General features: G+C 65.8%; 102 protein-coding genes, 2 tRNA genes, 5 pseudogenes and 1 riboswitch (1 of these 110 running past the window's edge). Of the genes and pseudogenes, 41 read left to right on the forward strand and 68 right to left on the reverse strand.

Features of this window, described 5'->3' with window-relative positions:
* Positions 1-1,724, reverse strand: a 1,724-nt coding sequence (locus ACM608_RS01000) for an AAA family ATPase (protein ID WP_419681053.1), incomplete at its 3' end; no start/stop codon positions are given.
* A gap of 272 nt (positions 1,725-1,996) precedes the next feature.
* On the opposite strand from ACM608_RS01000, the gene ACM608_RS01005 reads away from it, so the two are divergent.
* Positions 1,997-2,737: a DUF6538 domain-containing protein gene (locus ACM608_RS01005; protein WP_419681055.1), complete on the forward strand. Its 741-nt coding sequence runs from the start codon at positions 1,997-1,999 to the stop codon at positions 2,735-2,737.
* A 10-nt stretch (positions 2,738-2,747) separates the two neighbouring features.
* On the opposite strand, the gene ACM608_RS01010 is transcribed toward ACM608_RS01005, so the two are convergent.
* Positions 2,748-3,898 (reverse strand): IS3 family transposase gene (locus tag ACM608_RS01010; protein WP_419681056.1). Its coding sequence is split into 2 segments (ribosomal slippage): positions 2,748-3,646 and positions 3,646-3,898, totalling 1,152 coding nucleotides; the frame shifts between segments, so codons are not numbered across the junction.
* 353 nt (positions 3,899-4,251) lie between these two features.
* Between ACM608_RS01010 and ACM608_RS01015 the strand changes: the two genes are divergently transcribed.
* Positions 4,252-4,437: a DUF6771 family protein gene (locus ACM608_RS01015; protein WP_419681058.1), complete on the forward strand. Its 186-nt coding sequence runs from the start codon at positions 4,252-4,254 to the stop codon at positions 4,435-4,437.
* A 416-nt stretch (positions 4,438-4,853) separates the two neighbouring features.
* Here the strand turns inward: ACM608_RS01015 and ACM608_RS01020 are convergent, their stop codons facing one another.
* A complete protein-coding gene (locus tag ACM608_RS01020; RefSeq protein ID WP_419681060.1) occupies positions 4,854-5,669 on the reverse strand; it encodes an NUDIX hydrolase in 816 nt (271 codons plus the stop codon).
* 171 nt (positions 5,670-5,840) lie between these two features.
* Between ACM608_RS01020 and ACM608_RS01025 the strand changes: the two genes are divergently transcribed.
* Together ACM608_RS01025 and ACM608_RS01030 are read left to right on the forward strand one after the other, a co-directional pair.
* Positions 5,841-6,023, forward strand: coding sequence for a hypothetical protein (locus ACM608_RS01025; RefSeq protein ID WP_419681062.1), 183 nt, complete (start codon positions 5,841-5,843; stop codon positions 6,021-6,023).
* 69 nt (positions 6,024-6,092) lie between these two features.
* Positions 6,093-6,722: an alpha-ketoglutarate-dependent dioxygenase AlkB gene (locus ACM608_RS01030; protein ID WP_419681064.1), complete on the forward strand. Its 630-nt coding sequence runs from the start codon at positions 6,093-6,095 to the stop codon at positions 6,720-6,722.
* A 38-nt stretch (positions 6,723-6,760) separates the two neighbouring features.
* Here ACM608_RS01030 and ACM608_RS01035 read toward each other — a convergent pair whose 3' ends face one another.
* The 6 genes from ACM608_RS01035 to ACM608_RS01060 all read right to left on the reverse strand — a co-directional run bounded on the left by ACM608_RS01035 (position 6,761) and on the right by ACM608_RS01060 (position 12,219).
* Complete coding sequence (locus ACM608_RS01035; protein ID WP_419681065.1) at positions 6,761-7,273, reverse strand: hypothetical protein; 513 nt, start codon at positions 7,271-7,273, stop codon at positions 6,761-6,763.
* Positions 7,274-7,427: 154 nt separating this feature from the next.
* Complete coding sequence (locus ACM608_RS01040) at positions 7,428-7,889, reverse strand: hypothetical protein (RefSeq protein WP_419681067.1); 462 nt, start codon at positions 7,887-7,889, stop codon at positions 7,428-7,430.
* Positions 7,889-8,407 carry a hypothetical protein gene (locus tag ACM608_RS01045; protein WP_419681069.1) on the reverse strand — a complete coding sequence of 173 codons (519 nt, stop codon included), beginning with the start codon at positions 8,405-8,407 and terminating at the stop codon, positions 7,889-7,891. The genes ACM608_RS01040 and ACM608_RS01045 overlap by 1 nt, the downstream gene beginning before the upstream one ends.
* 247 nt (positions 8,408-8,654) lie before the next feature.
* On the reverse strand, positions 8,655-9,023 hold the full coding sequence (locus ACM608_RS01050; protein ID WP_419681071.1) for a low molecular weight protein tyrosine phosphatase family protein: 369 nt from the start codon (positions 9,021-9,023) through the stop codon (positions 8,655-8,657).
* Positions 9,024-9,033: 10 nt separating this feature from the next.
* The gene (locus ACM608_RS01055; protein ID WP_419681073.1) at positions 9,034-9,726 is read right to left on the reverse strand and encodes a phytanoyl-CoA dioxygenase family protein; all 693 of its coding nucleotides are present in this window, start codon (positions 9,724-9,726) and stop codon (positions 9,034-9,036) included.
* A 435-nt stretch (positions 9,727-10,161) separates the two neighbouring features.
* Entirely contained in the window at positions 10,162-12,219 is a 2,058-nt protein-coding gene (locus tag ACM608_RS01060) for a polysaccharide pyruvyl transferase family protein (protein ID WP_419681075.1), read from the reverse strand.
* Between the two features lie 124 nt (positions 12,220-12,343).
* On the opposite strand from ACM608_RS01060, the gene ACM608_RS01065 reads away from it, so the two are divergent.
* The gene (locus ACM608_RS01065) at positions 12,344-13,429 is read left to right on the forward strand and encodes a hypothetical protein (protein WP_419681077.1); all 1,086 of its coding nucleotides are present in this window, start codon (positions 12,344-12,346) and stop codon (positions 13,427-13,429) included.
* Here ACM608_RS01065 and ACM608_RS01070 read toward each other — a convergent pair.
* From ACM608_RS01070 to ACM608_RS01110, 9 genes are read right to left on the reverse strand one after another with little or no spacing between them, the layout of a single operon-like run.
* A complete protein-coding gene (locus ACM608_RS01070; protein WP_419681079.1) occupies positions 13,426-14,556 on the reverse strand; it encodes a cytochrome P450 in 1,131 nt (376 codons plus the stop codon). The two genes, ACM608_RS01065 and ACM608_RS01070, sit on opposite strands and share 4 nt — an antisense overlap.
* Positions 14,553-15,353: a phytanoyl-CoA dioxygenase family protein gene (locus tag ACM608_RS01075; protein WP_419681081.1), complete on the reverse strand. Its 801-nt coding sequence runs from the start codon at positions 15,351-15,353 to the stop codon at positions 14,553-14,555. Before ACM608_RS01075 ends, ACM608_RS01070 begins: the two co-directional genes overlap by 4 nt.
* Complete coding sequence (locus ACM608_RS01080; protein ID WP_419681083.1) at positions 15,350-16,963, reverse strand: AMP-binding protein; 1,614 nt, start codon at positions 16,961-16,963, stop codon at positions 15,350-15,352. The genes ACM608_RS01075 and ACM608_RS01080 overlap by 4 nt, the downstream gene beginning before the upstream one ends.
* Entirely contained in the window at positions 16,960-17,802 is an 843-nt protein-coding gene (locus ACM608_RS01085) for a phytanoyl-CoA dioxygenase family protein (RefSeq protein ID WP_419681084.1), read from the reverse strand. Before ACM608_RS01085 ends, ACM608_RS01080 begins: the two co-directional genes overlap by 4 nt.
* Positions 17,799-18,671: a glycosyltransferase family 2 protein gene (locus ACM608_RS01090; protein ID WP_419681086.1), complete on the reverse strand. Its 873-nt coding sequence runs from the start codon at positions 18,669-18,671 to the stop codon at positions 17,799-17,801. The genes ACM608_RS01085 and ACM608_RS01090 overlap by 4 nt, the downstream gene beginning before the upstream one ends.
* Positions 18,668-18,928: an acyl carrier protein gene (locus tag ACM608_RS01095; protein WP_419681088.1), complete on the reverse strand. Its 261-nt coding sequence runs from the start codon at positions 18,926-18,928 to the stop codon at positions 18,668-18,670. The genes ACM608_RS01090 and ACM608_RS01095 overlap by 4 nt, the downstream gene beginning before the upstream one ends.
* A complete protein-coding gene (locus tag ACM608_RS01100; RefSeq protein ID WP_419681089.1) occupies positions 18,925-20,196 on the reverse strand; it encodes a polysaccharide pyruvyl transferase family protein in 1,272 nt (423 codons plus the stop codon). Before ACM608_RS01100 ends, ACM608_RS01095 begins: the two co-directional genes overlap by 4 nt.
* Before the next feature lie 2 nt (positions 20,197-20,198).
* On the reverse strand, positions 20,199-21,896 hold the full coding sequence (locus ACM608_RS01105; RefSeq protein ID WP_419681092.1) for a tetratricopeptide repeat protein: 1,698 nt from the start codon (positions 21,894-21,896) through the stop codon (positions 20,199-20,201).
* Between the two features lie 4 nt (positions 21,897-21,900).
* Complete coding sequence (locus ACM608_RS01110) at positions 21,901-25,407, reverse strand: glycosyltransferase family 4 protein (RefSeq protein ID WP_419681094.1); 3,507 nt, start codon at positions 25,405-25,407, stop codon at positions 21,901-21,903.
* Between the two features lie 374 nt (positions 25,408-25,781).
* Here ACM608_RS01110 and ACM608_RS01115 point away from each other — a divergent pair, with 374 nt between their 5' ends.
* Entirely contained in the window at positions 25,782-26,141 is a 360-nt protein-coding gene (locus ACM608_RS01115) for a hypothetical protein (RefSeq protein WP_419681095.1), read from the forward strand.
* 458 nt (positions 26,142-26,599) lie between these two features.
* Here ACM608_RS01115 and pdxH read toward each other — a convergent pair whose 3' ends face one another.
* The gene (gene pdxH / locus ACM608_RS01120; protein WP_419681097.1) at positions 26,600-27,175 is read right to left on the reverse strand and encodes a pyridoxamine 5'-phosphate oxidase; all 576 of its coding nucleotides are present in this window, start codon (positions 27,173-27,175) and stop codon (positions 26,600-26,602) included.
* A 103-nt stretch (positions 27,176-27,278) separates the two neighbouring features.
* On the opposite strand from pdxH, the gene ACM608_RS01125 reads away from it, so the two are divergent.
* From ACM608_RS01125 to aroC, 4 genes and pseudogenes are all read left to right on the forward strand, one after another.
* The gene (locus tag ACM608_RS01125) at positions 27,279-28,235 is read left to right on the forward strand and encodes a DnaJ C-terminal domain-containing protein (RefSeq protein WP_419681099.1); all 957 of its coding nucleotides are present in this window, start codon (positions 27,279-27,281) and stop codon (positions 28,233-28,235) included.
* A gap of 6 nt (positions 28,236-28,241) precedes the next feature.
* The gene (locus tag ACM608_RS01130) at positions 28,242-29,177 is read left to right on the forward strand and encodes a YihY/virulence factor BrkB family protein (RefSeq protein WP_419681101.1); all 936 of its coding nucleotides are present in this window, start codon (positions 28,242-28,244) and stop codon (positions 29,175-29,177) included.
* The gene (gene fabI / locus ACM608_RS01135) at positions 29,177-29,983 is read left to right on the forward strand and encodes an enoyl-ACP reductase FabI (RefSeq protein WP_419681103.1); all 807 of its coding nucleotides are present in this window, start codon (positions 29,177-29,179) and stop codon (positions 29,981-29,983) included. The genes ACM608_RS01130 and fabI overlap by 1 nt, the downstream gene beginning before the upstream one ends.
* Positions 29,980-31,052: pseudogene (gene aroC / locus ACM608_RS01140) on the forward strand (chorismate synthase). The gene fabI and the pseudogene aroC overlap by 4 nt, the downstream one beginning before the upstream one ends.
* On the opposite strand, the gene ACM608_RS01145 reads toward aroC, so the two are convergent.
* Together ACM608_RS01145 and ACM608_RS01150 are read right to left on the reverse strand one after the other, a co-directional pair.
* Entirely contained in the window at positions 31,049-31,327 is a 279-nt protein-coding gene (locus ACM608_RS01145; protein ID WP_419681105.1) for a hypothetical protein, read from the reverse strand. The pseudogene aroC and the gene ACM608_RS01145 overlap by 4 nt on opposite strands.
* 3 nt (positions 31,328-31,330) lie before the next feature.
* Positions 31,331-31,540, reverse strand: coding sequence for a hypothetical protein (locus ACM608_RS01150; RefSeq protein ID WP_419681107.1), 210 nt, complete (start codon positions 31,538-31,540; stop codon positions 31,331-31,333).
* Between ACM608_RS01150 and ACM608_RS01155 the strand changes: the two genes are divergently transcribed.
* A complete protein-coding gene (locus ACM608_RS01155) occupies positions 31,514-31,801 on the forward strand; it encodes an acylphosphatase (RefSeq protein ID WP_419681108.1) in 288 nt (95 codons plus the stop codon). The genes ACM608_RS01150 and ACM608_RS01155 overlap by 27 nt on opposite strands.
* 9 nt (positions 31,802-31,810) lie before the next feature.
* Here the strand turns inward: ACM608_RS01155 and ACM608_RS01160 are convergent.
* From ACM608_RS01160 to ACM608_RS01170, 3 genes and pseudogenes are all read right to left on the reverse strand, one after another.
* A pseudogene (locus tag ACM608_RS01160) lies at positions 31,811-32,564 on the reverse strand (IS5 family transposase).
* A 71-nt stretch (positions 32,565-32,635) separates the two neighbouring features.
* Positions 32,636-33,925, reverse strand: coding sequence for an adenylosuccinate synthase (locus ACM608_RS01165; RefSeq protein ID WP_419681110.1), 1,290 nt, complete (start codon positions 33,923-33,925; stop codon positions 32,636-32,638).
* 17 nt (positions 33,926-33,942) lie between these two features.
* Complete coding sequence (locus ACM608_RS01170; RefSeq protein WP_419681111.1) at positions 33,943-35,055, reverse strand: ATP phosphoribosyltransferase regulatory subunit; 1,113 nt, start codon at positions 35,053-35,055, stop codon at positions 33,943-33,945.
* Between the two features lie 32 nt (positions 35,056-35,087).
* Here ACM608_RS01170 and ACM608_RS01175 point away from each other — a divergent pair, with 32 nt between their 5' ends.
* A complete protein-coding gene (locus ACM608_RS01175) occupies positions 35,088-35,279 on the forward strand; it encodes a hypothetical protein (protein WP_419681113.1) in 192 nt (63 codons plus the stop codon).
* A gap of 8 nt (positions 35,280-35,287) precedes the next feature.
* On the opposite strand, the pseudogene ACM608_RS01180 reads toward ACM608_RS01175, so the two are convergent.
* A pseudogene (locus ACM608_RS01180) lies at positions 35,288-35,335 on the reverse strand (hypothetical protein); the annotation flags it as partial.
* Positions 35,336-35,655: 320 nt separating this feature from the next.
* On the opposite strand from ACM608_RS01180, the gene ACM608_RS01185 reads away from it, so the two are divergent.
* Positions 35,656-36,410 (forward strand): IS5 family transposase gene (locus ACM608_RS01185; RefSeq protein ID WP_419681115.1). Its coding sequence is split into 2 segments (ribosomal slippage): positions 35,656-35,997 and positions 36,000-36,410, totalling 753 coding nucleotides; the frame shifts between segments, so codons are not numbered across the junction.
* Between the two features lie 9 nt (positions 36,411-36,419).
* On the opposite strand, the gene ACM608_RS01190 is transcribed toward ACM608_RS01185, so the two are convergent.
* The 3 genes from ACM608_RS01190 to ACM608_RS01200 form a co-directional block, all read right to left on the reverse strand.
* Positions 36,420-37,766: an FAD/NAD(P)-binding protein gene (locus ACM608_RS01190; protein ID WP_419681117.1), complete on the reverse strand. Its 1,347-nt coding sequence runs from the start codon at positions 37,764-37,766 to the stop codon at positions 36,420-36,422.
* A gap of 56 nt (positions 37,767-37,822) precedes the next feature.
* Positions 37,823-39,397: a phosphoglycerate dehydrogenase gene (serA, locus tag ACM608_RS01195; RefSeq protein ID WP_419681118.1), complete on the reverse strand. Its 1,575-nt coding sequence runs from the start codon at positions 39,395-39,397 to the stop codon at positions 37,823-37,825.
* Positions 39,398-39,498: 101 nt separating this feature from the next.
* The gene (locus ACM608_RS01200) at positions 39,499-40,629 is read right to left on the reverse strand and encodes a phosphoserine transaminase (RefSeq protein ID WP_419681120.1); all 1,131 of its coding nucleotides are present in this window, start codon (positions 40,627-40,629) and stop codon (positions 39,499-39,501) included.
* A gap of 268 nt (positions 40,630-40,897) precedes the next feature.
* Between ACM608_RS01200 and ACM608_RS01205 the strand changes: the two genes are divergently transcribed.
* A complete protein-coding gene (locus ACM608_RS01205) occupies positions 40,898-41,887 on the forward strand; it encodes a GGDEF domain-containing protein (protein ID WP_419681121.1) in 990 nt (329 codons plus the stop codon).
* A 99-nt stretch (positions 41,888-41,986) separates the two neighbouring features.
* Here the strand turns inward: ACM608_RS01205 and ACM608_RS01210 are convergent, their stop codons facing one another.
* The 6 genes from ACM608_RS01210 to ACM608_RS01235 all read right to left on the reverse strand — a co-directional run bounded on the left by ACM608_RS01210 (position 41,987) and on the right by ACM608_RS01235 (position 51,495).
* Positions 41,987-42,253 carry a LysR family transcriptional regulator gene (locus tag ACM608_RS01210; protein ID WP_419681123.1) on the reverse strand — a complete coding sequence of 89 codons (267 nt, stop codon included), beginning with the start codon at positions 42,251-42,253 and terminating at the stop codon, positions 41,987-41,989.
* 51 nt (positions 42,254-42,304) lie between these two features.
* On the reverse strand, positions 42,305-42,838 hold the full coding sequence (locus ACM608_RS01215; RefSeq protein WP_419681125.1) for a YcnI family protein: 534 nt from the start codon (positions 42,836-42,838) through the stop codon (positions 42,305-42,307).
* A 2-nt stretch (positions 42,839-42,840) separates the two neighbouring features.
* Positions 42,841-44,415: a peptide chain release factor 3 gene (locus ACM608_RS01220; RefSeq protein WP_419681127.1), complete on the reverse strand. Its 1,575-nt coding sequence runs from the start codon at positions 44,413-44,415 to the stop codon at positions 42,841-42,843.
* A 52-nt stretch (positions 44,416-44,467) separates the two neighbouring features.
* Entirely contained in the window at positions 44,468-45,472 is a 1,005-nt protein-coding gene (locus tag ACM608_RS01225) for an ATP-dependent DNA ligase (protein WP_419681129.1), read from the reverse strand.
* 1 nt (position 45,473) lies between these two features.
* Entirely contained in the window at positions 45,474-50,063 is a 4,590-nt protein-coding gene (locus tag ACM608_RS01230) for an NAD-glutamate dehydrogenase (RefSeq protein WP_419685056.1), read from the reverse strand.
* A 121-nt stretch (positions 50,064-50,184) separates the two neighbouring features.
* The gene (locus tag ACM608_RS01235) at positions 50,185-51,495 is read right to left on the reverse strand and encodes a hypothetical protein (protein ID WP_419681130.1); all 1,311 of its coding nucleotides are present in this window, start codon (positions 51,493-51,495) and stop codon (positions 50,185-50,187) included.
* Positions 51,496-51,629: 134 nt separating this feature from the next.
* Here ACM608_RS01235 and ACM608_RS01240 point away from each other — a divergent pair.
* A tRNA-Thr gene (locus ACM608_RS01240) sits at positions 51,630-51,705 on the forward strand.
* Between the two features lie 132 nt (positions 51,706-51,837).
* Here the strand turns inward: ACM608_RS01240 and clpA are convergent.
* Together clpA and ACM608_RS01250 are read right to left on the reverse strand one after the other, a co-directional pair.
* Positions 51,838-54,151: pseudogene (clpA, locus tag ACM608_RS01245) on the reverse strand (ATP-dependent Clp protease ATP-binding subunit ClpA).
* A 136-nt stretch (positions 54,152-54,287) separates the two neighbouring features.
* The gene (locus ACM608_RS01250) at positions 54,288-54,485 is read right to left on the reverse strand and encodes a DUF1192 domain-containing protein (protein ID WP_419685057.1); all 198 of its coding nucleotides are present in this window, start codon (positions 54,483-54,485) and stop codon (positions 54,288-54,290) included.
* Between the two features lie 71 nt (positions 54,486-54,556).
* On the opposite strand from ACM608_RS01250, the gene ACM608_RS01255 reads away from it, so the two are divergent.
* From ACM608_RS01255 to ACM608_RS01300, 10 genes are all read left to right on the forward strand, one after another.
* Positions 54,557-55,570: an NAD(P)H-quinone oxidoreductase gene (locus tag ACM608_RS01255; protein WP_419681132.1), complete on the forward strand. Its 1,014-nt coding sequence runs from the start codon at positions 54,557-54,559 to the stop codon at positions 55,568-55,570.
* Between the two features lie 89 nt (positions 55,571-55,659).
* Positions 55,660-56,277 (forward strand): glutathione S-transferase family protein, encoded by a 618-nt coding sequence (locus ACM608_RS01260; protein WP_419681134.1) that lies wholly within the window; start codon positions 55,660-55,662, stop codon positions 56,275-56,277.
* A gap of 97 nt (positions 56,278-56,374) precedes the next feature.
* Positions 56,375-57,058 carry a DUF1013 domain-containing protein gene (locus ACM608_RS01265; RefSeq protein WP_419681136.1) on the forward strand — a complete coding sequence of 228 codons (684 nt, stop codon included), beginning with the start codon at positions 56,375-56,377 and terminating at the stop codon, positions 57,056-57,058.
* Between the two features lie 54 nt (positions 57,059-57,112).
* On the forward strand, positions 57,113-57,361 hold the full coding sequence (locus tag ACM608_RS01270; protein WP_419681138.1) for an exodeoxyribonuclease VII small subunit: 249 nt from the start codon (positions 57,113-57,115) through the stop codon (positions 57,359-57,361).
* Positions 57,351-58,268 (forward strand): polyprenyl synthetase family protein, encoded by a 918-nt coding sequence (locus ACM608_RS01275; protein ID WP_419681140.1) that lies wholly within the window; start codon positions 57,351-57,353, stop codon positions 58,266-58,268. Before ACM608_RS01270 ends, ACM608_RS01275 begins: the two co-directional genes overlap by 11 nt.
* Positions 58,269-58,279: 11 nt before the next feature.
* On the forward strand, positions 58,280-58,783 hold the full coding sequence (gene coaD / locus ACM608_RS01280) for a pantetheine-phosphate adenylyltransferase (protein ID WP_419681142.1): 504 nt from the start codon (positions 58,280-58,282) through the stop codon (positions 58,781-58,783).
* A 49-nt stretch (positions 58,784-58,832) separates the two neighbouring features.
* Positions 58,833-59,474 (forward strand): peptidylprolyl isomerase, encoded by a 642-nt coding sequence (locus tag ACM608_RS01285; RefSeq protein ID WP_419681144.1) that lies wholly within the window; start codon positions 58,833-58,835, stop codon positions 59,472-59,474.
* Positions 59,475-59,606: 132 nt separating this feature from the next.
* The gene (locus tag ACM608_RS01290) at positions 59,607-60,173 is read left to right on the forward strand and encodes an SRPBCC family protein (protein WP_419685059.1); all 567 of its coding nucleotides are present in this window, start codon (positions 59,607-59,609) and stop codon (positions 60,171-60,173) included.
* On the forward strand, positions 60,173-61,375 hold the full coding sequence (locus ACM608_RS01295) for a zinc-dependent alcohol dehydrogenase (RefSeq protein ID WP_419681146.1): 1,203 nt from the start codon (positions 60,173-60,175) through the stop codon (positions 61,373-61,375). The genes ACM608_RS01290 and ACM608_RS01295 overlap by 1 nt, the downstream gene beginning before the upstream one ends.
* A gap of 5 nt (positions 61,376-61,380) precedes the next feature.
* Positions 61,381-62,163 carry an SDR family NAD(P)-dependent oxidoreductase gene (locus ACM608_RS01300; RefSeq protein WP_419681148.1) on the forward strand — a complete coding sequence of 261 codons (783 nt, stop codon included), beginning with the start codon at positions 61,381-61,383 and terminating at the stop codon, positions 62,161-62,163.
* A gap of 24 nt (positions 62,164-62,187) precedes the next feature.
* Here the strand turns inward: ACM608_RS01300 and ACM608_RS01305 are convergent, their stop codons facing one another.
* From ACM608_RS01305 to ACM608_RS01315, 3 genes are read right to left on the reverse strand one after another with little or no spacing between them, the layout of a single operon-like run.
* Positions 62,188-63,588: an NAD(P)(+) transhydrogenase (Re/Si-specific) subunit beta gene (locus ACM608_RS01305; RefSeq protein WP_419681150.1), complete on the reverse strand. Its 1,401-nt coding sequence runs from the start codon at positions 63,586-63,588 to the stop codon at positions 62,188-62,190.
* Between the two features lies 1 nt (position 63,589).
* Complete coding sequence (locus ACM608_RS01310) at positions 63,590-63,886, reverse strand: NAD(P) transhydrogenase subunit alpha (RefSeq protein WP_419681152.1); 297 nt, start codon at positions 63,884-63,886, stop codon at positions 63,590-63,592.
* A 21-nt stretch (positions 63,887-63,907) separates the two neighbouring features.
* Complete coding sequence (locus tag ACM608_RS01315; protein ID WP_419681154.1) at positions 63,908-65,035, reverse strand: Re/Si-specific NAD(P)(+) transhydrogenase subunit alpha; 1,128 nt, start codon at positions 65,033-65,035, stop codon at positions 63,908-63,910.
* A 265-nt stretch (positions 65,036-65,300) separates the two neighbouring features.
* On the opposite strand from ACM608_RS01315, the gene bktB reads away from it, so the two are divergent.
* Positions 65,301-66,482, forward strand: a complete 1,182-nt coding sequence (gene bktB / locus ACM608_RS01320; RefSeq protein ID WP_419681156.1) for a beta-ketothiolase BktB — start codon at positions 65,301-65,303, stop codon at positions 66,480-66,482.
* Between the two features lie 16 nt (positions 66,483-66,498).
* Here bktB and ACM608_RS01325 read toward each other — a convergent pair whose 3' ends face one another.
* The 3 genes from ACM608_RS01325 to panC all read right to left on the reverse strand — a co-directional run bounded on the left by ACM608_RS01325 (position 66,499) and on the right by panC (position 72,312).
* Positions 66,499-71,010, reverse strand: a complete 4,512-nt coding sequence (locus ACM608_RS01325) for a glycosyltransferase family 2 protein (RefSeq protein ID WP_419685061.1) — start codon at positions 71,008-71,010, stop codon at positions 66,499-66,501.
* A gap of 76 nt (positions 71,011-71,086) precedes the next feature.
* Positions 71,087-71,383 (reverse strand): hypothetical protein, encoded by a 297-nt coding sequence (locus tag ACM608_RS01330; protein WP_419681157.1) that lies wholly within the window; start codon positions 71,381-71,383, stop codon positions 71,087-71,089.
* 92 nt (positions 71,384-71,475) lie between these two features.
* Positions 71,476-72,312: a pantoate--beta-alanine ligase gene (gene panC / locus ACM608_RS01335; RefSeq protein WP_419681159.1), complete on the reverse strand. Its 837-nt coding sequence runs from the start codon at positions 72,310-72,312 to the stop codon at positions 71,476-71,478.
* Positions 72,313-72,395: 83 nt separating this feature from the next.
* Between panC and ACM608_RS01340 the strand changes: the two genes are divergently transcribed.
* The 4 genes from ACM608_RS01340 to ACM608_RS01355 are packed head-to-tail and all read left to right on the forward strand — an operon-like array spanning position 72,396 to position 75,259.
* On the forward strand, positions 72,396-73,205 hold the full coding sequence (locus ACM608_RS01340) for a division plane positioning ATPase MipZ (protein WP_419681160.1): 810 nt from the start codon (positions 72,396-72,398) through the stop codon (positions 73,203-73,205).
* Positions 73,202-73,468 carry a J domain-containing protein gene (locus ACM608_RS01345; protein ID WP_419681162.1) on the forward strand — a complete coding sequence of 89 codons (267 nt, stop codon included), beginning with the start codon at positions 73,202-73,204 and terminating at the stop codon, positions 73,466-73,468. Before ACM608_RS01340 ends, ACM608_RS01345 begins: the two co-directional genes overlap by 4 nt.
* Positions 73,469-73,500: 32 nt before the next feature.
* Positions 73,501-74,883, forward strand: a complete 1,383-nt coding sequence (gene pgmG, locus ACM608_RS01350) for a phosphoglucomutase/phosphomannomutase PgmG (protein ID WP_419681164.1) — start codon at positions 73,501-73,503, stop codon at positions 74,881-74,883.
* 43 nt (positions 74,884-74,926) lie between these two features.
* A complete protein-coding gene (locus tag ACM608_RS01355; RefSeq protein WP_419681166.1) occupies positions 74,927-75,259 on the forward strand; it encodes a hypothetical protein in 333 nt (110 codons plus the stop codon).
* A gap of 12 nt (positions 75,260-75,271) precedes the next feature.
* Here ACM608_RS01355 and ACM608_RS01360 read toward each other — a convergent pair whose 3' ends face one another.
* The 3 genes from ACM608_RS01360 to ACM608_RS01370 all read right to left on the reverse strand — a co-directional run bounded on the left by ACM608_RS01360 (position 75,272) and on the right by ACM608_RS01370 (position 77,063).
* Positions 75,272-75,574 (reverse strand): hypothetical protein, encoded by a 303-nt coding sequence (locus ACM608_RS01360; RefSeq protein WP_419681168.1) that lies wholly within the window; start codon positions 75,572-75,574, stop codon positions 75,272-75,274.
* A gap of 140 nt (positions 75,575-75,714) precedes the next feature.
* The gene (locus ACM608_RS01365; protein ID WP_419681170.1) at positions 75,715-76,170 is read right to left on the reverse strand and encodes a YaiI/YqxD family protein; all 456 of its coding nucleotides are present in this window, start codon (positions 76,168-76,170) and stop codon (positions 75,715-75,717) included.
* Positions 76,167-77,063, reverse strand: coding sequence for a diacylglycerol/lipid kinase family protein (locus ACM608_RS01370; protein ID WP_419681172.1), 897 nt, complete (start codon positions 77,061-77,063; stop codon positions 76,167-76,169). The genes ACM608_RS01365 and ACM608_RS01370 overlap by 4 nt, the downstream gene beginning before the upstream one ends.
* A 201-nt stretch (positions 77,064-77,264) precedes the next feature.
* On the opposite strand from ACM608_RS01370, the gene hemB reads away from it, so the two are divergent.
* Entirely contained in the window at positions 77,265-78,260 is a 996-nt protein-coding gene (gene hemB / locus ACM608_RS01375; RefSeq protein ID WP_419681174.1) for a porphobilinogen synthase, read from the forward strand.
* On the opposite strand, the gene ACM608_RS01380 is transcribed toward hemB, so the two are convergent.
* A complete protein-coding gene (locus ACM608_RS01380) occupies positions 78,246-78,761 on the reverse strand; it encodes a hypothetical protein (protein ID WP_419681176.1) in 516 nt (171 codons plus the stop codon). The genes hemB and ACM608_RS01380 overlap by 15 nt on opposite strands.
* Before the next feature lie 82 nt (positions 78,762-78,843).
* Here ACM608_RS01380 and ACM608_RS01385 point away from each other — a divergent pair.
* Positions 78,844-78,920, forward strand: a tRNA-Arg gene (locus ACM608_RS01385).
* Between the two features lie 293 nt (positions 78,921-79,213).
* On the opposite strand, the gene ACM608_RS01390 is transcribed toward ACM608_RS01385, so the two are convergent.
* Positions 79,214-79,507, reverse strand: coding sequence for an ArsR/SmtB family transcription factor (locus ACM608_RS01390; protein WP_419681178.1), 294 nt, complete (start codon positions 79,505-79,507; stop codon positions 79,214-79,216).
* A 1,346-nt stretch (positions 79,508-80,853) separates the two neighbouring features.
* On the opposite strand from ACM608_RS01390, the gene ACM608_RS01395 reads away from it, so the two are divergent.
* A complete protein-coding gene (locus tag ACM608_RS01395) occupies positions 80,854-81,237 on the forward strand; it encodes an antitoxin Xre-like helix-turn-helix domain-containing protein (protein ID WP_419681180.1) in 384 nt (127 codons plus the stop codon).
* A 32-nt stretch (positions 81,238-81,269) separates the two neighbouring features.
* On the opposite strand, the gene ACM608_RS01400 is transcribed toward ACM608_RS01395, so the two are convergent.
* The 9 genes from ACM608_RS01400 to ACM608_RS01440 form a co-directional block, all read right to left on the reverse strand.
* The gene (locus tag ACM608_RS01400; RefSeq protein ID WP_419681182.1) at positions 81,270-81,620 is read right to left on the reverse strand and encodes a nuclear transport factor 2 family protein; all 351 of its coding nucleotides are present in this window, start codon (positions 81,618-81,620) and stop codon (positions 81,270-81,272) included.
* A gap of 4 nt (positions 81,621-81,624) precedes the next feature.
* Positions 81,625-82,662: an NADPH:quinone oxidoreductase family protein gene (locus ACM608_RS01405; protein ID WP_419681184.1), complete on the reverse strand. Its 1,038-nt coding sequence runs from the start codon at positions 82,660-82,662 to the stop codon at positions 81,625-81,627.
* Between the two features lie 32 nt (positions 82,663-82,694).
* Positions 82,695-83,927: an AMP-binding protein gene (locus ACM608_RS01410; RefSeq protein ID WP_419681186.1), complete on the reverse strand. Its 1,233-nt coding sequence runs from the start codon at positions 83,925-83,927 to the stop codon at positions 82,695-82,697.
* Positions 83,918-84,672 (reverse strand): IS5 family transposase gene (locus ACM608_RS01415; protein WP_419681188.1). Its coding sequence is split into 2 segments (ribosomal slippage): positions 83,918-84,328 and positions 84,331-84,672, totalling 753 coding nucleotides; the frame shifts between segments, so codons are not numbered across the junction. Before ACM608_RS01415 ends, ACM608_RS01410 begins: the two co-directional genes overlap by 10 nt.
* A gap of 55 nt (positions 84,673-84,727) precedes the next feature.
* The gene (locus ACM608_RS01420) at positions 84,728-85,105 is read right to left on the reverse strand and encodes an AMP-binding protein (protein WP_419681190.1); all 378 of its coding nucleotides are present in this window, start codon (positions 85,103-85,105) and stop codon (positions 84,728-84,730) included.
* A 12-nt stretch (positions 85,106-85,117) separates the two neighbouring features.
* Entirely contained in the window at positions 85,118-86,128 is a 1,011-nt protein-coding gene (locus tag ACM608_RS01425) for an NAD(P)H-dependent flavin oxidoreductase (RefSeq protein WP_419681192.1), read from the reverse strand.
* Between the two features lie 230 nt (positions 86,129-86,358).
* Positions 86,359-87,021 (reverse strand): TetR family transcriptional regulator, encoded by a 663-nt coding sequence (locus ACM608_RS01430; RefSeq protein ID WP_419681194.1) that lies wholly within the window; start codon positions 87,019-87,021, stop codon positions 86,359-86,361.
* A gap of 74 nt (positions 87,022-87,095) precedes the next feature.
* Positions 87,096-87,878: an SDR family NAD(P)-dependent oxidoreductase gene (locus tag ACM608_RS01435; RefSeq protein ID WP_419681196.1), complete on the reverse strand. Its 783-nt coding sequence runs from the start codon at positions 87,876-87,878 to the stop codon at positions 87,096-87,098.
* Positions 87,879-87,925: 47 nt separating this feature from the next.
* A complete protein-coding gene (locus ACM608_RS01440) occupies positions 87,926-88,819 on the reverse strand; it encodes a hotdog domain-containing protein (RefSeq protein WP_419681198.1) in 894 nt (297 codons plus the stop codon).
* Between the two features lie 52 nt (positions 88,820-88,871).
* On the opposite strand from ACM608_RS01440, the pseudogene ACM608_RS01445 reads away from it, so the two are divergent.
* Positions 88,872-90,102, forward strand: a pseudogene (locus ACM608_RS01445) (acetyl-CoA C-acetyltransferase).
* Positions 90,103-90,146: 44 nt separating this feature from the next.
* Here ACM608_RS01445 and ACM608_RS01450 read toward each other — a convergent pair.
* Positions 90,147-90,563: a GFA family protein gene (locus ACM608_RS01450; RefSeq protein WP_419681200.1), complete on the reverse strand. Its 417-nt coding sequence runs from the start codon at positions 90,561-90,563 to the stop codon at positions 90,147-90,149.
* A 137-nt stretch (positions 90,564-90,700) separates the two neighbouring features.
* On the opposite strand from ACM608_RS01450, the gene ACM608_RS01455 reads away from it, so the two are divergent.
* Positions 90,701-91,795, forward strand: a complete 1,095-nt coding sequence (locus ACM608_RS01455) for a phosphotransferase (protein WP_419681202.1) — start codon at positions 90,701-90,703, stop codon at positions 91,793-91,795.
* Positions 91,796-91,835: 40 nt separating this feature from the next.
* Here the strand turns inward: ACM608_RS01455 and ACM608_RS01460 are convergent, their stop codons facing one another.
* The 3 genes from ACM608_RS01460 to ACM608_RS01470 form a co-directional block, all read right to left on the reverse strand.
* Complete coding sequence (locus tag ACM608_RS01460; protein WP_419681204.1) at positions 91,836-92,177, reverse strand: hypothetical protein; 342 nt, start codon at positions 92,175-92,177, stop codon at positions 91,836-91,838.
* Positions 92,161-93,333: a hypothetical protein gene (locus ACM608_RS01465; protein ID WP_419681206.1), complete on the reverse strand. Its 1,173-nt coding sequence runs from the start codon at positions 93,331-93,333 to the stop codon at positions 92,161-92,163. The genes ACM608_RS01460 and ACM608_RS01465 overlap by 17 nt, the downstream gene beginning before the upstream one ends.
* 64 nt (positions 93,334-93,397) lie before the next feature.
* A protein-coding gene (locus ACM608_RS01470) for an IS5 family transposase (protein ID WP_419681115.1) occupies positions 93,398-94,152 on the reverse strand; the annotation gives its coding sequence in 2 pieces (ribosomal slippage) (positions 93,398-93,808 and positions 93,811-94,152; 753 coding nt in all).
* Positions 94,153-94,811: 659 nt separating this feature from the next.
* Here ACM608_RS01470 and ACM608_RS01475 point away from each other — a divergent pair.
* Positions 94,812-95,948: a hypothetical protein gene (locus ACM608_RS01475; protein WP_419681208.1), complete on the forward strand. Its 1,137-nt coding sequence runs from the start codon at positions 94,812-94,814 to the stop codon at positions 95,946-95,948.
* A gap of 1,050 nt (positions 95,949-96,998) precedes the next feature.
* Here the strand turns inward: ACM608_RS01475 and ACM608_RS01480 are convergent.
* On the reverse strand, positions 96,999-97,997 hold the full coding sequence (locus ACM608_RS01480; RefSeq protein WP_419681210.1) for a bile acid:sodium symporter family protein: 999 nt from the start codon (positions 97,995-97,997) through the stop codon (positions 96,999-97,001).
* A gap of 160 nt (positions 97,998-98,157) precedes the next feature.
* Complete coding sequence (locus ACM608_RS01485) at positions 98,158-98,787, reverse strand: DUF4198 domain-containing protein (protein ID WP_419681212.1); 630 nt, start codon at positions 98,785-98,787, stop codon at positions 98,158-98,160.
* Positions 98,788-98,896: 109 nt separating this feature from the next.
* Here ACM608_RS01485 and nadB point away from each other — a divergent pair, with 109 nt between their 5' ends.
* From nadB to ACM608_RS01505, 4 genes are all read left to right on the forward strand, one after another.
* On the forward strand, positions 98,897-100,492 hold the full coding sequence (gene nadB / locus ACM608_RS01490; protein WP_419681213.1) for an L-aspartate oxidase: 1,596 nt from the start codon (positions 98,897-98,899) through the stop codon (positions 100,490-100,492).
* Between the two features lie 162 nt (positions 100,493-100,654).
* Positions 100,655-100,978: a hypothetical protein gene (locus ACM608_RS01495; protein WP_419681215.1), complete on the forward strand. Its 324-nt coding sequence runs from the start codon at positions 100,655-100,657 to the stop codon at positions 100,976-100,978.
* A gap of 210 nt (positions 100,979-101,188) precedes the next feature.
* Entirely contained in the window at positions 101,189-102,988 is a 1,800-nt protein-coding gene (locus tag ACM608_RS01500) for a methyl-accepting chemotaxis protein (protein ID WP_419681217.1), read from the forward strand.
* Positions 102,985-105,309, forward strand: a complete 2,325-nt coding sequence (locus tag ACM608_RS01505; protein WP_419681219.1) for a TonB-dependent receptor — start codon at positions 102,985-102,987, stop codon at positions 105,307-105,309. The genes ACM608_RS01500 and ACM608_RS01505 overlap by 4 nt, the downstream gene beginning before the upstream one ends.
* Positions 105,310-105,322: 13 nt before the next feature.
* Here ACM608_RS01505 and ACM608_RS01510 read toward each other — a convergent pair whose 3' ends face one another.
* From ACM608_RS01510 to ACM608_RS01530, 5 genes are all read right to left on the reverse strand, one after another.
* Positions 105,323-106,102: an ABC transporter ATP-binding protein gene (locus ACM608_RS01510; protein ID WP_419681221.1), complete on the reverse strand. Its 780-nt coding sequence runs from the start codon at positions 106,100-106,102 to the stop codon at positions 105,323-105,325.
* Positions 106,096-107,082, reverse strand: a complete 987-nt coding sequence (locus ACM608_RS01515; protein WP_419681223.1) for a FecCD family ABC transporter permease — start codon at positions 107,080-107,082, stop codon at positions 106,096-106,098. The genes ACM608_RS01510 and ACM608_RS01515 overlap by 7 nt, the downstream gene beginning before the upstream one ends.
* The gene (locus ACM608_RS01520) at positions 107,082-107,891 is read right to left on the reverse strand and encodes an ABC transporter substrate-binding protein (protein WP_419681225.1); all 810 of its coding nucleotides are present in this window, start codon (positions 107,889-107,891) and stop codon (positions 107,082-107,084) included. The genes ACM608_RS01515 and ACM608_RS01520 overlap by 1 nt, the downstream gene beginning before the upstream one ends.
* A gap of 8 nt (positions 107,892-107,899) precedes the next feature.
* Complete coding sequence (locus ACM608_RS01525; protein ID WP_419681226.1) at positions 107,900-109,762, reverse strand: TonB-dependent receptor plug domain-containing protein; 1,863 nt, start codon at positions 109,760-109,762, stop codon at positions 107,900-107,902.
* A 189-nt stretch (positions 109,763-109,951) separates the two neighbouring features.
* Positions 109,952-110,169, reverse strand: a riboswitch (cobalamin riboswitch).
* A gap of 69 nt (positions 110,170-110,238) precedes the next feature.
* Complete coding sequence (locus ACM608_RS01530) at positions 110,239-110,847, reverse strand: hemerythrin domain-containing protein (protein WP_419681228.1); 609 nt, start codon at positions 110,845-110,847, stop codon at positions 110,239-110,241.
* Between the two features lie 303 nt (positions 110,848-111,150).
* Between ACM608_RS01530 and ACM608_RS01535 the strand changes: the two genes are divergently transcribed.
* The gene (locus tag ACM608_RS01535) at positions 111,151-111,903 is read left to right on the forward strand and encodes a Crp/Fnr family transcriptional regulator (RefSeq protein ID WP_419681230.1); all 753 of its coding nucleotides are present in this window, start codon (positions 111,151-111,153) and stop codon (positions 111,901-111,903) included.
* Positions 111,904-112,137: 234 nt separating this feature from the next.
* Here the strand turns inward: ACM608_RS01535 and purL are convergent, their stop codons facing one another.
* Positions 112,138-114,242, reverse strand: the 3' portion of a protein-coding gene (gene purL / locus ACM608_RS01540; protein ID WP_419681232.1) for a phosphoribosylformylglycinamidine synthase subunit PurL. It continues 115 nt past the right edge of the window; the window shows 2,105 of its 2,220 coding nt (coding positions 116-2,220); the start codon falls outside the window, past its right edge; it ends in the stop codon at positions 112,138-112,140.

Raw genomic sequence — 114,242 nt, forward strand, 5'->3', positions numbered from 1 at the left:
GCCTTGAGCCGCTCTTTCGTCATACCCTTCGCCTGCGCCATCCCCTCGAACTGGCTGGGGGCGTAGTTCGGGCCGGGGGACGGCCCCACCTGCCGACCGTCGCCCTGCTTCTCCCTCTCTCTGAGGCAGGCGAGGAAGGCCATGTTGTCGCCCGACGCTGCAGCGGCCGCCGCCAACTCCCTCGCCCGATCGGCCGGCAAGTCTGCATCGCGTACCAGTGCGAAGTCATGCCAGCGGAAGGTCAGTTCCTCGCCAGCGCGAGCGTAGTTGGCCTTGCCGAGCGACATCCGCCGCACGTCCGCATCGGTATCGTCCGATCGTTCCAGCAGGATCTGAGACCGGACGGCGTTCAGCCATGCCGTGCTGCCGGAGTAGCTATCCCCCGCCTTGTTGCGGTGGGCGATCAGCAGGATCGTGACGCCAAACTCGCCGCACAGCTGATACAGCAGGTTGATGAAGGCGGTGACCTGGCTGCGGTCGTTCTCGTTACCCGCGAACAGGTGCGCCACGTTGTCGAGCGTCACCAGCTTGGCATTGGTCGCCACGATGGTCGCGCGTAGCAGGGCGTATGCTGGTGCGGGCCGCAGCTTGCCGTCCGCATCGAACGTCGCCAGCTCATTGTTCAGGCGCCCGCGCAGACTGACAATGTGCAGCCGGCCGGCGAGGTCGTGCAGCGTGGTGCCGATCTGCGCCGCGATCTTGGACAGTCGCCAGTGGTTCTCCCGCTGATCGTCCTCAGCCGTGACGTAGAGCGCGGGACCGGGCGCGACATCCATACCGAGCATCTGCCGGCCTGCCGCCGCGCACGCACTGATCTGGAGGGCGGCAGTCGACTTGTTCGTGCCGCCGTCGCCTGTGACGATCACGACATCATCCCGGGGGATGAAGGGTGCCATCACGAACGCCTTGGGCGTCGGCGCGGTGGCGGCCCATTGCGACAGGTCGGCGAGTTCGAAGGTCTCGGCAGGCGCGTGCAACGCGGCGTCTACCAGCGCGCGCAGCTCGTCGGCGGTGCCCGTCCAGTCCATCACGTCGCCCTTGGGCGAGAGGCCGGGCAGCGCCACGAATACGGCACGCCCGCCGGCCTCTGTGATGCTCTTCGCAGCACGTTCGGCGAACCCGCGCCCCTCGTCATCATTGTCGGGCAGGATGGCCACGGTACGGTCCGCCAGAGCGGCCCCGTAGGCGTCGCGCCATCCCTTCGCGCCGAATGCCACGGCGGTCGCTACCAGCCCCCAGGAGGCCAGCTTGTCGGCCTTCCGCTCCCCCTCGGTCAGGTAGACGATCGTGTCGGGATCTGCCGCCAGGATCGCAGGAAGGCGGTAGGGCACCCGCTCGACGTCCGCGAGGCCGTTGGTCCACCCGCCACGACCGTCCGGCCGCTGCGCCAGGAACCGCTTGCGCTGCCCGGCCTTCTCTTTCCGGACGGTGCGATAGACGACAGTGCCGTCAGCGCCGACGTACTCATAGCTGCCGGTCTCTCGCCAGCCTTCGCCATTGTCATTCGCGCGTGGGCGATCGGGGAGAAGCCCAATCCGGCGGCATTCATCCTTGACCGCGCGCCAGTCGCCGCCGTTGTGACTGTAGAAGACGACATCGCCGCCATCCGCATCCTTCACGGTCATGCCGCGATCGGACTTGCTGTGGCCGGGCGTTGGGAACGCGCCCTGTGATCCCTGCCATTCACCGTTGAAGTGGCGAGTGATGTCCTGCGCCAGCGTCATGCATCACCTCCGAAGCGAAGGCGAAGTATTGGTTTGCGGACGCGAGCTTTTCCGTCCCCCCGCTCCTGCAAGTCATTGGAAAGCAACGGCTGGAACGAACCGTGAAAGTCGGGACGGGCCGTTGATTCTACGGCGTTCTGTTCTTCCACGGCTGAAACACGGGTTCGATTCCCGTAGGGGTCACCAATTCAGACTCAAAGGTCTGAAACGCGGGTAAACCCCGGAAGGTGCACCCTTTGCGCGACGTCAGGTGGTCCATTTAGGTGGCCCATATGAACGCTCGGCTCATCTCCCCGTGGAAACATCCGAAATCCAGCCAGTACTGGTTCCGCATGGTCATACCGCCGCGTTACCGCGACGGGGTCGGCAAGAGTGAGATCAAGCAGTCCCTCGGAACCGAGGACATTGGCGAGGCGCGTCGTCTTTGTGCCGCGCGCCAATCCGAGTGGCGAAAGCGGTTCGAAGCGATCGACCTAGAGGAGCGAGCTTCTAATGCTCGGAGCGGCCTGGCCGCCGTCGGTCGCTATATAGATGCGCAAGCAATTCGGCTTGGCGGCATGGATAGTGCGATCGCGTACGAGCTTGAGGGTGTCGCTCTAGCAGAAGCGGCTTATCTCGATAAACCAAGCTCCGTGGAGTTGGGGCTCAGAGAGGGCGAGAGCCACCCCCTCTTGGAGGCGATCTATCCCGATCCCAAAATCAGGGCGTTACGCGACCCGATCTGTCTTCGTCGCGCATCTCTATCCGCCTCTTCGGCCGCCGTGATCAGCGGCTATGACAGCCTCGACCGCGCTGCCGACTACTCGTTTGATCGCATCGTGGCTGATGCGGTCGAGGAGGCCTTAAGCCTTGCCGGTCTCCCCGTCGACGTCAACGCGGAACACCATCAACTCGCGGCACGACATCTCTTGCATCGACTCCGAGATTATCCTCTGGCTGTCAAAGAGACCCTGCGTGCCGCTTTTCCGAGCATTCCGCTTACCAAGTGCGAGGGGACTGACGTGCTCCCCTGATTGTTACCATTCAGAGGTAGAGTCCGGCTCCTTCATGATGGTTGGTTGAGTGTATGACAACCTGTCTGGGGGCATGCCCCCAGACAGGTTCGCCGGCTTTCTCGGCGGGTGTTCTCCCGCCCAGTTTCGAGTGCGGCCTGACGTGATTGTAGTCGTGCCGCCAAGCGTCGAGCACGAAGCGGGCATGGGCCAGCGACGTGAACAGCGTCTCATTGAGGCATTCGTCGCGCAGACGGCCGTTGAAGCTCTCGACGAAGCCGTTCTGCATCGGCTTGCCCGGGGCGATGTAGTGCCACTCGACCCGCCGCTCCTGCGACCAGCGCAGAATGGCCGACGACGTCAGCTCGGTGCCGTTGTCGCTGACCACCGTATGCGGCTTGCCGCGCATACCGATGAGCCGCGTCAGTTCCCGCGCTACCCGTACGCCCGACAGCGACGTGTCAGCCACCAGCGCCAGGCATTCCCGCGTGTAGTCGTCGACCACGCACAGGATGCGGAACCGACGGCTGCACGTCAGGGTGTCGGAGACGAAGTCCAGCGACCAGCGCTGGTTCGGCCCATCCGGCAGCACCATCGGCGCCCGGGTGCCCAAGGCGCGCTTGCGACCACCGCGGCGTCGGACTCGCAGGTTCTCCTCGCGGTATATCCGCAGCAGCTTCTTGTGGTTGGGCGTCATGCCTTCTCGCGCCAGCAGATAGCCCAGGCGCCGGTAGCCGAACCGGCGCCGCTCCCCTGCCAACTCGCGCAGTCGTTGCCGTAGAGGACCGTCATCTGGCCGTGACGACCGATACCGGATCACCCCGCGGCTCACGCCGACCAGGTTGCACGCCCGACGCTCGCTCAGCCCGTGATGCTCACGAGCATGGGCGACAGCGTCCCGCTTAGCGCCGGGCGTCACCATTTTTTTGAGGCCAGATCCTTCAGCACGACGTTGTCGAGCATCGCCTCAGCCAGCAGCTTCTTCAACCGGCTGTTCTCTTCCTCAAGCGTGCGCAGGCGCCGGGCCTCGGACACCTCCAGGCCGCCATACTTCGACTTCCACTTGTAGAACGTCGCCGCGCTGATCCCGTGGCGACGACACACATCCGCCGTCGCCATGCCCGCTTCCTGCTCCTTCAAGATCGCGATGATCTGCTCTTCGCTGAACCTGCTGCGCTTCATCTTCGTCCGACTCCTTCGCGTCGGACTCTACTCAAAATCGGTCACATTTCAGGGGAGCACGTCAGGCCCGTTCTCGACACCTTCGCCTCCTCGCAGTCGACGCGAAGGTTGCTTGAGCGTCCCTGCTCGGTCGATCGAACCTCAGGGCTAAGGAGGTAAATCATAGTATGATTGCTTCTGCGGATTGCATGCTAGCCGCAGGTTCAGTCGCCCCCTTGGGGCGCTAGCAGCTTGTGAGAATGGCCCGAGAGGCAGCTATGCGAGAGCTGCGGCAGCCGATCGCACCCCCGCCACACCTTCGCCTTGCCCGATGTTCCCGATTTGTTCATATTCGCGATAACGGAGATTCGCCCATGAACATCGACCCGAACCGTCTCGCGGACGCTCTTACCGACGCGCCTATCTGGCTACGACACGCCCTCGTACAATCCGATCGTACCTCGCGACGATCGAGCGCGGAATTGCTGGCTAGCATCGTCCTGACGCGGCTCGAAGATCGTCTGCCCGCGGATACTGCACAAGACCAGTTGCCGCTTTGATGGAGGATGGTCCGCTCGATCCGAAACTTGCGAGAGTTGGTCAGCAAGGGTGGCCACATCCATGCCGAATGCCGTGCTTGCGCGAGGGTAGCCAAATTCTCCGTAGCCGATGTGGCAGCCTACTTCGTCGCGCGGGGTTGGGATGACCGCTGGCCAGAATTTGCGAAAAAGCTACGCTGTCACAAGCGCGCCGGTGGATGTGGAAGTCTTTTCCCGAGAGTTCACTGGTACGTTGGACCGCCGCCGCCCGACTCAGACCCACTTCCACCACGTCCGAGATTGGTGAGGGCCACGTTATCACCTCCCAAGAGGGTGAATTCCACCGAGTGGGAGTGCGCCAAGGATGATCGTGAGCGACGCCGTTTGGTGCGACACGCACGCGGATGATCGCAGCTGAACCAGTTGTTCTTACGTACTTATGTCCGAGTTTGCTTGGCAAACTCGGCTTGGACGGTGCTCCAGAGTTCTGCCGTCACGGGGTAGCCGTGGTCATTCGGGATGCAGAGATGCATCTCGCCGGACACCATCTTCGTCCAAGGAACGATAGCTCTGAATGGATCCGCCGGAATGGCGGTGATCACCTCGGCAAAGGTACGGGCTTTTGCAATCCGTTCGAGGATTCTTCGGGTGGGGAACAGCGCATAAGTACTCCCCTCTGCGCAGCACCTTAAGATCGAGAGAGGTGAAGCCCATCGAAAAGCGCTGATCTCGCTTGGATCAACGGTGATGTCACTCACGGAGGGCGCGCGTGCGACGTAGATGCGCGCATCGAAGCAGCGAGTGATGAGCGAGCGCTCTGCTAGGCCTGGTTGCCAGCGAGCGTAGGGTTTGATGGAGAACAAGTCGATTTCTAACCTGCTTGAGGCGAGGGCAGTTTCGAAGGGGCGGCCCTCGGCCAATCCATCGCTGAGACGCCGCGCTCTCTCCGGGGGCGGCGGCGGCGAGAACCCGATAGCAAGTCCACATTCTTCGACGGTTTCGCGAATGGCAGCTACTCGCGCTGCTGCATCCTCTAGCGTCAGGCCCGCAGTTAGCTTTTTCGCCAGGGCAACGTCCGCTGCGTCTACACGCCCGCCCGGGAAAACAAGAGCATTAGGGGCGAATGCCATGGTCGGGGATCGCTGCAGCATGAGAACCTCGAGGCCCTCCGCTGCTTCCCGCAAGATGACGATTGAGCCCGCTGGCTGCAGCGTAGCATCAGAGGGCTGGCCTTCGACGTTGTAGTCAGCCATGTCGCGGTCAGCCCTAGGTGATGCGAGCCGCCTGCGAGCGCGGTGACCCTCGTTGCGTGCTCACAATAGCGGCTAACATGCCTTTTCGCCTAAGCCCAAGGCTTACTCGCTCTTCCTACAGATGCTAGGTTTGTCTCCTCCGAGCACTGCAATCGGCCGAGGACGACGAAAATGGACCGTTTCGATCCAGCTAAGCGCCGAGCGGTGAAAGCCGCAGCGCGGCGCCATGACGACATGGAGTTGGCTGCAGGCCGTGTGACACCGGCCGAGATGCAACGGCGCAACGGAGCGTTTCAGCACATCGACTTTGCCAAGGCTCAGATCGTCCTTAAGGACGAAGACCCGATCCTGTGAGATGATGGCGGTCCAGTCCGCATCGTCATGAGGCTGGCGACACCTCCGCTATCCTACCTGCGCTCTGACATGACAGATCTGTTCAATGCGCCCGTTCCTCCTGGTCTCTCTTCGCGCAACGAGATGATCTCGGCGGAGGAGGAGAAGGTGCTGATGGCAGCGATCGACTCCCTCGATCTGCAGCCATTCGTCTTCCAGCAGTGGACCGGCAAACGTCTGACGCACAGCTTTGGCCTGAATTACGACCTCCAGTCTGGTGCGCTCGCGCGCGCCGAACCCATCCCTGATTGGTTGCTCGATGTTCGGGAGCGTATGGCCGCATTTGCCGGTCTTGCGGCTGATGATCTCGTCCAGGCGCTGCTTCTGCGGTACGACATCGGCGCAGGTATTGGCTGGCACCGTGACCGACCGATCTACGAACACGTCGTCGGCCTATCGCTAGGAGCACCTGCGACCCTTCGCTTTCGTAAGCGCCGCGCGGAGCGGTGGTCTCGGGCATCGACTCCGCTGGAGCCTCGGGGCGCCTACCACCTGTGTGGTGAAGCCCGCCACAATTGGGAGCACAGCGTCGTCGAGATGGATCGCACCCGCTACTCGATCGCCTTTCGCAGCCTTTCGGCCAATGGCAGATCCGTTGTCATGGTTCTCTCCATCTATCGTCGATCGAGCGGCGGCTCGGATTGTCGATCTGGGATCTGATTGTTTGTTGGCCGGCACGACGCCGCCGAGACGTTCCCTCAGCCCCAGAGTTCGGCCTGCAGGTAACCACGAACCTGCTCCAGGCCTTCCTCGCTGTCGAGGATGTGCGAGAGCGCGGAGCTGGCCCGCAGGATCTCAGCGGTGTTGGCCCGGTGGAACCATGCGTACCCGCGATCGACGTCAGATAGCAGCGTAACTGCCAGCCTGACCGTCTCCATCATCCAGATGATGCGCTTGAGGACGGTCAGCGGCCATGCGGTGACTGCTTTCGATCGCAGCTGAGCCAAGGATGCTCCCGCGTCGATGCCGAACATTCGGCGGGTCTCGTCCTCGCTCAGCTTCAGCTCACGGCTCATGCTCTCGGCCATAAGGACGAGCGCCTCGGCAAGCTCCTCCGCTGTTAGCCCGGCGTCCGCTTCACGGGCCTGCCGGAGGACGAACCCGGCGGCGATCTCGCGATCGCCAGTCGCAAATGCGTCATTTCGGGTGGGAGCAGCTTGCTGCGCCAGCCAGGCGTCCAACCTGGCCAGCATCTTTGCCTCATCCGCCATAGCCTGCTCCCTCTCGATAGGCAGACCACTCCGCCTCGACGATGGCTCTCCCCTCTGCACCGTTGATCAACTGCATGACGAAGGTCGAGAAACCGACTGCGGAACGGATCGTACGGGTAGGTATCACGAGATGGGTGTGCGGGTGGTTCATGCCTCATGAGCGCGCTGGCACATGCAGTACCACAATGCAGGCCACGTCGAACTTGCGGGTGAGCGTAGAGGCAAGGCCGCGCGAGAGCTCCCATGCCTCATGCAAGTGCATGCGGGATTTCGGATCCTCAACCTCCGGAAAGCGCAACGTCACGACCGCTGCAAGGTGCAGGATCTTCTCGCCCGCCTTCAGATGGTAAGCCTGCGAAAGCGCCTGCAGATCGCGGTAGGCGTCGGGAGCCTCACGAGGCAGGACAATGTCCCAGGCCTCGCAGGTGTGCCCCTCCCACGACGACCCGGGTGCGGGGCGCTCCGTCGGAAAAAGACGCCTGAGGATGACATCGCCGAGTGTCCGCTTCGGCTCATCGCCGTTCACGGCCTCGATGACTCCGTACGACAGGTTTGGATTGCTGCCAGCTACCGGAACATAGTCCAGACCGGCCGGCGGTTTCGCTTTGTTCGCCATCAGCGCCAAGCCTCCATCGCGGCGTAGCGGATCCGCTTCGCTGCCTGACAGACGCCGAAGTTCCGTTCGTCCCAAGAGACGAAAGTGGGGACCACCTCGATGTGGATGCCATCCGCAGCCAGCCGCAGGTATGCACCCGTTTCCGGCGGAACCAGCCAGAACTCGCCGTATCGAGACTCGCACAGAACATAGTCGTGCACAGAGACGACTGCGTCGTTGAGCCAGTAGCTGACATCCCAAACAACCGGGCTGAGCGCCTCGGGATAGAAGCCGTGTCGCGAGATGACGACATCGGCCCGCATATCCTGCGCCACCTGCCGCATCGCCGGCTGGAACATCGGCAGCATCATCGGTGTGCCGCCGATGACGAGCCGTGGTTTGTCGAAGTACATGGATCCCGCGGGCAATCCCTTGGTGATCGCGGCGCCTCCAGACTGCTCTGTGGCATTCAGCAGGAGCTGGTTCAGGGCGCGCGTCGACGGCGCTACATAGGTTTCTTCGAAGGTAGTATCGTACATTAGAAGTGAAGCTCTCGTTTTATGGCGAACGGCCGTTCGGACGTTCGAAGCCTCCTTCTTCTTTCATCACTTCCAGAAGCTCATTTCATTACTGAGTTCTTCCACTCTTCCAATTCGAGCTGCCGGGCAGCTTCGCGTCTACAAGGACCCACTTTCGGCCGTTCAGCCTGCCCTGCCCATTTCCTGACACCGGTCATTCATCAAGCCGAACAGCGAGGCAGCTCACTCGCGATGTCGAGGGGGTTGATCAAACCTCTGGCTCTTGCGTCACTGGTATCGCAGGCAGGTGGCGGCTCGCCTTTATCTCCAGCAGCCGGATCAGTTCGGGCTGCATGAAGTCGTAGTCGTCCGGTATGTCTAGGCAGATCACGCGCCTGCCCCCGAGAGTCGCCCGGAAGCGCCGCTGCAGCTTGCTGCGGTGCGTCTCTTCCATGACGAAGATCACGTCGGCCCCCGCGACCAGCTCGGCCGTGAGCGGGTTGTCGGCGCCATGGTTGGTGCCGGCTGAGTCCACCTCCAAGTCCTGCCGGCGCGAGAACACCTGCTCGGCGGTGGGGCTACGCAGTCTGTTCTGGCTGCACACGAACAGCACCGTCTGAGTGCGGGGGCGGCTCAACCCTTGGCCCCTACACGCCGCGCCAGACGAGTGGACCTGGCGTCGCGTCGGCCGAGAAGTCGACCTGTAGCACGCGGCGCCGTCGCGGCGGAACGGCGGCGAGCGAGGCGTGGACGATCGACGTGGCGTACAGCCAGACGTCACCACGCGCGGCGAGACATAGCCGCTCGCCGAATGCCGCCACCACGCGCTCGATCTCGGTTTCGGGCAGGCGGCCGAGCCTGTGCGAGCCGGGCACGATGCGGAGGGGCGCGTTGCGCTCGTCAACCGCATCCAAGTGCACGCGCAGCGTTACCATGCGCTCGAGGATCTCGAACGGCGGTTCCACCTGGATCAACCCTGACTTGACCGTCCAAGGCCCGTACCCGTCAGTGTCCATACGCTCCTTGACCACGATCGTACGGTCTTGGTGCCAGCCGAGCGCCCAGTTCCGCTCCACGGTCTTATCGAACAGGATCGCACGTACGGGGCGAGCCTGTTCTCCGAGCACGAATGCCGCGATGGCCCCGATCGGTCCGGCACCATTGAGGAAGGGCTGCAACTGCCGTCCTTCCCCAATCCGCACACCTGGTTTGCTCGTCGGCAGCGCGGCCAAGGCAGTCTCGAGGCGACCACACGCAGCTTCGTCCAGAGCTTGCGCGAACAGCTGGGCTCCATCATCGTTGAGGGTAAGGCCAGCGGAGCGGCAGACGGTTGCGAGCATGATGGCGAGGCTAGCCCGAGCTACTCTCGGCGTCGACCCAGACCCAGTATCGGTCATCCAGACCGTCCTTCTCACTCCCCCACTTCTGCCGTTCGTTCATCTTCGCAAAACGAGCCGGCGAGCTCCGGCTGATCAGGGGCTAGAACGAGGACATGGGAGACAAAACAGCCGTTGATGTTGTTGACGGCGAGTGTCGGCTGCCAGACGGTTCAGCCGTTCAGGTCGATGCAACCGAGCACAGTAATTCGATGGTATAGCATCAAGCGATGGTGCCCCATCGCACAGTCAATCACGTCTGCAATTCCCACCGCAGCGCCTGCAATCTGCGATCTTGCGGATCAACCGCGCGCGGCACAGCATGCTGACCTTGCACGCGATGGTGCAACCGCAGACTGCAAAGACGTGAGCCGGCTACTCGAGCGACTTCCAGAGAGGCTACATCCGCCGGGAGAGGAAGGTGGCGTTCCTATAGGCGGTGTCGATCGAAAGGCTGTGCCGCTGGATCTGCGTATGGAAGCCGATCGCTGCCAGCCGGTCGACGATGTCCGATCCGAAATCGGTTATCACCAGGCTTGGCGAACCGTCTCCCGCGCGATGGTAGCGCGGCGGCAGCAGATGCTCGATCGCGTCATCGACGATCCGCACGCGATCGACGCTGACCGCGTCGATCGGCCAGCGCGTCGGGATCGAGAAGATGTGGACGCCGCCGACCTTCAGGACGCGGCGAATTTCGGCAAACGCCTCGTCCGGATCGATGACATGCTCGAACACGTCGGAGGTGATCACCAGATCGAACGTCCGGTCCGGATAAGGCAGCACCTTGAGATCGCCGAAGGGCACGCCCTTCAACTCCTCGCCCGGCTTGCCGCCCTCCCAATAATACGACCTATGGTAGTGCGGGAGGCCGGAGAAGGCACCCACGAACGGGCCGTGGAGCGCCGGCTCGTAGATGTGGGCGCCGTCCAATCGCCCGCTTGCGACCAGCCGGGCAATCGAGGTCTCGTGCCCGCGCGCGAATTCGTCGAGGATCGCGCTAGCCTGCTCGCGATAGCGCAGGGTCGCCCGGCACGATGGGCACGGATAGGATTCGCGCACGGAGGGATTGTCCCCACGGAGAAACACGCCCTTCGCGCCGCAGATCGTGCACAGGCCCAGGATGTCGTCACCAAGATTGCGGACCGCAGCGGTTGTAGACGGCTGGGCGGACCCGGGTGATAGGGCCGCGGAGGCGGGCGCGGGCGGGGCGGATGCTACCTGGCGATTGATGCCGCCCGCTTGCCGCCCCACTAGCATCGCGCCGATCGTCCAATCCCACCCGCCCCTCGCTGTGCCCTGATTGAGAAGCGTCGCCATCAGGCGCGCACGTGGCTTGGCCAGCGACGGGTTGGGCGTGGCGATCGCCCCCGCAACCTTCGCCCAATGATCGTCGATCGCGTCGAGCACCGTTGTCGGCACGCCCGCCGGCCCGGTCGCCGACGCAGCACGTTCGAATGCCGCTGCCCAGCCACCACAGAGATCATCCGGCCGCCCGACATGCGCGAGAAAGCCGTGTTGCTTGACGAGGCGGGGAACAGCCACGATGCAGCCGGGGCGTTCATACGCCAGCGCGGTAATATAACCGTGGAGCGAGCAGCCGATATAATGCTCGCTGAACGCGATCGCGGCGGCGATCTCGCGAAGGCCGACCGCGTCGTCGACCACCATGCGTGAGCCAGGCACGTGGTTCGCCACCTGTCGAACCGCGACGTGATCCTCATGGCACTCGCCGATCGCAATCAGCAACGGGACCAGGCCAGTGCGCTCGGCATGTGCCGCAACCAGCGCGCCGACCCGCGCCACATCCTCCCCGGTCAGCGCGCGCAGTTTGGGGTGGACGGCGAAGAAGCGGGTTCCGCCGGGCATCGCCTTGCGGGCCAGCAGCGTGGCGAAATCACGCGCCAGCGACGCGCGCGGCCAAAGACTTGCAAGATCGGCGATCGTGTCGGGGACCACTGCAACCCCCGCCGCCGCCCCGGGGTCGAGCTCGGCTCGGCTCGGCTCGTCCCGCACCGACACGTAGTCGGCCGCGGCGATCACGCGGCTCACAAGTTCGGCTTCACCGGTCGGATCGAAGGGCTTCGGCGCACCCGGCGCGTTCCAGATGACCGGACGCCGCGCGATCGCCCCCATCAGCGTGGCCCCGGCCCAAAGTGACGGATAGGCCCAATCCTCGATCGCGCGCGGATAGTCGCGGAGCCGGGCGCTTTCGAAGTGGATGATGTTGCCACCACCGATCAGCAGCGCGGCATGGCGTCGTGCCGATCCGGGCAGCGCTTCGATGCCGGTCGGGCGCATGGTATCGGCCCAACCGGTGTCCGTGCCCGTCGGCGAATAGGGCTGCACCGCATGGCCATGCGCACCCAGCCTGTGCGCGGCCATCAGAGGGAACAGCAGATCGCCGTAATTGCGAACGTCGAATGTCCCGATGATCGCGACTGCTGGTTTGTCTGCCATGCGTCGTACCGTCGAACGCGCGCATCCCTGCCGTCAAGGTCAAAGCTCCGGCAACGATCCCCGACCAACGCGCCGAGCACGGATCGGTTGACAGTGTCGTGCCCTGGCTGTTGTCTGTCCCGCGATGTACGGCCCGCTCCTCTCCGGCTTGGCGGCACTTCGCCGCGACAATCCCTGGGTCGAGGCGCCGCCGGCTCCAATCGCGCCCTTCCACCTTTCACTGGATGGCGGCGACGGCGGCCGGTCGCTGATCGAGGAGACGATCCGCGACCGGCAGGTGAGCCTGATGGTCGAGGTCGGCTGCTTTCTCGGCGGATCGGCGCGGCGCTGGCTTGCAGCCTCTGACGATCTGACGGTGATCGGCGTGGATCCCTGGGAGGGGAACTGGGCACCTTACATCCGCCGCCTGGCGGCCGTTCCGAAGATGCGCGCGCATATCGCCCATTTCAGTCGCGAGGAGATCGACGCGATCTGCGATTCGCTGGTGGAAGCCGGCAATTTTCAGATCGCGCTCAACAACCTGCGCGACCTGAAGGAGCGGTTCGTGCCCGTCCGCCGCCGCGCGCCCGAGGCGTTCGCCTATCTGGCGCAATACCAGATCAAGCCCGAGCTCATCTACATTGACGCCGACAAGACGCGCGATGCGCTGGACGAGGCCTACCGCTTGTTTCCGGAAGCGATGCTGTGTGGCGACGACTGGCTGTGGCCGGACGAGAACGGCGTCCTGCGAATGCAGCAGAACGTCATCGCCTTCGCCGACGAGCATGGTTTTACCGTCCGCCACGTCAAGCAGAGCTGGCTGCTCGAACCCAGGCAAGCGGCGCCCGCCGAGCGCGCCGTCATCAACCCCCTTCTGCATTCGCCGGCGATGCTGATGATTCGGAGGCTCAGGATGAGCGAAGATAGCACCGTATCGAACGACGCTCTGGACCAGCTTGAGGGCATGGTGGTCGCGCAAGGCCTCTTTCTAGCCGAGATTACCGCCAGCATGCTCAACTCGTACAACATTCCTGCGCCGCGGTTCGCACAGCGGATCAAGGAAATTGGCGCGCAGGTGACAGAGTTGCCGGAGTTCCAGCCCGGCGGCGGCGGGACGCCTGAGCAGCGCGAGATCGTCGCCGCGCATGTCGAGACCCTCGGTGCACTGATCCTGGATCGCCTCGAACGGAAGCGCGCGGGGGAGAAAGCGCGAAGGGCTGAACGGCGCTAGCCTGTTCTGCGCGTGACCAGGACCGGCATCGCCTTGACGAAGGGCATGTCGGCGTCGGTGCTAAGGACCGGCAGGGCAGTTGCCGGCGCAAGATCGCAGTCGCGCAACAGCGCCTGAAGAGCAGCCGCAAACTCAATCCGCGCCAGCCGCGCGCCGATGCAGGCGTGGGCGCCATTGCCGAAGCTCATCAGCGCCGCCTTCCTCTCCAGATCGACAACGTCAGGGTTTGGGAAGGCGGCCGGATCGCGCTGACATCGGGCGATGTCGATCGTGACGAGTTCGCCGCGCGAGATCGCATGGCCGCCGATCTCGACGGAACACGTGGCGCGCCGCGCGCTCGACCGGGCGATCGGGGGTGCGAGGCGCAGCATCTCCTCGACAAAGCCGGCGGTCAACCGGCAGTCGCTACGGAGGCGCCGTTGCAGGGCGGGAAGCTGCGCGAGCGTCCAGCACGCGGACGCGAGCACCGACGCGACGGTCACGCTCGCCGCCGTCAGGAAGAATAGATCGAGATGCAGGTTCCTCTCCGCATGGCTGACGGCAGGCACCGCCTCGCCAAGCCGCCTCACCGCGTCTGCGGCTAGCGTGTTCAGCGCAGCGTGTTCGCGCAATGACAGGAAGGGGCGGGGCGCGGTGAGGAGTTCGGCACCTGTATCGCGCAGCGCGGCTGCGATGTCGCGCGGGAGGCCCAGCATGTCGGCCGCGAGCGCCGTCGCAAGCGGCGCACCATAGCCGGCAAGCATGTCCGCCTCGCCTTCGGGCAGACCCTCGATCAGGCTCGTGCAAAGCGCGTCGACCCTCGCGGGCGTCCAACGCTCCATCCCGGTGCGCATCGTGCGGATCATCGCCGCGCGGCTGGCGGCGTGGTCATCGCCCGACTGGAATACACTGTTCCCGCGCAAAACCTGTACGAGATGGTGGACGGGGCGTGCGGCGCGAACGCTTACCCGCTCGACCTCGGACGCCGCATCGACTGTCGTCAGCGCATCGATGCGAAACGCATCGAGCGCAAGTGCATGGCGCGTGATCACCCAGCCGCCGATCCCGCGCGCGATCGCGGCCGCGGCGGGCGGACTCGGATCGAACGGCGCGGGCGGCAGCGGAAAGCGTGTCTCGGCCAAATTCAATCGCCGTAGATGACGGCCATGCCGCTGCGCAGGATCGCGGCATGGCGCATCATCGCGGGCCGTCCCATCGCGCTTTCGGGTGCCTGCTCGAGATCGAAGCCGATGCCTGCCGCCCCACGGATGTGGGTCGCAGAGCCACGCCGCCCGCCCGTCAACGTCGTTTGCGCGGCGATGTAGCGCACCGCGAAGCCGACGCGTCGCCTTCCGCTTCGATTCGGGGCCGAGCCATGGACGAGCAGCGGATGGTGCAGCGACATCTCGCCGGGGGCGAGGACGAGATCGACCGCTTCTTCCTCCGCAACCTCGCGCAGTACCCGTTCCTTGCGCCCGAGCAGATTCGCCGGATCGACGGGATGGTCGTGGTCGATCGGGCGGGTATGCGTTCCCGGCACCACGCGAACGCAGCCATTCTCCCGGTCGCTCGGCGTCAGCGCGATCCAGGCGGTCACCGCGCGAGGCTCGGAGAGGCCCCAATGCGTCGCATCCTGATGCCAGGAGACATGCGCCGCGCCGCCCGCAGGTTTGGAGATGAAGCTGCTGCCATAGCAAAGCAGATCGGGGCCGAGCACCGCCTCAACCGCGTCGACGATACGGACGTCGTGGACGACGAACCACAGCGACGGCAGCAGCAGGTGTGGCTTGGCATTGAAGGCGGGGGGTATGCGGCCGCCCTTGCGACCCTCGATCTCCTCCAACTCGGCCAGCAGCTTGCCTGCGTCCCGCGCGCCGATGGCAGCAAGCGGCGCGGCATAGCCCTCCCGCTCGAATCTAGAGGTGATCTCCTCGGGTGCCATCATGCTGCCCGATCCGCATCATGCAGGAGCCCGGACAAATACGCCGCCCGTGCCGCTTGCCGGCGGATCTTGCCGCTGGTCGTTCGCGGCAGCGCGCCGCTGCGCACGAACCTCAGTCGCGGCGAAATGCCGGTACGATCGGCAACGCTGGCTGCGATGCGTTCGCGGAGCGCGTCGTCCAATCCTGCCAGTTCGCGCGGGCGCAACTCGCAGAGCAGGACGGCAGTCTCGCCCACTCCGTCCGAAACGGCGAAGGCGGCGGCTGCGTTGATGGCGGGCTCGGCCAAGATCGCGGCCTGCTCGATATCGATCGCGTGGACCTTGCGTCCATGGACAATGACGATGTCCTTGACCCGATCGATCACGACGACTCCCTCGGAGGCGAGCCGGCCGATGTCACCGGTGGCGAGGAGTCCGTCTTGTGCCGCCGGAAAGAGCCTGACCGTCTGCGCCACGCCATCCCAAACCCCGGGCGAGACATGCGGGCCGCCGATGCGGATTTCGCCGGTGCCGGGCGGGAAGTCGGGCTGGGGCTCGATCGCCAGCGTTGCGCCGGGAACCGGCCGCCCGCTCGCCACAACCCCGTCGCTAAGTGCTCGCACGCCGTGTGAGGGCCGAGCGCAGGTGGTGATCAGAGTCGTTTCTGCCATGCCGTAGCAGGGGAGGAACGCCGATGCGTCAAATCCCGAGGGCGCAAGATGCGTCGCAAAGCCACGGAGCGTCTCCGCGTGGATCGGCTCCGCGCCGCAGAAGGCGATCCGCCACCGGCTGAGGTCGAGCCCGGCCAGCGCCGCCTGCGGGGCGCGCCTGACGCACAGGCCGAATGCGAAATTCGGCCCTCCGGCGATCGTCCCGCCATGCCGCGCGATGGCGGCGAGCCAGCGTAGCGGCTTCTGGATGAAGGCAGTGGGGGGCATCAGAACGGCGGTGATCCCGCAGTAAAGCGGATGCAGCAATGTGCCGATCAGCCCCATGTCGTGCGAGGGGGGCAACCAGTTCACCCCGACATCGTCCGGCCGCGTCCCGAACGCGGCGGCGATCATCGCCTGGTTCGCGGCGAGGTTGCGATGGGTGATGACGATGCCGCGTGGCACACGTGTGGAGCCCGAGCTGTACTGGATAAAGGCCGGCTGCTCGCCCGAAGGCATGGGAGGCGGATCGCCAGCCCCGTCCAGATCCTCGATCATCAGCCGGGGCAGTCCGTCCAGCAGGCAATCGCCGGTCCCGCCTGCATGACGTGCGCTCGCCAGAACGGTCGCGGCGCCGACGTCAGCGACGATCGACGCCAGCCGCTCGCGTGCGTCGCCGACCGCAGGCCAGGGCACCGTCACTGCGATGGATCCCGCGCGAAGGCACCCGAGGAACGCGATTGCGAAATCCGGCCCGGGCGGCAGGGCCAGGATGATCGGTCGGCCGGCCAGCCCGCGATGGAAGATCGAAGCGGCGAAGGCGTGGTAGCGCGCCTCGATTGTGGCGAAGCTCAGCGTCTCGGTCACGTCCTCGCCACGATCGAGGAAACGGATCGCATCACGATCCGGCACCCGCCGCGCCGCAGCCTCCAGGCTGAGGAAGATCGTTTCGGCTTCGAGCGCAAGCGGCGGACCGTGGATCACGGCTCGCCCTGCCAGATCTCTTCGCGATGTCGACCGATCTCCTGCCGCACCATCCTGGCGGACTCACGCACGATCGCACCGTAGCGTCTCAACGCTGCGGGATCGAGATCGCTGAGTGGCATCTCCTCCAGCCCGAAGGTGCCGTGATCGCGCCCGCGCACCAGCGTCGCGCTGGCGCGGTGTCCGCGTGCCTGCGGGGTGGCTGCCGCGACATAACGAATTGCGAAGCCGCAGCGCCGGTTTACCGAGCGGTTCGGTGCCGAACCGTGGACGGTGAGCAGATGGTGGATCGACATCTCCCCGGGCTGAAGCACCACGTCGACGGCGGTCGCCTCGTCCACCGTCGCCGCGATCCGCTCCCCACCGGGCAGCATGTTCTCCGGATCGCCGGCGTCGACATGGCGGCGCTGCGAGACGTGCGATCCCCGCACCACGCGCATGCAGCCGTTTTCCGGTGTGGACGGGGTGAAGGCGATCCACGCCGTCAGAGCATCGGGACGGGCAAGGCCCCAGTAGGTCGCGTCCTGATGCCAGGCGACGTTCGCGACGCTGCCGGCCGGCTTGTCGAAGAAGCTCGCCGCCCAGCAAAGCACGTCCGGTCCCAGCAGCGAGGCGACCGGGTCCACGATGCGCGAATCGTGGACGAGATTCCACAGATCGGGAAACAGCAGGTGCGCCTTCAGGTTGAAGATCGCGGGCAGGCTGCCGTCGCGCGCCGCGCCATGCCGCGCGAGCAAGGCGTTGAGCGCGGCGATCTCATCCCCCGCGATCGCCGGCAACGGGAAGAGAACACCGTCCGCCCGATAGCGCTCAAGCGCCTCCGCCGCGAGGCCGCTCATGCCGACACCTGTCGCGTCGCCGCGTCGTACACCCAGCCGCGTTCCCGGATCAGCGCGAGCGGGCGGGCACGACGACGCACATAGGCTGCGCCGGCACGCTTCACGACCTCTTGCGCGCTTTCAACGGTGGAGGTGGTCAACCCGCCATGGATCTGGTGGAAGGTCCCCTCTCCCGCGATGCGGATCAGCTGGATGCCGGGAAGAGCCATCGCGCGGATCAGTGCGTCGGGGTTGGCGAAACCGCCGCCCGGCTCGGTAAACGCCTCGTCATAGCCGCCCATCTCGTTCCAGAGCGCGCGTGTGAGGAAAAGCCCGTTGCTCTCGCGCAGCGGACCGGCTGCTCCCTCGCGCATCTCCGAAGTGGCGATCTCGAACAGGCGGTAACCGTCCTTGGGCCAGCCGATGCCGGCGAGAAGCCGGTCCTCTTCCGCCTGATCATAGCCGTGATCGCGCGCCAGGTACTGCAGCCGGGGGCCGAGCTGAAAGTTGAGCGTCGCGATCACGGGCCGGGGATGAAGTTGTGCCGCCTCCCAAGCCGCCCGCAGCAGGCCGGGCGAGGCCAGCCGCGCACCATCGATCCACACCCCGATCAGCCCCGCGCGGGCCTCACGCAAGCCCAGATTGATCGCCGGCACCGGCGAGCCGGTCGCGCGCTCTGGCGCGAGAACGCGCACCGGTGTGCCGAGCCCGCCAAGCTGCGCGGCCTCGATCGGCTCGCGCGAACCGTTGTCGACGACCACGATCTCGATGCGGACGTCGTCCAGCCCGCGCTGGTACGGCACGGCAAGTGATCGCAGGGTGCGCGGGAGTTCTCGCGCCATGTCATGCGCGACGACCACGATGGACATGTCCGGCGCGCGCCCGCTCACGCAGGCTCGGTTGCGAAGGCGGCGACGAAGGCGTCGATGGAGGGATGCTCGAACAGGCTCGCCGGGTCGACCGGCACGCCGAACTCCTCCTCCAGGACCCCGGCCATCACGACCGCCTCCACCGAGTCGAGTCCATAGGAGGTGAACGTCTGATCGGTGGGCAGCTCGGCCGCAGGGATGTCGATGATCGATGTTATGTAGTCGACCATCCATGCCTTCAGCGCCGCCGGCTCCAGCGGAATCCGCGTGTCGCTCACGTTCCCGCCCTCCGCAGGCCCGCGCCGCTGAGGGCGTCGGGGCTGAATGCGCCCGTATGGCTGAGATAGGGTCTGAGCATTGCGACGATCCCCTCCTGATTTTTCGCGTGCGCCAGCAGTTCGTCGCGTTGTGCCCGCCGCGTCGACGGCGCGGCAAGAACCTTCGTTACGTGCTCCCAATGTGTGTCAAGTGCGGTGAAGACGTGGGGCGGGAGCGGCGTGCTGCGGGCGGAGGCTGCGCGCTCGGCGGCCTTGGCAAAGGCCTCGTCCCATTGGAAGGCGAGGTCGTCCGCCCGACCGCTGTGATCGAGGAACCCTGAGAACTTCCGATAGGCCGGCCGCGCGACGAGAACCCCCGGCACGCCATAGCTGGCCGAGGCGATGTAGCCGTGAAGCGACGAGCCGATGTAGAGCGATGCGAAGGCGAAGGCGGCGCTGATCTCGCGAAGGCTCAGCGGATCGTCGAGCAGCAGGCGAGGGCCCTGCATCTCGGCCGCAAGCGCGCGCATCGTCGCGGGATCATCATGATTAGCGCCGACGGCGACCAGCACCGGCAGCATCGTATGCCGCCGGGCGAGTTCATCGAGCGCGGCGGCGATCTCGGCCATCGCGATACCTGCGACCGCACGGTCGCGCAGGTGTACCGCGAGGGTTCGCGCCGCGCCGCTCACGCCCTTGCGCGCCAGCAGCGCCCGCCACTCGGCTTCGAGGCCTGACCTGGGCCACATGCGCGACAGATCGGCAACCGGATCAGGCACGATCGTCACAGGCACGTCGGCCGGTGCGTCGAGAAGCTGGGCCGCGCCGCGATCACGAACCGCGACGTAGTCGGCCGCGCGGAGGACGGGGGCCATCAGCCGCTTCTGGCGCGGCGTGAAGCGGTGCGGCACGCCGGGCGCGTTCCAGGCGATCGGCATGTCGCCACCGCCGGCGGCGATCGTCGCGCCGACCCACAGCCCCGCACCCGCCCATTCGGCGACGCCGGCGGGGCCGTAGCCGGGCATGAAGTCCATCGGCAGCGCATGGATCATGTATCCCCCGCCGATCAGCAGCCCGTCGAAGCGTAAGCTGCCGCCGAATAATTCGGCCAGCGATACGGGATCGATGGCGTCCGACAGGTTCGGCCGCATCGCCGTCGGCGCGACGGGGACCACGTCGAACCCGCTCGAGAGCCGGTGCCGCGCGATCACCGGGAACATCAGATCGCCATAGTTCTGGAGATCGAACACGCCGGTGACCGCGATGCGGCGGGAGGGCGTGCCCGGCATGCTCAGCCCGCCAGTTCGCTCAGCATGCGCGTCATCAGCGCACCGAACGCGCCGCTCGCCAGCATGTGCTGCAGCGGAAAGTGATCCTCGCACGGGACCGGGATCAGCACGACGTTGCCGAGATCCGCTATGGCTTCTGCGATCGCCACGTCGGCGGGATGCCCCGTGCCGTAGCAGTGATAGACACGCATGGCGCTCGCCGCCCGCACGCGATCAAGCAAGTCCTCGCCGGTTCCGATCAGATTGCCCAGCGCCTCCGCGCGAAAACGTGGCTTGTCGTCCGCCCCCGGCCGGAAATGGATCGGCGCGGCGAAGGAGAGCACCGCCGCGGCACTCGCCATCGTGCCCGCCCGCGTTGCGGCAAGCCCGCCCAGCGACGATCCCGCCGTCACCAGCGGCATACCGCCCAACTCGTCGAGGATCCGGGCGATGCCGGCGATCATCGCCTCCTCGCCCACGCCCAGCCCGGCAACGCCGTTGTTGAAGCCCAGATTGGTCCGATCGCGCAGATAGACCATGTTGACCGGATAGTCGGCGAACACCGTGTCGGCGAGCGAGAACGGCAGGTAGCCGAGCCCGCCCTGCACCCCGGCGAAGACGACGCAGGTCGCGCGGGCATCATCGTGGCGGCGCACCTGCACGTCGTGCTCCGGATCGTTCGAGACCGCGCGCGGATTGTTCCATCGCGCGACCGGCCGCGAGCGCAAGGCATCGCGCAGCGGCAGCGCCATCTGCGCGACCGGATGCGCGGGATCGATCGCCTCCAGGATTGCGGAAGCCCGCGTGAGATCGCCATGGCGGAGCGCGGCGATCGCCAGCTGGAAGTGCCAGCGTCCCTCGCCGATCTCCGCCGCGATCGCCGTCAGCCGATCGTAAGTCGCGCGATCCAGGGCAAAGGGCAGCGCCGCGCGGTTGTAGCGGAAGAGCGTCAGCCAATCCTCGGGCCAGCGCTTCATGGCGTGGGCGAGCAGCGCTGCTACGGCCTCGCTCCGGCCGGTTAGGTCTGCGGTCTGGATAGCCTTGCGCACGATATCCGGGCGGTCAGGGAATTCTTCGACCAGCGCGGCCGCCAGATCCGCCGCTTCGTCGAAGCGCCCGTTCACGAGCAACAGATCGGCCCGGATCACGCGGCCTTCGGGAGGCAGCGGACCGAACTTCGCGGCACGGTCTAAAAGTGCCATCGCCCCCGCGCGATCATGCTCGCGTAGCGCGATCGTCGCGCGCTTCACATCCACGAAGCGATCCCGCGCGCCGCCGCGTGGCAGCCGCTCGAGAAAAGCGACGCGCTCCGCCATGTCCTTGTGCGCGGCCGTCACCTGGTTGAGCAGCCGCATCACCGCCGCCTCCTCGCGCGCGGGGTTGCTCCAGACCCGGGTCGCGAACAGATCGACCGCTTCGGCACGCCGGCCTGAGCCCAGCAACCGCATGATGCGCTTGTGATCCACGGCGGCATCATGCGGAGCGAGATCGCCGAGCGTCGCAAGCTCGACATCGGCGGCATCGGTCTGCCCGCTCCTGTCGAGCAGATCGGCGCGAATCAGGCGGAAGCGCAGCCGGGTGGGCCAGCGCTCGACTGCCCGATCGATCCGGAGCCGAAGTGCCGCGATCTCCTCGCTTCTTTCGACGGTCGAAACGAGCGCCGCCAGTGCCGCCGCCTCTCCTGCTGGATCGTCCAACGGCGGCGTTGGCGCCCGTGCCACGCCCTCAGCCGAGATAGTCATCGATCGTCGCAAGGATCGTTTCGATGCGCGCCGGCCAGGTCATCTGCGGCGGCAGCGCAGGTCGTGCCCCGCGCGGTGCGGCGATCGCGAGATCAATCGCGGCGATGAAGTCCTCCGCGTCACGCGCGACATGCACGAAGGGCGCAAGCTCGGCGATGTTCGCGACTTGGGTGGTGACCACCGGTACCCCCGCAGCGCCGTAGACGTACAATTTCAGCGGGTTCATCACCCGGGTGATCGCGTTGTCGAGATGCGGCATGATCGCGACGTCGAAACCGCGAATGTAATCGACTGCCTCCTCGTACCGCTTTACGCCGAGGAAGCGAACGTTCGGCAGGTCGCGCAGCTTCAGGACCGGCGGATCACCATGCGCCGATCCAATCAGGGCGATCGTCAGCGCCGGCCGTTCGCGCGCCAGCCGCTCGATCAGCGCGACGTCGATCCGGTCGCGCAGATTGCCGACGTAACCGGCGACAGGCCCTTCAACGCCGCCGATCCGGGGCGGCGCGCCCAGCGGCGCGAACGCCTCGGCGGCGTTCGGCACGATCACCGCGTCTTGGCGAAACGACGAAAAGGCGTCCGCCACGCTGTCGCAATTGGCGAAAACGATATCGGCGCGTCGCAGCGTTTCGGCGTAGCTCTGCGCCGTTCGCGCGCGGCGCTCCGGCTGCTGGTCCATAGCTCGCTGATCGTCCACCAGATCGGCAATGGCGAGCGGGAAGCCGATTGCGTCGTGCACGGCCGGATAATCGTCGGCCACCGGCGCGACCCAACTGATGATCGGCCGCCCTTCATGCCGCTCGCCAAACACATCGGCGACCCATTGCGTGTACTCATCGCGGCGGGGCAATGCGCGTCCCAGAAGGCTCTCCGCCTTGCGCCCGCTCGAATGAATGAACGTCCGTCGCTGAATGCGGGCATCGTCTGCCACACCAAGGAAGCGTTCGATCGCGCCCGATGCGATGAGGCTGCCGTGATCCAGCACCGGCCCGGCATCGGGCCGGGCCTGCTGCGTCAGGTTGCGGCCGGCGATCGGCGCGTCGAACTGGATGATGCGGCCGACGCGCCCGCTCTCCGCCAGATACTTGGCGATCATGTCATGCCGCCGGCCGTAGAGCCCGCTGTCGTTCTGCTTCCAGAAAAACGCAACGTCGAAGCGTGCGCCGCGCCGAAGCGGCGGGGCGCTTAGTTTCTGCGGCGACCAGTCCGGCCGACCGTGCGGCAGCGACACATCCCAGCGGTCGCTCAGATAATCGAAGATGCGGCTCCATTGGCCCGGCCAGACGGGTGGTGCCGCACGCACACGATCAATCAGGGCCTCAAGCCGGGGAGCGTTTGCGGCATAGCTCAACTCCCGCTCGAAATATGCGCGCCCTGCCGTATCCCAGGTGGCCGCTTGCGGTGCTGCGGCGATCTTGCGAAGGAAGGCATCGAGGTCACCGTCGTCCTTGATGCGCACTGCGACATCGGCAGGGACGTCGGCAAGCGGCGCGACGTCCGTGATCGCGACGGGAACGCCGGAGGCCAAGGCGTCGGTGAGCTTGGCGGGGAACTGGTACTCGGCGACGGGCGATCCCGGATCCTGCAGCAGGGCGATCCCGTCCGCCATCCGCACGAGATCGGGCAGCCGCTCCCAAGACTGATCCGGAAGGAGGTCGATGCGGGCCCCCGCCACCGCGCGCAGCCGCGCCGCCATGTCCCGATTCGCCGTGCCGATCACACACAGGCGAAGGTTCGGATCGCCCAGGCGCGCGATAGCCTCCGCCAGCCGCACCACGCCCTTGTGCGCGCGTGGCGTGCCGAGGAACAGGATCACGCGATCCTCTGCCGCGATCCCGAAGTCGGCGCGCGTTGCTGTGCGCGCAGCCGCATCCGGCCTGAAGCGCGCGCCATCGCGCGCATGTCGCACAATCTCGCCGCCGAAACGCTGCCTCAGCGCTGCGTTCGACGTGGTGATCCCGTCGAAGCCGCCGACCAGCCCCTCCGCGAGCCGCGTCCAGCTTTCGCCGAACGGCATGTCGAGGTCGCCGAGCGCGCCATCGTCGCGCAGCAGATCCAGGAGGCTGAGCGGCGATCGATCCGCAAAGAAGGACAGCTCGTGGTCGTCGATGTCGAGAACGACCGGAGCACCCGTCCGATGCTTGATCAGCATCGCCAGCAACATGCTCGGGAAACGCGCCTTGCTGACCACAACGACATCCGGATCGGCCTTGGCGGCCGCCTCCACCGCACCCTCCAGGAAGTCACGCATCGCCGATGCAGCGAAGCTGCGGTGCGGCAACGTCATGCCCCGGAGCGGCGCCCAGAGTTCGCTCCCGTAGCGATCGAATTGTGGGCCGAGCAGTGCGACGTTGCCGCTTTGCGCCAGCATCTCGGCGAGCAGATGGGCACGGCCGACCGGATTGTGCCCCATATCCCATGCGATCACGAGCGCGTTCGCCCGCGATCCGCCTTGCCCGATGGGCGCGGTCGTCTCTTGACCCGCCGTATCAGCCTTGCGCGGGATTGCAACGAGATCGATCTCATGCAGGTCCAGACTCGTGTCCGACGCCTCCATCTGGACGCAGAGCTCATAGTCGAACGCCGCATCGAAGCCGCTGGCATCGATGCTTCCGCCGAAAACACTGCCCGCGGCAATCGGCTCCTCCTCAAGGCGGAACTTGCGGAAGAACGTCCAGTCTCCGGTTCCGGGCGACGACTGAATGATGGCGGCCCATGCGACGGCGCCCGGTTCATCCTCACCGACCGAGATGCGCAGAACCAGCGATCCGCAATCCCCACCGATCCGCGCGGCATCCAGCCCTTGTTGCACGCGAATCGGCCCCGCCTCCGCAGTGCGCGTGATCCGCAACCCCTCCGCCGACGGCGTTGCTGCGAGGCGTAACGCATCGGACTTCGCCCGTAGCGTCCAGCGTTCGCGAACCGCCGGCGCGCTCCACCTCTCGAACAGCGGCGCGCGGGAGAAGCCGGCATCGTGGAGCAGATGCGCGTCCCGGCCGTGATCCTCGGGAGATAGCCGGCAGTCGCAGCGCGTCGGCTGGCGGTTCATCGCAACGGCGTGATCGGCCAGCCAGAGGATGTCGTCGGCAAGGCGCTTCTCGGCGTGGTACGCAGCGGCGGCGCCGGCGTAGTCATGGGTTTCGGGGAGCCGGTCCATCGCCTCGCGCCAGCCCGACGCCGCGGCGAGGTACGCTTCTGACTTGTCGACGATCGCCTCAAGAACCGAGGTCATCGATGTGTCGGCAGCCTCCATCAGAGCGGCGAGGCGCACGCCGAGCTGCTGCGTCATGCTGCCTTCGACCCGAACGAGCGCCGACCGAAACACCGTCAGGTCGGCTTGCACGCGGATCCAGAGTTCGCCGAGCCGCCGCTCTTCCTCTTCTGCGGCCGTGATCGCGTCCAGCCGCGCCACCGCGGAGCGCAGATTGCCGGCAAGGGTAAGCGCGTCGCCCGAATAGCCAGTGACCCATTCCCGGATCTGGCGCGCCACATCGGCTACGCCGCCCTCAACTGGAACGGCCGATACGCGGTGCGCATCAGTGAGGTTGGTTGTACTCAGCGACGCAACAGGATGGATGGCAACTTCGGCTTTCAACACGCCCCTCCTATCCTAACGATGGCAGAGGGGCTGTTCGGCTTCAAGCTAGGAAGTCCCGGGCCACACGGCCCCGCCACGCGCATTCGCAGTTGCAGCTCATAAGCACGCGTCGTCCTTGGTTCATACCATCCTCCAAGTAGGGGACGGTAGGGGCAACACATGCGGATTACGTCGCGCGCGAGAATGCCGACCTGTCGGTCATCATCGGGATGTGGACTATCGAGGAGGTGCTCTGGCTGCGACTAGCGCGCCCCGCAGCGCGAATTGTGCTGATCGAGGCGGATGCGCGAACGCGTTTCGAACGCCACCTCAGGCGCGCCCGGGCAGACGACGCGCGCACCTTTCGCGACTTCGCGAGGCTTGACGAGGAGCAGATGGGGTTCGGCGCGCTTCGGGTGGCACACGAGATCGCCGACGCCGTGATCCGAAATGATGCCGACCTCAATAGCTACTGGGACTGGATCGACGAGCTGGTCGTCACGCCGTGGCCGTTCCTGACCCATACGGGTGCGTCCGAGCTCCACCGCTCGCTGCAGGCACTGCGCAGGATCAGGCGGGCCGCGACATGCGACGAGATTGCCGCCGTAACAGCCGAGGCTGCTCGACCTAGCCGCACTGCCCGCTAATGCTGTGGAGAGGCGGTTGTCGGCCTGGGCCACTTCCCTTGCGGTACTAAGCTACGGTGTTGCTCGCAGCATTCCCGGACAAGTACGGGCATTCGGCGCGGCTGCGGCCTCGAGGTGTGAACGAAAGGGTGTAAGGCCAGCAGGTTGCTCCAAAGCGGCCATGCCGGTTTCCACCAATCGAGGCGGGTTGTAGCAACGCCGCTCTCGCACCGGTGGTACATTCAGGTGGTCCAAAGTAGGGCTTGACCAGCGACCGCTACCAGCTTTAAGTATTTGAAACATTATATCTATTGAATTCACCACCCCCTCCCGTAGGGGTCACCATCGTCGAGTCCTAAGTGGCCGGGGCGCGAACGAATGCCGGATGACGCAGGTCGACAGGCCGCAACCTCGCGAATAGCTTCCAGAACCAGAACAATCTCAACTTCGGCTTCATCGGCGCGTGGGCCGTCAACCGCCTAAGGGTAGAGCAGCTCCTCGGTCCAACCGCTACCGCTTCGGACGAACAGGCGGCGCTCGTGCAGGCGATGCGCGCGGTCGCTCCAGAACTCGACCCGCTGGGGTTTGACGCGGAAGCCGGACCAGCGTGGCGGGCGTGGCACGGGAACGCCATCGAACGTAGCTGCCATGTCGGCGAAGCGGCCCTCGAACGTCTCGCGCGAATCCAGCGGGCGTGACTGGTCGGAAGCCCAGGCGCCCAGTTGCGAGTCGCGGCCTCGGCTCGCGAAATAGGCGTCCGCTTCAGCGGTGGCGACCGGGGAGACGGGGCCTTCAACACGCACCTGCCGCCGCAACGACTTCCAGTGGAAGAGGAGGGCGGCATGCGCGTTCTCTGCAAGCTCGCCACCCTTTCGACTGTCGAGGTTGGTGTAGAAGACGAAGCCGCGGGCGTCGTGACCCTTCAGGAGCACCATGCGGACGGAGGGTCGGCCGCCGGCGTCCGCCGTCGCGACCGCCATGGCGTTGGGGTCGTTCGGCTCGGATGCTTGCGCCTCGGCGAACCAGTCTTCGAACAGGGCATTGGGATCGGTCATGCCGTGGCCGTAGCCCAGCCGCCGCTTGCACGAAAGCGGATGGGCGCACATCTAGGCGTTGCGTATCGGCAACAATCATAGACTGACGGACACAGAAGCACGGATGGCTGACCTTTACTCACGACTTGGCGTGACGCGCACGGCGGACGAGGCGGAGATCAAGAAGGCCTATCGCAAGCTCGCCAAGGAACTGCACCCGGATCGCAATGCCGACAACCCCAAGGCTGCGGAACGCTTTTCAGAGGTGACGCAGGCGTATGATGTGCTGTCGGACAAGGACAAGCGCGCGCAATACGACCGGGGCGAGATCGACGAGGGCGGGAATCCTCGCGCCCCCTTCGGCTTTGGGCAGGGTTCACCGGGCGGCGGGTTTCGCCCTGGGCGCGGTCCCGGCGGATTCGAGTTCCAAACGGGCGAGGGCGCCGATTTCGGCGATATCTTCGAAGGGCTGTTCGGCGGTGGCGGCGGTCGCGGCCGTGGCCCGGCCGGCGGCTTCGGCGGATTTGGCGGCTTCGGTCGTCAGGCACCGCCGCAGAAAGGTGCGGATGTCGGCTATCGCCTTGCTGTTCCCTTCGAGGAAGCGGCGGCGCTGAGGCCCCAGCGCGTGACCATCGCGAGCGGCAAGACGATTGACATCAAGCTGCCGCCCGGCGTCGAGACCGGTACGCAGATGCGCTTGGCAGGACAGGGCGAGCAGGGCCCGGGCGGCGCGGGTGATGCGATCGTGACCATCGACGTGGGCCCGCATCGCTTCTTCACGCGCGACGGCGACGATGTGATGCTGGAGCTTCCTGTCACGCTGGTCGAGGCCGTGGAGGGCGGTAAGGTCCGCGTGCCGACCGTTGAAGGGCCCGTCATGCTGACGATTCCCGCGGGCACGACATCGGGCAAGACCATGCGGCTGAAGGGCCGCGGCTTCCATCGCAAGGGCGGCGGCCGGGGCGACCAGCTGGTGACCGTTATGGTGGACGTGCCGAAGGATGACGCGGCGCTGAAGGCCTTTGTCGAGAGCTGGACGAGCGAACGGGAGCGCAACCCACGGGCAGGCCTGGGCGTCTAACGCCCGGTGCAGGAGGTCTCACCCGAATCGCCCGAGGAGCGGCGTCGCCATCCCGAGCCGCGCGGGCGTTTCGAGGCACTGATCTTCCCGTGGAAGGTCGTGAAGCGGATCGCCATCGGCGTCTATTCGGACGGGTTCATCCATGCGGGAAACCTCGCCTATCTAGCGCTGCTGACGCTCTTCCCGTTCTTCATCGTCATGGCGGCAATCCTGCAGACCTTTGGGCGCAGCGAGGACGGGCTGCTCGCGGTCGCATCGTTCCTGCGGACGCTGCCGAGAAGCGTCGCCAACCTGCTGCGCGAGCCGATCTACCAGGTGCTGGCGGCGCGGACCGGGCCGCTGCTGTGGCTCGGCGCTCTCGTCGGACTTTGGACAGTCGGCAGTTTTATCGAGACAGTGCGGGACATCCTGCGGCGGGCCTATGGCACGACGTACAGCTATCCGTTCTGGCGGTACCGCATCTGGTCGGTGGCGCTGATCGTCGGATCGGTGTTGATCGTGATGATCTCCTTCAGTGCGCAGGTGGTGCTGACGGGGGTGGAGGAGTTCATCTATCGCCTCGTGCCGGTCGCGCGGGAGGTGGTCGGCTGGATCGGCCTGTCGAAGCTGGTGCCGGGCGCGCTGATGTTCCTCGCCCTCTACATCGTCTTCTACTCGCTAACGCCGTCCAAGTACCGTTACTCGAAGTGCCAGAAGTGGCCGGGCGCGCTGTTCGTCGCGGTTTGGTGGATCGGGACGACGGCGGTGCTGCCCAAGGTGCTCGGGCTGCTCGGCGGTTATGACCTCACCTATGGCGGGCTTGCCGGCACGATCATAGCGCTGGTGTTCTTCTGGGTTATCGGCCTTGGCCTGGTGATCGGCGCGCATCTCAACGCGGCACTGGCGGAACCGGAGGAGGGCGGTCTAAAGGAACCCGAGGCCGCAGTGCGAACGGAGGGGTGATGAGCGGATTGATGTCGGGCAAGCGCGGGCTGATCATGGGCCTGGCGAATGACCGGTCGCTCGCCTGGGGGATCGCGCAGAAGCTGCACGAACATGGCGCGGAACTGGCCTTCAGCTTCCAGGGCGAGGCACTGGAGAAGCGCGTGCGCCCGCTGGCGGAGCAGCTCGGGTCCGACTTCCTGATCGACTGCGACGTGTCCGACATGGGTGCGCTCGATACCGCGTTCGAGACCTTGGCGGCGCGCTGGCCGACGATCGATTTCGTCGTCCACGCAATCGGCTATTCCGACAAGAACGAGTTGCGCGGCAAGTTCGTCGATACCAGCCTCGACAACTTCCTGATGACGATGAACATCTCGGCCTATTCGTTCGTGGCGGTGGCGAAGCGGGCGCGGGCGATGATGCCGGAGGGCGGCAAGCTGCTCACGCTCACCTATTACGGTGCCGAGAAGGTCGTGCCGCATTACAACGTCATGGGTGTCGCCAAGGCGGCTCTGGAGGCCAGCACCAAGTATCTGGCGATGGACCTGGGGCCGGAGAACATCCGGGTGAACGCGATCTCCGCCGGGCCGATCAAGACGCTGGCGGCGAGCGGGATCGGCGATTTCCGCTACATCATGAAGTGGAACGAGCTGAACGCCCCGCTGCGTCGCAACGTGACGATTGAGGACGTGGGCGGGGCCGGGCTCTACTTCCTCTCCGACCTGTCGAGTGGTGTCACCGGTGAGGTCCACCATGTCGATGCGGGCTACCATGTCGTCGGCATGAAGGCAGAGGACGCGCCAGACATCGCGCTGGATAAGTGAGCTTCAACACTTTCGGCCGGGCGTTCCGCTTTACGACCTGGGGGAATTGCACGGGCCGGCGCTGGGCGCGGTGGTGGACGGGTGTCCGCCGGGTATCGCGCTCAGCGAGGCGGATATCCAGCCCTGGCTCGACAAGCGGCGGCCGGGCACGTCGCGGTTCACGACGCAGCGGCAGGAGCCGGATCAGGTCCGCATCCTGTCCGGCGTGTTCGAGGGACGGACCACTGGGACGCCGATCAGCCTTATGATCGAGAATGTGGACCAGCGGTCGAAGGACTATTCGGAGGTCGCGCTCGCCTATCGGCCGGGTCACGCGGACTATGCCTACGACGCCAAGTATGGGTTCCGCGATTATCGCGGAGGCGGGCGTTCGTCGGCGCGCGAGACGGCTGCGCGGGTGGCGGCGGGCGCGGTGGCGCGCGGGGTGATCCCGGAGGTGTCGATCAGGGCGTATCTGGTCGAACTGGGCGGCGATCGCATCGATCCGGCCGCCTTCGACGACGCGATGATCGACCAGAACCCGTTCTTCTGCCCGGATGCGGCCGCGGCCGAGCGGTGGGAAGACATCATGGATCGGACCCGCAAGGCCGGTTCCTCGGTGGGGGCGATCGTCGAGTGCGTCGCGAGCGGCGTCCCGGCAGGCTGGGGTGCGCCGCTCTATGCCAAGCTGGACAGCGAACTGGCGGCGGCGATGATGAGCATCAACGCGGTGAAGGGCGTGGAGATCGGCGATGGGTTCGCGGCCGCGCGTCTGACCGGCGAGGAGAATGCGGACGCGATGCGGCCGGGGGCGGGCGGCAAGCCGCAGTTCCTGGCCAATCACGCGGGCGGCGTGGCAGGCGGGATCAGCACGGGGCAGCCTGTGGTCGTCCGCGTCGCGCTGAAGCCGACATCCTCGATCCTGACCCCCGGCGAGACGATCGACCGGGATGGCAATGCCGCTGAGTTGCGCACCAAAGGCCGTCATGATCCTTGTGTCGGCATTCGGGCCGCGCCTGTCGTCGAGGCGATGATGGCGCTGGTGCTGGCGGACCAGAAACTGCTGCATCGGGCGCAGACCGGTCGCTAAGTTCTGGGAAAGAGGATCGATTCCGATCCCGCGCGTTGAAGCCTGCACAACAATATGCAGGAGATCGTGATGCGCACCCTTATCATCGCCGCAGCCTTGGCTGTGCCTTCCATGAGCATGGCCCAGACCACCGCGCCGGGCACGGGTTCCTCTATGGGCGGTACGACGAGCTCGTCCGGTTCGATGTCGCCGGGCGGGACGGCCACACCTCCGGCGGCGGGGACTGGCGTTCCGTCGCCCACTTCCCCGAACACCACGCCGGGCACGAGCTCCAATCCCTACACGCCGTCCTCCCCCTCGACGCAGCCGGGAACGATGGACCGCCATGACGGCTCGCTCTCGCCGGGTACGGGAACGACGCCCGGAACGGGTCGCACGACACCGGGCACGGGTACGTCCGGCACCGGCAGCATGACGCCGGGCACCAGTGCTACCAGCCCGTCGGGCGGCACCACGCCGCGATGAGTGAAGGCCGGATCGCCCGGCACCTCGTCATCAGCGGACGGGTGCAGGGCGTCTGGTTCCGCGACTGGGCCGTCGAGACCGCGCGCGGTGCGGGCCTCGACGGCTGGGTTCGCAATCGTAGGGACGGAGCGGTGGAGGCGATCGTCGCCGGCCCGGCGCACGCCGTCGATATGTTTACCGAACGATGCCGGCAGGGTCCTTCGAGGGCCTCTGTCGAAGACCTGGCCCTGTCCGACTGGACCGAGGCGGTCGAGTCGGGCTTTACACGGAAGCCGACGATCTAGGGTCCGGACTCACAACCACCAGATGACGGTGGCGGCGAGGGCGATAGCGCTCATGAAGTTCTTGATGTTGCGATCGAAGCGGGTGGCGAGCCGCCTCCAGTCCTTGAGGCGGCAGAACATGCGCTCGATGACGTTGCGCTGTTTGTAGATGGTGCGGTCGTAGTCGTACTGGACCTTGCGGTTGCAGCGCGGCGGGATGACGGCCTGGGTGCCGCGCTGGTCGAGCCACTCGCGCAACTCCTGACTGTCATAGCCCTTGTCGGCGACGAGTTCGACGGATGGGGCAGCGCCGCGATGCAGGTCTTGGCGACCTTGCAGTCGTGGACGTTGCCGGGCGTCAGCAGGAGGACGTGAGGGCGGCCCTTGGCGTCGCAGACGGCATGGACCTTGGTGTTCCGGCCGCCTTTGGTGCGGCCGATACCATGGGCCAAGGCCCCCCTTTTCCACCGCCTGCGCAGCGGTGGACCTTGATGCAGCTGCTATCGATGAACAGCCGGTCCGGCGCGTCGTCGGCGCCTGCCAGCGCGCTGAAAATCCCCTCCCAGATGCCGCGCTCGGACCAGCGCACGAAGCGATTGTAGAGCGTCTTCTTTGGCCCGTACACGTCCGAGCAGTCCACCCAGCGACCGCCGCAGCGGAGCGCATGCACGATCCCGCTCAGCACCCGGCGATCATCCACACGTGCCTTGCCGCGAACGTCCGTCGGCAGCAGTGGTGCGATCCGCTCCCACTGCGCATCGGAAAACCAGAAGAAATCAGCCATTCCACCGCCTCCACACCAACGCAGTGAATCACGATCCAAGCGGTAGCAAAAGCCGTTATTGGGTCCGGACCCTAGCCCCGAAAAGGGTCCCGGACCAAGATCGTGTCCTCCCGCTCCGGGCTGGTCGAGACCAAAGCGACGGGGCACTGGATCAGCTCTTCGATGCGGCGGATATATTTGATCGCCTGCGCCGGCAGTTCCGCCCAGCTCCGCGCGCCTGCCGTCGACTCGCTCCAGCCCTCGATGGTCTCGTAGATCGGCTCCACCGCCGCCTGATCGCGGGCGTGAGGCGGGAGGTAGTCGTAGACCTCCCCGTTCAGGCGATAGCCGGTGCAGATGCGGATCTCATCGAAGCCGTCGAGCACGTCGACCTTGGTCAGCGCGATGCCGGTGATGCCACAGACGGCGGCGGACTGGCGGACCAATACGGCGTCGAACCAGCCGCAGCGCCGCTTGCGGCCGGTGACCGTACCGAATTCATGGCCGCGCTCGCCAAGACGCTGACCGGTCTCATCCTCCAGCTCGGTCGGGAAAGGGCCGGAGCCGACGCGGGTGGTGTAGGCCTTGACGATGCCCAGCACGAAGCCGGCGGCGGAGGGGCCGAGGCCAGAGCCGCCGGACGCCGTGCCGGCGATGGTGTTCGACGAGGTCACGAACGGATAGGTGCCGTGATCGACGTCGAGGAGCACGCCTTGCGCACCTTCGAACAGGATACGGTCGCCGCGCTTGTTGGCGGCGTCGAGCGTGCGCCAGACCGGGCTGGCGAAGGGCAGGATCACGTCGGCGATTTCGCGGAGGTCGGCGAGCAGACGGTCGCGGTCGATCGGCGCTTCACCAAAGCCGGCGCGGAGCGCGTCGTGATGCGCGCAGAGGCGGTCGAGTTGCGGGCCGAGATCGTCGAGATGGGCGAGATCGCAGACGCGGATGGCGCGGCGGCCGACCTTGTCCTCATAGGCTGGGCCGATGCCGCGCCGAGTGGTGCCGATCTTGCCCGCGCCGCTCGCATCCTCTCGCAGACCGTCGAGATCGCGGTGGAAGGGGAGGATCAGCGGGGTCGTCTCGGCGATCTGCAGGTTGTCGGGCGTGATCGTCACGCCCTGGCCGGTCAGCTTCGCCACCTCGTCGCGGAAGTGCCAGGGATCGAGCACGACGCCATTGCCGATCACCGACAGGGTGCCGCGGACGATGCCGGATGGGAGGAGCGACAGCTTGTAGGTCTTGTCACCCACGACAAGGGTGTGGCCGGCATTGTGCCCGCCCTGGAAGCGGACGACGACCTGCGCGCGCTCGGCGAGCCAGTCGACGATCTTGCCCTTGCCCTCGTCGCCCCACTGGGCGCCGATCACGGTGACATTGGCCATTCAGGCGGCTCCGTCGTTCAAAGTGGTTGCGGCTCTCGCCCGGTGAGCCGGTGGGTGCATCCGAGCGCGGCGGGATCATCCGCTTCGGTCAGGGCAGCGATGGTGGTCCAACCTTCCACGCGGAGGGTCTCGGCGACCCGGCGGTCAGCATCGAGGGGCACGAACACGCGCCGGCTCTCGACGCGGCCGAGGCCAGCGTCGACCAGCGGATCGATGTAGAGCGAGAAGCCGACCGCCGCTTCCTCGTGTCCGTCCGGATGCAGTAGGGTATAGGTGCCGCCGCGCCCGACCTCTCCCGACAGTCCCTGGCCGAAGAGCGAGAAGCCGAGCCAGCTCTGGTATTCGAAGCCCTGGCGCTCGGTGGGATCGACGGTGATGGCGGCGCGATCGCCCACGGCCGAGATGATCGCCTCGATCGCGTCGAGGCGGCTGTCGAGGGCGTCGCCGGCGTCGAAGGCGCGGAGTGCCGCGAGCGCGCGATCAGCGGGGCCGGCGGCGGTGACGAGCGGGAGATAGGCGTCGGCACCGGCGGCAGCGAGGCCACCCGCGTCCTTGGCGTCGAGAATGAGGCGCGTGGCTTCGACATCGGGGACAGGCAGGGCCGATCCGGCCAGCATCTCGACGACGTCGGGCAGGGTCAGGTCGAGCGTGACGTCGGTGACCCCGGCTGCGGCGAGGGCGTCGAGCGCCACGCGAATGACTTCGATCGCGGCGGCGACGCCGTCCGAGCCGACCAGTTCGGCGCCCGCCTGGATGAGTTCGCGCTCCGGGCGAAGCTGCGTCGCGCGGGACTTGAGCACCGGACCGCCATAGGCGAGGCGGAGCGGGCGCGCCCGCTTGGCGAGGCGGGTCGTCGCGATGCGCCCCACTTGCGCCGTCAGGTCCGGGCGCAGGGCCAGGGTGCGCTGCGAGACCGGATCGACGATGCGCAGCAGGTCCTGCGAGCGCATGGACTTCAGGCGGGAGAGCAGCCCGTCCTCGAACTCGGCCAAGGGCGGAAGGACGCGTTCATAGCCGTGCCGGCCGATCGCCACGATGATGCGGTGGAGCAGGCGCGACGCCGCCTCGGCCTCGGGAGGAAGCCGGTCGCGCAGGCCTTCGGGCAGCAATCCGGGGGCGGTAGCGGGCATAAGCCTCGCGCCTTTAGCAGGCTCCGCCCCCGATGCCAGTCCGCTTACGCGTTGCCGATGCCCTCGCGACCGGACAGCGCCTGCGTGCCGATCCAGGCGGGGACGACCTTCGGCTGACGGCTTTCCACCAGATCGGCGAAGGCGTCGAGGAATTCCGCGCCATGCGGGTCCGCGTGACGAGGACGCTGCGCTTGTCGTCGGGATCCGCCTCGCGCCGGATGTAGCCGTGGGCGCCGAGGGTGTTCAGCGCGCGGGTGACCGCCGGCTTGCAGATGCGCAGTTCCGCCGCGAGGCACGAACGGCATGGGGGCCGGGCCGAAGATAGACCATCATCAGGATGGCCATCTGCCGGTTAGTGAGATCGGGCCGGTCGGAGTGAACGTAGTTTACCAGCACGTCCTGCCAGAACGATAATGCTTGAACGCCCATGCAACGAAACCCCTACGAACCGTAGGGGCGTCTTGCAGGGCAGCGAGCTAACGCGCTGTAAATCATTGCATCCGCGTCATAATATTGTCGGAGTAGTTAGGGTCCGGACCCAATAACGGCTTTTGCTACCGCTTGGATCGTGATTCACTGCGTTGGTGTGGAGGCGGTGGAATGGCTGATTTCTTCTGGTTTTCCGATGCGCAGTGGGAGCGGATCGCACCACTGCTGCCGACGGACGTTCGCGGCAAGGCACGTGTGGATGATCGCCGGGTGCTGAGCGGGATCGTGCATGCGCTCCGCTGCGGCGGTCGCTGGGTGGACTGCTCGGACGTGTACGGGCCAAAGAAGACGCTCTACAATCGCTTCGTGCGCTGGTCCGAGCGCGGCATCTGGGAGGGGATTTTCAGCGCGCTGGCAGGCGCCGACGACGCGCCGGACCGGCTGTTCATCGATAGCAGCTGCATCAAGGTCCACCGCTGCGCAGGCGGTGGAAAAGGGGGGCCTTGGCCCATGGTATCGGCCGCACCAAAGGCGGCCGGAACACCAAGGTCCATGCCGTCTGCGACGCCAAGGGCCGCCCTCACGTCCTCCTGCTGACGCCCGGCAACGTCCACGACTGCAAGGTCGCCAAGACCTGCATCGCGGCGCTGCCCCCATCCGTCGAACTCGTCGCCGACAAGGGCTATGACAGTCAGGAGTTGCGCGAGTGGCTCGACCAGCGCGGCACCCAGGCCGTCATCCCGCCGCGCTGCAACCGCAAGGTCCAGTACGACTACGACCGCACCATCTACAAACAGCGCAACGTCATCGAGCGCATGTTCTGCCGCCTCAAGGACTGGAGGCGGCTCGCCACCCGCTTCGATCGCAACATCAAGAACTTCATGGGCGCTATCGCCCTCGCCGCCACCGTCATCTGGTGGTTGTGAGTCCGGACCCTAGAGCCCTTCGCCCCCGACCCAATGAGCATGGGACAATTTGCGGGCGACGGCCCAAGTCTGCACCCGGATGTCGGGGATGGCGACGATCTCCCAGAAGGCGCCGCGCGTCATCGGACCGAGGGCGAGGAGCCACGAATTGGGTGCGCTATCCGCGGCGATGGTCTGCGCCTCCGCATCGACGTCGATGCCCAGGTTGTTTTCGTCGGGGCGGATATGTCCTTTCGCGAGGAGGTCGCGGAGGAGCGGGTCGTTGCTGCGGCCGAGATCGCCTTGCGGGCCGGTGCAGTTGACGAGGCGGGCGGCGCGGGTTTGCTCCACGGCTTCGCCGCCGCGCGACCGCCAGGTGACGCGGACGCCCTGATCGTCCGGCACGATGCTCTCGATCTTGCCGCTGACGACCTCGAGCCGACCGGTCGAGACCATTGCGTCGATCCTGGCGCCGACCGGAGGTGAGAGGCGGTGGCGGTGGATGTCCCACCAGGGGCGGAGGTGGCGCAGGAAGCGGGCGCGCTCCTCGACATCCCAGGATCGCCAGAGCGACTGGGTATAGGGACGCAGACCGTCCACCGCGGCTTGCCAGCCGAGCGCCGCCGCCCTCTCCCGCACGGTACGGGTCAGCTCAGAGAGGGTGGTCGGTGGTCGCTCCGATTCGACAACCGGCGGGAGGGGCGGGTTGGCATGGGTGTGTGGAAGGAGGCCACGCCGGGAGAGAGCGAGGATGCGGCCCCGAAAGCCGCTGGCGTCGAGGAGCAGGGCGACGTCGACCATCGTCAGGCCGGTGCCGACCAGCACGACGGTGTCGTCGTCGTCCAGGCTCTCCGCTGTGGAGGCGGCCCAAGGATCCTCGGCATAGGCCGGCAATCCGAGAAGTGCTGGATCAAGTCCGGGCGGAGCGTGGGGCGGCAGGTTGCCGATGGCGAGAACGGCCGTGTCGGCCTGGAGGGTTCGCCCGTCGGCGAGGGTCAGGATCGTATCGGCTTGACGCTCAAGGGCGACTACCGCGCCTTGGACGATCGTCAGGCGGTCGCCCGCCTTAGCCATCTTCTCGTCCAAGAGGGCGGTGAGGTAGTCGCCATAGGTCAGGCGGGGAACGAAGGTGCGGGCGTTGCCGAGGCCACGTGCCTCCAGCCAGCGGACGAAATGGCCGGGATCGTCGGGGATCGCGCTCATGTTGGAGGCGCGGACGTTGAGGAGGTGGTCGGGGTGGGCGGCGGAGTAGGCGACGCCGCGACCCGGATGCGGCCGCGCCTCGATCAGCGTGGCGCGCGGCCCGTCGTGGCGGAGCAGGTTGATCGCCTGCATGGTGCCGGAAAAACCTCCGCCGATGATCGCGACATGGGTCATCGGCGGAGGGTAGGGGAGCGAACCGGCTCCCGGCAACGAATACAGGTGTGCCGGTGTCAGAAGGTCAGCGGGTTGACGGTCTTGACGCCGGGCAGCGCGCGGACCTTTTCGACCAGGGCGTCATCCACCGGCGTGTCGACGGAGAGGAGCAGCACCGCTTCCCCGCCGGCATCGCGGCGGCCGAGGTGGAAGGTGCCGATGTTGACGTTCGCCTCGCCGAGGGTGGTGCCGAGACGGCCGATGAAGCCGGGCGCGTCCTCGTTGACGATGTAGAGCATGTGGCCGGCGAGATCGGCCTCGACCTTGATGCCGAACAGCTCGACCAGGCGGGGCTGGTCGCCGAACAGGGTGCCCGCCACCGAACGCTCGCCAGCGTCGGTCCTCACCGAGACGCGGACGAGGGTGTGGTAGTCGCCCTCACGCTCGTTGCGGACCTCACGCACCTCAAGCCCGCGTTCCTTGGCGAGGAAGGGAGCGTTGACCATGTTGACGGTCGCGGAGTGGACGCGGAGGTAGCCCGCCAGCGCGGCGGAGACCATCGGCTTCTGGTTGAGCTCGGCCGCGGCACCCTCGCTGTGGATCGAGACGCGGCTGATGCCGCCGCGCGACAGCTGGCCGACGAGGCTGCCGAGCTTTTCGGCGAGCGCCATGTACGGCTTGAGGCGGGGAGCCTCTTCGGCCGACAGGCTGGGAACGTTCAGCGCGTTGGTGATGCCGCCGGAGACCAGATAGTCGGCCATCTGCTCCGCCACCTGGATGGCGACGTTGACCTGCGCCTCGTTGGTCGAAGCCCCGAGATGCGGCGTGGAGATGAAGCCCGGCGTGCCGAAGAGTGGCGAGGCCTTGGCGGGCTCCTCTACGAAGACGTCGAGCGCCGCGCCCGCGACATGGCCGCTGTCGAGCGCGTCCTTCAGTGCGGCCTCGTCGATCAGGCCGCCGCGCGCGCAGTTGACGATGCGGACGCCCTTCTTGGTCTTGGCGAGGTTCTCCCGGCTCAGGATGTTGCGGGTCTGGTCGGTGAGCGGGGTATGGAGGGTGATGAAGTCGGCGCGGGCGAGCACCTCGTCCAACTCCGCCTTCTCGATGCCGAGGTCGAGCGCGCGTTCGGCGCTCAGGAAGGGATCGTAGGCGACGACCTTCATCTTGAGGCCGAGGGCGCGGTCGGCGACGATCGAGCCGATATTGCCCGCGCCGATCAGGCCGAGGGTCTTGCCCGTCACCTCGACGCCCATGAAGCGGTTCTTCTCCCACTTCCCCGCCTGGGTGGACCTGTCCGCCTCCGGCAGGTCGCGTGCCAAAGCGAACATTAGGGCGATGGCGTGTTCGGCGGTGGTGATCGAGTTGCCGAAGGGGGTGTTCATCACCACCACACCGCGCGAGGAGGCGGCGGGGATATCGACATTGTCGACGCCGATGCCGGCGCGGCCGACGACCTTCAGATTGGTCGCATGGTCGAGGATGTCCTTGGTGACCTTGGTCGACGAGCGGATGGCGAGGCCGTCATACTGGCCGATGATCGCCTTCAGCTCGTCCGGCGTCTTGCCGGTGATCTCGTCCACCTCGACCCCGCGTTCGCGGAAGATCTGGGCGGCCTTGGGGTCCATTTTGTCGGAAATCAGTACCTTCGGCATGTCATTCTCCGAGGGAAGATGTGCTCCTGCGAAAGCAGGAGCCTTGAGGTTCGCGGTGAAGTGGGCGCCTGGGCTCCTGCTTTCGCAGGAGCACGGTGGCTTCAGGCAGCCTTGGCCGCCGCATAGGCCCAGTCGAGCCAGGGGCCGAGCGCCTCGATATCGGCGGTGTCAACGGTGGCGCCGCACCAGATGCGCAGGCCCGCAGGCGCGTCGCGATAGCCGGCGATGTCGAATGCGGCCTCCTGCTTTTCGAGGAGCGCGGCCATCTTCTTGATGAACGCCTCGTCGGCGCCCTCCACGGTCAGGCAGACGCTGGTCTTCGAGCGGCTGGCCGGATCGGCGGCGAGATGGCCGAGCCATTCGCGGTCCGCGACGATCTTGTCGAGGGCGGCGGCGTTGGCGTCGGAGCGGGCGATCAGGCCCTGCAGGCCGCCGAGACCCCTGGCCCATTCGAGCGCGAAGATCGCATCCTCGACGGCGAGCATCGAGGGGGTGTTGATCGTCTCGCCCTTGAACACGCCTTCGGCCAGCGCACCCTTGGACACGAGGCGGAAGACCTTCGGCAGCGGCCAGGCGGGGGTGTAGCTCTGCAGGCGCTCGACCGCGCGGGGGCCGAGGATGATGACGCCGTGACCGCCCTCCCCGCCCAGCACCTTCTGCCAGGAGAAGGTGGCGACGTCGATCTTGGACCAGGGGATGTCGTAGGCGAAAACGGCGCTGGTCGCGTCGGCGAAGGACAGGCCCTCGCGATCGTCGGGGATCCAGTCGCCGTTCGGCACGCGCACGCCGGAGGTGGTGCCGTTCCAAGTGAAGAGGACGTCGTTCGACCAGTCGACCTGGCCGAGGTCCGGCAGTTCGCCATAGCCCGCCTTGATGACGGTGGGATCGATCTTCAGCTGCTTGACGGCATCGGTGACCCAGCCCTCACCGAAGCTTTCCCAGGCGAGGAGCGTCGCGGGCTTTGCGCCCAGCATGGCCCACATCGCCATTTCGAACGCGCCGGTGTCGGAGCCGGGAACGATGCCGATGCGGTGTGTGTCGGGGAGCGCCAGCATCTCACGCATCAGATCGATGCTGTATTGCAGGCGCGCCTTGCCGAGCTTCGACCGGTGCGAGCGGCCGAGCACTTCTGTGGCGAGTTTGGAAGCATCCCAGCCCGGCGGCTTCGCGCAGGGGCCGGAGGAAAAGAACGGACGCGCAGGCTTGGTGCCCGGCGGGGTAAGCTCAGTCATGTAGACTCTCCTCGCAGAGAGCACGCGCGGCGTTGGGACCGCGTGGCCCGGCGCCGCTCATAAGGTTCGGAGCGCGACTGTCAACAAAGGTGATCCGTTCCGGCGTCAACCGTCCGTTAGGGCCGATGTGGGATGTTCTCCGTGATCGAGGGGGGTCAGGACGCAAATGGAACACTTCACACCGCCCGCAGAGGCCGCAGCACCGCCGCCCGGGATGTTCAGCAGGATCGCGCGACGCCTGGGGGGGCAGCGCCCGGCCGGGATGTTGATGGAAGAGGTGGAGCCGTCCACCGTCGGGGGCTGGTGGGAGAGCGTGATCGACGAGGATCGCGCCGCTGCCTTCCTGCGCTGGAACAACCTGCCGCAGACGAGCGCCAATGAAGAGCTTGCCGGCGCGCTGCTGTCGCTCCGTCCCCAGCCGGGCAAGGATCGCACCGAGGCGGCAGCGGCCGAGGCGCAGGCGCTGACCTCGCTGGTGGCGCGAACCTGCGATACCCTGGGTTCGGTCTCCACGGTGATGAACAAGACCGGGGCGGCGGTGCGTGCCTATGGCGACGCGCTGGAGACCGAAGCGGCGGCGATCGAGGACGGGAGCGATCCGGAGGCGGTGCTGCGCGCCTTCGTCGGCCTGACCCGCGCGATGATCGCCCGCAGCCTCGCCGCGCAGGAAGAATTGCAGGCGATGCGCGACGAGATCCACACGCTTCAGGCCAACCTGATCGAAGCGCGGACCAATGCCCGCCACGACGTGCTGACCGCGCTTCCCAACCGCCGCGCGATCGAAGAGGCGCTGGAGGCGAGCATCGCGCGCGCCGCTGAGATCGGCCAGGAGGTCGTGCTGGCGCTTTGCGACATCGATCATTTCAAGCAGATCAACGACCGTCATGGCCACAATGTCGGCGACCGTATGTTGCGGCTGGTGGCGGATCGGCTGGCCGAGGCGGCGGGGCCGGACTGCTTCGTCGGCCGGCATGGCGGCGAGGAGTTCCTGCTGCTGTTCGAGGGCGTGCCGCTGCCGCGCGCCCTGGCCCGCATCGATGCGCTGCGCGAGGATCTTGCCCGCCGCAACCTGCGCAACCGGGAGAACGACCAGCCGATCGGCCGCGTGACCTTCTCCGCCGGGCTGGCGGCGCTTGCGCCCGACGAGGGCCGCGAGGCCTTCGTGGCGCGCGCCGACACTGCGCTGTACCGAGCCAAGGGCAATGGCCGGAACCGCGTTGAGGTCGATGACTCGCCGCCTCCGGCGTCGCGAAGCTGACCGGCCAAGTTGCGTAAGTTGCGGCTCGTGAGCAGGATTTGTTCGCTTGCGGCAGCGACGCAGCGGTAACGCGGCACCGAAGCGGCGGCCACGCGCCACTCACGCGGCAGTGTGGTGGCCGGGTGCCACACCGGCGAAGGGATCGGCCAGCCGCCGGGCGTGAAGAGCAAGCGCCCGATCCCAGCTGATGTCGAAGACCGTGCCGGCAAGGCGGCGGCGCAAACGCTGGGCCGAGGATCGCGACATGCCGGCCGCGCGAGACGCCGCGCCGACGCAGCCGGTCTCGACCAAAGTGAGGATGAAGAGGCGCTGCTTGGCCGGCGTCCAGCGGGTGCGCGCAGGCGGTGGGGTGATCGAATCGCTCATCCACGAGGATGAACCAGAAATTCGGCGTGTAGGACAGCGCCGCGCGCGTCCTTAGTGGGCGTGGTCCATGTGGTCTGCCGCCTGCAGGATCAACATGGGGGCGGGCATCTTCGTGGCGCCCCAGCTTTCCGGGGCGGCGGGCAGGTTGACCCAGTCGTTCGAACCGGTGGTGCAGGCCTGCCGGGTCGGGAAGTAGAGCGGGCCGGCTTTTGCGGGCAGCTTCATCATGATGCCAAACTGGTCGAACTGGTCGGGCGGCAGCGTGCCCGTCCAGGTGATCGCCGCGACGCGATCCCGGATAACCGCGCCACCTTCCGAGGTGATCGGGGTGCCAAGCGGCGCGCGATCGACCTTCAGGGTCCAGCCGGGCTTCGGCTGCGGCCGGGCGGAGACCACGCCTTCGGGGATCTCGACCCGCACGGAGACGGTCGCCGCATCGCCGCAGCCATGGCTGAGGCGCAGGAAGCCCGCGTAGTAGCCGCTCGCTTTCGCCTGCGGTTCGGCGAAGACGATGTGCGCCTGTGCGGCGGGGGCGGCGGCAATCACCGAGAGTGCGAGAAAGGCGCGCATCATCGGGTCCTTCATGCTCACACCCGCTCCTTCGTCGCGGTGAAGCGGATGTTGGGGAAGCGGCCGGCGACGTAGTTCAGTTCCCAGGCGTCCTTCGCCATGAAGACGGGGGCGCCGTCGCGATCCTCGGCAAGGGCGCTGCGGTGCTGTTCGAGAAAGGGCTTCATGTCGGCGTCGCTGCCGGCGATCCAGCGGGCGGTGTCCCAGGGTGACGGCTCGAAGCTGGCGTCCACCTTGTATTCGGCCTGGAGCCGGCTGATCAGCACGTCGAGCTGGAGCTGGCCGACGACGCCGACGATCCATTGCGAGCCGATCGAGGGGTGGAAGACCTGGGTCACGCCCTCCTCCGCCATGTCGTTGAGGGCGTTCCTGAGCTGCTTGGTCTTGGTCGGATCGCCGAGCTTGATGCGGCGGAGGATTTCGGGCGCGAAGTTGGGCAGGCCGGTGAAGCGGACGTCGGCCTTTTCGGACAGCGTATCGCCGACGCGGAGCGTGCCGTGATTGGGAATGCCGATGATGTCGCCGGGGAACGCCTCGTCCGCGATCTCGCGATCCTGCGCGAAGAAGAGGATGGGGGAGTGGACGGCGATCGGCTTGCCGGTGCCCGACGGCGTCAGCTTCATGCCGCGTTTAAAGCGGCCCGAGCAGAGCCGCATGAAGGCGATGCGATCGCGGTGCTGCGGGTCCATGTTGGCTTGCACCTTGAAGATGAAGCCGGTGACCTCGCTGCTGTCGGGGGCGACGGGGGCGGGTTCCGCCGGCTGCGGGCGCGGCGGGGGGGCGTGCTGGGCGAGCGCGTCGATCAACTCGCCGACGCCGAAGCGCTTGAGGGCGGAGCCGAAGTAGACGGGGGTTAGGTCGCCGTGGCGATAGGCGGCAAGATCGAAGCTGGCATAGCCGCCCTGCGCGAGTTCCGCCTCCTCCTGCAGACGCGCGAGGCCTTCGGCGGAGAGGAGGTCGGCGAGCTTCGGGTCGTGCAGGCCGGTGAACTCCGTCGAACTGCCGTCGAATTCCTTGCTGGGGCCGCTGGGCTGCATCAGGCGGTTGGTGGCGAAATCGTAGATCCCCTCGAACTCGCCGCCCATGCCGACCGGCCAGCTCATCGGGCAGACGTCGAGCGCGAGCTTGTCGGCAACCTCGTCCAGGAGCGCGAAAGGATCGCGGCCCTCACGATCGACCTTGTTGACGAAGGTGATGATGGGAACGGAGCGGAGGCGGCAGACCTCGAACAGCTTCAGGGTCTGCGGCTCGATACCCTTGGCGGCGTCGATCACCATGACCGCGGAATCGACGGCGGTGAGGGTACGGTAGGTGTCCTCGCTGAAATCCTCGTGGCCCGGCGTGTCGAGGAGGTTGAAGGTGATGCCGTCGCGCTCAAACGTCATCACCGAGGAGGTGACGGAGATGCCGCGCTGCTGCTCGATCTTCATCCAGTCGGATCGGGCGCGCCGGTTCGCGCCGCGTGCCTTGACCTCGCCGGCGAGATGGATCGCGCCGCCGAAGAGGAGGAGCTTCTCGGTCAGCGTGGTCTTGCCGGCGTCGGGATGGGAGATGATCGCGAAGGTGCGGCGCGGGGGAAGCGGGGCAGTCATGCGCGACCCGTTAGCGGGTGGGGCGGCGGCGCGCCACTGGGGGAGGATGAGGTTATAGGAGCGCCTTCAGCTCCGCCGGGCGGAGTTCGTGGATCAGCTGGTCGAAGCGGCATTGGGCCGGGGCCTTGTCGGGGCGCCAGCGCAGGAGGCGCGTGCCGTGGCGAAAGCGGCGGGCGGTGACCTGATCGTAGAGGACCTCGACCACCAGTTCGGGGCGAAGCGGCTCCCACTCGTTTTCGCGACCCTGATTCCAGCGGCTGGGGCCGCCGGGTGCCTTGCCGTCGAAGCCGGGCGGGGCGATCAGGGCTTCGAGCTTCTTGGTGAGCGCGGCGCGGTTCTTGGCGGCGATGCCGGAGCAGAAGCCGACATGATCGAGGCGGCCTTCTTCATTGTAGAGGCCGAGGAGGAGGGAGGCGACCTGGCCGCCCTCTTTGGCACGGCGGAAGCCGCCGACGACGCAATCGGCGCTGCGATGCGTCTTGACCTTGAGCATCGCGCGTTCGCCCCAGCGATAGGGTTCGTCGAGGCGCTTGGCGACGACGCCGTCGAGCGCGCCGCCGGATTTGGCGAGCCAGGCTTGCGCCTCTTCGATCGAGCGGGTGGCCGGGGAGAGGAGGAGCGCGGGGCGGCCTTCGCGGGCGTGGAAGCGTTCCAGGGCGGCGCGGCGGTCGGACAGAGGCTGTTTGGTGAGGTCTTCGCTACCGAGGCTCAGGCAATCGAAGAGCATGAGCTGAGCGGGCGTTTCGCGTGACAGCCGTTCGATGCGGGAGGCGGCGGGATGGAGCCTCTGCTGGAGCGCGTCGAAGGAGAGGGTGTCGCCGATCGGCAGGATCAGCTCGCCGTCCAGCGTGACATCGCCGTTGATCGCGGAGACGAGCGCCACGACCTCCGGAAAGTAGCGGGCGAGCGGCTTTCCGGACTTGGACATGATCGCGACGTCGCCGCCCGCCTTGGTGACGATCGCGCGAAAGCCGTCCCATTTCGGCTCGTACTGCCAGCCCTCGCCGGCCGGCAGCTCCTCGACCAGCTTGGCCTCCATGGGGAGGAGGGCGGCCATGTCAGCGGCCGAGGAGGACGCGAGCCTGGCTGGCGATCTGGGCGAGCATCGCGGGGCTGGGCGTGCTGGCGTTCTGGGCGCGGGCGATCAGCGCGCGGAACTGCGCGACGCGGGGTTCCTGCGCCTGCAGCCAGCGATCGACGGAGGCACCCGGATCGGCGTCTCCGGCCCGCGTGAGGAAATCGAGGCGGAGCTGTTCGAAATCGCGGGTGAGGCCGGCGGCGAGGAGCCGCTCCCAGGGATCGGTCGGCTGCAGGCGGAGTGCGGCCGCCTTGGCCCAGTCGAGGCCGAGCGCTTCGCCGAGCTTCACATAGGCCTGGGTGGCGGAGACCTCGTCGGTGCCGATGCGGCCGGCGAGCGTCGCGGTGCCGATCGCGCCATCCATCTCGGCCAGATGAACGATGCGGTCGATCAGCGCCTGATCCGCGCCGCTGCCCTCGATCGCCTGGCGGAGCAGGGCGGAGATGCGGCGAGCCTCTTCCTTCAGCAGGTCTTCGCGCGCGCGGGAGACGCGATCGACGCCGGACGCCATCTGTTTGGCGACATCGCCCGGCAGCGCATCGGCGGGCCAGACGCGGAGGAGGTCGGCGATGTGGAGGCGGACAACGCCGGCCGTAATGCCGAGCAGGTTGATGCGCGCCGGCTCCGCGATGTTCGCCGCGTCGAGATCGCGCCAGAGACTGTCGAGATCGAAGATCTGGCTGGCCGCGAGATAAGCGGCGGCGACCTGCGCGATGGCCACGCCCTCATCCTCCGCCAGCTCCATGACGTTGGCGAAGCCGAGGCGGTTGACGACCTTGTTGGCGACCTTTGTGGCGATGATCTGCGGACGCAGGCGGTGGTCGTCGATGGCGGCGCGGAACCGTTCCTGCATCGCGGGCGGGAAGGCGGCGCGGAGGATCGGCTCAAGCGAGGAGTCGGTCGGGACCGGTGAGGCCTCGATCGCGGCCTGGAGCGCGAGCTTGGTGTGGGCGAGGAGGACGGAGAGTTCGGGGCGGGTTAGGCCCTGCCCGTCCTGTCCCCGGCGGAGCAGTTCCTCGGAGGTGGCGAGCCCTTCCACCGCGCGGTCCATGCGGCCGGACGCTTCGAGCGTCTCGATCACGCGGACATGGGTGCGCAGGAGGTCGACGGCACGGCTTTCCGCCACCGACAAGGCAAGAGTCTGGAGGCGGTTGTCCTCAAGTACGATCCGCGCCACGTCATCGGTCATCGAGACGAGGAAGGTGTTGCGGTCGTCTTCCTCAAGGCGACCCTCGATCATCTCGCGGTTGAGCGGGATCTTGATGTTGACCTCGTTATCCGAGCAGTCGACGCCTGCCGAATTGTCGATGAAGTCGGTGTTGATGCGGCCGCCCGCTTCCGCGAACTCGATGCGGCCGGCCTGGGTGGTGGAGAGGTTCGCCCCCTCCCCGATCACCTTGGCGCGGACCTCTCCGCCGTTGACGCGATGCGCGTCGTTCGCGCCGTCGCCGACCTGCGCGTTGGTCTGGCTCGCGCCCTTGATGTAGGTGCCGATGCCGCCGAACCAGAGCAGGTCCACGCGAGCCTTGAGGATCGCGGCGATCAGGGTGGAGGGATCGACCTGATCCTCGGCGAGGTCGAGCATCGCCTTCACCTCGGCCGAGAGCGGGATCGACTTCTGATCGCGTGGGAAGACCCCGCCGCCCGCCGAGATCAGGCTCTTGTCGTAATCGGCCCAGGACGAACGGGGGAGCTTGAACATCCGCTCCCGCTCCGCCCAGCTTTTCGCCGGATCGGGTTCCGGATCGAGGAAGATGTGGCGGTGGTCGAAGGCGGCGACGAGCTTCAGCGACTTCGAAAGCAACATGCCGTTGCCGAACACATCGCCCGACATGTCGCCGCAGCCTGCGACGCGGACGGGGTCGTTCTGCACATCGACGCCCATTTCGGCGAAGTGGCGGGTGACCGAGATCCACGCGCCCTTGGCGGTGATGCCCATCGCCTTGTGGTCGTAACCCTGCGATCCGCCCGAGGCGAAGGCATCGCCCAGCCAGAAGCCGCGTTCGAGCGCGATGGCGTTGGCGACGTCGGAGAAACTGGCGGTGCCCTTGTCGGCGGCAACGACGAAATAAGGATCGTCGCCGTCGCGGATGACGACGCCATCGGGGTGGGTCACCGCGCCGTCGACGATGTTGTCGGTGACCGAGAGGAGCGTGCGGATGAAGACGCGGTAGCTCTCGGTCCCCTCGGCCATCCAGGCGTCGCGGTCTGACGGGGCGGGAAGGCGCTTCGGGTAGAAGCCGCCCTTGGCGCCGGTCGGCACGATGACGGCGTTCTTCACCACCTGCGCCTTCATCAGGCCGAGGATCTCGGTGCGGAAATCGTCGCGCCGGTCGGACCAGCGCAGGCCGCCGCGCGCAACCGGGCCGCCGCGCAGGTGGATGCCCTCGACGCGGGGGGAGTAGACCCAGATCTCGCGCCAGGGGCGCGGCGCGGGCAGGCCGGGGATGGCGGCGCTGTCGAGCTTGAAGGCGAGCGCCTCGTCGGCGGCTGGCGAGAAGGCGTTGGTGCGCAGCGTGGCGAGGATCACCGCGCGGATGCGGCGGAGGATGCGGTCGTCATCGATGGCGGTGACGCGGGTGAGGGCGGCATCGACCGCCTCGGCCGCCTGTTCGCCGTCACTTGCCTGGCTGGGATCATGGCGGGCGAAGAACAGGTCGATCAGGCCGCGTGTCGCCTCCGGCGCGCGGCGGAGCGCACCGACGACGGTTTCGAGGCCATAGGAGAGGCCGGTCTGGCGGAGATAGCGGAACCAGGCGCGGAACAGCACCGTCTCGCGCGGGTCGAGCCCGGCGAGGACAACGAGCTGGTTGAAGACGTCGTTCTCGGCGCGGTGTTCGAGGACGGCGGTGATCGCCCCTTCGATGACATGGGCGCGGGCGAGGACCTCGTCGATCTCGACACCGGTGGCGACCTCAAGTCCGAATTCCTGGATGTGGCCGATGCGGCCTTCGTCGAGAGCGACGGGGGTCTCACCCTGCACCACGAAGCCGAAGTTTTCGAAGACGGGCACCGCCTCCGACAGCGCGATCGAGCCGCCGAGGCGGTAGGTCTTGAGGGCGAGTCCGTCCTTGCCCCTGAAGAGGCGTACGGTGCGCGCGTCTGGCACCGCGAGGGTGTCGAGGAGGAGGATGTCCTGGGCTGCGCTCTCCGCTCCGTGATCCGAGCGGTAGGCGGCGGGGAACGCGTTGGCATAGGCGATGGCGAGGCGGGCGGCGTGGGTGGCGCCGGTTTCGCGCGCGAGCACATCCTCGACGGCGGCGGCCCAGCCGCGCAGCATCGATTCCAGCCGCGCGTCGAGGGGGGCGATGTCGGGGAGGTCGCCGGACACGTCGGCGATGGTGAAGCGGACGAGGGCGAGGTTGCCGTCGCCGAGTTCCACGCGGAAGCCGATCAGGTCACCGCCGGTCGCCTCGGCGATCAGGTTGCCGATGGCGACGCGCCGCTCGGTCGAGAACTCCTCGCGCGGGAGCCAGGCGAAGGCGAGCACCTGCGTGCCGACCGGCGCGCGGAGCAGGAGGAGCTTGGAGCGCGGCCGATCGGCCAGCGACATCGAGGTCAGCACCGCCTCCTCCAGCGCGGAGGCGCGCAGGCCCACGGCGATGTCGTGGGGCAAGGTGGAGAAGGCGTGGCGGAGCGCCTTCCCCGCATGGCTGCGCGGATCGAAGCCGAAGCGATCCTCCATCGCGCGCAGGCGGCTGCGCAGGACGGGGACCTTCTCGGGCGAGCTGGAGAGCGCCTCGCTGGTCCAGAGGCCGGCATGGAGCGAGAGCGCGGTGATCGCCCCGCCCTCGCGGACGGGCAGGATGACGAGGTCGAGCGGCGCGCGGCGGTGGACGGTTGCGATGCAGGACGACTTGATGAGAAGCGGGGCCTCCCCACCCTGTTCGAACCAGGCGAAGGCGGCGGCGCGATCCTCCGCATCCCAGAGGCTGGCATTGCCGGTGCGGAGGAAGCCGAGCGTCTCGCCGGCCGTGCCGTCCCGCGCCTCGATGCGATGGCCGAGCAGGGTCATGTGCCGCTCGGCGAACCAGCGGACGAGGGCGGCGCCCTCCCCGTCGGGAAGCTTCGCCGCCTCCGCCGCCATCACGGCGCGCAGCTTCGGCCAATCTTCGACCGCTGCGCGGACGTCGCCGAGCACGCTCGCGATCTCATCGGCGAGGCGGCGACGGGTGCCGCCATCGGCGCGGTCGGTTTCGAGATAGATGACCGATTCCAGCCGTTCGCCGCCGGCATCGCGATCGGGCAGCGCGGTGAGCGCACCGCCGGCATCGCGGCGGACGGCAAGGATCGGGTGGAGGAGACGGTGGATCGTCAGGTCATAGGCGGCGAATAGGGCGGCGACCGAGTCGACCAGAAACGGCATGTCGTCATTGACCACAGCGACGCGCATCCGCCGCCGCGCGCCCTCGGACGCCATCGCGCCGATTTCAATGCGGGGTGTGCCGGGCGTGCGGGAGGCGAGCGCCCCGGCGACGAACGCCGCTGCCTCGGCGAGCGCGGGACCGCCGAAATCTTCATTGTCACCGGGCAGGGGGCCGGCGCTCAGCGCGTCAAAAATGCGGGACATGACAGCCTTGTCGGCCGTGATCGCTGCGATCTCGTTCAAGGTCCACTCCTGTGGCCGCATCCGGGCGGCGCGTTGCCGGGGCATATGCGCCCGGGCAGGAGTTAGAACAACCGTGTGGCGATCAGGCTGCAGCCTTGCGGAGGGCGCGCTGGGTGAGCGCCGGGTCCGAGATGGGGGCGATGACATCGACTCCACCATCTTCCGAGCGGCGGCCGATCATCAGGACGAACTCCTCCGCGCCATCGATCGCGACCGCGCCGAGTGCCGGCATCCGGAGCAGCGCGGCGCGCACCGCATCCCAGTCGATCTCGGTCGGCGCGGCGTTGCGCAGGCGGCGCTCGGCGGCGACGATCGCCTTCAGGCCGCCCGCCCGCTCGATGAACTGGGTGGCATGGCCGGCGGCGACGTTCTCGCGCCGGGCATGGGCGAGCACCGTCGCGAATTCGGTGAGCCGCGCCTTGTTGTAATCCGCGCCGAAGACGAGCTTGGCGACGGCGGTGAGCGGCGCGCGCGCTTGGACCTTGATGCCGGCATCCTCGATCAGCCGGGCATAGGCATCCGGCTGGCGATCGGCGTCGAGCGCGAAGTCGTAGGCGAGACCAAGGGCGTGATAGAGCGCGGAACGGCTGCGGCCGTCGGCGGCGTCCGCCTCCTTAGCCACATTGCGCGCGGCGGTCAGGCGAGCGGCGAGGCTCGCCTCTTCCGAAACCGGCTCCTCATCGACCTCATCGACTTCGACGAAGGTGAGACCGTCGAGGCCGATCGGATCCTCGACGTCGATGCGTGCGGGTGCCGCCTCGAAATCCAGCCCGCCGGTCGCGTTCGGCCCGTCCGCCCAGAGCGGGGCGGTGCGGGTGAGCGGGGGCAGGCGGCGCAGCGCCTCGTCCATCTGCAGCATCAGCTCGGCGGTCAGCTCGGCATCCGCCAGCTCCTTCCAGTTGATGACGCCGTAGATGAAGTCGATCGTCACGCCGTTGGACGAGAAGGGCATCAGGATGCCGCGGTAGAGGGTGTTCAACCCGCGCTGATTGACGAACTCCGCATCGAAGCCGACAGGCGCGCGGCTGGCGATGATCTGCAGGTAATGGTCGGTCAGGCGCGAAAGGAGCGTGCGACGCGGCACGTCGCCGACTGTCTCGATGCCATCCTCCAGCCCGCATTCCTGGCGGAGCTCCGGCCCGAGATAGCGGATCGCGGGATCGCGGCGGTTGGCGGTGAAGTCGAGGAGGACGCCGTAACGGCTGAACTCGCCCATCCGCGCGGGATCGATGTCCTCGATCGCCGGAAAAGCACGGCCGCGCAGCAGCGAGACCCAATGGTTGTAGGCGCGGACGTGGAGGCGGCGCTCGTCGGTCGACACGGATACGGGCGCATCGATGCCGCAGTCGCCCGCATCCTCCATCGCTACGATATAACCGTTCAGGTCTTCCATGCCTCGGCCTCAATTCTCCCGGTCTTCATGGCGGATGGAGGGTTTAGGAACCGTTACGAAACGGTCGGGCGCGGGCCAGAGAGGCGCTGACCGGCTTGTAATCCCGCCCCCCTGCTGGTAACCGCCGCCACCGTGCCGCTTTAGCTCAGCTGGTAGAGCATCGCATTCGTAATGCGGGGGTCACAGGTTCGAGTCCTGTAAGCGGCACCATCCTCCCAAACGAACTGCGACCAGCCGCCAGGCAGCTTCCGCCGGCGATGTGCTTCTCCGCCGCCGCGTGCGGCGATGGTTCCGGCATAGAAAAGGGCCGGAGCGTTGAGCCCCGGCCCTCGATCTTGCTCGTCAGGCCTTCACGTCCGCTTTCGGCTTCCGCTTCTTGGGGGCCTTGGGCGGGGCGGAGACGATTTCGAAGGCGAGAGCGCTGTCCTTCATGTGGACCTTGACCTCGCCGCCGTGGAGGAGCTTGCCGAAGAGGAGTTCCTCGGCGAGCGGCTGTTTGATCTTCTCCTGGATCAGGCGGCCCATCGGACGCGCGCCGTAGAGCTTGTCGTAGCCGCGCTCGGTGAGCCAGGCCTTCGCCTCCTCGCCCAGACTGATGTGGACCTCGCGATCGGCCAGCTGGAGTTCGAGCTGGAGGATGAACTTCTCCACCACGCGCTCGACGACCTCCGGCGGGAGGTAGCCGAAGGGGACGATCGCATCGAGGCGGTTGCGGAACTCGGGGGTGAAGAGCTTCTTCACCGCCTCCTCCTGCACATCCTCGCGGCTGCTCGCACCGAAGCCGATCGATTCGCGCGCCATGTCGGACGCGCCGGCATTGGTCGTCATGATCAGGATGGTGTTCCTGAAATCGACGGTCTTGCCGTGGTGGTCGGTCAGCTTTCCGTTGTCCATCACCTGCAGCAGGATGTTGAACAGATCCGGATGCGCCTTCTCGATCTCGTCCAGCAGCAGCACGCTGTGCGGATGCTGGTCGACCGCGTCGGTCAAGAGGCCGCCCTGATCGTAGCCGACATAGCCTGGAGGCGCACCGATCAGCCGGCTGACCGAATGCCGTTCCATATATTCCGACATGTCGAAACGCTGGAGCGGAATGCCCATGATCGTGGCGAGCTGACGCGCAACCTCGGTCTTGCCGACGCCGGTCGGGCCGGAGAACAGATAGTTGCCGATCGGCTTGTCGGGATCGCGCAGGCCGGCGCGGCTGAGCTTGATCGCGGAGGACAGCACCTCGATCGCCTGGTTCTGGCCAAAGACGACCCGCTTCAGGTCGGCCTCAAGCGTCGCCAGCGCCTTGGTGTCGTCGGTCGAGACGCTCTTCGGCGGAATGCGCGCCATCGTCGCGATGACCTGCTCGATCTCGCGCGTGGTGATCACCTTCTTCCGCTTCGACGGAACGACCAGCATCTGCATCGCGCCGACCTCATCGATGACGTCGATCGCCTTGTCGGGCAGCTTGCGGTCGTTGATGTAGCGGGCCGACAGCTCGACCGCCGACTTGATCGCGTCGGGGGTGTACTTGACCGAATGATGCTCCTCGAACGCCGAGCGCAGGCCGGAGAGGATCTTGATCGTGTCCTCGACCGTCGGCTCGTTCACGTCGATCTTCTGGAAGCGGCGCAGCAACGCGCGGTCCTTCTCGAAGTGGTTGCGGAACTCCTTGTAGGTGGTCGAGCCGATGCAGCGGATCGTGCCGCCCGAGAGCGCGGGCTTCAGCAGGTTGGACGCGTCCATCGCGCCGCCCGAGGTGGCGCCCGCGCCGATCACCGTGTGGATCTCGTCGATAAAGAGCACCGCATGGGGCAGCTTCTCAAGCTCGGTGACGACCTGCTTCAGCCGCTCCTCGAAATCGCCGCGATAGCGGGTACCGGCGAGGAGCGCGCCCATGTCGAGCGAGTAGATCACTGCTTCGCGCAGCACGTCGGGCACCTGACCCTCGACGATCTTGCGGGCGAGTCCCTCGGCGATCGCCGTCTTGCCGACGCCGGGGTCGCCCACATAGAGTGGGTTGTTCTTCGACCGGCGGCAGAGGATCTGGACGGTGCGGTCGACCTCCGGCCCGCGGCCGATCAGCGGATCGACACGGCCTTCCCTCGCCTTTGCGTTCAGGTCGACGGTGAACTGCTTCAGCGCGCTTTCGCCCTTCTGCTTGCCATCCGCCTTCTGCGTCTTCTCTTCCTCCGCGCCCTTCACCTCACGTGTCTCCGTAGGCTGGGCGCCCTTGCCGACGCCGTGGGAAATGAAGCTGACCGCATCGAGGCGGCTCATGTCCTGCTGCTGCAGGAAATAGACGGCGTAGCTCTCCCGCTCCGAGAAGAGGGCGACGAGGACGTTTGCGCCGGTCACCTCTTCGCGGCCCGAGGACTGGACGTGCAGGATCGCGCGCTGGACGACGCGCTGGAAACCGGAGGTGGGGGAAGGATCGGTGTTCCCGTCGGCCTTCAGCGAGTTCGAGCTCGCTGTCCAGGTAGACGGTAACGGCGTCCTTCAGCTCCGACAGCTCGACGCCGCAGGAGGTCATCACCTTGGCCGCGTGCTCGTCGTCGATCAGCGCGAGGAGGAGGTGTTCCAGCGTCGCATATTCGTGGCGGCGCGAGGATGCGGCCGCCAGCGCGTTGTGCAGCGTCTGTTCCAGCTCGCGGGCGAAAGATGGCATGATCTGTTCTACTCCTTCGGCACCACGTGGAGGGCGGCGCCCGTCCCACCCAATGTCGGGTGCGTGGTCGCATCCATCAAGCCGCCGGGCCGAAGCCCCGTCTGCGCGCCGGCCGGCGCCCGCAGGCCGTAAGCGGTCATTGGCGGAATAACGCCTCGGCGGTTTCGCGGTGGTTAACGGCCTTGTTAATCTTTGTGCGGGTGCGCGCGATCTCCGCCTCCAGCGCGGCGATGCGGGCGTTCAGTTCGGCGACGGAGAGCGGATCGAGATCCTGCCGTGCGAGTGCAAGAACAGGATCGTCGCGGCGGATCGGGAGAGACTCGTCCATATCCATGAGGGACAGCGTTGACCGCAGGGACGCGGCTGTCAATAAACCGTCATTCGTTTTCACCATCCGCAGGTGCCATGCCGCTTTCGACGCCGCTTCCGACCATGATGAAGGCGATCGATCCTGCGGAAAGCGGCGGTCCGGAGGTCCTCAGGCTCGTGGAACGAGCGGTTCCTCGGCCCGGTAGCGGCGAGGTGCTGCTGAAGGTCCATGCGGCGGGGGTGAACCGGCCGGATATCATGCAGCGGCTGGGGAAATATCCTCCGCCGGAGGGCGCGCCTAGCATCCCTGGCCTGGAGGTCTCCGGCATCGCGGTGGCGGCGGGCGAGGGCGTCGATGCGGTCGTGATCGGCCTGGCGTATTGCGCGCTCGTCTCGGGTGGCGGCTATGCCGAATATGTGGCGGTGCCGATTGGCCAGTGCCTAGCGGTGCCGCCTGCCCTGTCAATGGTGGAGGCGGCCGCCCTGCCGGAGACGCTGTTCACCGTCTGGACCAATTTATTCGAGCGGGCCTATGTCGCCGAGGGCGAGGTGGTGCTGGTCCACGGCGGCACCAGCGGGATCGGGACGATGACGATCCTGCTCGGGCGGCTGTTCGGACTGACGGTGATCGCCACCTGCGGGTCGGACGAGAAATGCGCCCGCGCGATCGAGATCGGCGCGGCACATGCGATCAACTACCGGACGCAGGATTTCGTCGAAGAGGTGAAGGCGATCACGCGGGGACGCGGCGTCAACGTCGTGCTGGACATGATCGGCGGCGATTACCTCGCCCGCAACATCGATTGCCTGACCACTGATGGCCGCCATGTCTCGATCGCCGTGCAGGGCGGTGCGAAGGGTGAAATCGCGATCTGGAAGGTGATGCAGAAGCGCCTGGTGCTGACGGGATCGACGCTTCGCGGGCGCTCGGCGGAGTTCAAGACTCTCGTGGCAGACGAGATCACCCGCGAAGTCTGGCCGCATGTCGAACGCGGCGCGTTGCGGCCGGTGGTGGACCGGGTGTTCCCGCTGGAGGATGCGGCGGCGGCGCACCGGTATCTCGAGGGGGGCGACCATGTCGGGAAGGTGGTGCTGACCGTGGCGAGTTGACGCATAAGGCAGGCTGATCGCTCCTGCCCCGTAACCGAATGGCTTCCCGTGAGTTGCGGCTTCATGAGCGGTCTTCAGGGAGGGCGGAGATGCCGGACTATATCCTTCACGAATATGCCCCATCGGGGAACTGCTACAAGATCCGGCTGACGGCGGCGCATCTCGGTCTGCCGATGCAGCGGCGGGGGTACAACATCCTGGCGGGGCAGACCCGGACCCCGGACTTCCGGGAGCGGGTGAATGCCAACGGCCGTATCCCGGTGCTGCAGATCGGGAACCGCTTCCTGCCGGAGAGCAATGCCGCCTGCTTCTTCCTGGCGGAGGGCAGCCCGCTGGTGCCGGAGGATCGCTTCGAGCGTGCGGACATGCTGCGGTGGATGTTCTTCGAGCAGTATAATCACGAGCCGAACGTCGCGACGCTCCGCTTCTGGCGGAGCTTCGTGGGTGAGGCGAAGCTCACACCGCAGCAGCGCGCGCTGATCCCACCCAAGCTGGAGGCGGGCAAGGAGGCGATGAACCTGCTGGACGAACAGCTCGGGCGCGGAGCTTTCCTGATCGGCGACGCGTTCACCGTCGCCGACATCTGCCTGTTCGCCTATTCGCATGTCGCGGGGGAAGGCGGTTTCGACCTCGGCAACTGGCCGAACATCCGCCGGTGGATCGCGGATATCGAGGCGCTGCCCGGCCATATTTCAATCGAGGACTGAGCCAAGACTTGCCCGGCCCGATCCGCCGGACTACATCGCCCGCCATGCGTCGGCCGCTCCGTGATGGGGCGGCCCTTATTATTTCAGGGATACCGACATGGCCCAGCCGCTCATGCCCCACGCCACCGCATCGTGGCTCGTCGACAACACCGCGCTCTCCTTCGAGCAGATCGCCGACTTCTGCGGCCTGCACATCCTGGAGGTGCAGGCGATCGCGGACGACATGGCGGCGACCAAGCTGACCGGGCGCGACCCTGTGCGCGCGGGCGAACTCAGTCAGGCCGAGATCGACAAGGCGCAGGCCGATCCCAAGTACCGCATGGTGATGTCGAAGGGTCCGGAGCAGGTCCGCCGCACCAAGGGGCCGCGCTACACGCCGGTGTCGAAGCGGCAGGACAAGCCGGATGGTATCGCCTGGATCATCAAGAACCATCCGGAGGTTTCGGACGGGCAGATCGGCAAGCTGATCGGCACCACCCGCACGACCATCGCCGCGATCCGCGACCGGACGCACTGGAACATTGCCAACATCACGCCGAAGGACCCGGTGACCCTCGGCCTCACCTCCCAGCGCGAGCTCGACTCCATCGTCGCCAAGGCGGCGAAGGCGGCGGGCATCGAGGCGCCCGTCGATGATCGGCTTGAGGGCGATCGGGAGGCACTGCTCGACGAACTGCGCGCCCAGCGCGACGCCGTCGCTTTGGCACCGGAGGAAGAGGAGACGGCGGGCGCGACCGACTTCGCCGCCACCTACGGCTTCGTCGATCCGTTCAAGAAATAAGCGCTGGCTGCCGGTTGCTTGACCGCTCCGGCGTCGGACGCCACAACCCCGCCGATGAGTGAGGCCCCGCCCGAACTGTCCTTCGAGGATGCGCTGAAGCGTCTGGAGGCGATCGTTCATAGTCTTGAGAGCGGGGACGTGCCGCTCGACAAGTCGATCGAGCTTTATGCCGAGGGGGACAGGCTGCGGGCGTGGTGCGAGCAGCGGCTGGCCGCGGCGCAGGCGCGGATCGAGGCGATCCAACGCGATCAGATCGCACCCGACGGGCGCCCCGCCGCCGTTCGCCCCTTCGATGGCGAGTGACGCGCGGGTGACCGGTCCGTCTCTGACGCTCAGCCGCGCGCTCGTGCAGGTTGCGCAGGATATGGACGGTCAGTTTGACCGGCTGCTGGCCCTGCCGGATGATCCGCGCCGGAAGCTCTACGAAGCGATGCGCCATGCGACGATCGGCGGCGGCAAGCGGCTTCGCCCGCTGCTCGTCGTCGCGGCGTCGGCGCTGTTCAATGTCGAGCGGGTCGCAGCGCTCCGGGTCGCGACGGCGATCGAGTGCATCCACGTCTATTCGCTGATCCATGACGACATGCCGTGCATGGACGATGACGACATGCGGCGCGGCAAGGCGACGGTCCATAAGGCGTTCGACGAGGCTACGGCCGTGCTAGCGGGGGATTCGCTCCACGCCCTCGCCTTCGAGATCCTTGCCGATCCGGCGACGCATGGCGATCCGTTCGTGCGGGCGGAGCTGGTGCTGGAACTGGCGCGGGCGAGTGGGCCGGCGGGCATGGCCGGCGGGCAGATGATGGACCTGGTGGCGGAAACGGAGAGCTTCGACCTCGCCACCGTCACGCGGCTGCAGCAGCTGAAGACCGGGGCGCTGATCGGCTTCTGCCTGGAGGCGGCGGCGATCATGGGGAAGGTGCCGCCGGAAGGGCGCACGTCGCTGCGCGGTTATGCGCGCGACATAGGCCTCGCCTTCCAGATCGCGGACGACCTCCTCGACATCGAGGGGGATGAGGCGATCGCCGGCAAGGCTCTGGGCAAGGATGCGGCGGCCGGCAAGGCAACCTTCGTCTCGCTGCTCGGCGCCGACCGCGCGCGGCAGCAGGCCAGAATGCTGGTCGATCAGGCGATCGCGCATCTGTCGGCTTTTGGGACCAAAGCGGAGCTGCTGGTTGAGATAGCCCGCTATGCGGTGTCGCGGGATCACTGAACGGAGCACGGATGGCGCGGATCGGCATCTACCCCGGGACATTCGACCCGATCACCCTCGGCCATGTCGATATCATCGCGCGCGCGGCGAAGCTGGTCGACCGGCTGGTCATCGGTGTCACGACGAATGCGTCCAAGTCGCCGATGTTCAGCCTGGAGGAGCGGCTGGCGATGGTCCGCCGGGAATGCGCCAAGATCGACGAGAGCATCGAGCCGGTCGCGTTCGACTCGCTCTTGATCCACTTCGCCCGCGCGCAGGGGGCGTTGATGATCATCCGTGGCCTGCGCGCGGTCGCCGACTTCGAATACGAATATCAGATGGCGGGCATGAACCAGCAGCTCGACCATGATGTCGAGACGGTGTTCCTGATGGCGGACGTGGCGCTGCAGCCGATCGCATCGCGGCTGGTGAAGGAGATCGCCCTCTATGGTGGCGACATCACCCGCTTCGTACCGGCCGAGGTGGCGGCGGAGGTCGACGCACGGGTCGAGGCCACGGGGCGCAAGGGCGGCTGATGTTCAGCCAGGGGCAAGTGGCGCTGCGGCATTGGCCGGCATGCGGAGGATGCGGATGATTCGATCGTTGACGATGGCGGCGGTGACGGCCGCGTTCATGCTTGGCGGGCCGGCGCTGGCGAAGGATCGCAAGGTCGAGGCGGCACCGGCACCCGAATCCTTCGTGCCGCCGCCGCTTACCCCGGAAAACACCTGGAACCTCGATCTGTCGACCGGCGGGCGCGTGACCATCCAGCTGCGCCCGGACAAGGCACCGCTCGCCGTCGAGCGGATCAAGGTGCTGACCGGTCGCGGCTTCTACGACGGGTTGACGTTCCATCGCGTCATCGACGGGTTCATGGCGCAGGGCGGCGACCCGAAGGGCACGGGTGAAGGCGGGTCGGAGCTTCCCGATTTAAAGGCCGAGTTCAACAGCATGCCGCATGTTCGGGGTGCGGTCGCGATGGCGCGCGCCAGTGACGAGGACAGCGCCAACAGCCAGTTCTACATCATGCTCGCGCCCAACCTGTCGCTGGACAACAAGTACACGGTGGTCGGCCGAGTGGTCGGCGGCATGGCTTATGTCGACGCGATCGAGAAGGGGGAGCCGCCGGCGAACCCGTCGCGGGTGCTTCGCGCGACGATCGGCGATGGTAGCGCGGCGACCCCGCCCGTGCCGGCTCCGGCGGCCGAGGCAGCACCCCAGCCCTGATCCCTTGGTCCGGGCTGAAGCGCCCGACCGCCTAAAGACGGCCGTGCTTTTTTAGGCTGCCGGGAACAGGCGGGCTGCCGTTTTGTTCTGCCGCCACATCCAACGGAGGACAAAATGGCCGAGCATGACGCCATGCTCGACGACGCACCGCTTGCGTCGTCGAAGCGATCCGATGCGCTTGATCGTGCGAGCGACGCTTTCATCGATGCCAAGGGCGATGCGATCACCGCCCGCGCGGTGACCATCAACCGCCCGCGCGAGGAACTCTATGCCTATTGGCGGGACTTCTCGAACCTTGCGACGTTCATGGACAATGTCGAGCGGATCGACATCATCGACGATCGGCGATCACACTGGGTGGTGAAGGCGCCCGCTGGCCGCACTGTCGAATGGGACGCGACGGTGACCGAGGAGCGGCCGGGTGAGCTGATCGCCTGGACCTCCGACGAGGGTGCCGACGTTCCGAACAGCGGCCGCATTGAGTTCCGCGATGCCGGCGATCGCGGCACGGTGGTGACCGCCACCATCCTGTACGATCCGCCGGGCGGCGCGATCGGCAAGATCATCGCCAAGATGTTCCAGCGCGAACCCGCGATCCAGGCGCGCCGCGACCTGCGCCGTTTCAAGCAGCTGATGGAAACCGGCGAGATCGCTACCGGATCGCGCACCCGCGCCCAGCTGGAAGAGGAGAAGGCCTGATGCGCGCGCTGACCTGGCACGGCAAGCACGACGTTCGCATGGATACGGTGGACGATCCCGAGATCCTCAACCCGCGCGATGCGATCATCAAGATCACCTCGACGGCGATCTGCGGGTCCGACCTGCACCTATACGACCACTATATCCCGACGATGCAGAAGGGCGACGTCCTCGGCCATGAGTTCATGGGCGAGGTGGTCGAGACCGGGCCGAAGTCGACGCTGAAGAAGGGCCAGCGGGTCGTCGTGCCGTTCACGATCTCCTGCGGCAGCTGCTACCATTGCAGCAAGCACCAGTATTCGGCCTGCGACAACGGCCTGCCCGCCGACAACCAGGACATCGCGCAGGAGGCTTACGGCCAGCCGATGGCCGGCCTGTTCGGGTACAGCCACATGACCGGCGGCTATGCGGGCGGCCAGGCGGAGTATGTCCGCGTGCCGTTCAGCGACGTCGGGCCGATCGTCATCCCGGACGGGGTGGACGACGACAAGGTGCTGTTCCTGTCCGACATCCTGCCGACCGGATGGATGGCGGCGGAGAATGCCGAGATCGAGCCGGGCGACACGGTGGCGGTCTGGGGATGTGGCCCCGTCGGCCTGTTCGCGGTGCAGTCCGCCTTCCTGATGGGTGCCGAACGGGTGATTGCGATCGACCACTTCCCGCGCCGGCTGGAACTCGCCAAGAAGTTCGGTGCCGAGACGATCAACTTCGAGGAGAGCGCCGTCTACGAGGCGCTGATGCTGATGACCGGCGGGATCGGCCCCGACGCGGTGATCGACAGCGTCGGCCTGGAGGCGCACGGCTTCTTCTTCGACAATGTGATCGACCAGATCAAGGCATCGACCTTCCTCGGCACCGACCGCATTCATTCGATCCGTCAGGCGATCATAGCGTGCCGCAAGGGTGGGCGCGTTTCGATGCCGGCGGTCTATGGCGGCTTCGTCGACAAGTTCCCGCTGGGCGCCTTCATGGAGAAGGGCCTGACGCTTAAGACCGGGCAGACGCATGTCCAGCACTACATGCCGGGTCTCCTCAACGCGATCATGGAGGACAAGGTCGATACCACCTTCCTGATCAGCCACACCTTACCCCTGGAACAGGCCCCTGATGGCTACAAGATGTTCCACGACAACCAGAACGAGGTGACCAAGATCGTGCTGAAGCCCGGTCTGTCGCCCGACCCCGAGATCGCAGCGGAGTAAGCGACATGGCCAACAAACTCGCGATCGTCACAGGCGCGTCCACCGGCATCGGCTTCGAACTCGCCCATCTGGCGGCGAAGGACGGATACGACCTGATCGTGGTGGCGGACGAGCCGCTGATCAACGCCGCAAGCGAAGACCTGAAGGCGCACGGCACGGAGGTGACTGCGGTCGAGGCGGACCTTTCCACCTTCGAGGGCAACGACCAGCTGCTTGCCGCGACGGGCGGGCGGCCTATCGATATCCTGCTCGCCAATGCCGGACGCGGCCTCGGCCGGGCGTTCGTCGATCAGGATGTCGCCGATTGGCGGCGGGTGATTGACACCAACGTGACGGGCACGACCTATCTGCTGCAGAAGATCGCGCAGCAGATGGCGGCACGGGGTGAGGGCAAGATCCTGATCGTCGGATCGATCGCCGGGCTGATGCCCGGCAGCTTCCAGGCGGTCTACAACGGCACCAAGGCCTATCTCGACAGCTTCTCCTACGCGCTGCGCGAGGAGCTTCGGGATACCGGTGTTACCGTCACCGTGCTGATGCCGGGGCCGACCGAGACCGAGTTCTTCGACCGCGCCGACATGATGGATACCAAGGTCGGTACGGACGACAAGAAAGAGGATCCGGCGGCGACGGCGCGCCACGGCTGGGACGCCCTGCTGGCGGGCGCCGGCCATGTCGTGTCCGGCTGGAAGAACAAGTTGCAGGCGGCGATGAGCCACATCACGCCGGACAGCCTGCTCGCCAGGAAGCACCGCGACATGGCGGAGCCAGGTACTGCCAAGGAATGATGTCTGATAGTGCGCGGGTCGCGCTCAGTGCCCGCCGCCCTCGCTCAGTTCCTTGTTGATGTCGCCGGTGAACGCCTTGGCGTCGCCGAACAGCATCTGGGTGTTTTCGTTATAGTAGATCGGGTTGTCGATGCCCGCGAAGCCGGCGTTGAGGCTGCGCTTCACCACCATCACCGAGCGTGCCTTGTCCGCCTCGATGATCGGCATGCCGGCGATGGCGCTGTTCGGATCGTCGCGCGCGGCGGGGTTGATCGTGTCGTTGGCCCCCACGATTAGGGCGACGTCGGTCTGCGGCAGATCGGGGTTGATGTCCTCCAGCTCCACCAGACGATCGTAGGGGACGTCCGCTTCGGCCAGCAGGACGTTCATGTGCCCGGGCATGCGGCCGGCGACCGGGTGGATCGCAAATTTCACGTCCACGCCCTTGGCCGAGAGCGTCTTGTAGAGTTCGCTGACTTTATGCTGCGCCTGGGCGACCGCCATGCCGTAACCGGGAACGATGACAACGGAGCTGGCCATCTCCAGCCGCATCGCCGCTTCCTCGGGCGAGGCGGAGCGGACGACGCGGTCGTCTTCGCCGCCGGCCGATGACCCCGCCGCGAGCTGGCCGAAGCCGCCGAACAGCACGTTGGTGAAGCTGCGGTTCATCGCCTTGCACATGATGATCGCCAGAATCAGGCCCGACGTGCCGTCGAGCGCGCCGGTGACGATCAGCAGCTTGTTGTCGAGCGCGAAGCCCATCGCGGACGCGGCGAGGCCGGCATAGGCGTTGAGGAGCGCGATCACGGTCGGCATGTCCGCCCCGCCGATCGGCGCGACCAAGAGAACACCGAAGAGGAGCGTAGCCGCGACGAAGGCGGGGAACAGATAGGTCGAGGACGGGCTGACGATCATCGCCAGCGCCAGGCCGATCGCGGCCAGGAAGACAAGCACGTTCACCACCTGCTGGCCCTTGAACATCAGCGGGCGAGAGGGGAGAATCTCCTGCAACTTGCCGAAGGCGACGAGCGAGGCGGTGCAGGTCAGGAAGCCGAGCAGCATCTCGAACATCAGGGCCGAGGTGGTGAAGCTCCAAGGTGCCACGCTGTCCGCGTACTTATAGTATTCGACCACGCCGATCAGGCCGACGGCGAGCGCGCCGAAGGCATGGCTGACGGCGGTCCGCTGCGGAATGGCGGTCATCGGCATGAAATAGGCGAGCGGCACGCCGACCGCCGTGCCGAGCGCGATGGCGACGAAGATCAGCTCGTAATGGACGATCTCGAAGCGGATCAGCGTGCCGAGGATGGCGAGGAGCATACCGATCTCGCCGCAGCGCACGCCGCGCCGCGCGGTGGTGGGATGGCTCATCCACATGAGCGCCAGGATGAAGAGGGCCGACGCGGCCAGATAGGCGACCTGGGTTATGGTCTCGGCAGGCATCATCTTACTGCCCCTTCCGCTTGAACATCTTGAGCATGCGGTCGGTGATCATGAAGCCGGAGACGACGTTCACCGTCGCGGCGAAGATCGCGACGAAGCCGAGCGCCTTGGCGAGCGGGGTGGCGTCGCCGGCGCCCGTCACCAGGATCGCGCCGACGATCACCACCGCCGCTATGGCGTTGGTCAGCGACATCAGGGGCGAGTGAAGCAGCGGCGAGACGCGCTTGATCAGCTGGAAGCCGAGGAAGCCCGCGAGCATGAAGACGAAGAACAGGTCGGTATAGGAAGCCGGCTGGTGCATGGTGCTGGTCCTTGAACTCGGTCAGGCGGCGAGCGCGGGGTGGACCACCGCACCGCCGCTCGTCAGCGTGACCGCCTTGATGATCTCATCCTCCGCCTTCCAGACGGGGGCCTTGGCCTCCTTGTCCCAGAACGCGGCGATGAAGTTGTAGAGGTTGCGCGCGTAGAGCGCCGAAGCGTCGGCGGCGAGGCGCGAGGGCACGTTGCGGTGGCCCACGACGCGGACGCCATGCCGCTCGACCACCTCGCCCGCTACCGAGCCCTCGACATTGCCGCCCTGTTCGACGGCGAGATCGACGATGACCGAGCCCGGCCGCATCGTCGCGATCTGCGCATCGGTGATGAGGCGCGGGGCCGGGCGCCCGGGGATGAGCGCGGTGGTGATGACCACGTCCTGCTTGGCGATATGGCCGGAGACGAGATCGGCCTGGCGGCGCTTGTAGTCGTCTGACATCTCGGTCGCGTAGCCGCCGGTGGCACTGTCGTCCTGCGCCTCGCCCTCGACGAAGATCGCCTTGGCGCCGAGCGATTCGATCTGCTCCTTGACGGCCGCGCGCACGTCGGTGGCTGAGACAGCCCCGCCGAGGCGCTTGGCCGTCGCGATTGCCTGGAGGCCCGCCACGCCGACGCCCATGACGAAGACGCGGGCAGCGGCGACGGTGCCGGCGGCGGTCATCATCATCGGGAAGGCGCGGCCATATTCCGCGGCGGCATCGAGCACAGCCTTGTAACCGGCGAGGTTCGCCTGCGACGACAGCACGTCCATCGACTGCGCGCGCGTGATGCGGGGCACGAACTCCATGGCGAAGGCGCCAAGTCCCGCTTGCGCATAGGCGTCCAGCACCGCCCGATTGTTGTAGGGGTTGAGCGCACCGATGATCGTGGCACCCGCGGGGGCGGCGGCGATCGTACCGGCCTCAGGTGCCTGGACGACGAGGAGCAGGTCGGCCCCGGCGAGCACCGCGTCGCGCGGCCCGAGGGTCGCGCCCGCCTCGGCAAAGGCCGCATCCTCGATGGCGGCAGTCTCACCGGCGCCTGCCTCGACGGCGACATCCGCCCCAAGGGCGATGAACTTCTTCACCGTCTCAGGCGACGCGGCGACACGGCGTTCCCCCGAACTGGTTTCCCGCAGAACTACGATACGTGTCATCGACGCCCCCCCTTGCCGACCGACGATGGCGCGCGTTGGTGCGCAAGGCACCACGCCAGCCTTTTTCTCCCGCCGCCCCAAGAGCGCAGAGGGCTGTCAATTGCAACCCCGCGGCGGATAGCTTTACTGCGGTGCCACAAAGAAACGGTCATGCGATCGCACGCTGGTAGCGCCCTCTTCCTTGCGCCCGGCGCAGCGACTACATGGCCTCTCGTACTGCATTGCGGAAAGTCGCCCGGCGTGGCGTGAACGAGGATGGATATCGATGCTTCAGGACGTGGTGATCTTGTCGGGTGTGCGGACCGCGATCGGTGATTTCGGTGGTGCGTTGAAGGATGTGCCGGCGGCGACCCTGGCAAAGACGGTCATCGCCGAGGCGATCAGCCGCGCAGGGATCGAGGCCAAGCAGGTTCAGCATGTCGTGATCGGCCAGGTGATCCCGACCAAGCCGGAGGACGTCTACCTGCCCCGATATGCCTCGGTGGAAGCCGGCGTGCCCATCGAATCCGGCGCATTCGCGGTCAATCGGCTTTGCGGCACCGGCGCGCAGGCGATCGTGTCGGGGGCGCAGCTGGTGACCCTCGGCGAAGCGGAGTTCGTCGTGGCGGGTGGCGTCGAGAGCATGAGCCGCGCGCCGCACCATGTCACCGAAGCGCGCTTCGGCCAGAAGTTCGGCACGCTGAACATGCTAGACGCGCTGACGGCGACGCTGAGCGATCCGTTCGAGGGTTGTCACATGGGGATCACGGCCGAGAACGTGGCGACGCGCAACAACATCACGCGCGAGAAGCAGGACGCGGCTGCGCTGGAGAGCCATCGCCGCGCCGCACAGGCCATCGCCGAGGGCCGGTTCAAGGACCAGATCGTCCCGATCGAGGTGAAGACGCGCAAGGGCGTCGTCCCGTTCGACACGGACGAGCATGTCCGCGCCGACGCCTCGCTCGAAGATCTCGCCAAGTTGAAGCCGGCCTTCAAGAAGGATGGCAGCGTCACCGCGGGTAATGCATCGGGCATCAACGACGGGGCGGCGGCGCTGGTGCTGGCCTCTGCCGAGGCGGCGAAGGCGGCGGGGCTGACGCCGCGCGCACGGATTCTCGGCTGGGGTTATGCCGGCGTCGAGCCGTCGCTGATGGGGCTTGGTCCGGTCAAGGCGGTGCCGGTCGCTCTGAAGCGGGCCGGGTTGGAGCTGGACCAGATCGATGTCATCGAGTCGAACGAGGCTTTCGCGGCGCAGGCCTGTGCCGTTGCCGAGGAGCTATCCTTCGATCCGGAGAAGACGAACATCAACGGCTCGGGCGTGTCGCTCGGCCACCCGGTCGGCGCAACTGGCGCGATCCTGACCGTCAAGGCGATGTATGAGCTGGAGCGCTCCGGCGGCCGCTATGGCCTGATCACCATGTGCATCGGCGGTGGCCAGGGCATCGCGATCGTTATCGAGCGGATCTGAACGCTGCGGGCGGCGGTCAGGCGGCCGCCCGTCCGATCATTTCTTCCAAGGCAAAGCGCAGACGGGTCGCGACGGTCGCGATCCGCTGCAGATCGTTGACGCGCGCCAGTGCCCGGCGACGCATCCGCAATGCGCCAGCCTGGTCGGCATGGGCGCGGACGGCGGTGCTGAGCGCGCGACCCGCATCGCTTTCCGGCAGGAAATGGGCGAGCCTGTCCTCGGCCCACGCGCCGTAAGCATCACCCTCCGGCAGGACGATCGTGGCCGATCCGAGCGCCGCATAGCTGCCGTAGGTTGCGCCGCGCGCCGGATCGACCGCACCGGGCAAGATGATCAGGGCATCGGCATGGACGAGCGTCGCGGCGAGCGCGCGTTCGCCGATCGGCGCTTCGCTCACGTCCTTGCCGTCCGAGGTGTGTGCGGTCAGGCTCTCGTTAACGACAGTGACGAGCAGGAGGGGCTGGGACGTGGTCGCCTGATTGCGGAGGAGCGGGAGCCAGCCCGTCACCTGTGCGGGTGTCGCGATCACGACGATGGTGCCAGGCCTTTCCGGCGCAGCCAGTTCCTCCACCGGATACATCAGCAGGCCGCCGATCGGCAGCGAGCGTCCGGTGCCAGCAATGCTGACTGCGTCCACATCGCGCGATATTGGGGCGATTGCGAGCTGCGGCGGCAAGTCGTCGAGCGGAAGGGCGGAGGTGGAGTCCGAGAGCAGCAGGCCTTCGCCCCACAGAAGCGCGGCGAAGCTCTTGCCGGGCGCGATCCAGAGGATCTCCGCCGTCAGCCCGACCTGCTTGGCGAGCGCGCGGGCGGCGGGGGTATCGGTGAGGATCAGCCGGACGTCGCCCGTCTGGCCAAGCGTCCGTGCGGCTGCAAGCGCATCATGCGCATCGAGCCAGGCAGGGCCCGCGACGATGGTGACGGCGCGACGATCGACCGATTGCAGCAGGTCGAGGCCCGTCTCCAGTCGATTTTGCGCCTTGGCGCGGACGATGTCGTTGAAGTTCAGGTGAACGAACATCTCCGTCACCTGGCCCCAGGCGACGTTGCGGCGGTAGAGGACCGGATAGGCCTCCATCGCGAGCGGGTGATAGGCCTGGGTGTATTTGAGGACGAGATCCCAATCCTGCACACGCGGTAGTGTCTCGTCGAAGCCGCCGAGGCGGTCGTAGACTTCCCGCCGCAACATCAGCGTGTTGAGGTCGATGTAGTTGCGCTGGAGAAGGTCGCCGTGATCATAGGGGCGGAAGCTCAGCTCGCCGCGACAATAGAGCGAGCCCTGCATCTCGACATCGAGATAGCCCGAGTAGAGGAGCGGCGCGCCGCTATCCTGCAGGGTGCGCAGCGCGGCTTCCAGGAAGAGCGGATGCCAGAGATTGTCGGAGTCGAGGAAGGCGAGATATTCGCCCCGAGCGAATTCGAGGCCCCGGTTGCGGGCGGCCGCACCGTTCGCCTTTTGTAGCGGCAGGTAGCGGATGCGGGGGTCGGCAAGTCCCTTGATGACGAGCGGGGTCTTGTCGATGCTGCCGTCGTCGCAGACGAGCAACTCCCAGTTCGACCAGCTTTGATCGAGGACGGAGCGGACCGCATCGGCGATCACCGTCGCACGGTTGTAGGTTGGCATGATCACCGAGATCAGCGGCTGATCCTCGCGCGCGGTGTCGAAGGCGGCGGTCGCGAGAAGCGCTTCGCTCCGGGCGAGGCCGGCCGTCAGCTCCCCGGCGGCGGTCGCCTGTTCGATGCCGATATCTTCGATCAGCTGCCGGGCGAAGCGGTGGTAGATCGAGGTCTGCTGGTTCAGGCGCTGCAGTTGCGCCGCCTTTCGCGTCGTCGTGACTTCCGGCGACGTCACGTTGTCCGCCTCGTCACTCGTGACTGGAGCCTCCGCGGCGATTACGGCGCTGGGCAGCCTGCTGACACGTTCCCCGCCGGCGGGGCGGCTGGCGAGCCAATGGATGAAGCCGGAGTGCAATTGCCCGGAGGAGACCGCGGCGGCGACATCAGGGTGCGCCATTCGGTAACGACGTTCGTCGAAACCGGGATTGGGGCTGAGGCCCGCGGCACCGCCCTCTTCGAGCCAGTGGACTGCGGGATCGGCGGCGAAGGGATGGGCCGCGCGATACCAGTCGGCATCCACCCACTTGCGGGCGAAGGCCAGGTCAGGCGCGGGGAGGTCGCCAAGCGCCTGCTCGGGCGCTGAAGAGTCTGCCGCCCCGAAGCGCGCGAGGACGATCTCGTCCGTCGAAAGCGTAAGCGACCGCACATTCTCCGGCAGGCGGAATGCGAAGCCGCAGGGAGGTAGGCCGGGTCGGAGGCCGTCCGCCAGGGTCGTAGTGGCGATACCATCGGCGGTCAGCGTCACCGATACCGCTTCCCCGCTGCCGGTACGCGTGACCCAGCCGCTCAATACGCCTGCCGTGACGGGATCGATCGCCACCTGATAGCCGCTCTCGACGATGGTGAAGGTGAACGGCGCGCCTGCCAGCTGGCGATCCGCGCCGCGGATGCGCAGCGACAGTTCGTGCTGACGACCGTCGCGCAACTGTGGAGGCAGTTCGTAGGAGAAGGCGCAATTGCCGTTGCGGTACGCCGCTCCGGTCAGCACGCCATGGGGCTGGTCGGCGGCGACCGAGGCGATCAGCGCCGCGTCGGCGACGATCTCGACGAGGGCCGGTGCGCCCATGTCGCCGCGATCGACCGCCCAGCCGCGTACGGTGCGGCCGTCCGCTGAAAGCGACGCCATGCCCTCCCACTGCTCCGCCGTGGTAAGCGCGCCCGCCGCCTCCTCGCGCGCCTCCAGGCGAACGTCGGCGACGAGGAGGTCGATATCCTGGGCGTTCAGATGGGCGATCAGCAGGAGCGACTGCATGGGCTGATCGAGCGCGGCCTCCGCCGCCGCCTTCAGCATCGTGCGCGCCGACTCATCAATGACGCAAGCGATCCGCTGGGGACTGTCGGGGACGACGACCGCCTCGGCGATCCGGCCAACCGTGGTGTCGGTCCAGTGCCTGCCCGCTTCATAATAGTCGCGTCGGACGACATCGATGCGCGAGATCGCGGTGCCGCCATGTCTCGACGCCGGTCCGAGGATGAGGCTCAGCACGTCATTGCGCCCGGCGGCCAGCGCCTCCTTCGACAATGCACCTTCGATCCGCAGTCGGTTCCCGCTGAGGGAGCCCGTGATGGCCAGGCCGTAGAGCGACGATGCGCTCTCGCCTTCGTCACCTTCCGGGTTCGGGATCTGCGCAAGGCGCGCCGACAGGGATGGCTGCGCCGCCCGGCTGACGAGGAACCAGCCCCGCGCGGTCTCGACCCGACGGGCGTTGAAGGGGATGACGACGCCATGCGGCCAATGGTTGAAATCGCCGTTCAGGACCGCGAGCTCGCGATTGAGCACGCGATGGCCGGCCAGCGGATCTTCGTACTGGAAGCCGGCCTCGCCGAGACCCAGGCCGGCGATCTCAAGCACGCCGGGGTTGCCGCCGCGCAGTTCGACCGTGATCGTCGCCGGGCTGTGGCTGGCCGGAAGCTGGACGACACGCACCGTCTCGGACCAATCCTCGGTCACGGAGATGGCTTCTTCGAGCACCTGCTCCTCGCAGCGGATGACGAGGTGCAGGGTTGCCTTCCGGGCTGCGCGGGCCAGCAGGCGCAACTCCAGCGCGCCGCCATCCTCGGTCGGGTTGAAGGATTGGCGAAGCAACGTCTGGAACGGCGATCCGGCAGGCATGCGGAACCGGACCATCGTATGGTTCGCGACCGCGCCGCCCGCCAGGGCAAAGGCCGCGCGATCCGTTTCCAGAAGCGTACCCGATCTTGTATCCACATCCCAGAATTGCGGCTGACCCCGAAGCGCGTCGCGGAAGGCGCCGTTGGTCAGCAGGTTGGGCTGGGACCGGACGATCGGGACCGGCGCCGTGGTGATAAATTCTCCCGTCGGCCACTGGAGACCGACCTCGCGCGGCGCGGCAGCTCCGGCTTCGATCGGTACGGCGAGGAGCATCGCGCCGGATTCGGATGTCTGCCGGAAGTACGGCCGCCGCACGCCATCCAGCGTCACGCCCGGGTGGATGAACCGGTGCAGCTCGGGCGGGGCCTGGACGATGACAGTGACCTGATCCGACGTGACGACGGCATTTTCGACGCCGATCAGTTGACGCAGCATGTGGGGATCGCGTCCGAAGTGATCGCCCTGGGAAGTCCGGAAGGTGACCGGCTGGTCGAACCAGTCTGCGTCATGTTCCGAGCAATGGACGGTGAACCCGCAATCCGGGGCGTCGGATGGCGCGAAGCTGGGTTTCCCCTCGTCCGCCCGAACAGTGGTGACGAGCCGGTCGCCGACCCAAATCGCGACATCGATCGGCGTGCCGGGATCAGCGCGGTCGAAGGCGTAGCCGATGATAAGGCCGGGGCGGCGCGGGCGAGCCTTGCCCTCGACGGTGGACTTGGCAGGGGCTGATCTGGACGTCGCGGGCACGGCGAAGCCCGACGCCTTGGCGGCCTTGCGGACCCATTTGGGCCAACGCATTTTCGACACGGAAACCTCTTCGCCGCCCCAATGAGGCGAAGAGCCTTAGCGGATGATTCCGGCGTTTAGCTAGGCTTTACGCGACGCGGCGGGCGGTCATGCCCAGCCAGGCGCGGGCCTGCTTCTGCGCCTCAACGATCTCCCGCGCGGTCATCTCGTCGGCGATCTCGGTGCGGTAGTCGGCGGCCTCCTCATGACCGCGCACGGCGGCGAGGTTGAACCACTTGTGCGCCTGGATGAGGTCGAGGTCGACGCCATCGCTGCCCGAGGAATAGGCGATGCCCAGCTGATAGAGAGCATCGGTGCTGCCCCGCGCGGCATCGCGCAGGCGGGAAGCCATCAGGAAATTCGCGGTCTCGACACTGTGTCCCATGTCCGCCCTCGCTGGATCGGGTTGATGGGAGCCATTTGGGGCCGAGAGTTAGAAGAAATGGTTAACGGACACCGTAAGCATCGGAAATGGCGCTAAATTGCCAGATTATCGATAAGCCGCGTGCCACCGATCCGCGCGGCGGCGAGAAGTCGGCCCGAAATGGGGAGTGAATCGACTGGTTGAAGCGTCTCGGCATCGCAGAGCGATACGTAATCGACCGAATCGAAACCGCCGTCGAGGATGCGTTTGGTCGCCGCTTCGAGGGCCTCCGTGACGGTCGCGCCGCCGCGCAGGGCATCGGCGGCTTCGCCAAGGGCGCGGGGGAGGGCGCGGGCCTTGGCGCGATCCTCGGGCGTGAGGTAGGCGTTCCGGGACGAGAGGGCGAGGCCGTCATCCTCACGCTGGGTCGGCACGCCGATGATCTCGAGTCCGAGATCGAGGTCGCGAACGAAGCGGCGGATCACCGCCAGCTGCTGGAAGTCCTTCTCGCCGAACAAAGCGATATCGGGCCGGACCTGGTTGAAGAGTTTGGTGACGACCGTCGCCACCCCGTCGAAGTGGCCGGGCCGGGACTCGCCATCGAGGCCGCCGCTGACGCCCGTGACGGAGACGTTGGTGGCAAAGCCGTCCGGATACATCTCCTCGACCGAAGGCGCCCAGAGGAGCGCGCAACCGGCCTCCTCCAGCATCTCGGCATCCCGCGCTTCGCGGCGCGGATAGCGGGAGAGGTCCTCATTCGGTCCGAACTGCTTCGGGTTGACGAAGATCGAGGCGACCACACGGCTGGCGCGCAGCCTCCCCTCGGCGATCAGCGCCATGTGCCCGGCGTGGAGCGCGCCCATCGTCGGCACCAGCGCAACCGTCTCACCCGCCGCACGGAAGGCGGCGACGGCTTCGCGAAGGGCAGCGACGGTACGGACGATTTGCACGACTAGAGGGCCTTGGCTATGGGCGGGGTGCGCGTCTTTAGGGGGCCGCGCTGTGGCCAACAAGGGGCAGGATCGGGCATTCTATGGCAGGCGCAAAGCCGCATTTCATCGTGTTCGCCAATGAAAAGGGCGGCACCGGCAAGTCGACCACGGCAGTCCATGTCGCAGTCGCGCTGACCATCACCGGGCGCAAGGTCGCCTGCCTCGATCTCGATCAGCGCCAGCGCACGCTCTACCGTTATCTCGAGAACCGGGTAGCCAGCGCCAAGCGGCTCGCGACCGATCTCGCCAGCCCGCGCTTCGACGTTATCAAGGTGCAGACCGACGAGGGCTTCGACGCGCAGATCGCCGAGCTCTCGGAAGGGGCCGAGGTCATCCTGGTCGATACGCCCGGCCGCGACGATCCGCTCGCCCGCCGCGCGGCGACGATGGCTGACACGCTGGTGACGCCGGTCAACGACAGCTTCGTCGATCTGGACCTGATCGGGCAGGTCGATCCGGAGACGTACAAGATCCGGCGGCCGAGCTTCTATGCGGAACTGGTCTGGGATGCGCGCAAGGCGCGGGCGAAGTCGGACGGCGGCACGGTCGACTGGGTGCTGCTGCGCAACCGCCTGCAACATCTGGAGGCGCGTAACATGCGCCGCGTGGGTGCGGCGATGGACGAACTGTCGAAGAAGGTCGGGTTCCGCATCATTCCCGGCCTTGGCGAGCGCGTGATCTACCGCGAGTTGTTCCCCAAGGGGCTGACGCTCCTCGACGTCAAGCAGCTCGGCGAGCTGGGCATGAGCCACATCGCCGCGCGTCAGGAGCTGCGCGAGATGGTGTCCGCGCTGTCATTGCCGCCCGCGGGTGCGCTGGCCCCATTCAAGGCGCTGGAGCCCGCGGCTTGAAGTTCCTGCTGCTCGCCGCCATCGCGGTGGGCCTGTGGCTCTGGCTGCGCCCGAAGAAGGCCGCTTTGTCGGTGGGTGAGGCGCGCCGCGTCCTCGAACTGCGGCCGGATGCCACGCGGGACGACATCGTTGCGGCGCACCGTCGGCTGATCCGCAAGGTTCACCCCGACGCGGGTGGTTCATCCGATCTGACGCGTCGGGTCAACGCGGCGCGGGATATTTTGCTGGCGCAGGTCAACCGGACTGACACAAAAGCATTATAGCTGCGAAACAACCTAAGCAGGGAGCCTACCCCATGACGCATCGCTTCGACCCGACCTCGCTCCGCGAATACGACATCCGCGGTATCGTCGGGCAGACCCTTGGCGAGGCGGATGCCTATGCGATCGGCCGCGGTTTCGCGACGCGCGTGCGGCGGGTCGGCGGCAAGCGGGTGGCGGTGGGCTATGACGGCCGCACCTCTTCGCCGATCCTGGCGGATGCGCTGATCAAGGGCCTGAACGAGGGCGGCGTCGATGTGGTCAACATCGGCATGGGACCGACGCCGATGCTCTATTATGCAGAGGCGACGCTGGAGGTCGATGGCGGCATCCAGATCACCGGCAGCCACAACCCGGCCAATTACAACGGCTTCAAGATGGTGCTGCAGCACGGCCCGTTCTTCGGCGCCGACATCCAGGACATCGGCCGCCTCGCCGCCGAAGGTGACTGGGAAGAGGGCACCGGCACGGTCGAGAAGGCCTTTGTCGAGGATCTCTACGTCGACCGGCTTCTGCAGGGTTATGCTGGCGGCGCGTTCAAGATAGGCTGGGACTGCGGCAACGGTGCGTCCGGGCCTGTGGTCGAGAAGTTGACGGCCAAGCTGCCGGGCGAGCACCACCTGCTGTTCACCGAAGTGGACGGCAACTTCCCCAACCACCACCCCGATCCGACGGAGGAAAAGAACCTCGTCGACCTGAAGGCGCTGGTGAAGGAGAAGGGTCTGGACTTCGGGGTCGCCTTCGACGGTGACGGCGACCGGATCGGCGCGATCGACGGCGAGGGCCGGGTGATCTGGGGCGACCAGCTCCTTGCGATCTTGGCCGAACCGGTGCTGCGCGAGGTGCCGGGGGCGACGATCATCGGCGACGTCAAGGCGAGCCAGGCGCTTTACGATCGCGTCAAGGAGTTGGGCGGCACGCCGCTGATGTGGAAGACCGGACACAGCTTGATCAAGGTGAAGATGAAGGAGACGCACTCTCCGCTCGCCGGCGAGATGTCGGGTCACGTCTTCTTCGCGCATGACTATTACGGGTTTGACGACGCGCAGTACGCCGCCGTCCGCCTGATCGGTGCGGTGCGGGTGCTGGGCGGATCGCTGACCGCGCTCAAATCCGCCATGCCGGTCATGATCAACACGCCGGAGATGCGCTTCCAGTCGAGTGAGGACCGCAAGTTCAAGGTCGTCGACGAGGTGCTCGACCGGCTGGAGCAGGCGGGTGCCGACGTGAACCGCACCGATGGCGCGCGGGTGAACACCGCCGACGGCTGGTGGCTGCTACGCGCGTCCAACACCCAGGACGTGCTGGTCGCGCGCGCCGAGGCGAAGAGCCAGGAAGGGCTCGATCGCCTGATGGAGCAGATCAACGAGCAGCTGCGTCGGTCGAATGTGGAGCCGGTGCTCGCCGGCGGGCATTGACCCGGTCAGCGCCCGTTCACGCGAACGCGTGCAAGGGCCCGGCATGATCAGGCGGTCGGCAATGGTTGTGCTCGGGCTGCTGCTGGCCTGTCCGGCGGCGGCTTCTGCGGCGGAGCAGGATCCTGGCGAAGGCACTCTCTACCGGCTGACTCCGGAAGAGGCGGAGGCGGCGGTGGCGAGCGCCGATACACAGGGCGGCGTGGATCTCCAGCCGGCAATCAACGGCGCGGATCGCATCCACGGCACCGTCGGCGCGATGATCGGGACCGGAGGCGCGCGGGGCATCTTCGGTGCGGCGGACATTCCCCTGGGCGAGAATGCCGGCGCCTCGATCATGTTCGAGTCGACACGTTATCCTTCGCGCCGCCGGCGGTAGTTGGCTGGGCGGTCAGTTGACCGAACCCGGCACCCATTCGGCGAAACCGGTTGCGACCTGCGCGGCGGCCACGTCTTGTCCGTTGACCGTGCAGCGCGCGATCGTCAGCGCCCCGCGCGAACCCTGCACCGTACAGCGGAGAGGCCGTCCCAACACGATGCGGCCGAGCGACGCGCGCTGCCTTATGCGGAGGGCTTCGGTGGTGGCCGCCGTCCGGACGCCCGCGAGAAGGACTTCCGGGCCGGAATAACATTGGAGTGTCACGCCGCTGGTGACGTGGACCGCGACACAGAGGAACGAGCTGCCGGGGATCATCGGAGGTCAACCGGCCGATGGGCGCTCTGATCCATTCGCAACCTCAAAAAAGAATGGGTCCGAAATGAACAACGTTATGATGGATCGCGGGGTCGGTCTCGTCGGCATTGCGATGCGTCGGCGTCCGGCGAAGGTCGCCTTCACCGCCTGAGCCGCATCAGGGCGCTGTCCAGCGCTTGGAGGAAGCGGGAGCGGTCGGCCTTGGAGAAAGCTGCCGGGCCGCCCAGCTGTTCCCCGCCCGCGCGCAGATCGGCCATGATCGCGCGGGTGGCGATTGCTGAACCGATCGAGCTGGTCGTGAACGGCTTGCCGGTCGGCGCGAGAACGGTGGCACCAGCCTTCAGACAGCGATCGGCAAGCAGGATGTCTGCGGTGACGACCAGAGCCTTGTCGTTGGCGGCCTCGGCGATCCAATCATCGGCCGCGTCGAAGCCGTCGCTTACCACAACGCGTTCGATTAGCGGATGCGCGGGGATGCGGAACGGGCTGTTGCTGACAACGGCGACGGGCACGTGCAGGCGGAACGCGACCTTGTAGATCTCGTCCTTGACCGGGCAGGCGTCGCCATCGACCAGGATACGGACTTGGCCGGTCACGCCCTTGGCGCCGCCACCTCGATCACGCCGGCGGCGACCCGCGCCGTCACCGGCGTCCGGGCCAGCACCTCGCCATCGATCGAGATCGGCAACGGCCGGTCGGTCTCGATGCGCACCGCCTTGCCGATGAACTCGCGGGTCGTCATCCGGCGTGCGTCGAGCTTCAGCAAGGCGGTCAGCCAGCTCCACATCAGGTAGCTCTTCGTGTGGCCCGTCACCGCCTGAACGACGATTCGGCCATCATCGACCTCCGCCTCCTCGATCAGTTCCGTCCCGCCGTGGAAGCGGCCATTGGCGATACGGACCTCCAGCGCGCGGAATGTCTCCCGCCGATCGCCCTCCGACAGGGTGACCTGGAACGAGCGGAAGCGGGTCATCTGATAGGCCGCCCAGCTGAGATAGCCGACGCGGCCGAGCGCCTTTTTCAGGCCGTGGGGCACCGTCTCGGCGATCAGCGGAGAGACGCCGAGCGCCGCGCAATTGGCGAAATAGTCGCCGTCGATCATGCCGAGGTCGATGCGCCGCCTCTGCCCGTTGGCGATGACGTCCACCGCGCCGTCGAGATCGAGCGGGATGTTCATCGTCCGCGCGAAGCTGTTTGCCGTTCCGAACGGCAGCAGGGCGAAGACGGTATCCTTGCCCACGAAGCTGTCGACCGAACAGGAAAGCGATCCGTCGCCTCCGCCGACGATCACCATCGGTGGTTTGTCCTGGAGAATGCGACCGACGGTGGGGATCAGCTCGCCCGGCTCCTTGATGCCGTGCACCGACAGCAGCTCGACCCCGGCACCGGTGAGCTTCTCCCGCGCCTCGCGCATGAGCTTTTCGCCGCGTCGCGACTTGGTGTTGACCACCAGGACGGCCTGTTTCGGGAGTGGTCTGGGCTGGGTCACCGCCGCTCAACGCTCCCCCGTCGGCTTCGATGCACCAGGAACCCCGCCCGTCGAAAATTGTTGGTCCGCCGTTACGAATGGCATGAGGATGGACGTGATGAAGGGCATCCTGCTGTGGCTGATCGGCATCCCGATCCCGATCATCATCCTGCTCTACCTCTTCGTCTTTCGTTGAGACGCCAGAGGGCGCTAAAGGGGGGCATGACCAGCGCCGCCTTTCCCGCTCTCCGCCTCCGCCGCACCCGCAGCGCTCCATGGAGCCGCGCGTTGGTCTCCGAAGCGGCGGTCACACCCTCGGACCTGATCTGGCCGTTGTTCGTCACTGAGGGCAAGGGGATAGAAGACCCGATCGCCAGCATGCCCGGCGTATCGCGCTGGTCGGTCGATCTCATCGTCGAGAGGGCAAAGGAGGCGCGAACACTCGGTATCCCGTGCATCGCCCTGTTCCCCAACACCCCGGCGGAACGTCGCTCCGATGATGGACGCGAGGCGGTTAATCCCGACAATCTGATGTGCAGCGCCATCGCCGCGATCAAGGATGCCGTGCCGGAGGTTGGCGTACTGACCGACGTGGCCTTGGACCCTTACACCAGCCACGGCCATGACGGGCTGCTTGATGCGAAGGGCCGTATCCTCAACGACGCGACCAGCGATGTGCTGATCGAACAGGCTCTGGTGCAGGCGCGCGCCGGCGCCGACATTGTCGCGCCGTCCGACATGATGGACGGGCGCGTGGGCCGTATCCGCGCCGCGCTGGAGGCGGACGGGCACCATGACGTGCAGATCATGGCTTACGCCGCGAAGTACGCGAGCGCCTTCTACGGCCCGTTCCGCGACGCGGTCGGGTCACGCGGGCTGCTGAAGGGGGACAAGCGCACCTACCAGATGGATCCGGCGAATGCGGAGGAGGCGCTTCGCGAAGTGGCGATGGACCTCGCGGAGGGTGCGGATACGGTGATGGTGAAGCCGGGCCTCCCCTATCTCGACATCGTCCGCCGGGTGAAGGACCGCTTCCAGGTGCCGGTCTTCGCCTATCAGGTGTCCGGCGAGTACGCGATGATCGAGGCGGCAGCGGCAGCGGGCGCGGGGGATCGTGACGCGCTGGCGCTGGAGACGATGCTGGCGTTCAAGCGGGCAGGGTGCTCGGGCGTGCTCACCTATTACGCCAAGCGGGTGGCGGAGCTACTCGGCGACTGACCGAGGGGCGATCTTCGTGGCGATCGCGGAGAGGGTCGCCTGCTCGGCCGACTTGATCGCCGTCGCCCGGGCGATGACCTCCGCCGTGGCTTGCAGGTCTGCCTCGCTGGAGGGAGCGGCGGAGGTGATCAGATCGCGCGAAAGCTGATCGAGCTCGTCGGTCGCGTCGTTCAGTTCCGCATGATGTGTGCTCAGCGCGGAGAGCGCCGTCTGCGCCGCAACCCATGCTTCTCCGCCCTCGGGACCCGCTATGGCCGCCTTGCCCTCCGCGTCGGGAACGCTGAGGCGGAAGGCAGCGTCGGCGGCGTCGATGCGCGCACCGATCGCGCTCAACCTGGCCGCCGTCTCCCCGCTGACTGCCGAGGGAACGGGTGCGGGAGGCGCAGCATCCGCCGAGCGGGCGCTCTCGGCCGGCCGCAGCGCGAGCGACGGAAAGCCTCGGTCCTTCTCGGCGCAGCCAGCCGCCAGCATCGTCAGGACCATCGCTGTCAGCCGCCGCATCATCGCGCCGGTCTAGGCTGCGCCAAGGATCGCTGCAACGGGGTTGCGCAGCAGCGCCCGCGCGACTATCAGCCCCTCCAACGCGCCCGTAGCTCAGCTGGATAGAGCATCAGACTACGAATCTGAGGGTCGGACGTTCGAATCGTTCCGGGCGCGCCATACACTGCCAATCTGCTGTTGGGACCACCTTACCCTGGCCCTCTGCCAATCTTGAAGTGCTCCTGTGGCTGTATCCATGCGGCGATCGCTGATCAGACGGAGCTCGCTCGCATGAAAGATTGTAGGTGGCTTTGCGGATGAATCAGTCCCGCATCCGGGCCCTTAGGGCTTTCACTTACCTTCGTCCTCGCCCGGGGATGCCCAACCCCCACAGGCAGTGGCGTCCGAGCGTCTCACCATTGCCAGCTAGCGAAGCGTCTCCACCTTGCTGGGCAGAGATCTAGATCGCCGTCCTACCCCTGATGTTCCGTCGGACACATGGACTGTAGGAAGGATGTAAGAAGATTCAGCGCCGGCGGGTTGATACGGTATATAATCGACCGGCTTTTCCGCTCAGCGGTGAGCAGGCTCGCACTAGCAAGCGCTTTGAGATGTCCGCTTAAGGAGTTTTGCGGAATTCCAAGCCGGCGCGCTAGCTCGCCCGCTGGAAGACCGCCGTCCCCGACAGTAGCCAGCAACCGAACGGTTTCGAGACGAGTCTCAAACGCAAGCGCTGAGAGCGCCAACACGGCAGCCCTGTTCTCCATTTTTTCCTTCGCGGCCCTGGCACGATCCACTCTCGTGGCGCCCTATGGCTGTCGACGCCCCCCCCAAAAAACTTCGAAGGCGCCGAAACCATCATACAGCTCACGCTGTCGCGTCCGCAATACCACCAACGTTTTCATTCGACATATCGAGATATGTTGATATGTCTGATGATCTCACTTTCAGTACATAGAGGGTGGGGCGCGTGACGAGAGACAATCGAGCGAAGGAGTCGCAAGATGAATCTGCACACACACTGGGCTCACTCAGCCGAGATTTCTCATCGTCAGCCAGACCCTACGGCTTCATCTCCGAGCCAGCACCACCGCTTACGTCGGTTTTGGTCGTTAGGTACGCAACGCCTCCTGTACGTCGCGGCAGAAACCGGTGCCCGCTGTGTCCGAGACAGATTGCGCGTGGACCCCGTCGAGTGGCTGACGACGCCGCGCAATCTATTCGACGGCCAAGCTGCTGTCGAAGCATGCCGGCACGACGAAGGGTTCCGCCGCGCGATGGTGCTGCATGGTCTTTCGGCTAACTTAAACGCCGCGCCTGACGTGGTCGCCCACATTCCCGCAACCGAGTTCCTGAGCAGCCCAGCTCGCGCAGCACTAGGGATAGTTCCACCTAACTTTGGGAAGGCCCCCAGATCGAGCCCCGGACGAAAGCCTGCCCTATACTCCGGAACAATCACGGCCGATCTCAACAACTGTGCCGTTCAGATATTCTTTGCAATGGTCGCACACAGTCCGGGCGAGGTCCGCGCCCGCGTTCGACACCGCCTAGGGCCGCTGCTAGAGGATCAAGCGATCGTCCGTCTTGGCTTCGACTGGAGTGAGCCTCTCGCCTGCGCGATGGTCTCCGAAGCGATGGCCGATCTCCTGACTTTGGTGGAGGAAGAACCCGGATCCGATCTCGGGCACGGCTTAGATTTCCAAGTCGAACAGCGGTTCACATCATAGATGTTACAGCTCCTCGCCGCTTCAACTTCCAACGGCACTTCGGAGTCATCAAGGTGCTAAAGATCAAAGTTGAACTTTGGCCGCAAGGCGACGAACGCAGCAAGCGGCTGATTGCGGAAGCAACAATTGCCAATGTGGGAGCAAACCGGCTCGGTAATAGCTATACCGTCGAGTTATCCCAGAAGCCATGTCCCGAACTTAGTATCGAGGGGTTTGAGACAGCTTTCGATATCTGTGCCACAATCGGCGTCAAAGCGTCTGGGCGCTCCTGAAGCGGATGCTGGAGGAGGCGGAGATGCCGAGGTCACTGCGCGCTTCGAAAGCGGGCGAGTACGCAGACCCAAGTCGACAAGATCCGGACGAGGAGCCTGCAGGATGCGACAGCCATGATCGATGATGCGAACGATCTTGGTGGTCCCGCTCTACGAACGTTCTTCGAAATAGCTGAGCGATGGTCCCTCACCGACGAGGAGCAAAGGCAGATCCTCGGCCTTTCAAGCAGTTTTGCCCTGCATCGCTGGAGGACAAAAGCGCAGCGTAAAACGCCCCTGTCCCTTCCGCACGACACTCTCGAACGAATCGGCCACATCATCGGGATCTATCGATCGGTCCATACTCTTCTGCCGCTGGCGCCAGCAGCTGACCGATGGATCCGAGCTCTAAATACGGCGCCGCTCTTTGGCGGGCGTTCGGCTCTGACCAGGATGTTGGAAGGGGACATATGCGACTTGCGCGCGGTACGAAGCTACCTCGACGCTGCGTTGGTATGAGTGCAGCTTAATCACCAAAACCGATGCGCTCGCTAGCCGAGCCGATGCGTGTAAACCTCATTATGGCTGATCAGCCCGCCAGTGAGAACTACATGGTCAAAACCGCGCAGGCGCAAGGCGTTGGCACCGTCTCCTACAGTTAGGTGCCATCTAGCGCAGAACCCGCCTGAGATCGCCCACAACTGGTCCGCTTCATATCGCCAGGCCGGCATAGTTGCGAAGAGGCGGGTAAGATGGGTGGCGAGAGCCTCCGTACCGATCAAGCCCTGGGGAACGTGCTCGTCGTAGTATCTGACCTCAGCGTGGTAAAACGATAACACGGATGCGACAGACTTGATCGTCCACGCTTCTAGCCATCGGCGATTGAAATCCTCTAAGTCCATCTATTCAGACCTCATGTGATAGGCTGGTAGCAAAGGACGAACCAACGGTTTGGATCGTCACCACGCTTCTGCCGACAGAATCTCTCTCGGCTAGTCTCTGAAGCGCCTGACGTGCCTGATCCAACGGTACAATCGCTTGCGGAGCGGGGCGGATGCGCCCCTCCAGCCACCATGCGAGGATCTCATCCCTTTCTCGTCGATAGAGGTCCGGATGATCGACAGCGAATGAGCCATAGAAAACGCCGCGCATATCGCACTCTTTCAGCAGAACTAGGTTCAGCGGAAGCCTTGGAATACCTGCTGTGAACCCGAGGACCAGATATCGCCCTCCTTTCGCGACTGTACGAAGGGCCGCCTCGCTGTAGCTGCTCCCGACGGGATCCAGCACGACGTCCGCTGCTCCGGACGGCAGCTTGTCTTTGAACGACCGGGCTAGCTGATGGGATGCGCTTGTAGAGCGCAGTCGCTCATAAACGACAACCTCATCCGCTCCTGCCGCCCAACACGCTTGTTCCTTCTCTGCGCTCGACACGGCAGCGACAACGAACGCCCCGAGCAACTTGGCGAGTTGGACTGCGGCAAGTCCAAGGCCCCCTGCAGCCCCGAGCACCAACAGCCGAGATCCGGGGGTTAATTCGCCTCTGTCACACAACGCATGAAGCGCCGCGCCGAACGTGAAGAGCAATGCCGCACCTTCGACCGGGTTGCTCTCTTCTGGTACGGCGACCGTGTCACAGGCTTTCGCCACTAGGTACTCGGCAAGTCCCCCGCTCAGCGCGGTCGCCAGCACCGGTTCGCCGGGTCGTAGATGTGAGACGCCACTCCCCACAGCATGGACGTAGCCGGAGACCTCGCCTCCCGGAGCGAATGGCCGAGTTGGCTGATATTGATAGCGATCGTTGATGATGAGGGTGTCAGGATAGTTGAGGCCGCAAGCTAAGACACGGATGCGTACCTCTCCCGCTTTTGGCAGCGGAAGCGGAAGGTCGCCGAGCTCAAGCTTTTCAGCCGGACCCGGAGCTACCGAGATGAGGGCTCGCATGCGAGAGGCCGGAGCCAGTGCGCCCTGATGGTTCAAGCCTCTACCTTGGGCGCTGAGCTAACGATTGACGCCTGGTCCCAGTACCTCTCTCGAATGATCCGCTTGAAAAGCTTGCCCGTGGGCTGGCGCGGCAGCGTGTCCACGAAATCATACTGTCGGGGCACCTTTACCCCGCTCAACCTCTCTCGAGCGTAGGCTTCCAGCTCCTGAGCTAGTGTGGGCGACACATGAGCCGGATCAACGGGTTGTACGACGGCAACAACCCGCTCTCCCATCTCTCCATCTGGCGCGCCGATCACGGCGACATCTTGCACCTTGGGATGCGTGATCAGAACGTTCTCAATTTCCGCCGGATAAATGTTTACGCCGCCAGATATTATGGTGAAAGCTTTACGGTCCGTGAGGAAGAGGTAGCCGTCCTTATCCACATGGCCGATATCGCCGTAGGTTGCCCAGCCATGCTTGTTGCGGCTTTCAGCCGTCTTCTGCGGGTCGCCGAAATACTCACTGAGGTTATCAGCCTCAAAGTAGACTCCCCCGCTTATGCCAGCCTCAACCTCCTCACCATCGTCGTCGCATATATGCAATTTCCCGAGAACTGCGCGTCCGACAGACCCTGGACGAGCCAGCCACTCCTCCGGACCAATCGCCGTGCCACCGAAGCCTTCGGTACCCCCGTAGTATTCGTACAGAACGGGACCCCACCAGTCGAGCATCGCGCGCTTGACGTCGATCGAGCAGGGTGCGCCAGCGTGCAACGCAACCTTCATGGACGACACGTTGTAGCGCTCCTTGACCTCGCTCGGCAGCTTGAGCAGCCGAACGAAGTGCGTCGGCACCCACTGGCTTGCGTTGACACCGTAGCGCTCGATGGCGGCAAGTGCGCCCTCGGGATCGAACTTGCCCGACATGATCACTGTGCCACCAAGCGCTTGGATCGCCATAGCCCAGCGAAGGGGAGCAGCATGGTACATTGGGGCTGGTGTCAAGTAGACGCTATCCGCCCCGAGCCCAAACGCCGCTTTCACCAGGTTTTCGAGTGCGGTCGGTTGTTCGATCGGTCCTCCCTGCATCGGGAGTCTCACACCTTTCGGCCGACCGGTCGTGCCGGAGGAGTACAGCATTTCGGATCCGGCCGATTCCACAGGCAGCCTGTCCGTCGGCTGATCCTCCAAGGCGGTCTCAAGCGAGGAAAGCCGGCCGTCCAAAGGCGCTGAGCTCTCTCGATAGCGGACGAGCACACTAGGGTCCGGACTCACAACCACCAGATGACGGTGGCGGCGAGGGCGATGGCGCTCATGAAGTTCTTGATGTTGCGATCGAAGCGGGTGGCGAGCCGCCTCCAGTCCTTGAGGCGGCAGAACATGCGCTCGATGACGTTGCGCTGTTTGTAGATGGTGCGGTCGTAGTCGTACTGGACCTTGCGGTTGCAGCGCGGCGGGATGACGGCCTGGGTGCCGCGCTGGTCGAGCCACTCGCGCAACTCCTGACTGTCATAGCCCTTGTCGGCGACGAGTTCGACGGATGGGGGCAGCGCCGCGATGCAGGTCTTGGCGACCTTGCAGTCGTGGACGTTGCCGGGCGTCAGCAGGAGGACGTGAGGGCGGCCCTTGGCGTCGCAGACGGCATGGACCTTGGTGTTCCGGCCGCCTTTGGTGCGGCCGATACCATGGGCCAAGGCCCCCCTTTTCCACCGCCTGCGCAGCGGTGGACCTTGATGCAGCTGCTATCGATGAACAGCCGGTCCGGCGCGTCGTCGGCGCCTGCCAGCGCGCTGAAAATCCCCTCCCAGATGCCGCGCTCGGACCAGCGCACGAAGCGATTGTAGAGCGTCTTCTTTGGCCCGTACACGTCCGAGCAGTCCACCCAGCGACCGCCGCAGCGGAGCGCATGCACGATCCCGCTCAGCACCCGGCGATCATCCACACGTGCCTTGCCGCGAACGTCCGTCGGCAGCAGTGGTGCGATCCGCTCCCACTGCGCATCGGAAAACCAGAAGAAATCAGCCATTCCACCGCCTCCACACCAACGCAGTGAATCACGATCCAAGCGGTAGCAAAAGCCGTTATTGGGTCCGGACCCTAATGTCTTGAGCCACCTCGGCAATCGCCTTGGCAGAATGCACGTATTCGTCGGCGCAGATGATCACGCGTGCAGCGCTGTCCTCGGCTATGTACAGCGCTTCATCGGGGGTGAGATGCGTAGAAAGCGCGGTGAAGTAGAGGCCCGCACGCTGCGCCGCCCACGCGCAGGCGAAGAACAATGGCTCATTCGGGAGCATGACTGCGATGCAGTCTCCTTGGCCAGCGCCGAGCGAGCGAAAAAGGTGCGCCAGCTGATTTGATCGAGCTTCGAGATCTCCATAGGACACCTCCAGCCCGGTCTCGGCCATGATGAGGGCAGCCTTATTCGGCGTCGACTGCGCGTGTTGGAAGATGTGCATCTCGTACCGCCCCTATGTGGTAACCGGAATTGCCTTCGCTGAGGCAACGCGTTCAGTGGTAAGGTCAGCCAGAAGCCGAATGCGATCTAACGCTTCGGCCATGATCCGTTCGATCAGGTCACGTACGGTCGGAACGTCATGTATAAGACCTTGAACAACGCCAGCCGTCCAGATGCCGGCGTCCAGATCTCCGCTCGTCAGGCCGGCTCGCCCACGATCACCAGCTACGAGCGGCAGGAGCTCCTCGAGGCCGCGGTTGTCCCGCTCCAGTTCTATAACCCGTTCGCTGATCGCGTTTCGTGCAACGCGAGCGGTGTTTCGAACCGATCGAAGAATGAGCCGAGTCGCTCGCTCGTCTGCGGCGACAATCGCCTCCTTGAAGCGGTCGTGAATAGGCGCCTCTTGCGTGGCACAGAACCGAGTGCCCATGTTGATACCGTCAGCGCCAAGGGCCAGAGCAGACACAAGGCCGCGCCCGTCCGCGAAGCCACCGGAGGCCAAAACGGGAACCGTAAGGCGATCGGCGGCCACAGCAATAAGCACCAGGCCCGGAATGTCATCCTCCCCCACGTGACCCGCGCACTCGAAGCCGTCCATTGAGATCACATCAACTCCCAGAGACTGCGCGGTGAGCGCGTGTCGAATCGATGTGCATTTGTGAATGATCTTGATGCCGTGGGCCTTGAGCCGTTCTACCAGCTCAGCTGGGTTCCGGCCCGCCGTCTCAACGATCCCGACCTTCTCCTGTATGACAGCGGCGCAGAGCTCGGAGTAGCGCGGCGCGTCGATCGTCGGGGTCAAGGTGAGATTAACAGCAAAGGGACTGTCAGTGAGCTGGCGACAGGCACTGATCTCAGCCCTAAGCGCCTCGGCATCACGGAAGGTCAGAGCTGTGATTGTTCCCAGGCCGCCCGCTCGGGACACCGCAGCGGCCAGGCGGGCTGTTCCGACATGCTGCATGCCGCCCTGCATTATCGGGTAACGTACGCCGGTCAGGTTAGTGAAGCGCGTCGGCAATGTCACCGGTTCAACCCTGCGCCTTGGGCAATCGCCCGTGTTCCGTCACGCATAGACCTGCAGATCCGATTCTGAGGCAGGGCTCGGCAGCATCAACGGCTCACCCAATCTTGCGAACTGACCCTCTTCCACCAGCTGCCGAATGCCGCAGACTGAACAAACAGTCAATGAACACACCTCAGCATCGGTCAGCTGCGTTTCACGATTACTGCTGGGACGATGCCGACCCTTTTCGGCTAGAGGCTGGGCCGAGCTGCAATGCCCGCAACTAGCACATCGAAAATGGTGTCCGCGAAGTCACGGCGGAGATCGTCATTGATCTCCTTAACTCCGAACGTGTGATTAAGAGGGGTCTTATATGCGACCAGGTGCTCGCAAGCGCCCACCACCATATGATAAAAGTGCATGGGATCGATCGGACGGAACAGCCCTTCCCGGACGCCTTGCTCTAGGATCGCACGGTGAAAATCCGCCACCGGCTTGATGAAGATCTCGCTGATGTGACGGGAGCGCTCTTCGTCTGCGTTTTGCTGCAGATGGTTCAGCAGCCGGTTCGTGAAAGGAGATCGAACGTAGGCGCTTACGACGCCACGTATATGCAGCCGCAGCTTCTTCTCGGCGGAGTAGTCTGAAGCCGCTAGTGCGGCCATGTCGCGTGCGGCGGCCGCAGTATGCCGCTCCACCACCGCCATGAGCAGCCCCTCCTTGCTGCCGAAGTGGTACTGCACCAACGCCGCGCTGTTGCCGGTGCGTAGCCCCACCTCGGTCAGTGGAAAGTCTAAACTGTCACGCTCACGCATGATGTCCGCAGCAGCGGTGATCAACGCCTCTCGAGAGGCCTCGCGGGCGAGGACACGGGCGTTCGGCGTGCCCAGTTCCCGCTTCGCCCTCGAGACCATCGAAAACCTTTCATTCTATCGCATTGCAGTTGAAGCTTAAGCAGCCCGTTGGCTGATTGACAAGCGAGTGGGCCTCAGCGCGGCGCCATTCGAACGGCACCGTCCAACCGGATTTGCTCGCCATTGATGTAGCCGTTCTCAATCATGAAGATGGCAAGCCGAGCAAACTCTTCCGGGTGTCCCAGCCGTTTGGGGAAGGGAACCATCGCGGCGAGCCCTTCAACGAGTTCCTTTGGCCCAGCTTGAACCAAGGGCGTCGAGAAGATCCCCGGCAAGATCGTATTCACACGTATGCCGTCGTTCATGAGATCGCGTGCGATCGGCAAGGTCATCCCGACGATCCCCGCCTTCGAGGCGGAGTATGCCGCCTGACCGACTTGACCATCCTGCGCCGCAACAGAGGCCGTGCTGATGATCACACCACGTTCCCCGTCGGGACCGGGAGCAAGATCCAGCATGCCAGCTGCGGATTTGGCGATACAGCGGAAAGTCCCGACTAGGTTGATCTGGATGATCCGGTCGAACTGATCTAGGGGGTAGTGGCGGCTCAGCCCTGTTTTGCGATCGCGGCTCGCCGTCTTAACCGCATTGCCCGTACCAGCACAGTTAACCAGGATGTTCTCCTGACCGTGAGCGCTTCGCGCCTTTGAGAAAGCAGCATCGACACTGGCTTCATTGGTGACATCGGTCGAGCAGTAGATGCCGCCGATCTCTCCAGCTACCGCTTCGCCGCGAACTTGGTCGAGATCGAAGATCGCCACCTTCGCACCCTTCGCGGCCAGAGCGCGTGCAGTAGCTTCGCCGAGCCCGGAAGCGCCGCCTGTCACAATAGCCGCTTGCGTACCATTCAGTTCCATCGATTACTCCAAACTGAGGGGCCTGGTCACACGCGACCTGCCCGAGATTATCGTGGGAGGCTGGCGCCCGAAGGCGAGCCGAGTGGCTCTGTGAGCAGCGTCATCAGGCCGATTGCAGTGACTGGTGAGCCGGGAAGGCCGCAGCGAGCAACGGCCTCAATCGTAGCAGCGGAGCGCCCGACACGCGTCGCCTGTGGGGTCACCACAAGCGGCATGGTGGCGATGGAAGGTCTCAGGTACTGAACTGTCAGCGAGCGCATCAGCAGGCTTTCCGCCGACACCAGATCGCTACGGAAAACACGACCTGCTAGGTCCATCGTCGCGGCGATAACCCCGCCGTGATACGCCTGAACTGCTACTGCACCTTGAAGTCGCTCTCGCGGATGAACGAGCAGGTCCTCACCGCTACTTTGAACACCAAGGTACGAGGAAAAGCTGTCAAACCCGCCCTCAGTAAAGATTTCCCGCCCGGCCCAGTCGATCGGCTCGGAGATGCTCCCGCCGGGATGTGTGCTGTGAATGAAATGGCCGCGCGCTAGCGCGACGACCCGGCCACCTGCGCCTTGTGTCGCAACAGCGTCGGCAACTGCCGTGCGCCCGAAGAAACGCACATCGCGAGCTTCGATCTCGATCGACATGCCCGGCATGATCTCACCGACCCAGTCGACACGAAGCTCCAAGGTGGTCGTCGCTCGGTAAGGCCTCTCGGCAAGGCCAATCGAACAGCCGATTGCGTGGTCAAAAAGAATCGTAACTGCTCCGGGCGCGATCCTTCCGTCAGCATCACAGACCTGAGCTTCCGGCAGCTGCCGGATCTTAAATATCGGGCTCAGAGAGCAGATTTCCGTTCCGAAGACGTCGAGGACCGGACAAGAGAACTCGCCCTTCGCCGGTAGCGCCCCGTGCTCATCGGCGTACCGAGATGATGATTGTCCTCCCATACTGCGGTTGGTATCGGGCTGGCTGAACGGACAGTCAATGGGATAGTGCGTGATGGCTGAAGTGTGGGTGATTGATGCGGTGCGAACCCCGCGGGGTATAGGAAAGATTGGCAAGGGAGCTTTGGCGGAGGTTCATCCGCAGCGGCTTCTAGCTCCCCTGCTAGAGGAGCTTCGCGATCGAAACGATCTGCAAACCCGAGACGTTCGATGACGTGGTCATTGGGTGCGGCACCCAATGGGGCAAGCAGGGGTTCTGCATCGCCCGAATGTCGGCCCTGGATGCCGGCTACGACTACGATGCTACGGGCGTGACGCTTGATCGCTTTTGCGGGTCCGGTCTAACGGCAGTTGGCGTCGGCGCGATGGGGATCTGGTCGGGCATGCAGGACCTCGTCGTCGCCGGCGGTGTGGAGTCTATGTCTCACATCTCGACTCTGGGCCAAGGAGTTCTGGCTGACTCGGGCAATCTCCACCTTCGGGCGCGCGTTGCACAACCGCATCAGGGCATCTGCGCCGACATGATCGCCACGCTGGAGGGGTTCTCACGCGATGACGTCGACCGGCTCGCGCTCGAAAGCCAGCGGCGAGCCTCAGAGGCGATGGGCCAAGGGCGGTTCGCGCGAAGCCTCGTCACCGTTCTTGCGGACGATGGCACCGTACTGCTCGAACAGGATGAGTACCCTCGCCCCGGTACGACGCTGGAGGGCCTGGCAGGGCTCAAGCCAGCCTTTCCTAGCTTGTATGACATGTCGCTTGATGAACACGGGAGCACCTTTCGCGCATTCGTCGAGCGAACGCGCCCGGGCCTCGAGATTGATCATGTTCACCATGCCGGAAACAGCTCCGGCGTTGTCGACGGTGCCGGTGCGATGATCCTGGCGTCCGCAGACTACGCCCGTGCGAACGGATTGAAGCCGCGCGCAAAGATCAGAGCCATAGCCAATGCAGGCGATGATCCGGGCATGGTCCTCAATGCTCCGGTCCCGGCTGCTCGGAAGGTTCTGGCAAAGGCTGGAATGTCAGTGAAGGACGTCGATCTGTGGGAGGTCAATGAAGCATTCGCGGTGGTACCGCTGAAGTTCATGCGGGATCTCGAGTTATCCCCTGAGATCGTCAACGTGAACGGAGGCGCAATCGCGCTGGGTCACCCCATCGGCGCGACAGGCGCTATGCTGATCGGGACCGTCCTAGATGAGCTGGAGCGTCGCGATCTAAACGTTGGAGCGGTGACGCTTTGCGCTGCCGGCGGCATGGCGCCGGCTCTCATAATCGAGCGAGTCTGACACTGGGCTTGGGACGGGCGCGGCCCGTCCCAAGCATATGGAGCTTAGGCGCCGGGCACGGGCGCATTCTCTTGAAACTGCGGCATGGCTGGGTCGAGCGCAACCCAGGGCTGCGCACTCTTGCACCAAACATGGAATTGAGGCTGGAGAGAACTCACGTCGTCCAGCGTACCAGCTTTGACGATCGTCACCTGCGGTGCCTCCGCCAGAACGGAGAAAATCGGCGATCCACATTCCGGGCAGAACTGCCGATGCAGCGTAGCGCCGCTGTCCGCTTTGTCGTCATAAATCTTCAGCTCGCCTGTGCGAGTGACTGCCTTGCTAGGTACGGCGACCACGATCGAAAAAGCGGAGCCGGCCTGCTTTTGGCAGTTTCTGCAATGGCAAATCGCGGTGGCGAAGGGTTCGCTGGCAACCTCATACTTCACCTGACCACATAGACACTGTCCGGTCATGGTCATGATCTACTCTCCTCGCCATCTACCCGGCCGGTAATCGGACCAAGGCCTTGCCTTCTCACTGCCATACCTCTCTATGTCAATCGTTGACTATACAGTCAGCCAGCCTAGGCAGGCAGAGTTTTTCAAGGAGAGTTTTCGTGGCTAGTGAGGTGCTGGCAGATCGCCAGGTGGTTGCCGAAACTCCTGAGCACATCACACCAGAGGTGATGACCGATTTGCTCCGAGGTGCGGGAGTCTTGCCGGAGGGGCATGTTGTCAACGTTCGCTTTTCGCCCGTTGGAGTAGGCCTCCTGGGGGATACGGTACGTTTTGAGATTACGTACGATGCGGATCGTTCCACCGCTCCGCTGACACTTGCCGCAAAGTTCGCGGCGAAGGACCCCGTTGCCAGGCGGACGGGCATTGACCTCGGCCTATACCTTACAGAGACTCGTTTCTATCAGGAACTGGCACAGACCCTCGCCGTCAGAGCTCCTCGCTGTTACCACGCCTCGATCTCGGACGGAGGCGAGTTCTGCATCCTCCTCGAGGATGTCTCGCCTGCACGTGCGGCGAACCAGGTAACTGGTTGTTCGCGCGCTGATGCAGAACACGCGATGCGTCAAGCGGCGGCCATACACGCCCCGACATTTGGCGACTCTAACGTCTGGGACGTGCCGTGGATGAAGGCTCGGCGTGCGATATTTTCAGGCGTGGCGGCAAACTTCGACGCACATTTGGCGGAGTTCCGGCGACGATACTCCGATCTGCTGGAGCCCGAGTACATGAGGCTTGCCCAGAACTTCGCGTCTAAGGTCTCAGTCTTCGTTGAGCAAATGCCAGAACGCTTCAGCCTTATTCACGCAGACTTCCGGCTTGATAACATGCTCTTCGACGCAAACGGCGGTGCGGATCCCCTCGTCATTCTCGACTGGCAGAGCGTCGCTCCTGAAAATCCCGCTTTGGACTTCGCGTACTTCCTTGGCACGAGCTATCCGGTCGACCACCGGCGGCGCGATGAGGACGATCTGCTCCGCCTCTACCATGATACTTTACTCGAACAGGGCCAGAAAGACTACGGGATCGATGATATCCGGCAGGACTATCGACGCGGTGCCTGGCTGGGATTGTTCACGGCGATCTTCTCGTCCGCAGTCGCCAAACGGACTGAGCGAGGCGACCAGGTCTTCATGACCATGGCACGAGGCGCAGCGGCCCAGATGCTAGACCATGAGACCTTGAAGATGAAGTGAGGAAGCATGCGATGCCTCGGTTCGTCGAGGCATCGCAAACCTACCAGGACAATCCTGGCGGGCGGCCGGAAGCGTCTAGCACGCGGTCAGTGCCGACCCCCAGCGGCGCGTACTGACCGACAATGGTCGTTTCGAAGGCACCGAAGCCGGTGACTTGTGCGCCGTCCGCCCCTGTCAGCGTGGCTACTGCGAACTCCTGTACATGGATGTTCTCGCCAGCATTCGGGTCGAGCGAGGCCAGGTCCAGATCCTCTCGCTCGACTGCAAGTGCCCCATGATGGATCCCGTGCGACCATGACCTGTGGCTGTATCCGATCCCTTGCATCTGGAACCGGCCTTTTGGTGCCAACTCGATCGTCACGAGCTCATCGCGATCTTCCATGATCAGCTTTCCTCGAGCGCAATGACGCGTGTTGGGCACCAGATCGACGTCGATGCTCGCCCCCTTGTAGTGATGCACGCCGTCTGCGGTCGCTCCGTCTGGGCAATAGGCCGCCCCGCTGTTCCAGATTCGTCCTGTTGACTCGGCCATCACGTGGAAGAAGCGGCTGTGATCCGGGAATTGAAGCGGTACCCAGCCGGGCCGACAACACGGCGGCCAGGACGCTGCCCATGGCCCCCAGGAGGACTATCGCCACTGCGTATATCGATAGGTGGACGCGCGCCGAGCGGAAGCTGGCGAACGCAGTAAAGGAGGGCGGACCGTCGTCGGATCCGAACGTCGTCGACCAATGATAGATCGCCAGCCGGCTTATGACCTTCGCTGGCGCCCGCCACGTCCCGGTCCGGATCGGCTCTCCCTGCAGGTAGGGCGTCCAGAGCGCCGGCTCCAGCCGACGGACGTTTCGCAACGGGCTGTGCTGACCTGTCAGCTGCTGCTCCAGGTCGCGGATCAGGAAGTAGTGTATCCTCCCAATCGCGAAGACGCTGTCGCCAATGCGCCTGGCGACAGCGTCGGGATAGCTGCGGCGTTCGTTGAAGCGGAACTCCGTTGTCTCGGTAACGCTCGTCGCGGTCGTGAGACGCCAGTCACCCGCCGCGATCTCCGTACTGAACAGGTCGCGCGCCCTCCCGTCCAGATGGATGCGAATCCGGACGTAGCTGCAGCCACCGGTCGCCCGCATCCTGTCGCAGAGGCCATCGCCGAACGTCACGATCGTACCGTCCACCGGAGTCATGGCAAGCGGCTCGGTCGCAAGATCCCGCCCGACGTCTAGCATCTGCACCGTCAGGTGCGGCTTCCCGTCGATCTCCGTCGGATAGGAAGTCGCGTTTCCGCTGCCGGCGACGACCGGGTCGTTGAAAACGGCCTTAAGGGTCTCTCCGTACCGGAGCGTCGCGCCGAGGTCACTTATGCTAGCCAGACCTACAGGGACTGGGAAGAACAAGTGGAAGCGTAGGAGGTTCGTGGGGTCCGCGAGTCGGAAGCCTACATCGAGAAAGTTGAAGTCAGCTGACAGGTCGCGCCAGAGATTGACGTGGAGGTCGAGCTCCGGAGTCGGCGCGCCGACCTCGATCGCATCGAACCACAGGGCCAACGTTCCGTCCATCTGTTCCCCGGCCAACCCTCGCGTGGCAACGCGATGAGGCTAGGGTCCGGACTCACAACCACCAGATGACGGTGGCGGCGAGGGCGATGGCGCCCATGAAGTTCTTGATGTTGCGATCGAAGCGGGTGGCGAGCCGCCTCCAGTCCTTGAGGCGGCAGAACATGCGCTCGATGACGTTGCGCTGTTTGTAGATGGTGCGGTCGTAGTCGTACTGGACCTTGCGGTTGCAGCGCGGCGGGATGACGGCCTGGGTGCCGCGCTGGTCGAGCCACTCGCGCAACTCCTGACTGTCATAGCCCTTGTCGGCGACGAGTTCGACGGATGGGGGCAGCGCCGCGATGCAGGTCTTGGCGACCTTGCAGTCGTGGACGTTGCCGGGCGTCAGCAGGAGGACGTGAGGGCGGCCCTTGGCGTCGCAGACGGCATGGACCTTGGTGTTCCGGCCGCCTTTGGTGCGGCCGATACCATGGGCCAAGGCCCCCCTTTTCCACCGCCTGCGCAGCGGTGGACCTTGATGCAGCTGCTATCGATGAACAGCCGGTCCGGCGCGTCGTCGGCGCCTGCCAGCGCGCTGAAAATCCCCTCCCAGATGCCGCGCTCGGACCAGCGCACGAAGCGATTGTAGAGCGTCTTCTTTGGCCCGTACACGTCCGAGCAGTCCACCCAGCGACCGCCGCAGCGGAGCGCATGCACGATCCCGCTCAGCACCCGGCGATCATCCACACGTGCCTTGCCGCGAACGTCCGTCGGCAGCAGTGGTGCGATCCGCTCCCACTGCGCATCGGAAAACCAGAAGAAATCAGCCATTCCACCGCCTCCACACCAACGCAGTGAATCACGATCCAAGCGGTAGCAAAAGCCGTTATTGGGTCCGGACCCTAATACATCCCGGAACCATCGGGCAGGAAATCAGAGACGTTCCGCGACTAGCATTTCAACTTGGTTGCAGCGTCGCATCTATCGAGGAGCGTTTGCACCCGTATCTGCAAGAAAGTGACGGCCCAGCTGACATTAAGTGGGGCGATGGCGCTCTGTTCCGGCTCGACTTGCATGTGGCGACTCGACGGGTTTCCCCTTCGTCGCTGCGCCTCAGCGATCATCATCGATCAGCTTGGATGAATCGGCTGCTACCATTTTGCGCTGAGAGCTTAGAGCTGTTGGTTGACAAGTGCGCAACATGTGGTCGGACACAGGCTTGGCGAACTTCCTGGGGCATCGGGAACTGCGATCACCACCAGTGCCGCGCGACACTCACTTCGTTTACGGACGAGCGCCTCCCCCAAGAGCTCGCGGAGAATTACCGTCTCTTCGCCGCTTTGGTCTCGGCTGACGGCGAGGAGCGGCAGGCAGCGGTCTCGCGGCTCAGCTCAGAGTTGGCAGAGTTGCCACCGGCGGTGTTGGTCAACTTGGCCCTGCACGTAGGCGCAACTCTGAGCGCGTCGCCCTACATGTTGCGTCGTTCTGCTATGAAGGACTTGTCCCCTCTGCAGCTGGCGGGCTTCGCCGCAACCGGAGCGGCCCTGTTGCTAGATTGGCCGCGAGCCTTTCGCGAACGAATCGCAGATAGACTGCAGAACTCGCCTGATGAGAAATCGCGGCGCGCGCTCTTGGCTGCGATAAGGCGGCTTGGTTCGCCCAAGGTGCGCGAGCAGCAGGCAAAACTGGTGAGTGATGCGGTGCCCGAGGCCTTCGAACATGTTATCGTCGCTTTGCAGGCGGTCGTGAAGCCTGTGGTCGGAGCGCAATATATCTGCCGCGCCGCGAGCATCAGCTCGCAAGAGTTACGAATGATCCGCGATGCAGGACATATCGAACACCGGGTCCTGGCGGTCCGCCGGAACACGCAAGTGCAGTACGACAAGGCAGATGCCGACGATCTTCTCCGGCGCCACCGTGAGTTTGTTTTCGCCAGCCGTTTAGAAACTGCACTTGGCACCACTCGTTATGCGACTGAGCAACTTGTATGTCTCGGTGAGATCGAGAGGGAGGTACACCCCGGACTGGCGCTCATCAATCGGACGCTCCGCTTGGTTGAGGAGAGCATGAACGAGTTCATTCACGATCTCGAATCTAAGGGACGTGCCGGAAAACCATCCGATCTGATGCCCTTGGGTACTGCCGCTCGCATGATGGGCGGCCGCCCGAAGTTTTGGGGTGCGATTCTAGCCGCGATGCGAGAAGGCTCACTACCGTTTTGGCTCGACGGCGCCGGCAAGTTCATTCGACGTGCTATGGTTCACCGCGAAGACATCGCCCCGTTCGCCGCCTTGCGGTTCGATGAGCTATCATGGCCAGGGTTCCCATTCAGGCAAACTTACACACAGTTAGACGCCGCCGAAGTGCTAAACCTCGACTCGCTACAGATCACCCGCGTGGCGAGCAGTGGCGCGCTCACCTTCGTGCCCGAAGGCGTCGCGGTGATCACGGACCGAGAGCCGGTCCATGCTCTCGCCACAACCTATATCGCGACGGCTGAGATCGCCCATCGAACCGGTCTACCCTTCAACATGGTACCCAAGTTCATGCTGAGGTATCCGGAGATTGCCCGCCACGCTGCCGGGTGGGTGAGGGCTGATTTCGATTTGCTCGTTGGCGGGCGGTAGCGCGACCCCGATGAGGGGAGCGTCAAAGGAGTGGATCATTGTCTCGAAGGACGATTCGGGCACTATGGAAATCAATATGCGCGAAGGCATAGTTACGTTGCTGCATCTCCAGCTGGGAAACGCGGCCTGAAGCCAAGTCGGCGTCGTCAGCGCGGCGTCTAGCCGCCTTCACCTCGGCTCGCTGGTGGAGGTTGAAAGAACCAAGGTGCACGTCCACATCCCCCAACTTTCTTCGCGCCAGTAAGCTGAGCCAGGCCTCTGATAGCCGACGGCGTCGTTGTGTCGGGAGAGGTGCATCTCCCTGTCGACCCGTAGCTTAGGCAGACGTTGCTGGCGAGTCGCCGTCTTCGGGTTGATGCTTTGCCGCACGATGTATGTTGCTTCTGAGTTGGACAGCTGTGCGATTCCACATCAGCTATGCAAGAGGTCGCGGGCATGCCGTTGCAGCGCCTTTGCGGGTCGTCGGTCATGAGCGCAACGGCTGAAGGAGTGTGACCCTGCGCGACCTGCGCGGTCTTTAACGTTCCCAGTGCTTCGCGGCGCTCTGAACGAGCCGGTCGGGGGAAGTGACCGTCCCGAAGATCGACAGGATCATCATCAATCGCCCGCGCGACGCAGCCATGCGGATACGATCAAACGGATTAGGCGGTATCGCTCCTGCCACCTCCGTGCATGCGGCACCTTCTTTTAGGACCAGGACGGAAAAGACCTCGCCGGGCAGCTCAGTTCCGGAACTAAGGTATTCGTTCGCCACTCGCCGACATCGTCTAGCGTAAGGGCGTATTCAGGTGGTTTCTGAGGGGAAAAGGCCAACTCAGATTGCCGTACTTAGGTTGTTATTTCTTCTATGTCGTTGAAAACGTGAGGAGACTTGGGGAAAAACAAGGCTGTCCCAACATCTGCTGCCGCACCGGAGCGCCTTGATCAGAGGGCGGAGCTCTCCGCGGCTGCCCGGCAAGGATGTCGCGCGCTCACGTGTCGAGCCATGGGATTCAATCCGCCTCCGAAGTCGACGCACGTGTCAGGCCGTAGCGCTGCGGCGCCCGTTGCTTACTTCGCAGCGACCGGAGGAGCCGAAAGCGACGTATCGCTTTCGCGCTCGCCGCGTTGCCCGAGGCGAGGCGCGATCATGGCGCAGACGATGAGCTGGAGCTGGTGGAAGATCATCAGCGGCAGGATGATCATCCCGATGGCCGAGGCGGGGAACAGGACGTTGGCCATCGGAACACCGGAGGCGAGGCTTTTCTTCGACCCGCAGAACAGCAGGACGATCGCATCCTCGCGCGGGAGGCTTAGCGCGCGGGCGGCCCCCCAGGTGGCGGCGAGCACGACCGCCAGGATGAGGGCGCAGGCGAGTGTCACCAGGCCGAGCGTAGGCAGTGAGACGCGCGACCAGAGACCCTCGATCACCGCATGTCCGAAGGCGGTGTAGACCACCAGCAGGATCGATCCGCGGTCAACGCGTGATAGCAAGCGACGTCGTTTTTCGACCCAGCCGCCGATGAGCGGGCGCAGCAGATGGCCGACGGCAAAGGGCAGCAGCAGTTGAAGGAAGATGCCCTGCACGCTTTCCCAAGACATGCTGGCGGCCGCGCCCATGGTCAGCGTGACGAACAGCGGGGTGAGCGCGATCCCGAGGAGATTGGAGATCGACGCGCTGCAGATCGCGGCTGCGACATTGCCGCGCGCGATCGCGGTGAAGGCGACGGAGGACTGAACCGTCGACGGGAGGAGGGTCAGGAACAGCAGCCCGCGCGCGAGCATCGGATCGAGATGGCCGATCGCCAATACGGCAAGACCGAGGCACGGAAAGAGAATGTAGGTCGAGGCGAGGACCGCGGCGTGCAGGCGGATGTTGCGAAGGCCGGTGACGATCGCCGCACGCGAAAGTTTCGCGCCGTTCAGGAAGAAGAGCAGCGCGATGCCCAGATCCGCCGCGATGCCAGCATAACCCGCGAAAGGCCCCCGCGCGGGGAGAAGCGACGCGACCATCACCGTCGCGAGCAGGATGACGACGAACGGATCAAGCGCCGCCTTCAATTTATCCAATGACGGAGTCCTCGCGATTCGCCGCCGCTCGGGCGATGCCGGCGCATGGCCCCAAATCAGGTGAAGCGAAAGCTGGTAATCTGGGCAGACATCACGGTCGTCGCTGCTCCTGCAAGCCGAGCCCGGGTGATCGGGTGAACGAGGCGGCCGTCCGCCCGAACTACTCGTTCACGAACGTCGTCGTCGCGATGTGGTAGAGCTTGGCGACCTTACCGCCCTTGTAGGCCAGGTCGCCGGTCTCCTCATGGGTGGCCGTCAGGATGTAGCGGCCCTTTTCGCTCAGCTTGGGCGCGACGGTGCCGCTCGCGTCGGCGGTGAAGGCCTTCGACCACTTGTCTGGCGTGATGACGGTGATCTTGGCGGACGGAACCGGCTTGCCGTCCTTCATCAAGGCGAAGCTGCCGCCGTTCGCGGCCGTCGGTGCGATCTCCAGCGGCATCGCGATGCGCGCATCGGCACGGCCGGCACGAGCGTAGTAGATCACCGCCTCCATCTTGCCGTCCTCGCCCCAGGGCTCGAACACGCTGTCGTCGGTGACGCGGACGTCGCCTGCGGGTGCGGCGACTTCTATAAAGCCGGCCTTTCGGGTCTGCGATGCGCTGGACGCGGGGACGAGCTTGGGTGCCTTCAGCTTTTCGAACTCCGGATCGCCACCGGCGGGGAGCGTCTTGGCAGGTTCGCCCAAGTAGATGCGTGCGGGGCCGGCGCCGTCGCGTTCGACCCAGACCTCATGGGCCTGCGCCATCATCGGCATGGCGGCGAGCAGCGAGGCGAGTGCGAGCGTCTTCATGGCGTCCTCCGGAATTGCTCGTCCGGCGTAGCGGAGATGCGATCGGTTCTCAATAGAGCCGGAGCGCCTGAGGGATGACGCCACGACGGCAGACCGCTAGACGCGGGGGATGGCCGACCATCGTTACGACGTCATCATCATAGGGTCCGGGGCAGCCGGCCTTACGGCAGCGCTCAATCTTGCCGACCGCTTCCGGGTCGCGGTGCTCGCCAAGGGCGGGCTGTCCGATGGATCGACGGCCCATGCGCAGGGCGGGATCGCTGCTGTCCTGGAGGCGGGCGATACGTTCGAGAGCCATATCGAGGACACCATCGTCGCAGGGGCGGGGCTGAACGACCGCAGGACCGTCGAGTTCGTCGTCGAGAACGCACCCAAGGCGATCGAGCGGCTGGCCGAACTGGGCGTGCCGTTCAACCCAACGGAAGGCGAAGGCCATGATCGCTGGCACCTGACGCGGGAGGGCGGGCATAGCCATCGCCGCATCGTCCACGTCAACGACGCGACCGGCTGGGCGGTTCAGCAGGCGCTGGAACGGGCCGCCGCCGCGCATCCCAACATCAACCTCGTCACGGAAATGGCGGCCATCGACCTCGTCACCAGCCGTCACGGCCAGCGCTATTCCGGCGACGGGCATGTCTGGGGCGTCTACGCGCTGCACCGACCGACAGGGAAGGTCGCGCTGTTCACCGCCCGCGCGACCATCCTGGCTACCGGCGGGGCGGGTCGGGTCTACCAGTTTTCCACCGCGCCGCGCGGCGCTTCTGGCGACGGCATCGCGATGGCCTGGCGGGCGGGGTGCCGGGTGTCGAACATGGAGTTCAACCAGTTCCACCCGACCTGCCTCTACAATCTGGAGGTCAAGAACTTCCTCATCACCGAGGCGATGCGCGGGGAGGGCGGGCAGCTGAGGCTGCCGACCACGGGCGAGCGGTTCATGCCGCGCTTCGACGCGCGCGCCGAGCTTGCGCCGCGCGATATCGTCGCGCGGGCGATCGATTATGAGATCAAGCGGCTGGGCCTCGACTACGTCCATCTCGACATCAGCCATCAGCCGCCGGACTTCGTGAAGCACCACTTCCCGAACATCCACGCTAAGCTGCTCGGCCTCGGCATCGACATCACGCGGGAGCCGATTCCGGTGGTGCCCGCCATGCACTATACCTGTGGTGGCGTGATGATCGACCTAGATGGGCGGACCGACCTGCCGGGGCTTTATGCCGCGGGCGAGGTGACGCAATCCGGGCTGCACGGTGCCAATCGCCTCGCCTCCAACTCGCTGCTCGAATGCTTCGTGTTCGGGGATGCGGCGGCGAACCACATCAAGGCGAACTGGGATACGATGCCCGCGCCGCCGAGCATTCGCGAATGGGACGAAAGCCGCGTCACCGACTCGGACGAGGACATCGTCGTCCAGCACAACTGGCGCGAGATCCGCCGCTTCATGTGGGACTATGTCGGGATCGTCAGGACGACCAAGCGGCTGGAGCGCGCGCAGCATCGCGTTGCCCTGCTGCGTCAGGAGGTCGAGGAGTATTACGGCAATTACCGGGTCACCAGCGACCTGATCGAGCTGCGCAACCTGATCGAGGTCGCGAGCCTGATCGTGCGGGCGGCGCTCAGCCGCAGGGAGAGCCGGGGGCTGCACTACACGCTCGACTATCCCGAGACCGGTGCCGAGGCCCTAGACACCGTGCTGGTGCCCTAGCTGTTCAGTCCCGGTATCTGATGGTTGGCGTTGACGATCAAGCGGGCTGGCTCTGACGCCAGGGCCGCCGCCACTTCCCCTGTCATCGACCTGCGATCGTGAAGGCCGGGGAACGATCCGGACCTTTCCGTCGTTTATCGGCGTCAGGTAAAGGAGAGGAACATGGCGGATTATCGTGACGACCGTGGCACGGTTTACGTCGAACGTCGGGGCATGGGTGCTGGCAAGATCATAGCGATCATCGTGGTGCTCGCCGCGATCATCGCCGCGATCCTGTTCGCGACCGGCTTCTGGAGCGCGGATGTCAAGGAAGGTGCGCTTCCGGACGTGAAGGTCTCCGGCGGTGAACTGCCGAAGGTCGATGTCGATTCGAAGGAAGTGGTCGTCGGCACGACCTCCACGACCGTCGATGTCCCCAAGGTGACCACCGAGAAGGAGTCGATCAGCGTGCCGGTTGTCGGTGTGAAGGACAACGGCGAGAAGTAAGCATAACCTCGCGCTATTCGGAGGCGCCGTCGGCCACAGGGTCGGCGGCGTTATCATTTTCGCCGCTCGTCGGAGCGGTCGTGATCTAACGTGATATTAACCCCCGACGGACCATCGCCGACCCGGAAACGAGGCGAGGTCTGGCAGGCGATGTCGTGGAAGCAGAGAATCGGCGCCCAGGTTCCGGCGAGCCTTGTCCAGCTCGTGGCCTTGTCGCTGCTTGCCATAACGACCTGCATCGCCCTGCTCCTGGTCCTCACTGCGCGCATCGACCGTAACGCCGAGAGCGAGAAGGCTCGCATGATCGGCGGTGCCCTGAGCCGCGAGCAGCAGGCACTGGCGGATGCCACCAACGATTACGCGCACTGGGACGATGCCGTCACCCATCTCTACGGGCAGATCGACCGCGCCTGGCTCGCCTCCAACTTCGGCGGTGCCACGCCGCTCTATGTCATCGATGGGGAGGGCCGCACAATCTACGGCTGGATTCCGGATCACGGCGCGGCCAACACGCTGAGGCGCTCAGCTCCTGAAGCGATCGACTTCATCCTGAAGAGCCTGCCCCGAAACGGTGCCGAGATCGCCCGTCACAAGGTCCACCCGTTCTTCGGTTGGCATAGGGGCGCCCCGGCGCTCCTAGCGGCTGCTCCCATCCTCCCGTTCGATCACGCCGCGCGAGTGCCGGCGGGCCCTCTCCGGTACGTCGTTCTCGTCCGCCCGATCGATGGACCGTTGCTGGCAAGCTGGGCTCGCTCGTTCCGGCTGGGCAAGGTCGTTTGGGGACAGAGGCAGGATGGGGAATCGACCACCCTCGCCTTGCAGGATCCCGCTGGAAGATCGCTTGGCCAGCTCGCCTGGCCGGCGGTTCGGACCGGTGGGGCCGTCATCCGCGACCTTGCTCCCTGGCTCGTTCTTGCCGGTCTGACCTTCGTCGTTATCTCGACCGTCCTGAGCCGCGCGCTCATTGCTGCCGAAGCCAAGCTTCGCCTTCGCAGCGCGATCGCCGAGGAACATGCGGCGGCGAGCGCGACTGCCCATTCGGCCGCAGAACATGCGCGGTTGGAGGCGGAGGAGGCCGCTGCCGCGGCGGAGACGGCGCGCGCCGCGCTCGAACGGATGAGCAAGCGGGAGCATGAGGAGCAGGAACGCCATAGGGAGCAAATGCGCAGGGTTGCCCACGACGTGGCCGATGCCCTCACCCAGTCGATCGGCACCCTTGTCCAGGACTTGTCTCGTCAGGCGGACGATCTGGAGGGCAGCGCCGCCGGCACTTTCGACGCGCTGCAGGACCAGGCGGAACAGGCATCCCGCGCCCGCGACCGAAGCGAGGCCTCGGCCGAAGCGATCCACACGATTGAGTCGAACGTACGTGACCTAGTCGCGGCGACCGCCCGTATCCAGGAGGAGGCGCAGCGCACCGAGTTCGCCATGCGCAAGACGGATCGAGAATCGGCTTCGGCCCTGAACGCAAACCAGACGCTGCTGCAGCAGATCGAGTCGATCAACGCCGCTTCCGCGCTCATCGGACAGATTGCGGCACAGACTAACCTTCTCGCGCTTAACGCCACCATCGAGGCGGCCCGTTCCGGGGAGGCGGGTCGAGGTTTCACGGTCGTCGCCCAGGAGGTGAAGGGACTCGCGGCTCAGACCAAGGCGACGACGAACGACATCGACGAGCGGGTCGCCTCCGTCGAAGCGGCCGCGCGCTCGATTACGGCGCTCGTCACCAACCTGCACGACCTGCTCGGCGAGCTGAACGATACGATCAAGAGCACCTCGTCAGTCGTCGATCGGCACCATCACAGTGCCGAGGCGATCCTGCAGACCAGCCAGCGCGTCGGCCTGGATGCCGAGGAGACGCACGCCGCCGTGTCGGAGATCACCTCAGCCCTCGATCGGGTACGGGGCCATGCGGACCGCACGCGCCAGATCGGCGGCACGGTCCGGCTCGGCGCCGAGGCTCTAAGCGTCGAGTTCACCCAGATCATCGAACGCCTGCGCGCCGCATGACCATGCGCCCGGACAGATGCGCCCTCCGGCTCCTCGCCGGTCTCCTGCTTGCGAGTTCCTTCGCAAGCCTGCCCGCCAAAGCGGAAGCGGAAGCGGAAGCGGAAGCGGTAGCAGCGGCAGAGCAGGGCGAGATCGTCGTTACGGCGCAGCGCCGCAGCGAGCGGGTACAGGACGTTCCTGTCTCGATCACCACGATCGGCAGCCAGTTCGTCGATCGCGCGCGGCTGGATGACGTGAAGGATCTCGTCAACTTCACACCCGGCTTCTCCGGCAACTCGGAAGACAGCTACATCGATTCGATTGCGGTGCGCGGCATCGTGTCGAACGACTATGGCGTCGGCGGAGACCCGTCGATCGGCTTCTTCAAAGACGGGGTTTACCAGGGGCGCACCGGTGCCGCCGTCACCTCGCTCTACGACATCGATCATGCGGAGGCGTTGCGGGGTCCGCAGGGGTTCCTGTTCGGCCGCAATGCCATCTCTGGTGCGATGAGCGTCACCACCAACAAGCCTGTCCTCGGGTCCGTTGCGGGCAAGGTGGCGGTGAGCCTCGGTTCCCATGCGCGGAAAGAGGGTGAGTTCGCGCTGAACCTCCCGCTCGCCACAGACACGGCGGTTCGCTTGGCCGGCTATGCCACCGATTATAACGGCTGGGTCGATAACGCCTTCACGCTATCCCGCAACGATCGCCTGATGGGCGGCAACAAGCAGGCGCTCCGCCTGTCCTTCCGCCACCAGACGGACGGGGCGGACCTGACGATACGGGCGGAGCATGAGCGGCGGCGCCTCGACGGCACACCGTATCGCGCTTCGAACGAGGATCGCGAGGTGCTCGACCAGATTGGCGAGGCATTGGGCGAAGATGTCGTCATTCGCGGCGGCAAACGGGATGTCGATACGGATCTGACGCACCCGAAGGACAAGGGTGACGTCACCAGTCTGACGGCCCAGGTCGACGTTCCGACCGGGATCGGGACTTTCACCTCACTGTCTGCCTACCGCCGTGCGCGTTTCTACTACCTCGAAGACTATGACGGCACGCCGCTCCGGCTCGGCAACTACTCCCAGCGCCAGCGTAGCCATTACCTGAGCCAGGATCTGCGCCTCGTGTCTCCGAACAATCGCGCGCTCACCTGGTCAGCCGGCCTGTCCGGCTATTACGAAAAGGTGCGCGCACGCTTCACGAACGAGGCGGACGAGAGCTCGGTATGCCTGGCCGGCTATGAATACGGCAGTTGCGAGGAGATGACGCAGGACCTGTACGGGAAGGCCTATGTTCCGGCTTCGGACAACCTCCTCATCGATATCAACGACGCCGCCTCCCGCAACCTGGGTCTTTCCGCCTTCGCGGACGTGAACCTGCGGATCGTGCCGAAGCTTACTGCCGGCGCGGGTCTGCGCTACACCTGGGATCGGAAGCGGTTCTCGCTCGACGTGCTCCCGACGACCAGCACGCTGGGGAATGTCTGGACCTTCACCTACTTCACCGACGGGCCGGTGACCGCGGGCAAGAGCTGGACCGGTCTCACCCCGCGTCTGTACGCCCGTTACGAAGCCAGCGCGCTGTTCACCGTCTATGCCAGCCTGACCCGCGGCTACAAGGCAGGCGGGTTCGGCAGCTTCACCGTCCGGGCACCGACCGCGATCGAGGACTTCTCGCTCGTGCCCGCCGGCACGACGCCGGACCCGTTCAACCCGGAAAGCGTCTGGAGCAAGGAGCTGGGCGTCAAGGGCACCGCCTTCGAACGAAGGCTCCAGTTTGACGTGGCCTTCTTCCACTATGTCTATCGCGACCTTCAATCGAACTACTTCAATCCGGCGACGCGCACGACCGAGGTGATCAACGTCGGCAAGGTCCACGGCATGGGACTGGAGGGATCGCTGAGCGCGAAGGTCACCTCATGGCTGGACCTGGCGGCGAACGGCGCATGGACGCGCACCCGCAAGACAGGCGACCGCGACTGCGACCGGCATGATTGCGGCGGCCTGCCCAACCCGACCTGGGCGACCAGCGGCTCCGCCACGTTTCACCGGCAGGTTGGGGCTGGCGAGGCCTGGCTCCAGACCGATTGGATGTACGAGGGGCATCGGCGCGAAAGCTTCGACTGGCGCGGGCTGACCCGGCGCAGCGCCTATACGCAGGTGAACGCCAGCCTCGGCTACACGGCTGATGCAGGCTGGGAAGTCGCTGCCTATGTGCAGAACCTTACCGACAAGACGTACTATCTGGGGGCGGAGAACAACGGCGAGCTTACGCCATCGAACGTCTGGGGTGTGGCCGAACCCAGGAACTATGGGCTGCGCGGCCGCTGGCAGTTCTAGAAAGCGGGACCGGTCAGCTGCGCCAGCGATCCGTTGGTACGATGATCGGGCCTGATGCGGTCACTTCGATCCTGGCGTTGATGCCGTAGACCTGCCGCAGGCGCTCCTCGTTCAGGACGTCGCCGGGCAACCCGTCCGCGACGAGCGCGCCACCGTCGATGAGCAGCAGGCGATCGCAGTAGCGCGCGGCCATGGTGAGATCGTGCAGGACGGCGACGACCAGTGAACCCGCGCGCGCCTCCCCCGCCAGCAAGGTCATCACGTCGATCTGATGGCCGGGGTCGAGGGAGGCGAGGGGTTCGTCCACCGCCAGTCCCGGAGCGCCGGCGGCAAGGGCGCGCGCCAGCATCACCCGGGCGCGCTCGCCGCCGGAGAGCTCCGTGGCGATCCGTCCCGCGAGATGGACGATGTCGGCCCGCTCCATCGCGCCGCTGACGGCACCATGATCTGCCGCGCCGAGCCGCGACAGGGGAGCGAGATGGGGCAGGCGGCCGAGCGCGACAAGCCGCTCGACCGTGAGCGGCCAGTGCAGCGTTTGGCCTTGCGGCAGGTAGGCCACCGACTTGGCGATGTCTCGCGGCCTCATGGCGGCGATGTCGATGCCGTCGATGCTCACTTCTCCGACCGCCCTGGGGACCAGCCCCAACATGGCGCGCAGCAGGGTCGACTTGCCCGCGCCGTTCGGTCCGATGATGCCGGTCAGCGTGCCGGGGCTGAAGGCCGCTGAGATGCCTTGCAGGACGGTGCGGCGGCCGAGGCGGACGGCGAGACCCTGGGTGGCGATCGTCACCATGCCCGCCGCTCCCGAAGCAGGTGGACCAGAAAGATTGGCACGCCAAGGAAGGCAGTGACCACGCCGAGCTTCAGCTCGCTGGTGGTCGGGATCACGCGAACGAGGATGTCGGCGCAGGTGAGCAGCGCCGCGCCGGCCAGCATCGAAGGCAGCAGCGCGGCGGAGGGGCTGCGGTCGGTAAGCGGGCGGACGAGATGCGGGACGATCAGGCCGATGAAGCCTATGGCGCCCGATACCGCCACCGCGCCACCGACCCCGATCGCGATTCCGGCCAAAATGCGGGCGCGGGTCCGCGACAGATCGACGCCCAGCGAGCGGGCTCCGTCCTCGCCGAGCGTCAGGGCGTCGAGCGCATGGCCATCCCAGAGGAGGAGGGCGGAGCCGATGAGTACGCAGGGCAGGGCGATCCAGACGTGGTCGAGCGAACGGTTCTCCATACTGCCCAGCAGCCAGGACATGATCTCCATCGCGGCGAAGGGGTTCGGCGAAAGGTTGAGCGCAAGGCTGATCCCGGCGCCCGCGAGAGTGGAGACGGCGATGCCGGCAAGGATGAGGGTGAGGGGGCTTTCCGAGCGGCCCGCCAGGGCGAAGAGGAGGATGAGGGCCCCGAGGCAGGTGGCGACGGCGAGGAGCGGGAGCATCGCCGGGTGCCATCCCGCCAGCCCGAAGTAGAGCGCGGCCACCGCGCCCAGGGCCGCGGCATTGGAGGCGCCGAGTACCGACGGCTCGGCGAGCGGGTTGCGGAGATAGCCCTGCAGCACCGCGCCGGCGAGGCCCAGCATGGCACCGACCAGCAGGCCCAGCACGGTGCGGGGCAGGCGCAGGTCGAACAGGATGACCGTGGCGATGTGGTCGCCGCGCCCGGCAAGCGCGGCGAACAACCGGGCGGGCGCGATTGGGGCGGACCCGACCAGCAGCGATGCGGTCGCCGCTAGGGCAACGATGACGACGAGAACGAAGGCGAGCTTGGTCGCGCGCATCAGCGGAGGGCCTTCAGCTGCCGGGCGAGGCTTTCCGCCGCCCGCGCATAGGCCGGTCCGCCGCAGATCGTCCAGGCACCGGGGATCGTCAGCCGGGGGATGCCGGCAAGGGCGGGGTGGCCGAGCATCTCGGTGCCTTGATCCGACGCTCTTACCGTCTCCTCATCGACGATCAGGACATCGGGCCGGGCGGCGACGATCTGCTCCAGCGGAAGTTGCGAGAGGGCGGGGCGGCCGAGCGTCGTCGCGAGGTTGACGAGGCCGAGGCGGGTCATCAACTCATCGACCAGCGTACCCCGGCCGGTCAGGAACCCGCGGCGCTGATAATAGGCGGCGACCCGTCCCCGACCGGGGCGCGGCAGCGACACCAGTGTCGTCTCCAGTGCTCCCTTCAACGCCTTGCCGCGATCGGGATGGCCGACCGCGGCGGCGACGGCGTCGATCTGCGCCTCGATCTCGGCGATGCTGTTTGCCGGGGGCACCGCCAGGGTGCGGTAGCGCCGTCCCGCCAGAGCCGAGAAGGCGGCGCCGGTCGCGTCCGTCATGGTCAGGATCAGATCCGGATCGAGCGCCAGGACATCCTCCGCCGTGCCGCGGATCGTCGGCAACCCGGCCGCCCTGCCCGCTGCCGCCGACATGCTAGGATCGCGCGCGTTCATGGTCAGGGCGGCGATCTGACGGCGGTCGGCGAGAGCGAGGAGGTACTGGTCCGCGCAGAGGTTCGTGGAGACGATCCGCCGGGGCGGTTGCGCCCCGCGCGCCTCGCCTGTCGCAAGGAGCATCAGGAGGAGGAGCGCAGGGCGCGGCACGGTCTAGGTTACAGCTTCACGCGAACGCCGGCATAGGCCGAACGGCCGTAGCTGCCGTAGCCATAGACGGTCTCGTAATGCGCGTCGGCCAGGTTCTCCACGCGGCCGTAGAGTTCGAGATGCTCACCGACCGGCAGGGACGCGCGCAGGGCGACCAGCGCGTAGCCGTCGAGTTCGCGGGTGTTGGCCGGATCGTTGAAGCTGTCGCTGACCATTGTCACAGTGCCGCCGGTCTTCAGGCCGAAGGACCAGTCGTAATCCGCCGAGACGCTAAGCACATTGGCGGCGCGACGGGCCAGACGGTTGCCGTAATTGGCGCCCGGCGACCGGTCCCGCGCGTTGATGTACGAGTAGGAGGTCGTGACGGTCAGCGCATCGACAGGACGCAGCGCCACCGCCGCCTCGACACCCTTGGTCTTGGTTTTCTCGATGTTGTTGTATCCACCGAAGGGCGGCAGCGTGACGTCGTAGTTGATCTGGTCGCGGGTCACGCGGCGGAAGGCGGTGACGGAGAGCGTGGCCCGCCCCTCGAGCGCGCTCTGATCGAAGCCGACATCGTAGCTCTTCGACTTCTCCGGCACGAGGTCCGGATTGCCGCTGAAGCTGTCGTAGAGTTGATAGAGCGACGGCGCCTTGAAGCCTTCGCCATAGGCGACCCGCAGGTTGGTGTCGCCGCCGTTGGGAGTGTAGTTGGCGTTGGCACCGAGCGTGGTCTTGCCGCCGAACTGGCTGTGATCGGTGTAGCGCGCGCCGCCGGTGATGGAGAGGCCGTCGAGCGGCTCCACCACGGCGAGGCCATAGACGCTGTCGAGATCGGCGCTCTCAGACGCGGTCGAGCCGAAGCCGAAGAAGTCGTATTCCGGCTTCTCATGTTCATAGCCGAAGATCAGCTTGGCGCGGTCGATCGGCTGGAACACGCCCTGATACTCGAAGCGGACGTTCTCGCCCTTGTAGCCGTAGTCGGCGGCGGTGCCGCGGACGGAGTAGTAGTCGCGGTTCTGCTTGTAGTAGGTGACGGCGAGGCGGTTGCTGAAGCGGCCGTCCAGGAAGGCGGCGTTGATCCCGGCATAGCCGACATACTGGTCCGACTTGCTGACATCCGTGCTGTCCGCCGGCGCGCCGAAGAAGCTGTCATAGTCGAGGTCGCCATGGATGTAGTAGCCGCGCAGGTCGAGGCTGAGGTCCTGAGTGAAGGCGACCTTCAGCCGGGCATTGGCGGTGATGTTCTTGTACCCGTCCTTCTCGGTAGCACCACGGCGGCTGCTGGCGGTGGAGATGCCGTCCGTGTCGAAATAGGCGATGCCGGCACCGCCGGAGACGATGCCGCTGCCGCCGGACACGTCCGCCTTCGCGTTGACCGTGTCGCTGTACCCGTATTCGGCCGAGGCATCGGCGGCGAGGCCGTCCGTGGGCGGCGTGGCCGTCATCACGTTGACGACACCACCGATCGCCTGGCTGCCATAGGGCAACGAGTTCGATCCCCGCAGCACCTCGACGCGGCGGAGGTTGCCGATCAGCAGGTTGCCGAAGTCGAACTGGTCGCCGATGCCGCTGGGATCGTTGACCTTCACGCCGTCGATCAGGACGAGGGTCTGCGTCACCTCTGCGCCGCGCAGCGACAGGCCGACCGCGCCGTTGCTGCCGCTGCGGTTGAAGCGGACGCCGGGCGTGGTGAGCAGCAGATCGGCGACGTTGATGTTCTGCCGTGTGTTGATGGTGTTCGCGTCGAGGACGGTGATCGCCTGGCCGACCTCGTCGATCGACTGGGCGATGCCGGTGGCAGTGACGACGATATCGTCGTCACTGCTCTGCGCGAAGGCAGGCGATGCGATCGCCAGCGCGATCAGGGATGCGGAACCGAACTTCAACATGGGTATTCCCCCCGGCGCCTGAGCTTCTTGTGGCGGGGCGTACCCGGGCGCGGACGCCCTGGCCGATCGACGGAGGGTGGAGAGGGCGCCTTTGGCACTCCGCCGACCGCACGACCGCGCGGCCCCAGCCGCGTGATTCGTCGCTCAGACGGAGGAGTACCGTGCCGTGACCATCCCCTGGACCAAGGCAAGAGCGACCGGTGCGCTGGCAGGTCTCCTGGCTCGCGGGTCGAAGCTTGATGCACGCCTTCCCAGGTTTCCCCAGTGGCCGCCCCGGACGTTGCCGCCCGGCGCTCGTGCATCGCGCTCGCCGCTTACAGTTGCAGGGACAGCCTCGGATTCGGGCGGAGAGCCCTCACCGTGTTCCCATTCAAGCCCTTTCGGGCACCGGCGCGATCTACGGACGGGAAAAACCCGCCCGCCCGCGCCCATAAGCGCGAACGAACGGGTTGCCAATCCATGATCGGCGGCAAGGCTCAGGCGAGCTTGAAGCCTTCCTTGTTCATCGCGGCGGTCAGCTGCTTGTTCGCCGCTTCGTCCAGCTTGCGCTTGAGGAGCGGGAAGAGATTGTCCTCCTCCTCCCTCATGTGCTTCTCGATATCGGTGCGGAACTGGCGCACTTTGTCGAGGAAGGCGGGGCTGTTGTTCGGCATGTTCTCCAGATCGTAGAGATACTGCTTAACATAGCCGTGATCGCGGTTGAGCTCGTCCGCCGCTTCCTTCTCCCCGGCGTCGCGCAGAGCGGGGTAGACCGCGTTCTCTTCCTCCAGCGCGTGCTTGGCCAGCGCGTGCTTCAGCTGAGTGAGGAGGATGGAGCGCTTCATCGTGCTGCTGTCGTCGGTCGCTTCCAGCGCGTCGAAGATCTTGAGCGTCATCGCGTGCTCGGTAGCGAGCGCCTTGTCCCAGTCGCCGGCAAGCGCGGTCGGCGCCTGGACGAAGACCTTGCGGCCGATCATCGCCAGCACGCCCAGCGCCACGCCCGCACCGGCGGCACCCGCGAGCGCGCCGAAGCTGGTGCCGTTGCTGCCGGCGTCGGTACGCTTGAAACGGCCCTTGCTGTCACGATCGGCTACTGTCGTCGCCATGCCAACCTCCTAGAACTGAACGGTTCGAGCGATGAACCGCTGAACGAAGACGCCGTTCCTCGACGGTGGTGCCGCATCGCAAAAAATGCCCGCTGCCGGGTGCACCGGCAGCGGGCAGGTCAGGCTGGAGAGGAGCGCCTGATCAGGGATGCGTGAGCCGGTCGCCGACGGCGGCACCGCCAAGGGTGAGGGCGAAGACGCCGAAGGCGAGGAGGGGAAGGTAGATGAAGTGGTCGCCGATGAAGCCGAGCATCGAAGGTCTCCCGTTGAAGTGATGACCTGATCTGCACCGATCGGCGGCGCTTGCGTTTGACGGCGGTCAAATCGGCGCATTTCGGCTATGGAGAGATCATGAGCACCAATGTCTGCGCCGATTGCGCCGTCCGCGATCGCGCGCTTTGCGGAAGCCTGAGCGACGGCGAACTCCAGACGCTGAACCGGCTCGGGCAGCGGCGGGCGCTGTCTGCCGGCGAGACCCTGGTCTGGGCGGAAGATGAGAGCCGGCTGTGCGCCAACGTGCTGTCGGGCGTCCTGAAGCTGGTCGGCGCGGCGGCGGACGGGCGGGAGCAGATCGTCGGCCTCCTCTACCCGTCCGACTTCGTGGGCGAGCCGTTTGCCGGAAGCGCCCCCTTCACGGTGCGGGCGGTGTCCGACTGCACCCTGTGCGTGTTCCCGCAGGCGGGGTTCGAGGAGGCGCTGGCGCGGTTCCCGGGCATGGAGAAGCTGCTGCTGCAGCGGACGCTGGCGGCGCTAAGCGACGCGCGGTCGCGCATGTTCAGCCTTTCGCGCGGATCGACGGGTTCGCGCGTCGCCGCCTTCCTGCTGGAGATGGCGGAGCGGGCGGACGGTGGCGGGTGCAGGGCTGCGCCGGGCGGGCCGGTGACATTCGACCTGCCCCTTTCCCGGCAGGAGATCGCCGACGTGCTGGGGACGACCATCGAGAGCGTGAGCCGGCAGATGACACGGTTGAGGGACGAGGGCGTCATCGCGCTTCCGGGTGGGCGAGGGGTGACGCTGTCCGACCCGATTCGGCTGAAGGAGATGGCGGCGGCCTGAGCCTTAAGTTGTGTAAGTTGCGGCTCGTGGCGGCTCCCGAGCCGGGAAGCGGCGGGTAAGCGGCGGTGACGCGGCAGCGACGCGGCAGGCGCGCGGCGCATCTGCGTCGGCGAGCGGACATGCCCGGGTTCTGGGTCGGAATGGTCATCCGGTAGGATGAACCAGAAAACGGCCGTGTAGGACAGAAGAAGCGCGACCGCGGATCAAGTCCTGGGTGACCGCTCCCGCCCTTTCTTACGCCAAGGCGGCTTCGGCACCCATCAGCCTGGGGAAGAACGCCTCATGCGCGCGGCGGAGGTCGTCGAGGGCGACGGCGTGGTCGCTGTCCGACAGCTCGAAGATCAGGCGCGTGCCGCAGGTGCGGCCGATCGGCTCGATCTCGATCCCCGCCGCCTGCGCGCCGGAGAGGATGTCGAGCAACGCCGCGTCCTGCACGGTCAGGACATAGAGGCCCTGGTCCTCGGCGAACCATGATCCCGCCGTGCCGAACGGCTCCGGCCCGTCGATCAGCGCGCCGATATTGCTGGCGAGCGCCATCTCCGCGATGGTCACCGCGACGCCGCCGTCCGACACGTCGTGGATGGCGGTGATCGCGCCGGAGCGGATGTGGTCGCGCACGAAGTCGCCCACCCGCTTCTCGGCCGCGAGATCGACGGCGGGGGGCGGGCCGTCCTCGCGCCCGTGGACCTCGCGGAGCCAGAGCGACTGGCCGAGCTGGCCCTTGCGCTCGCCGATGAGGAGGATGATGTCGCCCGCGCCCTTGAAGGCGATGGTCGCCGATTTCGACCAGTCCGGCATGAGGCCGAGGCCGCCGATCGCGGGCGTCGGCAGGATCGCGGAGCCGCCGCCGGTCGCCTTGCTCTCATTGTAGAGCGACACGTTGCCCGAGACGATCGGGAAGTCGAGCGCGCGGCAGGCCTCACCCATGCCCTCCAGACAGCCGACGATCTGGCCCATGATCTCCGGCCGCTGCGGATTGGCGAAGTTGAGGCAATTGGTAACGGCGAGGGGGGTGGCACCGACCGCGGTCAGGTTGCGCCACGCCTCGGCGATGGCCTGCTTGCCGCCCTCGACCGGATCCGCAAAGCAGTAGCGGGGGGTGCAGTCGGTGGTGATGGCGAGCGCCTTGTCCGACCCGTGGACGCGGACGACGGCGGCGTCCCCGCCCGGCCGCTGGACGGTGTCGGCGCCGACCATGTGGTCGTACTGCTCCCAGATCCACCGCCGGCTGGCGATGTCCGGCGAGCTCATCAGGGTGAGGAGGTCGGCGGCGAGGTCCGCGCTCTCCGGCACGTCGGCCAGGGCCTCGCGCTTCGGCGTGGGGACATGCGGGCGATCGTAAATGGGGGCTTCGTCGGCGAGGGGGGCGAGCGGAATGTCGGCGACGGTCTCGCCCTTCCACTTGAGCACCATGCGGCCGGTGTCGGTGACATGGCCGATGACGGCGAAGTCGAGATCCCATTTGTCGAAGATCGCCTTGGCGAAGTCCTCGCGGCCGGGCTTCAGCACCATGAGCATCCGCTCCTGGCTCTCGCTCAGCATCATCTCGTAGGGGGTCATGCCGGTCTCGCGCTGCGGAACGTCGTCCATGATCAGCTCGATGCCGACGCCGCCCTTGGACGCCATTTCGACCGAGGAGGAGGTGAGGCCGGCCGCCCCCATGTCCTGGATGGCGACGATCGCGTCGGAGGACATGAGTTCGAGGCAGGCCTCGATCAGCAGCTTTTCGGTGAAGGGATCGCCGACCTGCACGGTGGGGCGCTTCTCGTCAGCATCCTCGCCGAAATCGGCCGAGGCCATGGTCGCCCCGTGAATGCCGTCGCGGCCGGTCTTGGAGCCGACATAGACGATCGGATTCCCGACGCCGGATGCGGCCGAATAGAAGATCTTGTCGGTGTCGGCGACGCCTACCGTCATCGCGTTGACGAGGATGTTGCCGTCATAGGCGGGGTGGAAGTTCACCTCGCCACCCACGGTCGGCACGCCGACGCAATTGCCGTAGCCGCCGATGCCGTGGACCACGCCGGCGATCAGGTGGCGCATCTTGGGATGGTCCGGCCGGCCGAAGCGGAGCGCGTTCATGTTGGCGACGGGCCGCGCGCCCATGGTGAACACATCGCGCAGGATGCCGCCGACGCCGGTCGCGGCACCTTGGTACGGTTCGATATAGGATGGGTGGTTGTGCGACTCCATCTTGAAGATCGCCGCCTGGCCGTCGCCGATATCGACCACGCCGGCATTCTCGCCGGGGCCGCAGATGACCTGCGGGCCTTCGGTCGGCAGCTTCTTCAGGTGGATGCGGGATGACTTGTAGGAGCAATGCTCCGACCACATGACCG

It is taken from the genome of Sphingomonas sp. ID0503 (assembly GCF_048565625.1).
Lineage (GTDB): Bacteria > Pseudomonadota > Alphaproteobacteria > Sphingomonadales > Sphingomonadaceae > JBLZUR01.

Coding starts and splice junctions, on each gene's coding strand:
- ACM608_RS01305 (WP_419681150.1), bottom strand. CDS start 63,588: ATGATGCCTGCCGAGACCATAACCCAGGTCGCCTATCTGGCCGCGTCG.
- ACM608_RS01060 (WP_419681075.1), bottom strand. CDS start 12,219: ATGGCAGACAAACCAGCAGTCGCGATCATCGGGACATTCGACGTTCGC.
- ACM608_RS01405 (WP_419681184.1), bottom strand. CDS start 82,662: ATGCGAGCCCTCATCTCGGTAGCTCCGGGTCCGGCTGAAAAGCTTGAG.
- ACM608_RS01265 (WP_419681136.1), top strand. CDS start 56,375: ATGGCCCAGCCGCTCATGCCCCACGCCACCGCATCGTGGCTCGTCGAC.
- ACM608_RS01025 (WP_419681062.1), top strand. CDS start 5,841: ATGGACCGTTTCGATCCAGCTAAGCGCCGAGCGGTGAAAGCCGCAGCG.
- ACM608_RS01380 (WP_419681176.1), bottom strand. CDS start 78,761: ATGCGGCGGCTGACAGCGATGGTCCTGACGATGCTGGCGGCTGGCTGC.
- ACM608_RS01330 (WP_419681157.1), bottom strand. CDS start 71,383: ATGGGACACAGTGTCGAGACCGCGAATTTCCTGATGGCTTCCCGCCTG.
- ACM608_RS01055 (WP_419681073.1), bottom strand. CDS start 9,726: ATGCTCGCAACCGTCTGCCGCTCCGCTGGCCTTACCCTCAACGATGAT.
- ACM608_RS01020 (WP_419681060.1), bottom strand. CDS start 5,669: ATGGCTGACTACAACGTCGAAGGCCAGCCCTCTGATGCTACGCTGCAG.
- pgmG (WP_419681164.1), top strand. CDS start 73,501: ATGACGCATCGCTTCGACCCGACCTCGCTCCGCGAATACGACATCCGC.
- fabI (WP_419681103.1), top strand. CDS start 29,177: ATGAGCGGATTGATGTCGGGCAAGCGCGGGCTGATCATGGGCCTGGCG.
- ACM608_RS01360 (WP_419681168.1), bottom strand. CDS start 75,574: ATGATCCCCGGCAGCTCGTTCCTCTGTGTCGCGGTCCACGTCACCAGC.
- ACM608_RS01515 (WP_419681223.1), bottom strand. CDS start 107,082: ATGCGCGCGACCAAGCTCGCCTTCGTTCTCGTCGTCATCGTTGCCCTA.
- bktB (WP_419681156.1), top strand. CDS start 65,301: ATGCTTCAGGACGTGGTGATCTTGTCGGGTGTGCGGACCGCGATCGGT.
- ACM608_RS01430 (WP_419681194.1), bottom strand. CDS start 87,021: ATGGTCTCGAGGGCGAAGCGGGAACTGGGCACGCCGAACGCCCGTGTC.
- ACM608_RS01270 (WP_419681138.1), top strand. CDS start 57,113: ATGAGTGAGGCCCCGCCCGAACTGTCCTTCGAGGATGCGCTGAAGCGT.
- ACM608_RS01460 (WP_419681204.1), bottom strand. CDS start 92,177: ATGGAAGATCGCGATGAGCTCGTGACGATCGAGTTGGCACCAAAAGGC.
- ACM608_RS01220 (WP_419681127.1), bottom strand. CDS start 44,415: ATGACTGCCCCGCTTCCCCCGCGCCGCACCTTCGCGATCATCTCCCAT.
- ACM608_RS01015 (WP_419681058.1), top strand. CDS start 4,252: ATGAACATCGACCCGAACCGTCTCGCGGACGCTCTTACCGACGCGCCT.
- ACM608_RS01100 (WP_419681089.1), bottom strand. CDS start 20,196: ATGCCGGGCACGCCCTCCCGCCGCATCGCGGTCACCGGCGTGTTCGAT.
- ACM608_RS01525 (WP_419681226.1), bottom strand. CDS start 109,762: ATGTTGAAGTTCGGTTCCGCATCCCTGATCGCGCTGGCGATCGCATCG.
- ACM608_RS01285 (WP_419681144.1), top strand. CDS start 58,833: ATGCGGATGATTCGATCGTTGACGATGGCGGCGGTGACGGCCGCGTTC.
- ACM608_RS01295 (WP_419681146.1), top strand. CDS start 60,173: ATGCGCGCGCTGACCTGGCACGGCAAGCACGACGTTCGCATGGATACG.
- ACM608_RS01165 (WP_419681110.1), bottom strand. CDS start 33,925: ATGGCCAATGTCACCGTGATCGGCGCCCAGTGGGGCGACGAGGGCAAG.
- hemB (WP_419681174.1), top strand. CDS start 77,265: ATGACCAGCGCCGCCTTTCCCGCTCTCCGCCTCCGCCGCACCCGCAGC.
- ACM608_RS01310 (WP_419681152.1), bottom strand. CDS start 63,886: ATGCACCAGCCGGCTTCCTATACCGACCTGTTCTTCGTCTTCATGCTC.
- ACM608_RS01255 (WP_419681132.1), top strand. CDS start 54,557: ATGCCGCTTTCGACGCCGCTTCCGACCATGATGAAGGCGATCGATCCT.
- ACM608_RS01510 (WP_419681221.1), bottom strand. CDS start 106,102: ATGGTGACGATCGCCACCCAGGGTCTCGCCGTCCGCCTCGGCCGCCGC.
- ACM608_RS01485 (WP_419681212.1), bottom strand. CDS start 98,787: ATGAAGACGCTCGCACTCGCCTCGCTGCTCGCCGCCATGCCGATGATG.
- ACM608_RS01235 (WP_419681130.1), bottom strand. CDS start 51,495: ATGGAAGACCTGAACGGTTATATCGTAGCGATGGAGGATGCGGGCGAC.
- ACM608_RS01085 (WP_419681084.1), bottom strand. CDS start 17,802: ATGAGCGGCCTCGCGGCGGAGGCGCTTGAGCGCTATCGGGCGGACGGT.
- ACM608_RS01420 (WP_419681190.1), bottom strand. CDS start 85,105: ATGCACATCTTCCAACACGCGCAGTCGACGCCGAATAAGGCTGCCCTC.
- ACM608_RS01400 (WP_419681182.1), bottom strand. CDS start 81,620: ATGGACTTAGAGGATTTCAATCGCCGATGGCTAGAAGCGTGGACGATC.
- ACM608_RS01190 (WP_419681117.1), bottom strand. CDS start 37,766: ATGACCCATGTCGCGATCATCGGCGGAGGTTTTTCCGGCACCATGCAG.
- ACM608_RS01075 (WP_419681081.1), bottom strand. CDS start 15,353: ATGATGGCACCCGAGGAGATCACCTCTAGATTCGAGCGGGAGGGCTAT.
- ACM608_RS01035 (WP_419681065.1), bottom strand. CDS start 7,273: ATGGCGGATGAGGCAAAGATGCTGGCCAGGTTGGACGCCTGGCTGGCG.
- ACM608_RS01045 (WP_419681069.1), bottom strand. CDS start 8,407: ATGTACGATACTACCTTCGAAGAAACCTATGTAGCGCCGTCGACGCGC.
- ACM608_RS01355 (WP_419681166.1), top strand. CDS start 74,927: ATGATCAGGCGGTCGGCAATGGTTGTGCTCGGGCTGCTGCTGGCCTGT.
- ACM608_RS01225 (WP_419681129.1), bottom strand. CDS start 45,472: ATGGCCGCCCTCCTCCCCATGGAGGCCAAGCTGGTCGAGGAGCTGCCG.
- ACM608_RS01230 (WP_419685056.1), bottom strand. CDS start 50,063: ATGTCCCGCATTTTTGACGCGCTGAGCGCCGGCCCCCTGCCCGGTGAC.
- ACM608_RS01395 (WP_419681180.1), top strand. CDS start 80,854: ATGATCGATGATGCGAACGATCTTGGTGGTCCCGCTCTACGAACGTTC.
- ACM608_RS01315 (WP_419681154.1), bottom strand. CDS start 65,035: ATGACACGTATCGTAGTTCTGCGGGAAACCAGTTCGGGGGAACGCCGT.
- pdxH (WP_419681097.1), bottom strand. CDS start 27,175: ATGACCGATCCCAATGCCCTGTTCGAAGACTGGTTCGCCGAGGCGCAA.
- ACM608_RS01125 (WP_419681099.1), top strand. CDS start 27,279: ATGGCTGACCTTTACTCACGACTTGGCGTGACGCGCACGGCGGACGAG.
- ACM608_RS01040 (WP_419681067.1), bottom strand. CDS start 7,889: ATGGCGAACAAAGCGAAACCGCCGGCCGGTCTGGACTATGTTCCGGTA.
- ACM608_RS01205 (WP_419681121.1), top strand. CDS start 40,898: ATGGAAGAGGTGGAGCCGTCCACCGTCGGGGGCTGGTGGGAGAGCGTG.
- ACM608_RS01215 (WP_419681125.1), bottom strand. CDS start 42,838: ATGAAGGACCCGATGATGCGCGCCTTTCTCGCACTCTCGGTGATTGCC.
- ACM608_RS01005 (WP_419681055.1), top strand. CDS start 1,997: ATGAACGCTCGGCTCATCTCCCCGTGGAAACATCCGAAATCCAGCCAG.
- serA (WP_419681118.1), bottom strand. CDS start 39,397: ATGCCGAAGGTACTGATTTCCGACAAAATGGACCCCAAGGCCGCCCAG.
- ACM608_RS01440 (WP_419681198.1), bottom strand. CDS start 88,819: ATGGGAGGACAATCATCATCTCGGTACGCCGATGAGCACGGGGCGCTA.
- ACM608_RS01250 (WP_419685057.1), bottom strand. CDS start 54,485: ATGGATATGGACGAGTCTCTCCCGATCCGCCGCGACGATCCTGTTCTT.
- ACM608_RS01435 (WP_419681196.1), bottom strand. CDS start 87,878: ATGGAACTGAATGGTACGCAAGCGGCTATTGTGACAGGCGGCGCTTCC.
- ACM608_RS01210 (WP_419681123.1), bottom strand. CDS start 42,253: ATGAGCGATTCGATCACCCCACCGCCTGCGCGCACCCGCTGGACGCCG.
- coaD (WP_419681142.1), top strand. CDS start 58,280: ATGGCGCGGATCGGCATCTACCCCGGGACATTCGACCCGATCACCCTC.
- ACM608_RS01175 (WP_419681113.1), top strand. CDS start 35,088: ATGCCAGTCCGCTTACGCGTTGCCGATGCCCTCGCGACCGGACAGCGC.
- ACM608_RS01170 (WP_419681111.1), bottom strand. CDS start 35,055: ATGCCCGCTACCGCCCCCGGATTGCTGCCCGAAGGCCTGCGCGACCGG.
- ACM608_RS01390 (WP_419681178.1), bottom strand. CDS start 79,507: ATGGAGAACAGGGCTGCCGTGTTGGCGCTCTCAGCGCTTGCGTTTGAG.
- ACM608_RS01475 (WP_419681208.1), top strand. CDS start 94,812: ATGAAGGACTTGTCCCCTCTGCAGCTGGCGGGCTTCGCCGCAACCGGA.
- ACM608_RS01340 (WP_419681160.1), top strand. CDS start 72,396: ATGGCAGGCGCAAAGCCGCATTTCATCGTGTTCGCCAATGAAAAGGGC.
- ACM608_RS01030 (WP_419681064.1), top strand. CDS start 6,093: ATGACAGATCTGTTCAATGCGCCCGTTCCTCCTGGTCTCTCTTCGCGC.
- ACM608_RS01065 (WP_419681077.1), top strand. CDS start 12,344: ATGTACGGCCCGCTCCTCTCCGGCTTGGCGGCACTTCGCCGCGACAAT.
- ACM608_RS01260 (WP_419681134.1), top strand. CDS start 55,660: ATGCCGGACTATATCCTTCACGAATATGCCCCATCGGGGAACTGCTAC.
- ACM608_RS01450 (WP_419681200.1), bottom strand. CDS start 90,563: ATGACCATGACCGGACAGTGTCTATGTGGTCAGGTGAAGTATGAGGTT.
- ACM608_RS01495 (WP_419681215.1), top strand. CDS start 100,655: ATGGCGGATTATCGTGACGACCGTGGCACGGTTTACGTCGAACGTCGG.
- nadB (WP_419681213.1), top strand. CDS start 98,897: ATGGCCGACCATCGTTACGACGTCATCATCATAGGGTCCGGGGCAGCC.
- ACM608_RS01200 (WP_419681120.1), bottom strand. CDS start 40,629: ATGACTGAGCTTACCCCGCCGGGCACCAAGCCTGCGCGTCCGTTCTTT.
- ACM608_RS01530 (WP_419681228.1), bottom strand. CDS start 110,847: ATGGCGACGACAGTAGCCGATCGTGACAGCAAGGGCCGTTTCAAGCGT.
- ACM608_RS01155 (WP_419681108.1), top strand. CDS start 31,514: ATGAGTGAAGGCCGGATCGCCCGGCACCTCGTCATCAGCGGACGGGTG.
- ACM608_RS01505 (WP_419681219.1), top strand. CDS start 102,985: ATGACCATGCGCCCGGACAGATGCGCCCTCCGGCTCCTCGCCGGTCTC.
- ACM608_RS01290 (WP_419685059.1), top strand. CDS start 59,607: ATGCTCGACGACGCACCGCTTGCGTCGTCGAAGCGATCCGATGCGCTT.
- ACM608_RS01275 (WP_419681140.1), top strand. CDS start 57,351: ATGGCGAGTGACGCGCGGGTGACCGGTCCGTCTCTGACGCTCAGCCGC.
- ACM608_RS01325 (WP_419685061.1), bottom strand. CDS start 71,010: ATGCGTTGGCCCAAATGGGTCCGCAAGGCCGCCAAGGCGTCGGGCTTC.
- ACM608_RS01300 (WP_419681148.1), top strand. CDS start 61,381: ATGGCCAACAAACTCGCGATCGTCACAGGCGCGTCCACCGGCATCGGC.